Here is a 110,358-nt window from a genome sequence, read left to right as displayed (position 1 = left end):
CACGCCGGCTGAAGGCGTAACCACTCACCCTCCCATCGCTGCGCGATGGGCCCCTCCCTCTCTCTAAGAGAGAGGGCGAGCCGCACCTGATGTCAGCGCGGCGCCTGACGGCGGCGGCCTTCCGTCTACCCCCTGGCCAGGGCACTGGCCGCCTTGCCGTCGTACTGGCCGCCGAAGTTGGTCTTCAGGTGGGCCATGATCGCGCCGACGTTGGCGTCGGGGTTCTGGGTGCGGAAGTCGTCGATGGCGGCGCGCAGTTCCGCTTCCGTCATCTGCTTGGGGCCATAGGAGGACAGGATCGCCAGTTCGGTTTCGGCCGCCTTGATCCGCTCGTCCACCTTCGACACATCGCCGGCCGCCTCGATCAGGCGCGCACGTTCGGCCGCCAGGTTTTCCAGCGTCAGCTTCGTGTTCTTCAGGAACTTGGCGACGGTGGCGACGACCTTTTCGTCGGTGACTTCGGTCACGCCGCGCTTGAATTCCTCGGTCGTGATCTGCGTGGCTTCACCGATCAGCGTGGTGAGCAGGTCGGCCTTCAGGCGGTCGCTCACCTTGCGCGCCGCGAGTTGGTCAGCCTTGAGCGCGTCGAGCAAAGCCATGTCGTCGTCCTTTCAATTCACTCTATTCGGTCGTGTCGTGGCCACTCTTAGCGGCCTCTCGATGCGTCCGCTAATGGGCGCGTGTCGATAGCGGAGGAGATCGGGCGGGTCTCGCCCATTTCAATACCGGCGCTTTCTCGACTTTTCCGCAACGGGGGCCTCACAAACGCCACGGCTTGCGGCATGGTGCGGCCAATGGCCGAGCCCCACGCCGACCCCGATTCCGCACCGAAGACCGCGAAACCCAAGCGGGGTCTCCGCCTCGACAAGGCCGCCCTGGCCGACGCCGGGCTGGAGGCCGTGTCGTTCGCGATGATGGCGTTCATCGCCCTGGGCTTTTCCGCCTATTCCGGACGGCGCGAGATCAGCCGCGCGCTGGCGGAAGCGTGGCTGGCCGAGCGCGGCATCGAGGGCCTGATCTCGGTCGAGAGCCTGGACGCCAGCGGCTTCGCCGGCTCCATCCGGCTGGGTCCGGCCAGCGATCCCTATTTCTCGGCCAAGCGCATCGAGGTGGCCTACGATCTGACCGCGCCATGGTCGGGCGGGCCGTTCGCCATCGACACCCGGGCCGTGCGCATCACCAGCCCGCGCCTGCGCGCCCGCTACGACGGGCAGAAGCTGACCTTCGGCAAGCTGCAGCCGCTGATCGACGAGGCGCTGAAGTCGCCCGGCGAGGAGAAGCAGGGCGGACCGGCCGTGCTGGTCGAGGACGCGCGGGTGACGCTCGACACCCCCGGCGGCGTGGCCCGCCTGACCGGCGACGCCAGTCTCGACGACGGCCAGCTGTTGCGGCTTGACGCGGCGGTGGCGGCCATGCGCTACGCTACCGACAATCTGCAGGTCGAACTGCGCGGGGCGGCCCTGCGCGCCCGCAAGCGCGGCGACCGTCTCACCGTCGACGCCCGCGCCGACGTCGAGGGGCTGGACGCCGAACAGGTCGACCTGGAGGAGGCCGACGCCCGCCTGGAGGCAGACGTCGCCTATCCCGACCTCAAGCGGCTGGCCGCCACCGGTCCGGCCGACGTCAAGCTGTCTATCAAGGCGCAAGGCTTGAGAGCCGGCGAGACCAGCCTGGCCGATGTCGAGACCCGCCTGACCCTGGCGGGGCTGGTGGCCGGCGACTTCAAGAAGGGCGGCGCGGCGGCGCGGGTGTCGGGCCAGGCCCGGGCCGGCCGGTTGGTCGCCCCTGGCGTGGAGGCCCGCAGCTTCGCCGCCGAGATCGACAGCGACGCCATGCGGGTGGACTTCGACCAGGCCGGCCTGCGGGCCCTCGGGCCGGCGCGGCTGCGCGGCACGGCCGACCAGGCCCTGGCCGGCGGCGCGGCGCTGAGCCGGGCGGCGGTGGACGTCAAGTCGAGCAACCTCTCCTTCTTCGCCCCCAAGGGCGGTGCGATCGGCCTGACCGGCGTGGTGACCGTGGCGGCCGGCGTCGGCCGCGCGGCGCGCGACGGCCTGGGCCTCTCCAGCCTGGTGCTGGACGCCAAGGGACGGTTCCGGGCCGGCGACGGGCTGAACCTGACCCTGGCCGGCCGGGCGGGGGCGGACGGGGCGGTGTCGGCGCCCGACGCCGAGCGCCTGACCGCCGGCCTGCCCAATCCCGCCTATGCCGACGCCGCGCGCAAGGCTCTGGGCGACTTCGAACTCGACGCGCCCGACCTGCGGCTGGAGATCGGCGGCGGCAAGGTTTCGGCCTTCGCCGGCAAGCCGGTGACTCTGGCGTCCGCGAGCGGCGCCAAGGCGACCCTGACGGCCGGAGGCGGCCGCCTGGTGGAAAGCGCCGGCGGCGTCTCGCGCGGTGCGGCGACCCTGGCGCTCGGCGGTGGCGGCCTGCCGCAACTGACTCTGGCGGCCACGAACTGGCGCGCTGACGCGAGCGGCTTCGCCTCGCCCGTGACCCTGGCCGGCACGCTCGATGTGCCGCCGGCCGAGGGGATCAAGCTCGACGCCAAGGGCCAGGCGCGCTTCGCCGGGGGCGTGCTCGACGTGCGCCTGGCAGGCTGCACGCCGGTGAGCGTCGCCGCCATCGAGGCGGGCGAGGCCGGCGAGCGGCCGATCCAGGACATCGCCCTGGACGTCTGCCCGGTCGCAGCGCCGCTGGTGCGGGTGGCGAACGGCCGCTGGGAGGCGCAGGCCCGCTTCACCAACGGGCGCGGAACAATCACGGCGGCCGAAGCGAAAGCCGAAGACGTGGCCGGAACCTTCGTCGGCGGCGGCCAAGGCTTCGACCGCGCCGAGGTGCGGCTGACGCAAGGAAGGCTGGTCGACGCGGCGGCGGCCAAGCGGTTCGAGCCGGTGAAGGCCACGGGACGCCTGGCTCTGGTCTCGGGCGTGTGGAGCGGCGGCGTCGACTTCGGCACGGCCAGCGGCTTTGCTTTGGGCCGCATCGATATCCGTCATGGCGTTGAGAGCGGCCGCGGCTCGGCCGTCATCGACGCCTCGAACATCGTCTTCACCAAGGAGGCGGGACTGCAGCCGGTGGCCGTCAGCCCGATGGCCGCCTTCGCCAGCGAGGCCGAGGGCAAGGCCAGCTTCAAGGGCCGCTTCGACTGGACCGACAAGGGCGTGACCAGCAGCGGCGAGGTCGTGACGGAAGGGCTCGACTTCCGCGCCAGCCCGCTGGGCTTCGTGGCCACCCTGAACGGCGACGTGAAGTTCGACAGCCTGGCGCCGCTGACCAGCGCGCCCGACCAGAAGCTGAAGATCACCCGCATCGACTCCATCGTGCCGCTGGAGGCCATCGAGGGCGTCTTCACCCTGGGCGCGACCTCGCTGAAGGTGTCGGAGGCGTCGCTGACGGCCGCCAAGGGCAGGATCTCGATCGAGCCGATCGACGTGCCGCTGGACGGCAAGGCGATCAGCGGCGTCATCGTCATCGACGGCCTGGATCTAGGCGAACTGACCGCCGGCTCGACCCTGGCCGACAAGGTCAAGCTGGACGCGGTGGTCTCGGGCCGCCTGCCGTTCCAGTTCAGCGACAAGGGCTTCAAGCTGCTGGACGGCAAGCTGAACGCCATCAAGCCCGGCCGCATCTCGATCGCCCGCGAGGCCCTGACCGGCGTCGAGGCCAACCAGACGGCCAGCCAGGCCGAGAACGACAGCCCGGGCAACCCCAACAACGCCGCCGTCGCCCAGCAGCCGGTCAACGCCATCCAGGACTTCGCCTACCAGGCCATGGAGAACTTGGCGTTCGACACGCTGGAGGCCGGGGTCAATTCGACGCCGAACGGCCGCCTGTCGCTGCTGTTCCACATCAAGGGCGAGCACGATCCGAAGGTCGCCGAGAAGGCCAAGGTGGGGATCCTGGAGCTGATCCGCGGCAAGGCCTTCCAGCGTCGGATCCCGCTGCCGGCCAAGACGCCGGTGGACCTGACGCTCGACACCTCGCTCAATTTCGACGAGCTTCTGGCCGCCTGGGGCCGTCGTTTCGCCGAAGAAACCGAAGAAACACGCCGTTCAGCGCCGGTTCAGCCGTGACCGCGCAACGTGAACCCCGAACTGGAGACTAAGCCATGCACAAGCGCGTCCTGATCGCGACCCTGCTGGCGGCGGGAGGCCTCGCGGCCTGCACCCCGACCGTCCGCGTCAAGGTCGATCCGATCAACATCTACGCCAAGCTGGACGCCGACGTGCGGGTGCGGCTGGACAAGGAAGTCCAGACGCTGATCCAGCAGAACCCGAACCTGTTCTAAGAGGAGGAACCGCCATGATCCGCAAGACGATGACGGTCCTGGCCATCGCGGCCGCCATGGGCGCGGTCGCCGCGCCCGTTCTGGCCCAGTCGGCCGCCGCCAAGGCCGCCGTGGACGCCGGCAAGGCTGCCGGCACGATCGGCGAGCAGGCCGACGGCTTCCTGGGCATCGTGTCGGGCGGCGACGCCGACCTGCGCGCCGCCGTGGCCGAGATCAACACCGGCCGCGCGGCCGTCTACAAGGACACCGCCGCCAAGACCGGTGTCACCGCCGACGCCGCTGGCCAGGCCACCGCCAAGCAGCTCTACGCCCGTCTGGCCGCCGGCCAGTACTGGAAGCCGCTCGGCGGCGGCTGGGTGAAGAAGTAAGTCGCTGGTTCTAGATGCTCCCCCTCTGGGGGAGCTGTCGCGAAGCGACTGAGGGGGGGTCTCGCCGCCGCGCCGACCCCCTCCGGCCCTCTGGGCCACCTCCCCCAGAGGGGGAGGATCTGAGACGTGAAACGCCGCGACAGCCGATGGGCCGTCGCGGCGTTTTTCTTTGGGGTGCTCGCCCGCGGCGTCTACCGCGGCGCCATGCGGATGCCGCCGTCCAGGCGGACGTCTTCGCCGTTGAAGTAGCCGCAGGTGATCATGGTCAGGGCCAGCTGGGCGTATTCGGCAGGATTCCCCAGGCGCTTGGGGAACGGCACCGAGGCGGCCAGGGCGGCTTTGACGTTGTCGGGGGCGGCGTTCATCAGCGGGGTGTTGAAGATGCCCGGCAGGATGGTGTTGACGCGGATGCCGTCGTTCATCAGGTCGCGGGCGATCGGCAGGGTCATGCCGATGACGCCGCCCTTGCTGGCCGAATAGGCGGCCTGGCCGATCTGGCCGTCTTCGCCGGCGACGCTGGCGGTGTTGACGATGGCGCCGCGCTCGCCGTCTTCCAGCGGCTCCAGGTCGAGCATGCCCTTGGCCGACTTGGCGATGCAGCGGAACGTGCCGACCAGGTTGATCTGGATCACGCGGTCGAAGATATCGAGCGGGAAGTGCTTGGTCTCGCCGGTGGCCTTATCGCGGCTGGCGGTCTTGGCGGCGTTGCCGACGCCGGCGCAGTTGACCAGGATCCGCTCCTGGCCGTGGGCGGCGCGGGCCTTCTCGAAGCCGGCGTCGACGTCGGCGTCGCTGGTGACGTTGACCTTGCAGTAGACGCCGCCGATCTCCTTGGCGACTTCCTCGCCGCGGGCCTCGTTCATGTCGAAGATGGCGACCTTCACCCCCTGGGCGGCCAGGGCGCGGGCGGTGGCTTCGCCGAGGCCCGAGGCGCCCCCGGTGACGACGGCGGCGACGGTGTTGTCGAGTTTCATGGACGTTTCCCCTGGGGTTGCGTTTAATCGTTGTGTTGAGGAGCGGTTTAACCCCATGAGCGCCGACGCCAAACCATCCCCCGACGTCAACGGCGGCGTCACGCCCGACGACGTGCTGGATCCGAGGAAGGCGCTCGTGCCGGCCACGGTGCGGGTCAACGAGCAGCGGGTGGCGCGCGGCTTCTGGCCGAAGATGCGCCGCGTGGCCGCCAAGGTGCCCTTCGCCGCCGACGCCCTGTCGGTGTGGTGGTGCGCCCGCGACCCCGAGACCCCGGCCGCGGCCAAGGGCATGATGTTCGCGGCCCTGGCCTATTTCGTGCTGCCGACGGACGCCATTCCCGACCTGCTGCCGGCCATCGGCTTCACCGACGACGCGGCCGTGATCGCCGCCGTGCTGGCCATCGTCGGCAAGAACCTCAAGCCCCGCCACAAGGACGCCGCCCAGGCCTTCCTTTCCAAGCTGTCGTCGGATGACTGACACGCTGCTGTGGGCGATCTGCGGGGTCTGCGCTCTCGCTTATGGCTTCGTGCTGGTGCAGCGGCCGCCGTCGTTCCTGCGCACCGTGGTCAAGGCGGCCGCGACCGGCGCCCTGGCGGTGCTGGCCTATCTGGAAGGCGGCACGGTGCTGCTGGCCGTGGCCCTGACCCTCTGCGCGCTGGGCGACGTGTTCCTGGCCGGCGATCCCAAGCGCTGGCTGCCTTGGGGGCTGGCGGCGTTTCTGGCTGGGCACGTCGTCTATGTGATCGTGTTCTGGCGCGAGCGCACGACGCCCAGCCAGGCCTTCTTCGTCATCGCGCCGGTGGCCGCCCTGGTCGGGGCGGTGATGCTGCGGCGGTTGTGGGGCTCGCTTGGTCCGCTGCGGTCGGCGGTGTTGGCCTATGTGGCGGCGATCCTGGCCATGGTGGTCTCGGCCGCGGCCCTGCCGACCACGCGCTGGCCGGCGACGGCGGGCGCGGTGGCGTTCATGGCCTCGGACGCGATCCTGGCCTTCGACCTTTTCAAGGGGGCGAAGCTCTTCGGCTCGGCGAGGCTGACGGCCTGGGCCGTGTGGTTCCTCTACATCGGCGGCCAGGCGGCGATCGCCTGGGGGATGCTGCGGTAGGGACCTCCCCCTGTGGGGGAGGCGATCGCGTAGCGATCGGAGGGGGGAGGTGGTGCGAAGCCGGCCCAAGCCTCGAGAGCTGAAAACGGCCCCCCACCGGCCTTCGGCCGCCTCCCCCAGAGGGGGAGGTTCCTAGTACGCCCCGTCGCTGAACAGCTTGCCGATGTCGCCCTGCCACTCGCCGTGGAACTTCTCCAGCAGGCGTTCGGCGGGGGTGATCCCGCTGTCGGCGATCTCTTCCAGTTCGCCCAGATAGATCGTCTCGTCGAGGAAGCCACCGTTCAGCTGGGCGCGGGCCTTGAGGCCCTGCTTGGCGATGGCGACGAAGTCCTTGGCGACGTCCTGCACGGTGCGGCCGGCGACCTTGGCCTTCAGGCCCAGGGTCGGCACGTCGCGGCGCAGGCCTTCGCGGTCTTCGACGGTCCAGTCCTTGGCCAGGTCCCAGGCGGCCGCGAGCGCCGCGTCATCGTAGAACACGCCGGTCCACAGGGCGGGCAGGGCGCACAGGCGGCTCCACGGACCCGCGTCGGCGCCGCGCATTTCCAGATAGGTCTTCAGGCGCACTTCGGGGAAGGCGGTGGTGGCGTGGTCGGCCCAGTCCTTGATCGTGGCCCGCTCGCCGCCGACCTCGTCGATCTTGCCGTCGATGAAGTCGTGGAAAGACCGGCCGGCCAGGTCGATATAGCGGTCGCCGCGCTTGGCGAAGTACATCGGCACGTCGAGCAGGTACTTGGCGTAGCGCTCGAAGCCGAAGCCGTCCTGGAACACGAAGTCCAGCAGGCCCGTGCGGTTGGGATCGGTGTCGGTCCAGACGTTGGCGCGGGCGGAGAGGAAGCCGTTCGGCTTGCCTTCCGTGAACGGAGAATTGGCGAACAGGGCCGTGGCGATCGGCTGCAGGGCCAGGCTCATGCGGAACTTGGCGACCATGTCGGCTTCGCTCTCGAAGTCGAGATTGGCCTGCACGGTGCAGGTGCGCAGCATCATGTCGAGACCCAGGCCCCCGACCTTGGGCATGTACTCGCGCATGATGACGTACCGGCCCTTGGGCATGATCGGCACTTCCTCGCGCTTCCACTGCGGCGAGAAACCGACGCCGAGGAAGCCCAGGCCCAGCTCGTCGGCCACGGTCTTGACCTCGTCGAGGTGGCCGCCGGTCTCCTCGCAGATGTCGTGCATGGTCAGCAGCGGCGCGCCCGACAGTTCGAACTGGCCGCCGGGCTCCAGGCTGACATTGGCGCCGTTGCGCTCGAGGCCGATGATCACATCGCCTTCCATCACCGGCTTCCAGCCGAAGCGCTGCAGGCCGACCAGCAGGGCGTGCACGCCTTTATCCCCTTCGTAGGGGACCGGTTCATGGGAGCCCAGGTAGAAGCCGAACTTCTCGTGCTCGGCGCCGACGCGGAAGGCCGACTTCGGCTTATTGCCCTTGGCGAAATAGGCGGTCAGGTCTTCGAGGGTCAGCGGGCGCTGATCCAGGCTGGCGGTGTCGGCCATCGCCGTCTCCCCTAAAAACAGATGCTACAGGAGGGGAGGGGCCCAATTCCCCCCGACCGCCACGAAACGCGTGGAGCGCAGTTGGGCGCTGTCTTAGCCGACCTCAAGAGGGTCCGCTACAATTAGCGTTACCGTTCGGTCTAGTCGGCGAACGCACCGCCGCGTCAGGACGTTCCGGAGGGAACGTCGACGTGCGAGGATCGTGCTCATGTCCAGCTTTCGCGCCCCGCAGAGCCTGACGACCGCCCTGGCCCAGCCCGGCGGCGAGGCCCTGGCTCATGAAATCCTCGGCGAACGCGCAGCCTCGCTGGGCCGGGCCGGCGCGCGGGTCGAAGCGAGCCTGGCGGCCCTGGCCGGAGCGGGCGAGGCCGAGCGCGAGACCCGGCTCTGGGACGCCGCCGACGCCGTGCAGGCCTATTTCGTGCAGCGCGAGTTGTCGGGCTTTCGCAAGCACGACGAACCGATCGCCGACTACGGGATCCCGCGCGCGGTTCTGGCGCGGCTGGGTGCGATGCGGCCGGGCTAGCCGGGAAAAATCGCCGTTCTTTTCGGTCGCGACGCCGCTAGGATCGGCACGACGACACGCTGGATCAGCCGGCGACGCGGGGAAGAGATGAAGTTCGCACGCTTGTTCACAGCCTTGGCCGGGAGCGGCCTGCTGCTGGTCGCCGCCGCCTCCGCGCCGGCCCAGACCAGCGGTCCCGGCGCGGAGCACATCGCCGCCGCCCAGGCGGCCGCCAAGGCCGGCGACAAGCCCGAGGCGCTTAGGCAGATGGAGCTGGCGGCCAAGGCCGGCAATGTCTGGGCCGCCTATTTCCTCGCCCGGGTCTACGAGCAGGGCGATGATGTCCCCAAGGACGAGGCCAAGGCGCTGGTCTTCATGCAGCAGGCGGCCGAGGCCGGCCATCTGGACGCCGAGTACCGGATCGGCCTGCGCTACCTGAACGGCCAGGGCCTGCCGCGCGACCGCGACCGGGGCGTCGACTATCTGTTCCGGGCCGACAATCACGGCTCGCTGCCGGCCAACCAGGAACTGACCAGGATCGCCGAGGCCGAGGGCAAGAAGCTGGCCTGCGCCAAGGCGGCGATCGCCCGGCTGGGCTATGGCCCCGCCCGCACCTCCACGGCGATGTTCGGCAAGGCCAACCAGTTCGTCCGCGCCAGCGGAAGCGGCGGCGACCTCGTCGATCTCTACGGGCCCGATCCGGACGCGTCCTATGGTCCCGCGCTCTATTCAGCCGTCCGGCTGAGGATCCAGGGCTACGGCCGGACGGTCGAGAAGCGGGTCGCCGGCGGCCAGTCCAGCGTGACGTTCCAGGAGTACGAGGACCTCGGCGCGCCATCGGCCCAGGGCGACAAGGACGCGGCGGCGATCAAGGTGGAATGCGGGCTCTGAGACCCTCTCCCTGTGGGAGAGGTGTCCGCGCAGCGGACGGAGAGGGGCGTGGCTCGGTTATCGGCCGAAATCTGCGGCGGCTGAAAACGACCCCCCTCCGGCCCTCCGGGCCACCTCCCCCAGAGGGGGAGGATCTCTTACTTCCAGTCCCCCGCCGCCGCTTGCCACAGCGTCATGGCGCTGATCGCGGCCGTGTCGGCGCGCAGGATGCGCGGACCCAAGGACACCGGAACGACGAACGGCAGCGAGCGCAGGCGCTCGCGTTCCTCGGGGGCGAAGCCGCCTTCGGGACCGATCAGGATGGCGGCGGGCGCGCCCGTGCCGGCCAGGGCCTCGATGGCGGGCTTGGCGTCGCCGCCCTCGTCGCAGAACACCAGGCGGCGGGTCTCGTCCCAGCCGTCGAGAATCTTGTCGAGCTTCTCGGGATCCAGGATCGCCGGCACGTCCAGGCGTCCGGTCTGCTCGGCGGCTTCCATGGCGATGGCGTCCAGGCGGGCCAGCTTCATGTAGTCGACATTGGTGCGACGGGTGACGGTCAGGCGCACGCGGCGGGCGCCCAGCTCGGCGGCCTTCTCGACGATGGTCTCGACCCGGCCGCGCTTGACCATGGCGACGATCAGGTCGAGGTCGGGCGTCACGACCTGTTCCCGGGTCTGCTCCAGCGCCTTCAGCAGGCAGCCGCGCTTGCCGGCGTCGACCAGGCTGGCGCGCCACTCGCCGTCGGTCCCGTTGAACACCAGGATCTCGTCGCCGACCGACAGGCGCATGACCGAGACGAGATAGCGCGACTGCTCATGGGTCGGAGCGATTCCGGCGTCCTTGGACAGCGGCTGGGGCACGAAGAGACGGATCATGCGCTCCTTCTAGCGCAGGTTCTCATTCAGGGGGTAGGCTCAGCCTATGACCAAGTCCCGCGACTACGACGAAGAGCTGCGCGACCTGCAGATCGCGCTGATCGCCCTCCAAAAGCTGGCCATCAAGGAAGGCTGGAAGCTGCTGGCGATCTTCGAGGGGCGCGACGCCGCCGGCAAGGACGGCACGATCGCCCGCATCACCGAGCACCTGCACCGCCGCCAGACGACGGTCGTGGCCCTGCCCGCGCCGACCGAGCGCCAGCGCAGCGAGTGGTACTTCCAGCGCTATGTGGAATGGCTGCCGGCCTGCGGCGAGGCGGTGATCTTCAACCGCTCCTGGTACAACCGGGCCGGGGTCGAGAAGGTGATGGCCTTCTCCACGCCCGAGCAGCAGGCCCAGTTCCTGCGCGACGTGCCGGCCTTCGAGACCATGCTGGTCGAGAGCGGCATGCGCTTTTCGAAGTTCTGGCTGGATATCGACAAGGACGTGCAGGCCGAGCGTCTGAAGGCCCGTCGCGACGATCCGCTGAAGGCCTTCAAGACCAGCTCGCTCGACGCCGTCGCCCAGGAGAAGTGGGACGACTACACCGCCGCCCGCGACGACATGCTGGTGCGCACCCACACCGAGACCGCCCCCTGGGTCTGCGTGAAGGCCGACCACAAGAAGGCCGCTCGCCTCAACGTCATCCGCTGGCTGCTGCACACCGCCGCGCCCAAGGGAGCGGCCGGCAAGAAGATCCTCAAGGGCGTGCCCGAGCCGGACCCGGAAGTGATCTTCCGCTTCGAACCGGCGGCCCTGAGCGACGGGCGGCTGGCGCGGTAGCTACTTGGCCCTGTCCTTCTTCTCTTCCGCGTCGTCGTCTTCACCGACCCGCTCCTCGACGGCGGCCGAGAAGCGCTGGTAGGCGCCCAGGCCCACCAGCACCAGCACCGAGGCCACCACCAGGGCCGTCGGATAGACCAGCTTGGCCACGTCCTCGCGGGCGGTCTTGAAGACGATGACCAGGGCTTCCAGGAACAGGGCGATGACCACGGTCGACAGGAACTTGGTCAGGCTGCGGCGGGCCTCGGCGGCGCTGCGCTTCTCACTGCCGCGCGTCACCTCCTCCTCGAACAGGTATTTGGCGACGTCGAACACGGCGATGGCCACGATGATGTAGCCCAGGGCGTCGAGCACGGCGTCCGGGCCGGCCGTCTCCGGCGCCCGTAGGCCGTCCACCGCCTCCATGAAGCCGAGCGCGATCAGCGCCATGGCCGCCAGCATCAGCAGCAGGCTGGCGCCCGCGAAGACGGTTCGGGTCAGGTAGGTCATGGGCGCGCCTCCGGGGTCGGACGACAACGCTGGAGAGGTCCAGCTGGCTCCCCTCGGCGTGATGGCGACGCGGGCGGCCGGGGGCGTGAGACGGTGATTTCTCCGCACGCGGACGGCGAGATGGCGCTTGCAAAGCCGGATTCGCGTGCCTTAAGGTTGAGCAATACCTCGCGGGGGCGGGCTGAAGTGAGACATAACAAGGCTGCCAGCGGGCTGAGGCGAGGTCGCCAGGCGATACCGGCTCTTCCTGTTTCAAGGGCGCGTTAATCATGCCCTGGCCTTGGCCGCGTGAACCTTGGACCGAAGCCTTCGTCCTGGAGGCGGACTTCCAGACCATAGCCGCGATCGGTATCGCGACCACCGAGGAGGAGCTGCGCGAGCTCACGGCCATGATCTGCTCAGGGGTCCCCGACAGTATCAAGTTCGTCGCCGAATGGCGCGGCGAGGCGGCCGATACGGTCAGCCTGTCCATCGACGTTCCCGACGAGGTGAAGTTCTACCAGACGTTCGTGCGCACGCCCGAGGGGCTGTGCGTCGAGCAGGGCGTGTTCTGGATCAACGAGCGATATCGCGAAGGCGGCCACGCCTGGCGGCTGATGCGCGCCCTGGCCCACGTCTACGAAGACCTGAACGTCGTCGGCGTCACGACGACGGCCGGCATGGAGAACGGCGGCTACACCTGGGCGGCGGCGGGCGCGCGAGCGGTCGATCCGGGCCTGCATCGCCGCGAACTGGTCAAGCGCCTGGACGTCTGCATCGCGAAGGGCGAGATCGACGCCGACTATCGAGACGCCGTCGTGGAGGCCATCAAGTCCGCGAAGGATGATGATCTGATGCTGACCGTGGCCGCCTTGGGAGACGAGCAAGGCGCGTGGATCGGCAAGGCCATGCTCGTTTCCTATACCTGGGACGCCTACTGGAAACCCAGTGATCCCAGGCTCCGCCAATATCTGATACGGGTCCTGTTAGATGACGATGAGCAACGCACCGAGGGCCGCGGCCCGCCCCGTCATGCCTGAAGGCATGGTCGACGCCTTCAGCGCCGACGCCGACCTGTTCAAGCTGACGCCGATCGTCCTGAAGCCGACGAAGGCAAAGGCGGGCAAGGCCGTGGAGGTCGCTCCCGTCGAAGCCGCCGAGCCCGCGCTGGCCTTCAAGTAGGCTGGCAAGTCGACCGGGGCGGGCGTGCGAGGGCCGCGCGCGGCCCTACTTCTGGTGCGCCGTCTTCTTGGCGGGTTGAGGCGCGGCGTCGGCGCGGCCCTTGGGCTGCAGCACGATCGGCGTGATGCGCAGATCGTCGGCGGCGTCGGCGAAGGCGTCGATGAAGCCGGCTGGGATCTTGCGAGAATTCTGCGGCGTCGTCGCCATGGGCAATCTCCGTTCAAGGCGCGACAGGGTCGCGTCGCGCATCTCTTGAGAACGGCGGTCTGCAAAATCCGTCAGCACAGTCCGTCGTCGCCGCCGGGATCCGAAGATCTCGACGGAGGGTAAGCTAAGCTCCGCTGGTAAACAATACGCGTAAAAGCGGAGGTCTGTTCCTTAACGGGACGCTAAGAAACTTTTTACATCGATGTTGGTTCCAATTGCTTGATCTGGATCAAGGCAAGTTCTGCCGATTGTAATCGACAGCGTTGTCTATATTGGCGGGTAGGCCTTTTCAGGGTCGTTTTCCGTCGGCTTGGCGACAATGTTTCAGCGCCGCGACAGCCTCTCGTCCCGGGTAGGGGCGAGCAACCCCCCAATTGGGTATCCGCGTCCGATCGTCGCAAGAGGACGGCCAGAGCATTTTTCGGCGGCGGGAAACGAAAACGGCCGCCCCTTTTCAGGGCGGCCGCCGTGTCGTCTTCCGGAGAAGATGCGCCTCAGTTGGCGCCGTAGAGCTTCTTCACATCCGCGCGGAAGGCCGCGCCGCTGTCGGGGCGGCTGTAGAACATGTGGCCGCCGGGATAGTTGGACAGGGTCACCCGGCCGTTGGCCGTGGCCGGCATGGCGTCGACCACCAGGCGCGAGGCGAAGAACGGGCACGACAGGTCGTTGTAGCCGTGGACGATCAGCACCTTCAGCTTCGGGTCCACCGAGACCGACTTGCGCAGGTCGGTGACGGACTCGGTGTCGGGGCCGCGGCCGCGGTCCCAGGCCTGGTTGACGTCGCCCGACAGCGCTTCGTAGCGGCTCTCGACCTTCCAGCCGACGGTGCGGGTGGTGAAGTCGACGATGGCGCTGGTGGTCGGGGCGATGATCGAGTCGAGGATCGGGTCGTTGGTCTCCTGCTCGGGGGCGAACGGGAAGGGGTCCAGCGAGGTGACGTTGCTGTCGTAGCGGCTGCCCAGGCGCCCGGTCTGGCGGAACACCTCGCGCAGGAACGACTGGGTCTCCAGCCGGCCGCCGGCGCGGCGGACGTAGGTGGGATCAAGGCCGGTCATGGCCGAGACCTTGGTGGTCAGGCGGTCCAGGGCGGCGGGGTCGGAGCCCTTCATCAGGTCGACCATGTATTCGCCGCGGGTGTAGTCCTCGACGTCCTTGATGGCGGCCGGGGTCAGCTTGCCGTCGCGCTCCAGCTTGGCGGCGGCGATCGACGGCAGGGTCCACATGGCCGGCAGGGGCGAGATCTCCTGGGCGGTGCGGCCGGCGCTCGACAGCAGCGGCGACACGAGCACCAGGCCGTTGATCCCGACGCCGTAGTCGGTCTGCAGGGTGTAGGTCAGGCGCGGGCCGCGGAAGCCGCCGTAGCTTTCGCCGACGATGTACTTGGGCGAGGGCAGGCGCTCGTTCTTGACCAGCCAGTCGAAGACCACGCGCGACAGGTAGTCGATGTCCTGCTTGACGCCGTAGAAGCGCTTCTTGGTCTCTTCCGGCGTGGTCAGGCTGCGCGAGAAGCCGGTGCCGACGGCGTCGATGAAGACCAGATCGGTGAAGTCCAGCCAGCTGGCCGGGTTGTCCTGCAGGCGCGTCGGGGCCGACGGGCTGTCGCCCTCGGCGCCGAACTGCACGCGCTTGGGGCCGAGGGCGAAGTTCAGATAGACCGAGGCCGCGCCGGGGCCGCCGTTGAAGGCGAAGGTCACCGGGCGGTTGGGATCGCGCGGACCGTCCAGGGTGTAGGCGGTGAACACCACCTCGGCGATCTTCTTGCCCTTCTCGTCGCGCACCGGCAGCGAGCCGACGGTGGCGGTGTAGGCGATGGTCTTGCCGGCCAGGACCGTGGTCTGCTTGACCGACTTGTCGGCCGGGAAGGCGGGCAGCTCGACGGCGGGAGCTTTCTCCGCCGGCTTGGCCTCGTCGGCCAGCACCGACCCGCCGGCCATCATTCCGATCGCGAGGGCCGCCCCCGCGGTCCACGACTTCCAAGTGCTGAGCAATGTCGCCTCTGTGTTCCGGAGCCTGGAGCGGGCCGGGTTTCTCCGGGCGCGCTCGGGTGAGGACGAAATGGCTAGAGCAAGGCCAAGCTGTCGGCAAGGACGCCGCCCAAAAGTGGGCTAACGGCAAGATCGTGCCCGGCGAAGGTCTCGTGCGGGTTCGCCTAAAACGCGAGCAGGCCCTGAGCGGGCGAGCCGGATTTCCCTTGTCCGATCACGACTAAGCACGAAAAACGGGTTCCGTTTTGTCCCCCGCCGCACTAGGAGTAGCCCCGCCTCGGCAAGGCCTGCCAACGCGTCTTGCCGACCCTATATTTTGTCCGGCGCCGGTCCGGCGCGTTGCTCCAAGGCGAAGATCCCATGGCCCAATACGACGTCGTCATCATCGGGGGCGGTCCCGGCGGCTACAACGCGGCGACCCGCGCCGGTCAGCTGGGCCTGAAGACCGCGATCGTCGAAGGCCGCGGCAAGCTGGGCGGCACCTGCCTGAACGTCGGCTGCATGCCTTCGAAGGCCCTGCTGCACGCCTCGGAATACTACGAAGCCGCCGCCGGCGGCGAGTTCGCCAAGCTCGGCATCGAAGTGAAGCCGAAGCTGAACCTCGACCAGATGATGGCCCAGAAGGCCGAGAGCGTCGAAGCCCTGACCAAGGGCGTCGAGTTCATCATGAAGAAGAACAAGGTCGAGTACGTGAAGGGCTGGGGCCGCATCGACGGACCCGGCAAGGTCGTCGTGAAGGCCGAGGACGGTTCGGAACGCGTCCTCGAGACCAAGAACATCGTCATCGCCACGGGCTCGGAGCCCACCCCGCTGCCGGGCGTGACCATCGACAACGCCGGCCGCATCGTCGACTCGACGGGCGCCCTGTCGCTGCCGACGGTTCCGAAGAGCCTGATCGTGGTCGGCGCCGGCGTCATCGGCCTGGAGCTGGGTTCGGTGTGGCGTCGCCTCGGCGCCGAAGTCACCGTCGTCGAGTACCTGGACCGCATCGTGCCGGGCACCGACACCGAAGTGGCGACCGCCTTCCAGAAGATCCTCACCAAGCAGGGCTTCAAGTTCAAGCTGGGCGCCAAGGTCACCGGCGCGGCCGACAAGGGCAAGCAAGCTGAACTGACCCTCGAGCCGGTCGCCGGCGGCCCCGCCGAGACCCTGCAGGCCGACTACGTGCTGGTGGCCATCGGCCGTCGCCCGTTCACCCAAGGCCTGGGCCTGGAAACCGTGGGCATCACCCCGGACAAGCGCGGGATCATCGCCAACGACCACTACAAGACCGGCGTCGACGGCATCTGGGTGATCGGCGACGTGACCTCGGGTCCGATGCTGGCCCACAAGGCCGAGGACGAGGCCGTGGCCTGCATCGAGCTGATCGCGGGCAAGGCCGGCCACGTGAACTACGACATCATTCCGGGCGTCATCTACACCAAGCCGGAAGTCGCCACCGTCGGTAAGACCGAGGACGAACTGAAGGCCGCGGGCGTCGCCTACAAGGTCGGCAAGTTCCCGTTCCTGGCCAACAGCCGCGCCAAGATCAACCACGAGACCGACGGCTTCGTGAAGGTGCTGGCCGACGCCAAGACCGACCGCATCCTGGGCGCCCACGCCGTGGGGCCCAACGTCGGCGATATGATCGCCGAGATCTGCGTGGCCATGGAGTTCGGCGGTTCGTCGGAAGACGTCGCCCGCACCTGCCACCCGCACCCCACCCGCTCGGAAGCCCTGCGCCAGGCGGCCATGGGCGTCGAAGGCTGGACGATGCAGGCCTAAGACTGGGCAGGCTTAAAGAAAAGGGCGGGCCCGGAAGGCTCGCCCCGTTCGAAGATCGGAAAGCCCCGCCGACCACGGCGGGGCTTTTCTTTTTCAGGCAACGGCCTCGGCGGCGACCGAAAGCGGCAGCGGCGGGGCGTCGAGCGTGCGGGTGTACAGCATGGCGACGCTGGCGTTGCCTTTCGTCAGCGGCGGCATGTGGTCGCCCTGGTAGCCGGTGATGTATTGGCTGACGCCGCTCCAGTCCAGGCCGGCGGGCATATGCTTGTTGCTGAAGTAGACGGCGACCTCGACGTTGACCTTGAGCGGCTCCGACGAGTGCGGGCGGCGCACCAGCACCTGGCCCAGCAGGGGCGTCGCGCCCTCCGCCTCCAGCGACTTCGCCGCGATGATGTATTGCCAGGAGCCGGCGACGCTGCCGCTCACGCCTGAAAGGTTGAGGACCTCCAGGCTCGCGATCGAACTGGTGGTCGTGTTGGAAATCGTCTGGCTGCTGCCGATCGAGACGCTGGGCCCCGACGGCGAGAAGCCGATGCTTCCGTTGAAGCTGTAGCTGAGCGAGTCGCTGTAGGTCGTCGTCGTCACCGTCGTGTCGGGCGAACTGAGGATCAGTTCCACGGGCGGCGGCGGCTCGTTGGGCGTGTTGAAGTCGATCGTGAGGCCGTAGCCGACGGGCGGACGGTTGCCCTTGTTGACGGTCAGCGAGCTCTGGCCGACCAGCTCGATCAAGAAGTAGTCGTAGATGTCGGTCTGACCCGTCGGCTGGACCGACACCGCCTTGCCCGTGACGGACATCGTGGACTGCCAGACCCCGACCTGAGCGTTGCCGATCCAGGTGTCGCTCAGGACGTAAGGGACGGTGGCGATGTCGGCGAAAAGGTTGTCGGTCGTCGTTCCGGTAGACATTTGCGGTTCCCCCAATGGATGACGCGGTGCGTCCGGCGTGTTCTGGCCGGGCAATCAATCTTAAATTGCGCGACCGTTTTGGCCGCGCAACCGGATCGGCGGGGGGAGGCTCAGATTGAGACGCCTGGTCGAAGTCGGGTCCACCGGGCAGCCCCGACGACTGCCCGGTGGACCCACCGATGGTGGTGAACCGGCGGAAGTCTCCGATCAAAAAAGCTCGTCATCCCGGCCGAAGCGCAGCGAAGAGCCGGGACCCAGGGGCCGCCGGCATTGCTTTGGCAGTCTCATGATGTTTCTATTTTGTTCTCAGCATCGAGGGCGAAATGGAGCGCGTTTCCTACGTCTATATCCTCGCGAGCGATCGCAACGGGACGCTCTATGTGGGCGTCACCAACGACCTGTCGCGTCGGGTGTGGGAGCATCGTGAGAAGCTGGCGCCCAGTTTCACCCGCAAATACGGCGTCACGCGGCTGGTCTGGTACGAAGTGCATGATGAGATCGGCGCGGCCATCCAGCGCGAGAAGCTGATCAAGCGCTGGCGGCGGGTGTGGAAGCTGGAGCTGATTGAGCGGATGAACCCGCTGTGGCTGGATCTGTACGAGACCCTGAACTGCTGAACGGCGATGCGCTTGGCCCCTGGGTCCCGGCTCTACGCTGCGCTTCGGCCGGGATGACGGGCTTTTGTGCACGAGCGACTGGTCAAACAAAAACCCCGCCGGTTCGCACCGGCGGGGCTGGTAGTCATGAGGAGGATACGCCCCCGATACGCGGGGCGGTACGCGCACTAAATCGGGATCAGAACTCTTCCCAGTCGTCGCTGCTGGCGGCCGGGGCCGACGAGGCGAAGGCGGCGAGCTTGGCCTGGGCCGAGCGGACCGGGTTGACGCCCGGGCGGCTGTCGGCGCCGGCCAGCGACACGGGGGCCTTGGGGGCGGGACGGGCGGCCGGGCGCGAGACCGGCGGCGGGGCCGCGCGGCGGGTCGAACCGCCGCTGGCCGAGACGCGGGTGGCCTCGGCGCCGGCGACGCGGAAGCGCGAGATCATCTGCATCAGGCCGTTGGCTTCGCCCTTGAGCGAGTGGCTGGCCGCGGTCGACTGCTCGACCATGGCGGCGTTCTGCTGGACGGTCTGGTCCATCTGGTTGACGGCGGCGTTGACCTGGTTGAGGCCGGTGGCCTGCTCCTGGCCCGAGGCCGCGATCTCGCCGACCAGGGCGTCGATCTCGCCGACCTTGGAGACGATGGCCTGCAGGGCCTCGCCGGTCTGGCCGACCATCGACACGCCCTGATTGACCTGCTGCGACGAGGTCGAGATCAGGGTCTTGATCTCCTTGGCGGCTTCGGCCGAGCGCTGGGCCAGGGCCCGCACTTCTTGCGCCACGACCGCGAAGCCTTTGCCCGCATCACCCGCACGGGCGGCTTCGACGCCGGCGTTCAGGGCCAGAAGGTTGGTCTGGAAGGCGATCTCGTCGATGACGCCGATGATCTGGCTGATCTCGCTCGACGACTTCTCGATCTGCTGCATGGCGTCGACGGCGCCCTTGACCACGACGCTGGAGCGTTCGGCGTCGGCGCGGGTCGAGCCGACCACGCGGGCGGCCTCCTGGGCGCCGGCCGACGAGCGGCGGACCGTGGCGGTGATCTCGTCGAGGGCGGCGGCGGTTTCTTCCAGGCTGGCGGCCTGCTGCTCGCTGCGGCGCGACAGGTCGTCGGCGGCCGAGGCGATCTCGTCGCTGCCCGCGCCGATGCCGTTGGCGGCATGGACGATGGTGCGCATCGCGTCTTCCATCTGGGCGATGGCGCCGTTGAAGTCCGATTGCAGGCGCTTGTAGTCGGCCGGGAAGTCGGCGTCGACGCGGTAGGTCAGGTCGCCTTCGGCCAGGCGGTTCAGGCCGGTGGCGATCTCTTCCATGACGAAGGCCTGCTCCTTGGCGGCGGCTTCGCGGACCTGCTCGTTCTTGCGACGCTCGGACTCGGTCTCGGCGGCGGCGCGCTGCTGGGCGGCCTCGGCGGTGCGCAGGGCCAGAGCGTTGTCCTTGAACACCTGGACCGAGCGGGCCATGGCGCCGACTTCGTCGCGACGCTCGGCGCCGACCACGTTCACGTCGACGCTGCCCTGGGCCAGGACTTCCATGGTCTTGGACAGGCTGATCAGCGGGCGCGAGATCTTGCTGCGGCCGATCCAGACGGCGAAGGCCAGGGCGGCGGCGGCCGAGACCAGGCCGAACAGCAGGGTGATGGCGATGCCGGTCGAGGCGTCCTTGCGGGCCTTCTCGACGATCGCCTGGGTGTCGGCCGAATGCTTGTCGGTCCAGGCCGAGACGTCCTTGGTCAGACCGGTGATGTCCGGATCGATCACGGCCATGACCATGATCGCGGCCTCGTTGGCGTCCTGCAGGCCCAGGTCCGCGCCCTGGCGGCCGCTGTCGTAGACCTTCTTGAAGCGGCTGCGGAAGCCGGCGATGTCCTTGGCGGCGCTCGGGTCGGCCTTGACGACGGCGTCGAGGCGCTCGTTGCCGCTCTTGAAGTTGTCGTCGATTTCCTTGGAGGCGGCGTTCGCGGCTTCCGACGAGCCGCTGTTGGCGACGGTGCGGTAGGCGGCGTAGCCGATGGCCGAGACGCGACGGTTGAAGCGGGCGGTTTCCAGTTCGGCCGGGGCGCGCTGCTCGACGATCCGCACGACGGCGGCTTCCAGCTTCTTCTGCTGCCACACGCCCACGCCCACGCAGGCGACGGCGACCAGCGCCAGCACGATGGCCGGCAGCATCACCTTGGTGGCGATCTTCAGATCGTCGAGTTTCATCAGGCGGTCCCGCTTTCAGCGTTCCTCCGAACGCCGCAGCGCGGCCGGAGGTGTTTCATCTTTGGACTTCACCAAGCGGGGTGCGCGGTAAAAGCGTGGTTAAGCCGAGGGTTTTCCTTATCTCCCGCGACCGCTTGTCGCAGATCGTCGGTCGGGCGCCCGACCAAGTGTGAAGGCGAGCACAGTTCCGTTGCAATTTTAGCGTCAGCTTTCGATCCAGGGCGAACGCGCCCGGACCTGGGGAGGCGACCATGGCCCAACGGCCCAACATCCTGCTGATCACCTGCGACCAGTACCGCTTTCCACGCTTTTCCTACGGACCCCTGCACGGGCTGGACGAGGACCTGAAGGCGGTGCTGGGCTTCCAGCCGCTGGAGCCGCGTAACAGCTACGCCGACCACTTCCCCGGCCTGCTGGCGCTGCGCGACAACGCCGTGCTGCTGGCCAACCACACGGTGGCGGCCAGCGCCTGCACGCCCAGCCGCACGGTGATCTACACCGGCCAGTACGGCACGCGGACCGGCGTCACCCAGACCGACGGCCTGTTCAAGAGCGGCGATTCGCCCAACTTCCCGTGGCTGGCGGCCGACGGGATCCCCACCCTGGGCAGCTGGATGCGCCAAGCCGGCTACACCACCCACTATTTCGGCAAGTGGCACGTCAGCGATCCGCCGGACCACTCGCTGGAGGCCTTCGGCTTCGACGACTGGGAAAAGAGCTGGCCCGAGCCGCATGGGGCGGCGATCAATAATCTGGGCCTCTATCGCGACGCCGGCTTCACCGACTCGGCCTGCGCCTTCATCCGCCGCCAGGCCCTGGCGGTGAACTACGACCGGGCGGTGGCCACCGCCCAGTCGATCGACCCCTACGCCTCCGGTCCTGATCCCTCCGACCTGAAGCCGTGGTTCGCCGTGGCCTCCTTCACCAACCCGCACGACATCGCCACCTATCCGGCGGTGATCGGCCAGGCCCTGCCCACGCCCGACGGCGGCGGCGTGCAGGGGATCTTCAACCCGCTGACCGTGCCCCTGCAGGGCCAGAGCACCCCGGCCCCGACCGCCGGTACGGCGACCATCCCGCTCAATCCCGGCGGCTTCCCGCAGGAATGCGGACACGTGCCGCCGACCTGGAACGAGGACCTGTCGACCAAGCCCTCCTGCCAGCACGACTACGCCTGGAAGATGGGCCTGGCCCTGAACGCCAAGACCGGCTTCAACGTCGCCCGCGCCCTGCCGACGACCAGCGAGCAGCAGGCCCTCGAAGCGGCGGCCGACATCGCCCTGCAAGGCCCGATCCCGTTCCAGCTGACCGACGATCCGCGCGGCGGGGTGAAGGCCTTCGTCCAGCTCTACGGCTGGCTGCACAGCGTGGTCGACGTCCACATCGCCGCGGTGCTGAAGGCGCTGGAGGAGACCGGCCAGGCGGACAACACCATCGTCGTCTTCCTGTCGGACCACGGCGAATACGCCGGGGCCCACGGCATGATGATCGAGAAGTGGCACACGGCCTATCAGGAGGCCCTGCACGTGCCGGTGGTCGTGCGCTTCCCGCCGGCCCTGGCCAGCATCGAGACCCCGGACGGCGTGCCGCTGGCCAAGGACGCCCTGACCAGCCACGTCGACATCCTGCCGACCATACTGGGCCTGGCCGGGGTGCACGAGGCCGAGCGCGACGCCATTGCCGGGGTGCTGGCCAAGACCCAGCCCGTGCCGCCGCTGCCGGGCGTCAACCTGGCCCCGCTGATCCGCGGCGAGACCGACAGGGTGATCGAGCCCGACGGCTGCGAGCGGCAGGGCGTGCTGTTCATCACCGACGACGAGATCACCGCCCCTTCGCCGCCGCTGAACAATCCGCACAACACCAAGTGCGAGAAGGAGTTCGCGGTGTTCGACGTGGCTGTGCAGAAGCTGCGCGACGGCCGCCCCGGGCGTCCGCCGATCGACCTGGCCCCCGGCTCGGTGCGTCAGCCCAACCACGTGCGCTCGGTGCGCACCCAGCGTTTCAAGCTCAGCCGCTATTTCGACCCGTCGGGCAAGGCCGGGCAGGAGTGGGAGATGTACGACCTGCTCGACGATCCCAACGAGGCGGTGAACCTCGTCTATGTGGAGGCCAACCCGCCCCGGGCGCGGCTGGACCCGGCGTTGCAGCCCGAGGTGGACAGGCTGGCGGCGCTGCTGGCGGCGCTGGAGGAAAGGGATTTGACGAACTGACGGTCTTTCGCACACCGCCAAAACCTCCCGTCATTCCCGCCCTTGTGGCGGGAACCCCTGGTTCCACCCGCATGTGAGGCGCAAGCGGCGTGCTCAGCACGCCGCCTCATCCGCCCTTGCGGCTGACAGAGGGTTTCCCGCCACAAGGGCGGGAATGACGGGAAGAGGGGGAGCGAGGCGGCCTAAGCCCGCGGATGCGCCTTGCCGTAGGCGGCCAGCAGGCCTTCAGCGTCCACCTGGGTGTAGCGCTGGGTCGTTGACAGCGAGGCGTGGCCCAGCAGGTCCTGGATCGAGCGTAGGTCGGCGCCGGCGCTCAGCAGGTGGGTGGCGAAGCTGTGCCGCAGGGCATGAGGCGTGGCGCGGTCGGAGAGGCCCAGGCGCCCGCGCAGCAGTTGCATGGCCGCCTGCACGTGGCGGGGCGACAGCGGACCGCCGCGCTTGGCTCGGAACAGCGGCTCGTTCGGCGCCAGCACGAAGGGCAGGGTGGCGACATAGGCGTCCACCGCCGTGCGCACGGCGTCGAGCACCGGCACGATCCGGGTCTTGCCGCCCTTGCCGGTGATGCGCAGGGTCTCGGCCAGCGGCGCGTCTGCGCGGGTCAGCGACAGGCCTTCGGAGATCCGCAGGCCGCAGCCCCAGAGCAGGGTCAGCACCGCCTCGTCGCGGGCGGCTTCCCACTCGTCGCGGTCGGGGTCGATGGCGATCTCGGTCAGCAGGCCGCGCGCCTGGTCCTCGGAAACGGGACGCGGTGCGCCGATCTTGATGCGCGGGCCGCGCACCAGGCCGATGGCGGCGTTGGGCGTATCCAGGCGCGCGTCGAGAAAACGGTGGAAGGCGCGGATCGAGGACAGCGACTGGCTGACCGAGCGCGGCGACAGCGGATGGTCGCCCGAGCGCCGGAAGGCCAGATAGGCCCTAAGGTCGGCGGCCGAGACGGCGCCGAGGTCCTTGAGCGACAGGCCGCCGCCGTTGTGGCGCTCGATGAAGTTCAGATAGGCCAGCACGTTGTCGCCATAGGCCCGCACCGTGCGCGGCGAGGCGCGGCGCTCGTCGGCGAGGTGGGTCAGCCAGGCGGCCAGGGCTTCGCGGGCGAGCATCTAGATCCTCCCCCTGTGGGGGAGTTGTCGGCGAAACCGACGGAGGGGGGAGTGGGTGATGGTCGTCCAGCTCTCAGATAGCTGAAACCGCCCCCCCTCCGGCCCTCTGGGCCACCTCCCCCAAAGGGGGAGGATCTTGGCTAAGGAACCGGCCAACGTTCGGCCGTGCGCTCGACGACGCGGGCCAGGAAGGCCACGAGGTCGGAGCCCATGTCGGGGGTGAAGGCTTCGGGGTCGGTCGAGCCGAACGCCAGGACGGCCTGGCGCGAGGGCTCCCACAGGGCCATGCGGACGATGGCCATGCTGCGGATGGTCTCGAACTTGTCGCCGAACAGGCCGAGCGCCGGGGCGAAGAAGCCCATGCGGGCGACGCCGTGGTCGCCCATGATCATGTCGACCTGGCCGTCGACCAGGGCGTGCCAGCCTGCCGGAACGCGGGCCGGGCCTTCCAGGGCCAGGGTCCCGGCGGCGAGGCTGAAGCGCAGGGCGGCCATCTCGTCGACCCGGCGGGCCAGATCCGAATGGTTGCGGGCGTCGAGCAGGTCGATGACGGCGGCGTGCACCTGGGCCTGGGCCGACATGTTGGCCTCCGCGGTGGCCTCGATGGTCTTGCGCACCTGGGCCTCGCGTTCGCGGGCGGCGGCGGCGCGGGCGATGGCGACGTGGCCGAACTCGACGACGTTGCCGCCGTCGAGCTTGAGCCCCAGGTCGCTGAGCAGGTCGGCGTCGTCGCGCAGCATGTCGGGCTGTTCGCGCAGGAAGTCGCGGACCAGATCCGGATCGATCTGCGGCTGGATCATCGCCTGGCTGGACTCGCTCATTACCCCTCGTCCCTCACTGCGCCTGCACGCCTCAGGCGAGCCGATGAAGCCCTGTTTCGGTTAACGCCGGCTTGATGAGCTGAGCTGAACCCCCATCTCGACGCGGCGCCGTTTCTGGAGCAGAAGGCGGGTCTCATGCCGCGCATCGCCTCCGTCCTGCTGCCCATGCCGCTGCCCGAGGCCTTCGACTACGCCGAGCCGGAGGGCCTGGCGCTGGCCGTCGGCGACCACGTGGCCGTGCCGCTGGGCCCGCGCACCGTGCGCGGCGTGGTGACGGGATTGCGCGAAGGCGCGGGCGGCAACCGGCCGCTGAAACCGGTCCTGCACCGGGTGGACGACCCGCCCCTGCCGGCCAACGTCATAACCTTCGTGGAATGGGCCGCGCGCTATTCGGTGGACGTTCCCGGCTGGCCGCTGGCCATGGCCCTGCGCGGCCTGCGCCACCCGACCGCCAAGCCGGAAAAGGCCGTGGTTCTGACCGGCGTCCAGCCCGGCCGCATGACGCCCGCGCGCCTGAAGGTGCTGGCGGCGGCCGAGCATGGCCCGATGAGCGCCGCCGAACTGGCCCGCCAGGCCGGGGTCTCGGCCGGGGTGGTCAAGGGGCTGGTCGACGAGGGGGCGCTGGAGGCTGTGCTGGTCGCCGCCGACGACTCGGTGGCCCAGCCGGACCTCTCCCTGCCGCCCCAGACCTTGAACCCGAGTCAAAAGGCCGCGGCCGATGTGATGGCGGAGATGCTGGCGGCCGGCGGCTTCCAGGCGGCGCTGCTCGACGGGGTGACGGGCTCGGGCAAGACGGAGGTCTATCTGGAGGTCGCCGCCGCCGCCCTGGCCGCCGATCCCGCCGCCCAGGTGCTGGTGCTGCTGCCCGAGATCGCGCTCACCCAGGCCGTCATGGCCCGCTTCGAGCAGCGGTTCGGCGCGGCGCCGATCGAGTGGCACTCGGGCGTCTCGCCGCCGCGCCGCCGCCGGGCCTGGGAGGCCGTGGCCGACGGCCGGGCCCGCATCGTCGTCGGCGCCCGCTCGGCGCTGTTCCTGCCGTTCACGAACCTCAAGCTGATCGTCGTCGACGAGGAGCATGACGGCTCGTTCAAGCAGGAGGAGGGCTTCATCTACCAGGCGCGCGACCTAGCCGTGGCCCGCGCCAAGATCGAGAAGGCCCTGGTGGTGCTGGCCAGCGCGACGCCGTCGCTGGAGAGCCTGTGGAACGCCCAGTCCGGCCGCTATCGCTGGCTGCGCCTGGGCGCGCGCCACGGCACGGCGCAGCTGCCCGACGTGCACCTGATCGACATGCGGGCCAGTCCGCCCGAGCCCGGCCGCTGGCTGTCGCCGACCCTCGTGAAGGCCGTGTCGCTGACCCTGCAGAAGGGCGAGCAGAGCCTGCTCTTCCTCAATCGCCGGGGCTATGCGCCGCTCGTTTTGTGCCGGGCGTGCGGCGAGAAGCTGAAGTCGCCCGACAGCGACAGCTGGCTGGTCGAGCACCGCTATACCGGGCGGCTGGTCTGCCACCTGACCGGCTTCTCGATGAAGAAGCCCGAGGCCTGCCCGCACTGCGGGGCCAAGGACAGCCTGGTGTCGATCGGCCCGGGCGTGGAGCGGGTGGAGGAGGAGGCGCGCTACCTGTTCCCCGACGCCCGCATCGCCGTCTTCTCGTCGGACACCGTGTTCGATCCGGCGGGCGCGCGGGCGCTGGTGGATTCGATGGTCGCCGGCGAGATCGACATTCTCGTGGCCACCCAGGCCGCCGCCAAGGGCCACAACTTTCCGAACCTCACCCTGGTGGGCGTGATCGACGCCGACCTTTCATTGAGGGGCGGCGACCTGCGGGCCGGTGAGCGGACCTTCCAGCTGCTCGCCCAGGCCACGGGGCGCGCCGGGCGTCACGAGAAGCCGGGCCGCGCCTATCTCCAGACCTACGCCCCCGAGCACGCGGTGCTGCAGGCCCTGAAGGCCCAGGACCGCGACGCCTTCGTCGAGGCCGAGATGGCCATGCGCGAGGAGGCCGGCCTGCCGCCGTTCGGACGCTTGGCCGCGGTGATCGCCTCCGGCCCCGACGCCGAGGCGCTGGAGGCCTATGTCCAGGCCCTGGCCGCGGCGACGCCCAATGCCGAGGGGGTGGAGGTCTACGGCCCCGCCGATGCGCCGCTGGGTCTGGTGCGCGGCCGGCGGAGGAAACGCTTCCTGGTGCGGGCGGGGCGAAACGTCGACCTGCCGGGCTTCATGGCGGCGTGGCGGGCGCGGGCCAGGATCCCGAACTCGGTGCGGGTGACGATCGACATCGACCCGTATTCGTTTCTCTGAGGGAGCGAGGTCGTCCCGAAAGATCCTCCCCCTCTGGGGGAGGTGGCGCGGAGCGCCGGAGGGGGGACGTTTTCAGCCGCTGCCGAGCGTGGCCGATTTCGCAGCCGCTCCCCTCTCCGTCCGCTGCGCGGACACCTCTCCCACAGGGAGAGGGTCTTTTATTCCTTCTCCAGCACCGGCTCCTGCGTCGGCATGCGCGAGCGCAGCGGCAGGGCGGGGACGAAGAAGATCACGATCACGCCCAGCACGATCACCGCCAGGGCCGCCTGCATCACGCCGCTCACGGCGAAGGACAGGGCCTGGCCCAGGGCCGGGTCGCGATGGCCGCCGGCGACGCCGGTCTCCAGCGCCAGGCCTTGCAGGGCGCCGAGATCCAGCTTGCCGCCGCCGTAGTTGGCGAGATGCGTGGTCAGCAGGGCGCCGGCCACCGCCACCCCGACCGTCGAGCCGATCTGGCGGAAGAACTGGTTGGAGCTGGTGGCCACGCCGATGTCGCGCGGGGTCACCGCGTTCTGGGTGGCCAGGTTGAAGAGGCTGTGGTTGGGGCCAAGGCCGATCCCGACGATCAGCAGCAGCAGGCACAGCCACGGCAGGGCCAGGGCCGACAGGTGGGTCATCGGCAGCACGCCGATCAGCAGCAGGGCCGCCCCGCCCAGCATGAACGGCTTGTACTTGCCGGTCTTGGTGACCAGCAGGCCCGAGACTGACGAGCCGACGATCATCCCGCCCATCAGCGGCAGCATGGCCAGGCCCGAGGTGGTGGCGTCCACCCCCAGGCCCAGCTGCATGTAGAGCGGCAGGAACACCGCCACCCCCATGAAGGCCATGGAGATCAGGAAGGCCGCCAGGTTGGCGGTGACGAAGGTGCGGTTGGCGAACAGCCGCAGCGGCACGATCGGGTTGGAGACCTTGCCCTCGACATAGACGAAGAGGACGAGCGCCAGCGCCGCGCCGACGAACAGGCCCACGCTCTGGGGCGAGGCCCAGGCGATGTCGTGGCCGCCGAGGCTCAGCGCCAGCAGCAGCGGCACGAAGGCGGCGATCAGCAGGGCCGCGCCCAGGAAGTCGATGTTTCCCGAGCGCTGGTGCGGCAGGGCCGGCATCTTCACGATGATCATGAACAGCGACAGCAGGCTGAGCGGCAGGTTGACGTAGAACACCCAGCGCCAGCCGGCGACCACGTGGCCCGCCAGGGTGACGGTGCCGTGGTCGGTGAAATAGCCGCCGATCAGCGGGCCCAGCACGCTGGAAAGGCCGAACACCGAGCCGAAGATGCCGGCGAACTTGCCCCGCTCGCGCGGCGGATAGAGGTCGGCGATGATGGCGAAGGCGGTGGTGAACAGCGCGCCGCCGCCGATGCCCTGCAGGGCGCGGAAGACGATCAGCTGCACCATGCCGTTCATGCCGGCGATCGTCCCGAACTCGCCCGACAGGCCCGACAGCCACGAGCCGACCATGAAGATCGAGATGCCGATGATGAGGATCGGCTTCCTGCCATAGATGTCGCCCAGCTTGCCCCAGATCGGCACCATCACCGTCGAGCTCAGCAGGTAGGCGGTGGTCACCCAGCTATAGAGCGTCAGGCCGTGCAGCTCGGAGATGATCCGCGGCATGGCGGTGGAGACGATGGTCTGGTCCAGCGCGCTGAGCAGGAAGACGATCATCAGGCCGGCCAGGGTGGTGCGGCGTTCGGCGTCGGTGAATTGGCCGGTCATGCGATGGTCCGTGGAGCGTGGTCGCCCCGCCTAGCACGGTTCGTACTGGAAGGCGGAGAGGGAACGGCGATCTCGTTCGCAGAGCGGTGATCAGATCCTCCCCCTGTGGGGGAGGTGGCGCGAAGCGCCGGAGGGGGGACGTTTTCAACCGCCGCCGCATTGGCCGATGCTGGCGGGACTTCCCTCTCCGTCGGCTTCGCCGACACCTCTCCCTTCAGGGAGAGGGTCTCGAGAACCAATCCAACTCTCGGTTGCTCGCCCCGCGCGCCGGGGCGGCGTAAGCGTCTCCAGCCCTCCATGGAGACCCCGCCCATGCGCCGCCTCGCTCCGTTCCTCGCCCTCCTGGCCCTGACGCCGATCGTCGCGACGGCCGCGCCGCGCGGGGCGCCGGTGTCGGTGCGCGAGGCCAGGGCGCGGCCGGCGCCGGCGGGGATGAACGGGGCCGGCTACCTGACTCTGGTCAACACCGGCGATCGGCCTGTGACCCTGGTCCGCGCCGAAAGCCCGTCGGTCCGCGAGGTGATGATCCACCAGACCCGGATGCAGGGCGGCGTCGCCTCGATGAGCGGCATGGGCGAGGGCGGCGTGGTCATTCCGGCCGGCGGCAAGCTCGTCTTCGGTCCCGGCGGCCGGCACTTCATGCTGATGGGACTGCGGGCGGAACTGACGCCCGGCGGTCGCCTGCCGCTGACCCTGGTGTTCGACGACGGTCGCCGTGTCGAAGCCCGTCTGGCGATCCAGCGCAACGCGCCGCGACCGGCGGTTGAGGTTCCGCCCGCTCCGCCGCATCGCCACTGACCAGGCAAACGGCGCCGGCCCGCTTTCCGGCAAACATGACAGAATTTTAAGGCAGGAAATTTCAGCGTCCGGCGCAGATTGCCGCGGGTTTTCCAACGGATCTGCCTTTCGATGAAAAAAGCTTGGTTCGGCGCCGCCGCGGCGGTCGCCCTTTCGATGTCCGCCTACGCCGCCCAGGCTCACGAGGAACACGCCTGTCTCGACGACGCCTGCACCGTGCAGTCGCTGTTCGCTCAAGCCTCCGACGCCGGCGGCGGCGCCGAGGTTTCGCTGGAGTCGCCGCGCTACGGCGCCTGGGGCTTCGACCTCACCGGCATGGACACCTCGGTGAAGCCGGGCGACGACTTCTACAAGTACGCCAACGGCAAGTGGGACGAGGTCACGACCATTCCGTCCGACCGCGTGCGCTACGGTAATTTCGATCGCCTGTCGGAGCTGTCGGAAGCCCGCACCCGCGCCATCATCGAGGGCGCCGCCGCCGGCAAGACCACCGACGCCGACAGCGTCAAGGTCGGTGCCGCCTACAAGGCCTTCATGGACGAGGCCCGCATCGAGGCGCTGGACGTCGCGCCGATCGCCGGCGAGCTGCGGCAGATCCGGGACGTAAGGACCAAGAACGACTTTACCGCCCTGATGGGCAAGAGCCCGACCACGGCCTTCTCGTCGATCCTGGGCCTCTACGTCGCGACCGACGCCAAGAACCCGACCCGCTACGCCGTCTATGCCGGCCCCGGCGGCCTGTCGCTGCCCGATCGCGACTACTATCTCGACGCCAAGTTCGCCGACAAGAAGGCCGCCTACGAGCTCTATGTCGCCAAGATGCTGACCTCGATCGGCTGGGAAAACGCGACGCAGAGCGCCAAGGCCGTGGTCGAGTTCGAGACCAGGCTGGCCGAGGCCAGCTGGACCCGCGTCGAGCGCCGCAACCGCGACAAGACCTACAATCCCAAGACCTGGGCGGAGCTGCAGGCCCTGACCCCGGGCTATGACTGGAACCGCTATCTGGTCGGCTCCGAGCTGCCCAAGCTCAACCGCGTGGTGGTGACCACCGACACGGCCTTCCCGAAGTTCGCCAAGATCTATTCGGAAACCCCGCTCGACACCCTGAAGGCCTGGCAGGCGTTCAAGGTGGTCGATGGCGCGGCGCCGCTGCTGTCCAAGCGCTTCGCCTCCGCCAACTTCGAGTTCCGCGGCAAGACCCTGTCGGGCCAGCCCCAGCAGAAGCCCCGCTGGAAGCGCGGCGTCGCCCAGGTCAACGACATGCTCGGCGAGAGCGTCGGCAAGGTCTATGTGGCCGAGTACTTCCCGCCGGAGTCGAAGGCCAAGATGGTCGACCTGGTCGGCAATCTGCGCACGGCGCTGAAGGCCCGGATCGAGAACCTCGACTGGATGGGTCCGGAGACCAAGGAACGGGCGCTGGACAAGCTGGCCAAGTTCACCGTCAAGATCGGCTATCCCGACAAGTGGCGCGACTATTCCAAGCTGGAGATCCGCGAGGGCGACGCCTACGGCAACAGCCTGCGCGCCAACGCCTTCGAATGGCGCCATGACGTCGAACGCCTGAACCAGCCGGTCGACAAGACCGAGTGGGGCATGACCCCGCAGACGGTCAACGCCTACTACAACTCGGTCAACAACGAGATCGTGTTCCCGGCCGCCATCCTGCAGGCGCCGTTCTTCCATCCGGACGCGGATCCTGCCGTCAACTACGGCGGCATCGGCGGGGTGATCGGCCACGAGATCGGCCACGGCTTCGACGACCAGGGCCGCAAGTCCGACGGCGACGGCGTGCTGCGCGACTGGTGGACGGCCGAGGACGCCGCCAAGTTCGAGGTCCAGAAGACCAAGCTGGGCAAGCAGTACTCGGCGTTCGAGCCCTTCCCGGGCGTGCACGTCAACGGCGACCTGACCATGGGCGAGAACATCGGCGACATGGGCGGCCTGTCGTTCGGCCTGGACGCCTACCACGCCTCGCTGAAGGGGCAGCCGGCCCCGGTGCTGGACGGCTTCACCGGCGACCAGCGGGTCTATCTCGGCTGGGCCCAGGTGTGGCGCCAGAAGAGCCGCGACGACGCGCTCAAGCAGCAGATCGCCAGCGATCCGCACTCGCCGGCCTATTATCGCGTCAACGGCACGATCCGGAACCAGCCGGGCTGGTACAAGGCCTACGACGTCCAGCCGGGCGACAAGCTCTACATCGCGCCGGAAGAGCGCGTGAAGATCTGGTGATTTGAGAGAGACCCTCTCCCCGTGGGAGAGGTGTCGCCGAAGGCGACGGAGAGGGGAGTGGCTGCGAAGCCAGCCCAATCAGCGAAAGCTGAAAACGGCCCCCCTCCGGCCCTTCGGGCCACCTCCCCCAGAGGGGGAGGATCTGAACGAACGACCCCCGGGCCTCACCGCTCGGGGTTTTTCTTTGGAAGCTTAGGTCGCCGCCTCGAAGATCGCCTCTCGCACCAGGTCGGGGCGTTCCATCGGCAGGAAGTGGCTGGTTCCGGCCACGGTTTCGATGCGCACGGCCTTGCCGCGGCGGGCGAAGGCGGCGCCGTCGCCGGTGCGGCAGGTCGAGCCGTGCTCGGCCTTGAGGATCCGCACCGGGCCGCGGAACTCAGCCACCGCGCGCCAGGGATCGTGGCCCTGGGCGGCGTAGTTGGAGGCTTCCCAGGCCGGGGTGCAGGCCAGCTCGACCTTGCCGTCGGGCCGGTCCCTGAAGCCGCCGCCGACATAGTCGGCCAGCATCGCCTCGGGCCAGGACTTGAAGGCGCCACGGCCGCGATAGGCGTTGAAGGCGGCCTCGCGGCTGTCGAACACCTCGCGCCGGCGGGTGGCGGCCTGGGCGATCGGCAGGCGCTTCCACAGCCGTCCCGAGGTCCAGGGGGCCTTGGCGTAGAGGGCCAGCATGCGCGGCATGACGACGGGATCGAGCAGGACGAGGCTGGAGACCTTGCCCGGGGCCTGGGCGGCGGCCAGCAGGCTGACCGTGGCGCCCATCGAATGGCCGGCCAGCACCACCGGCGCCTGGTCCAGCGCCTGGAGCAGGGCCAAGAGGTCGTCGCGCAGGTCGAGCCACGAGCGGCGGCCTTCCGGATCGGCCTTCAGCCGGCTGTCGCCGTGGCCGCGCTGGTCGACCGCCAGCACCCGAAGGCCCGCCGACAGCGGGGCCAGCAGAGTGCGGTAGGTCTGGGCGTTGAAGCCGTTGGCGTGGACGAAGACGACGTCCACCGCGCGGCTGGGCGGACCGAAGTCCAGCGCCGCCATCTCGCCGCCGCCGGCCGGGCTGTCGATGGCGATCAGGCGCCGCTTGGGTTCGCGAAAGACGGCGGCGTCCATAGGCCCGAGGTTCCTTCTTCGTCGACTTGCGCCTTAAGGTAGGGGCGGGCAGCCCCGCCGTCCAATGGAGCCGCGATGAATCCGCTCGCCACGATAGGCTATGAGACCGACACCCAGGCCGGGATGATCGGGCGCCTCAAAGCCGCGCAGGTCGAGCTGGTGGTCGACGTGCGGGCCGTGGCCTCGTCGCGCAAGGCCGGCTTCTCCAAGACGCTGCTGGGAAACAGCCTGCAGGCCGAGGGCATCGGCTACCTGCACCTGCAGCCGCTGGGCACGCCCAAGGCCGGCCGCGACGCCGCCCGCGCCGGTCGGGTCGGCGAGATGCACGAGATCTTCCTGGCCCATCTGGAGGAGCCCAAGGCCCAGGTGGCCCTGGCCCAGGCCACCGAGCTGGCCGGCGAAAAGCGCATCGCCCTGCTGTGCTACGAGGACGACCCGGCCTGCTGCCACCGCCGCCTGGTCGCCGACCGCATCCGCGCCAGCCTGAAGTGCGAGGTCGTGGACCTGTGACCGACGCGGTGCTGGCCGGCTACGAGGCCGACGGGGCGACGCTGGCCGAGCGGTTCGAAACCATAGATCCAGTAGGGCTCTACGCCCCGGTCGCGGGTTTCATTCCGAAGACGCCCGCGCGGATCGCCGATATCGGCGCCGGGACCGGGCGTGACGCGGCCTGGCTGGCGGGGATGGGCCACGCGGTGGTCGCCGTCGAGCCGGCGGCGGCCCTGCGCGAGACGGGACGGGCGCTGCGGCCCGACCTGGCGTGGATTGACGACCGCTTGCCGGATCTGGTGGGGCTGTCGGGTCCGTTCGATCGCCTGCTGCTGAGCGGCGTCTGGCAGCACCTGGACGATGCCGCGCGGGCGATCGCCCTGCCGAGGCTGGCGGGTCTGCTGGCGCCGCGCGGGGTGCTGATCATGTCGCTGCGCCACGGTCCCGGCGCGCCGTCGCGGCCGGTGTGGCCGGTGGACGTGGAGCGGACGATCGCCCTGGCGGAGGGTGTTGGACTGCGGCTGGTCCACCGGGCCGAGGCGGCCTCGGTGCAGGCCGGCAACCAGGCGGCGGGCGTGACCTGGACGTGGGTGTGTCTGGAGAAGCTCTAAGACTACGCGCTGAAGGTTCGTCATCCCGGCCGAAGCGAAGCGCAGAGCCGGGACCCAGGGGCAGCCGCATTGAGCCAGCTAGCGACGAAGGCGATGAGCCCGCCGCCGCGCCCAGTCCCCTGGGTCCCGGATAGCCGCTGCGCAGCTTCCGGGATGACGAGGTTTTGAGCTGAGAGCTTAAACCGCCATCAGCTGCCACTCGCCGCGGCCGTCGCGGCAGGCGCTGTAGCGCTCGGTGGTCGGGCGCTGGCCGCTGGTGGCGACCGAGGCGGCGATGGTGCGGCACGAGGGCGGCGGGCCGTAGTTGCTGGCGTTCAGCAGCGAGGCGGAGACATAGCCGGTCCCATAGCCGCCCCGGCCGACCAGCAGCCAGTTGGAGCCCGGGGCGCCGCCCAGGACCTCGACCCGCTCGCCGGCCTTCAGCTTGCCGACCACGCTGCCGCTGGTCGACGGGCCGCTGCGCAGGTTGGCGGTCGAGCGGGCGGTGTAGTCGGCGCCGACGGCGTCGTAGCTGGGCAGCTGCTGGATGTTGCGCTCGAAGCGCAGGCTGTCTCCGGCGATCGGCGGGCCGTAGCTGGACGAGACCACGTCGATGCGGCCCGAGGCGCCGGTGCGCGGGTTGCTCCACACCTGGGCCTGGCCGGTCTCCAGCGCCTTCTTGGTGGCGGCCTGGGCGCGGGCGGTGTCGGTCGACTGCATGCGGCAGCCGATGTAGGAGCCCGCCGCCGCGCCGGCGGCCGCGCCGACCAGGGCGCCGAGGCCCTTCTCGTTCTTGGCCACCTGGGTGCCCAGCAGGGCGCCGACGCCGGCCCCGATCAGGGCTCCGCCCTCCTGCTTGCCGCCGGTGGCGTCACACGAGAACAGGCCGCCCAGCGGCTTGCTCTGGGCCAGGGCGGGAAGCGGGGCGGCCAGGCCCGAGGCCAGGACGGCGCCGATCGACAGGGCGGCGGCGAAGGGCTTGCGCATTTTTGTCTGCTCCTTGCGAGGGGCGGGCGTTTGGGGGATCGGCCCGCGGGATTTGACGTCGCCGCCGTCGCCCGTGCTATCGTTCAGGTGAACAACGATAAGGGAGGCGACGATGGGTAATGGAACACCGGCCGATTATAGCTGCTTCACAGTAGAGATCGAGGCCGGCGTCGCCCACCTGAAGCTGATAAGGGCGGAAAGCTTCAACTCCATGACGCGTTCGTTCTGGCGTGAGCTGCCGGCGATCGTGAACGACCTGGACCAGCGGGGCGGGGTGCGGGCGATCGTCATCTCCTCGACCGGCAAGCACTTCAGCGCCGGCATGGACCTGTCGGTGTTCGCCGACGAGGGGATCACCGGCGGCGAGCCGGTGGATCGCCATGTCGCGGCCGAGGCCTTCCGCCACAAGGTGAAGGGACTGCAGGAGACCTTCTCGTGCCTGGAGCGGGCGCGGATGCCGGTGATCATGGCCATCCAGGGCGGCTGCATCGGCGGGGCGGTCGACTTCGCCACCGCCTGCGACATCCGTTACGCGACGTCGGACGCCTATTTCGTGATCCAGGAGATCAACATCGGCATGACCGCCGACGTTGGCACCTTCCCGCGGCTGTGCAAGCTGATCCCCGAGGGCTGGGTCAAGGAACTGGCCTATACCGGCCGCAAGCTGCCGGCGCAGAAGGCCCTGGAACTGGGCCTGGTCAACGCCGTGTTCGACAGCCACGAGGCGGTGGTCGCCCACGCCCTGGAGACCGCCCGCGAGATCGCCTCCAAGACCCCGCTGGCGGTGACCGGCAGCAAGGTGATCATCAACTACGCCCGCGATCATTCGGTCGCCGACACGCTGGATTACCTGGCCGTCTGGCAGTCGGGCATGCTGGCCGGCCCGCACATGGCCGAGGCCTTCGCGGCGAAAGCCGGCAAGCGCGAGCCGGTCTATCCCGACCTCGCGCCGATCAAGGCGGGGATCTAGGGCGCTTTCTCCTCCCCCGCTCGCGGGGGAGGAGGACCGCGAAGCGGTGGAGGGGGCGAGACTGGGTGCCGTGCCGGCCGTCGCCCCCTCCGTCACGGCGCTGATAGCGCCGCGCCACCTCCCCCGTTGCACGGGGGAGGAGCATGCCGCCTATTCGCCGCTCCTCACCACCACCGGCAGGCCCGCTTCTGGAACAGGCAGGGCCGGGCCGGGCGTGACTCCGGCGACCTGGAACCAGTGCGCCCCCGCGCGGTAGCCGAACGACCAGTAGCCGGCCGTCTTCGACCCCGCCGGCGGGGCCAGGGTGCGGTCGGGGGTCCAGCCGGCGTCGCGGGCGGCGTGGTCGTAATAGGTTTCGATCGCCGCGCGGGTCTCGCCGACCTGCGCGCGGTAGGTGACCGTGTCGCCGCCCCCCGGCAGGCCGGAGGCGGCGGCCGTCTCGGCCAGGCCCGTCTCCACGACCCGCTGGTAAGGATCGTCGGCCTGGTCGAGCGACAGGTCGCGCGCCTCGACGAAGCCGGCCGGCGGCGGAGGTGGCTGCCGTGGCGGCGGAGCGGTCCCTGGTCCGCAGGCGGCCAGGGCGAGCAGCAGGAGCGTCGGAGCGATACGGCGCATCATGATCCCGGGCGGGCCGTCAGGGCTTGGCCTGCCTGACGACGGTGCTGAGGGCGGTGTTGTAGGCGCTCTTGGAGTTGCTGCCCACGGCCTCCTCGCCGGTCTTGGGATCGGTGGGCACGGCGGCCAGGTCCATCGCCTTGCCGGCGGCCGACGGGTCATCCTGCAGGGCCTTCAGCGCCGCGTTCGTGCCGATCGTCACCCATTCCTTGGCCACGGCGGCGGCCGCGCCGACGCCCTTGCCGCCGACCCCGGACTTGTCGACGATCGTCAGCCCGCTCTTCAGCACCGCGCTCAGCAGTTCGGCCTGCTCCTTGCGGTCGGTGGTGATCGAGGCGGCCGCCGCCTGCACCCCGCCGACATAATGGCCCAGGGCCGCGGCGTTTTCGTAGCGCTCGACCTGCGAGCCGTTGGGCAGGGTCACCTGGGTGGTGGCCTCGAAGCGGTCGATCGGGTTCTCGGCCTTGCCGCCGCCGACCTGCAGCTGCTGCATCATGTCGGCCAGGGGCGCGGTCTGGCCGTCGTTCAGCATCTGCTTGGCGTAGGTGGCGAAGGCCGTGCCGTCGCGGGTCTCGGCGTTGAAGGCCAGTTCGCGCACGACGCCGGAGACGTCGCTCCCCAGCACGCTGGTCAGGCCCTGCGCCATCGTGCGGGTCGCCGCGTCGCGGTCCATGACGCTGATCCCCAGCAGCAGGTTCTGCTGGGGAACATCCTTGAGCACCGCCGAGCCCTCGGCGAACAGCCGGGCCTTGAAGTCGGCGTTGGTCGACTGGGCGCCGGCCTCGAGGATCCCCTTGTAGGTCGAGGCGTCCAGCGTGGTGGAATTGGTGTGGGACGCGCCCGCGCCGCTCATCGAGGCGACGGTGCGTGAACTTTCGACCCGGTTGATCGAGGCGTCCAGCACGCCGCGCAGCTGGTCGGGCGTCAGGGCGTCGAAGGCCTGCTGGGCGGAGGCCGGATCGCCCTTCAGGCTGGCCAGCACCTCGCCGACTGCGGCGGCCTCGGCGTCGCCGTGGCTGGTGATCTGGGTCGAGCCCATCAGGGTGAAGGGGCTGGTGGTATCGGCTGTGTGATCCAGGGTCGAGGCGGCCTGGGCCTGCACATAGTCGACCTTGACGTCGGACGCGGCGTGGGTGGCGATCGCCTGGCTCAGGGCCTCGACGTCGGCCTTGCCGTGATAGTCGCCGCCGGCCTTGGCGAAGGCGTCCGAAAGCTGCTTGAGCTGGGCGCCGTCGAGGTCCTTGGCCATCTCGACGAAGAAGTCGCGCTTCTCGTCGGCCGACAGCCCGCCCAGGCCAAAGCCCTTGCCGTCGTTGATCTCGCTGGCGAGCTTGTCGAGCGTTCCGTCCTTGGCCAGGGTGTCGATGGCGGCCTTGGCGTTGGCGGAATCCAGCTTGGTCAGGGCGCCGACGGCGTTTTTCACATCGCCGTTGGTGATCGGGTTGAAGAACCCGCTTTCCAGCGACTTGTGGACGCTGTCGACGGCGTCCTGCGAGGGCGGCGGGGTCTGGCGGGTGGGAACCGAGGACGAGACGGAGTCGAGCATGGCGGCGGCGTCCTTGTACGCGCCGCCCGGGGCTCCGGCGGCGCCGGCACTCTCCGCGCCAGGGCCGTCGGCCGCCAGCTAGGGAATTCCCTAGATCTTGCGGGTGATCTCGATCGCCTGCCAGCCGGCGTTGGGGCCCTGGCCGTCGGGATCGAAGCTGTAGTGCACGGCGCGCCAGCCGTCGGCGACGCTGCGGTGCCAGCCGATCGCCTTCCAACCTTCCGGATAGTTCAGCGTGTCGTCGAAGTCGGGCGCGCCCAGAGGCGAGCCGAGCACGACCTCGCCCTTCAGCCGCTCGACGGTGGCGGTCGGATCGGCGGGTTGGAAATAGACGCGGCACTCGGAGGTTCCGCCGAGGTCGGCGACGTAGATCAGGGCGGGGCGGCCGGCGATCTCGCCCTGGCGGACCTCCTGCAGGCGGGCCGCGCCCTTGCCGAGCAGCAGGGCCGGCACGGCCTCGCCCTTCAGCGCCGTCCAGTCGGTGGCGCGGGCCTTGCGCAGGATCTCGCCGTGCGAGGCCGGGGCGATGCAGACGTCGCGGAAGGCCGCCAGCTCGCTGTGCAGGTCCGGCGGGGCGACCGGCGTCCGAGCCGCCGAGACGGCCAGGGCGGTTCCGCCGGCCAGGGCTGCGGTTGCGATGACTGCGGCGGCGAGGGTGCGGGTCTTCATGATCTCAGGTTGTGTCGGCCTGGCCTCTCCCGGTCAAGCCCGGTTCAGCTTGCCGCCGCTTCCAGCGCCTTCAGGCGGTTGACGGCGTTGGTGTTGCCGGGATCCAGGGCCAGCGAGCGGCGGTAGTGGATGATCGCCGAAGCCTTGTCGCCGTTGGCCTCGTAGGCGTCGGCCAGGCTGTCCTGGGCGTTGCCGCTTTGCGGATAGAGTTCGGCGGTCAGCTTCAGAACCACCAGGGCGGTCGGGGCCTTGCCGAAGGCCAGCAGGCGGTAGCCCCAGTCGTTCAGTTCGTGCTCGTCGGGCTTGAAGGCCGGGTCGCGGCGCAGGCGGGCGACGACGGCCTCGGCCTCTCCCGGCGGAGCGGCGGCTAGCTGCGCGCGCAGGGCCGCGACGCCGGTCAGGGTCATGCCGGGGACGAAGCCCTGGGCGATCTCGTCGATCAGGTCTTCCGGCGTCGAGCCGGCCAGGTTGCTGAGGATCCCCACCCCGACCTTGGCGTCGGGATAGAGATAGACGGCGTTTCGGCTGCCGCCGGTCATGCCCACGACCAGGCGATCGGGGCGCTTGAGCACCAGCCAGCCCAGGCCCCATTGGCCCGGCTTGCCGTCGGTGTAGGACACCGGGGTCCACATCGTGGTCTTGGCGGCGTCGCCCAGCAGGCGGCCGTCCATCAGGGCGATCATCCAGCGGCCCATGTCCTCGCCGGTGCTGTCGAGGCCGGCGGCGGCGCGGGCCAGGGGCGAGAACACCTCGCGCCGCACGGCCGGCTGGTCGGGCGTCTCGCGCTTGTAGCCGTAGGAGACGGTGCGCCCGGGGCTGGGGTCCAGGCTGTCGCCGTAGCGCGAGCGGGTCATGCCGGCCAGGGCGAACTGCTCGCCGCCGAGCGGTTCGGAGACGGGGCGTCCGTGCAGGCGGTCGATCGCCATCTGCACCAGGGCGTAGTTGGTCTGGCAGTAGTGGAACCGCTCGCCGGGTGGAAACAGCACGGGCGCGGCCATGGCCTGCTTCCAGGCGTCAGCCTCGGAAACCGCGCCGTCCTTCTGGCGGGGCACGAAATCGGGCAGGCCCGAGGTGTGGCTGAGCAGCCGGCGCACGGCGATCCCGCGCCAGGTCTCGGGGAGGTCGGGCACATAGGCGCCGATCGGCTGGTCGAGATCCAGCCGCCCGGCCTGCACCTCGCGCATCGCCGCCACGCCGGTGAAGGCCTTGGTGATCGAGTTGATGGGGAAGGTCGTCTCCCCGGTCACCGGCGTCTTGGCGGCCAGGTCGGCGACGCCGTAGGCGCGGGAGAGGACGATCTTGCCGTCCTTGACCACCACGACCTGCAGGCCGGGGATATGCCGCTCGGCCATGGCCCGGCGGACGACGGCGTCGGCCCTGGCCACCGGATCGGCGGCGGGCGCGGCCTGGGTGATGGTCGGCGCCAGTAGCGCGGCGGCGCAGATCAGCGGCGTCCAACTCATGTCGAGATCCCCCTCGCGTTGCGGCGCGCAGAGGATCAGGCGCGGACGGGGGAGCCCAGTTAAGTTTTGGTCATGGGGTGAGTACTCTGAACCCTCTCTCTTAGAGAGAGGGAGGGGCCCGCCGCGCAGCGGTGGGAGGGTGAGAGGTTTCACTGCCGGCAGGCAAACCTCGATCCCCGCTTCAATGCCTGTCAGTCTTTCGTCCTGGATGTGAGCGCCTCCACCCTCGACGCCACAGCCAGACCCTGGCCGCGCCTCGTCCGGATAGTTTGTTACCTCTCACCCTCCCACGCCTTCGGCGTGGGCCCCTCCCTCTCTCAAAGAGAGAGGGTTTCCGTCATCGTCCCAGCCAGATCTCCGGGTGCTGATCCAGAAAGCCCGACACGCGGGCCGAAATCCCCTGCTGGTCGCGGGCCGAGGGGTGCCAGTCGCAGGCGGTCAGTTCCATGTCGCCGACGGGGATGACGGCCAGGCGGGTCTCGCCGGCGGCCCTCAGGCTTTCGGCGACCCGGTCGACCTGGGTGGCGATCTCGTTCTCGGCGCTGGGCGGGGCCAGCAGGATCAGGAAGGCCTGGGGCTGGCGGGCGCGGATCGTCTGGGCGAAGCGGGCGTAGGTGGCGACATAGTCGTCGCGCAGGGCCTGGCGGTCCTTCCACGGCTCGCCCGGCTTCAGGGGCGTGGAGAAGTCGTTGGTGCCGAGGTTGATGACCACGGCCTGCGGCGTCCAGTCGTAGGGCTCGTAGGGAATGTCGGCCGCCAGCAGGGCCTTGGGCCAGGCCAGCGGCAGGGTGTCGCCGGCCATGCCGCCGTAGTTGCGCACGATCCCGCGGCCCGAGATCGCGTTGACCTGGTAGTCGGCGCCGAAGCGGCGGGCGGTCAGCGGGCCGAAGGCGATCGTGTTGTCAGTCGTGCTCCACACCTCGTCGGGCGTGCAGGCGCGCTTGTCCGAGGCGTCGCCGTAGCCGACGCTGTGGGAGTCGCCGACGAACTCGATCTGGCGGCGGGGCGCGGTCAGCGGCAGGGCTTTTCCGCCATTGGGGCCGCTTTCCAGGAAGAAGCCGCCGAAGCGGGCGGGGCCGGCCTGCATCTCGCCGACCACGGCGGCGCGCACCATGTGGCGGCCCGGGCCGAAACCGTCGAGGCGGTAGAGGCCGGGGGCGGGCTTGACCAGCCGACCGGCCGGGGCGCCGTCGATCGACAGGTGCAGGATCTGGTCGCCAGCGCCGACCTTGATCAGCACGGATGGACCCTCGAAGGCGGCCTCGAAATGGACGCTGGGCCACTGGTAGGTCCAGCCGTCGGCCCCCGCCGCGACCCGGCCGCCGGCCAGGGCGGGCAGGGGCGTCAGGGCGGTGGTTTCCGGATTGACGGTCAGGCGGAGCTGGGCGGCCGCCGGCGAGGCGCATAAGGCGGTCAGCGCGATGGCCGTCAGAAGTCCCCGAAGTCTCATGGCGCATCCCCGTTGCCTGTGCGGACGTCGGGTGTAGCGGGCGGGGTGAATAAGAAAAGACGGAAAAGGTATTGTCGCCCGCGAGGGCCTAGGCGGTCAGGCGAGCGCGAAGGGCGTCGAACGGCCAGATGTGCGCGACCGCCGCATAGTTGGCGGTCTTGAGGTCTTCGGCCATCCATTTGCGGCGGGGCGTCAGCATCTCGACCAGGCATTCAAGCAAGGCCGCGCGCTCTTTCTCATTGAGGGCCGATGGATCCAGGCCGCAGATGATGGCGATGCTCCGGCACAGCTGCAGGACCAGATAATATTCCTCGGTCTGGGGAGGGGGCCCGCCACGTCCGATGGCGTGAACATGGCCAGCGGTGTCGAGGGCTGCCTCGCGCAGTTCCTCGGGGGAAAAGGGGGCGTCGACGAAGCTTGGATCGACACGGCCCTCGGCGACGACCCGGTCGGAGAGGGCGGAGCAGGCTTCGCGCCAGCGGGTGGAGACCGGCGCTTCTCTACCCCTTCGGCGCAACGAACCCCTCCGGCAGCTCGGCCCCGCGCAGGTCGCAGCCGGCCAGGACGGCGCGGGCCAGGTCGGCGTCGATCAGGCGGGCGCGGGCGGCGCCGGCGCCGGTGAGGTTGGCGGCGCGCAAGACGGCGCGGGTCAGGTCGGTGCGCAGGGCGCGGCCTTCGCTGATCACCAGCGGGCCGAGCTTGGCGCCCGTCAGGTCGGCGCGGGCGAGGTCGGCGTCGGCCAGGCGCGCGCCGCGCAGGTCGGCGCCCTTCAGCTTGGCTCCGCGCAGGTCGGCGCCGACCAGGTTGGCGCCCTGCAGCTCGACGCCCTCCAGGTCCATGCCGAAGAAGATCGCGCCGGGGGCGGACAGGCCGCTCAGCTTGCGGCCCTTCAGGCGGCGAAGGGGACGGAAGTCGACCTGCGGGATCGAGATCGCCCGGCCCTGGGCGCCGCCGCTGGTGCAGAAGCGCTCGTGCTCGTCGAGCAGGTCGTGCAGGGGCTGGTCGTCGACATAGATCAGCGGCGGCGGGGCGCGCAGCACTCCTGCCATGTCGGCGTCCTCGAGATTGGCGCCGGAGACGTCGACTCCGGTCATCACCGCCCGCTTGAGCAGGGCGCCCGACATGTCGGCGCCGAAGATCTCGGCCCCGGTCAGGTCGACCCGGTTCATGGTGGCGTTGTTCAGCCGCGCGCCCGACAGGGTGGCCCCCGACAGGTCGGCGTCGGTGAGGTCGGCGGCGCGGGCGAAGGCGTCGGACATCTGGGCGCCGGCCAGGCTGGCGCCCTTCAGCATGGCGTAGTCGAGCCCGGCGTGGTCTTCGGCGTGGCGCAGCAGGCGGAAGCCCTCGGCCCCGTCCTGCACGGCGGTGAGGCCCTCGCGCAGGTCGCAACCCGACAGGTCGGCCCCCGACAGGTTGGCGCCGCGCAGATAGGCTCCGCGCATGTCCACCCGCACCAGGCGGGCGCCGCGCAGGTCGGCGTCACGCAGGTCGGCGCCGTAGAGCACCGCCCGGTCCAGCACCGCGCCGCGCAGCGAGGCCCCGGCCAGGAGCGCGCCGGTCAGGTCGGCTTCGGACAGGTCGACGCCGTCGAGCTCGAAGTGGGAGAGGTCGATATAGGCCAGGGACGCGCGGCGGCCGGCGGGCAGGCCCTTCAGATAGCGGCCATGCGCCTCGACCGCGGCCTTGACGGCGGCGGCCGGCGGCCTGCGGATCAAGCTTTGCGGCGCTGTGGCGGGAAGGGGCGACATAGGCTTTTTATCAAGGGTTCCCGCAACTTATGACGCCGCTCCATTTAAGGAACGGTTTGTTTTTCAGCTGTGAAACAAATCACAGCCAGCCTTTTCGGCGGAACCACATCAGGGGAATCACCGCCGCGGCCAGCATCAGGCCCAGCGCTATGGGATAGCCCTCCATCCAGCGCAGTTCGGGCATGTGCTCGAAGTTCATGCCGTAGATCCCCGCGATCAGGGTGGGCGGCAGGAACACGGCCGAGAACACCGAGAAGATCTTGAAGATCTGGTTCTGCTCGATGTTGATGAAGCCGAGCGCCGCGTCGAGCAGGAAGGTGATGTTGCCCGACAGGTAGCTGGAATGGTCGGTGATCGAGGTCACGTCGCGCTGCAGCGATTTGAGGTGATCGCGCAGTTCGCGGTCGCCCTCGAACTGCTCGGCCAGGCTGGCGAAGCTGAGCAGGCGGGCGAGACTCACCAGGCTGTCGCGGGCCTTGGCGTTGACGATCTGGGCCCGCCCCAGGCGTTCTAGGATCTTCTCGAAGGCCGCGCCGCGCGGGCGGCCGAAGATCATCCGCGACTGGGTTTCGACCTCGCTGGCGGTGCGCTCGAGGATGTCGGCGGTGCGGTCGATGACGGCGTCGAGCAAGCCGAGGAAGGTCTGCGGGCCGCCGGGGCACAGGCTGGGCTGGCGCTCGGCCTGGGCGGTGAACACCGAGAAGGCGCGCGGCTCGACGTAGCGGATGGTTACCAGCTTGTCGCCGGTCAGCACGAAGGTCACCGGGGCGGCCGTGGGTAGTTCGCCCTCGGCGTTGACCAGGATGGTGGCGGTCATGAAGGTGCCGCCGTCCTCCTGGTAGAGGCGCGAAGAGGCCTCGATCTCGGCCATCTCCTCGCGGGTGGGCAGCAGCAGGCCGATCGACTGCTCGACGGCCACTTCTTCGGCGCGGGTGGGGTCGACGAGCTCGATCCAGACGGCGTCGGACGGCAGGCGCCAGTCGGGCGTATGGCCGCCCGGCTCGAAGCCCGGGGCGCCTTGTCGGAGAACTCTCAGCATGGATCGACCCGGACCTTCACCCTGCGGGTGTGGCCCAGGCGCGAAGGCGCGTCAACGCGCCAGCTTGGGAGATCAGCGCTGAGGCTGGGCCGGCTTGTCGTCGCCTTGGGCGGCGGCGATCAGGGCGGCGATGCGGTCGGTCGAGTCGGCGGCCTGGTTGATCATGTCCAGCGGGTTGGCGCGGACCGACGAGGCGACCTGGTTGGCGGCCTGCTTGGCCAGCGACACGGCGGCGTTCTGGGCGAGCGCCAGCTTGCTGGTGGCGGCGGCGATCGTGACCGCCTGCTGGTTCTGGTAGATGAAGCCGTGGGTCGGATAGACCGTGGTGCCCAGATCGCGGATCGGGTCGTACCAGACCTTGACCTGGCTCCAGTCGCCGGCGGCCGACACGTCGACGACGGTGACGTCCTGTTCGACCTGACCGCGGGCGCCGTTCATGACGGACCAGTTGGCGTGGGTGACCTGGATCACCCGGTCGGTCAGAACCTGCGAAACGAAGGCCACGTGGCCGAGGTTCATGCGGGCGGTGGGCTTGAAGCAGAGGACGGCGCCGGCCTTCGGCACGAAGCCGGTGTCGTACTTGCCGACCGCCTGGCCCCACCAGGTGCGGGCGTCGCCGAAGATCTGGATGCCCGACATGAGGCGGGCGAAGGGGACGCACTGCCAGTACCCGTCGGCCACGGCGCTCGAGATCGGCGCGAGGCTGACCATGGCCGCAGCGGCCAGGGAACCCCAGAGGGCTCTCTTCCGTTTCGTCATGCTGTGGGTACTCCCCCGCGTCACTGGGTAAGTCGATAACCCTGGGGGAAAAATATGAAAAGAGTGTTTATTGAGCCACAGTGACGGTTGTGGCGGCGCCACTGCGCCGCTTGGCCAAAGACTTCATCAAGTCCCGGGCCGGCTTTTCCACCAGGTGATACGAGGCCGCGGACAGCGGAATCAAGGCTGCGACGATTAACACCCAGACCAGCAGCGGCAGTTTGTCGCCCTCGATATTCAAGAGCTTGGCCGCGCCGTTGACCGCTAGAATCTTCCACGGAATGCAGATCATGTAGGTCGAGTAGCTGATCTCGCCCAGATACACGAAGATGCTTTGGGTGGCGAAGCTCGAACCGGCCTTGGCCAGGCGCGCCAGCGATAGAATAAAACCGCCCAAAATGGCCACGATCAACGCATCTGGCGCCTGGAGCTGCACTGTAGCGAGCAGAAGCACCCCCGCCACGACGGCGCCGATTCCCGCTCCGCGCAGGCTCAGCGTCTGGCTCTTCCACAGGGTGTAGAGCGCGCAGCCGTAGAAGAAGCAGGGCACGATGCGCAGGGCGCCCCAGCGGATCGTCGCCTCGGTCAGCGGGAAGCCGGCCAGCTTTTCGAAGGCCGGATAGAGCGCCGCGATCACGGCCAGGGCCGCGCCCAGCAGCACCAGCGGACGGTTGCGCAGGTTCCAGGCCACGAAGGCGAAGGCGGGGAAGCTGAGATAGGCGAACCACTCGGCCGAGATCGACCACGAGGGGTGGTTCCAGCCCGACACCGGCGCGAAGCCCCAGGCATGGACCATCAGCAGATTGGCCGGAAGGGCGTCCCAGGCCAGCATGTTCTTGTCGACCGCGATGCCGGCGATCCCGGCGGCGACAGCCATCAGCCCGACGCCGGCCATCGTGAACAGGTGCAGCGGATAGACGCGCGCCAGCCGGTTCCACAGGAAGCCGCCATAGCCGAACCGGCCCTCGCCGAAAGCCGTCAGATAGACGTGGCAGAGGATGAAGCCGGACAGCACGAAGAAGGCCTCGACGCCCAGATAGCCCTTGGCCACCACGCCCGGAACCGCGCCGCTGACGGCGAGGTTTGGCCAGTAGTGATACATCACCACCCAGAAGGCGGCGAAGAAACGAAGGGCGGTCAGGGGCTTGATATGGGCGGCGTCGGTCATATCTGCATTTCCAAGTCCCAGTTTCGCCGCATTTCGCCGACCGCCGTTTTGGCGGCCGCGGCGGGGCTCGCGGCGGGCTGGGGCGTGATCAATCTGTCCACAGCCTAGCCAGGACCCATGAACGAACTCCTTCACCTCGCCGCAGACCCGGCCGCCTGGGCGGCCCTCGTCACCCTGGTGGTCATGGAAGTCGTCCTCGGGATCGACAACCTGGTCTTCATTTCGATCCTGTCGAACAAGCTGCCGCCCGAGCATCGCCAGCGCGTGCGCCGCATCGGCATCTCGCTGGCGCTGATCATGCGCCTCGTCCTGCTGTCGACCATCGCCTTCATCGTCGGCCTGACCGCCCCGGTCTTCGACCTCGGCATCGTCGGCCCGGTGGGCAGCCACGGCGAGCCGGCCTTCGAGACCGCCTTCTCCTGGCGCGACCTGATCCTGATCGCCGGCGGCCTGTTCCTGATCTGGAAGGCCACCAAGGAGATCCACCACACGGTCGATCCCAAGGAGCAAAGCCACGACGTGCTCGACAAGACCGGCGCGGCGATCTCCAACGTCGGCGCGGCGATCTTCCAGATCATCCTGCTGGACCTGGTGTTCTCGATCGACTCGATCCTGACCGCCGTCGGCATGACCGAGCACCTGGCGATCATGGTCATCGCGGTGATCGCGGCCGTGACCGTGATGCTGCTGGCCGCCGACCCGCTGGGCAACTTCATCAACAACAACCCGACCGTGGTGATGCTGGCCCTGGGCTTCCTGCTGATGATCGGCACCGTGCTGATCGCCGAGGGCTTCGGGGTGCACGTGCCCAAGGGCTACATCTACACCGCCATGGCCTTCTCGGCCGGCGTCGAGGGCCTGAACATGCTCTCGCGCAGGTCGGCGGCGAAGAAGAAGTGATCCTGATCCTTCTCCCCTTGCGGGAGAAGGTGTCGGCGCAAGCCGACGGATGAGGGGTCTCTCAAACGCAAAACGCCGCGACGGCTGAACAGCTGTCGCGGCGTTTCTCGTTTCAAAGACCCTCTCCCTGAAGGGAGAGGTGTCGGCGAAGCCGACGGAGAGGGAAGGGGCCGCTGAGGCTGGGCAAGTTGCCGGCGCGGCAGGACCTTCCCCCTCCGGCCCTCCGGACCGCCTCCCCCTTCAGGGGGAGGGTCTTGGGCTCAATGAGCCGTCGCCGGCGGCGCCTGTCGCCTCGGCGCCCGCTGCAGCATCCCCCGGGCGATCTCCTGCTCGCCGATCAGGGCGTCGGTGGCGCCCATCTGGGTGAGCAGGTCGACGTCGGCGTCGGTATAGGCGCGGGCGACGATGCGGGCGTCGGGGTTGGCGGCGCGGGCCTGCTCGATGATCCGGGCGGCCTCGAACGGGCTGGGCACGGCGACGAAGACGTGGGTGGCCTTGTCCAGGCCCGCCTGCATCAGCACTTCGGGACGCACGGCGTTGCCCTGCACCACCTCGTAGCCGGCCTCACGCAGTTCGCTGGCGCGGTCGCCCTCGTCCTCGATGACCACCAGTGGCGTGCGGTTCTTCAGGCCCTCGGCGACCGCCTTGCCGACCCGGCCGTAGCCGACCAGCACCGCGTGCGGCTGGGCCGCGGCGGCTACCGGCTCGACCGCCTCCTTGACGCTGACCTTGACCATGGCCTTGTCCAGCCAGGCGAACAGCAGCGGGTTGATCAGGATCGACAGGATGGCGCCGGCCAGGATCAGGTCGCGGCCTTCCGCCGGCAGCAGCTTCAGCGACACGCCCAGGCCCGCCAGGATGAACGAGAACTCGCCGATCTGGGCCAGGCTGGCCGAGATGGTCAGGGCCACGCTCTGCGGACGCTTGAAGGCCAGCACCAGGGCGTAGGCCACCAGCGACTTGCCCACCACGATGATCAGCACGGTGGCCAGCACGGCCAGCGGCTCGCGCAGCAGCACCATCGGGTCGAACAGCATGCCGATCGAGACGAAGAACAGCACGGCGAAGGCGTCGCGCAGGGGCAGGGTCTCGTTGGCGGCCTGATGCGACAGCTCGCTCTCGGCCATGATCATGCCGGCGAAGAAGGCCCCCAGGGCGAACGACACGCCGAACAGCGCCGCCGAGCCGAAGGCCACGCCCAGGCAGATGGCCAGCACCGCCAGGCGGAACAGCTCGCGCGAGCCGGTGTGGGCGATGCGGTGCAGGATCCAGGGAATGACCCGACGGCCGACGATCAGCATGAAGGCCACGAAGGCGGCGACCTTGCCGATGGTGATGGCGAAGGTCATCAGCAGGCCGCCCGAGGCGTTGGCCGGCGGGGTGCCGCCCATCAGGCCCGACAGGGCCGGCAGCAGAACGAGGGCCAGCACCATGGCCAGGTCCTCGACGATCAGCCAGCCGACGGCGATGCGGCCGCGGTCGGTCTCGATCAGCCGGCGCTCCTGCAGGGCCCGCAGCAGCACCACGGTCGAGGCCACCGACAGGGCCAGGCCGAACACCACGCCCGCGCCCCAGCCCCAGCCGAGCGCGACGGCCAGGCCCACGCCCATCAGGGTGGCCGCGCCGATCTGCACCACGGCGCCGGGGATGGCGATCTTGCGCACGGCCATCAGGTCCTTGACCGAGAAGTGCAGGCCCACCCCGAACATCAGCAGGATGACGCCGATCTCGGCCAGCTGCGGGGCCAGTTCCTGGTCGGCGACATAGCCCGGCGTGAAGGGCCCTACGAGCACCCCGGCCAGCAGGTAGCCGACCAGCACGGGCAGCTTCAACCGGTTGGCGAGCGCGCCGAAGACGAAGGCCAGGCCCAGGCCCGCGACGATGGTTGCGATCAGCGAGGTGTGGTGCATGAAGCCTCCTTGACGGTCATCTTTTTCGGGCGTACTCAACCAATATGGGTGACAAGCCCGCGAGTTTCCAGATGCCTCACGCAAAAATTCTCCTTCCGGCCCAATGCCGGGGCGCCCGCGGTCTACTCAACTGGTCGCAAGGCGAGCTCGCGGACAAGGCGGGGGTGTCGCGCAGCACGGTCAAGGACTTCGAGACCGAGCGCCACGCCTTGCACCATAGCACCGAGCGGCTTCTCATCGACGCGCTCGAAGAGGGCGGGGCCGTGCTGATCCCGGCGGCCGAGGGCGGCGAACCTGGGGGCGCGTGGGGACCGGGCGTGCGACTGAAGGCGGCGACGGATTAGGATCGACCAAGGAGGGCAGGGCGCTTGAACCACGAGGTTTCACCGGCGGACTACAAGGATCTGGTCCTGTTCCTGGCCACGGCCGGGATCGTCGCGCCGCTGTTCAAGCGTCTGAAGATCAACCCCATCCTCGGCTTCCTGCTGGCCGGCGTGATCCTGGGGCCGTTCGGCCTGGGCCGGCTGATCGGCATCGCCCCCTGGCTCGACTACGTCACCGTCGACAATCCCGACGAGATCGGCCAGCTGGCCGAGTTCGGCGTCGTCTTCCTGCTGTTCATGATCGGGCTGGAGCTGTCGTGGGAGCGCCTTCGGCTCTTGCGCAAATACGTCTTCGGCCTGGGCGCGGCCCAGGTGGTCGGCTGCTCGCTGGCCCTGGGCGCGGTGGCCATGCTGCTGGGCCAGCCGCCGGTGGCGGCCCTGGCCATCGGCTCGGCCCTGACCCTGTCGTCGACCGCCATCGCTGTGCCGGTGCTGGCCGAGCGCAAGCGGCTGCACGCCGAGGGAGGTCGCGCGACCTTTTCCGTGCTGCTGTTCCAGGACCTGGCGGTGGCCCCGATCCTGATCACCCTGGCGATCCTGGGGCGCGGCCATGGCGAGTTCGACGCCCGCGGCCTGCTGGCCCTGCTGCCGGCGGCCCTGGGTCTTGGCGCGATCGTGCTGGTCGGCCGCCTGGCGCTGCGGCCGATGATGCGCTCGGTCGCCAAGGCCAAGAGCGAAGAGATGTTCATGGCCGCCTGCCTGCTGGTGATCATCGGGGCGGGGCTGGTCAGCGCGCTGTCGGGCCTGTCGATGGCCCTGGGCGCCTTCGTCGCCGGCGTGCTGCTGGCCGAGACCGAGTACCGCCACGAGGTCGAGGTCAAGATCGAGCCCTTCAAGGGCCTCTTGCTGTCGCTGTTCTTCGTGTCGCTGGGCATTCGCCTGGACCTGTCGCTGCTGGTCGCCTCGCCGGTCCTGGTGCTGGGCACGGCCGTCGGCCTAGTGGTGGTGAAGGCGGCCATGGTGTTCGGCCTCGGCAAGCTGTTCGGCCTGTCCAACCGCGCTTCGGCCGAGAGCGCCCTGGCCCTGGCGGCCGGCGGCGAGTTCGCCTTCGTGCTGCTTGCCAACGCGATGGACGCCGAGGTGGTCAGCCCCTCGGTCGGCCAGGCCGTGCTGGTGGCCGCCACCCTGACCATGTTCCTGATCCCGGCCCTGACCGGCGTCGGCGCGCGGCTGGGGCGCAAGACCCCGGCCGAGACCACCGAGGCGCCCGAAGGCGTGGACCTGTCGACCGAGGAGCCCAAGGGCCGGGTGCTGGTGGTCGGCTTCGGCCGCGTCGGGCGGCTGGTCGGCGACATGCTCGACCGCCACGAACTGCCATGGATCGCCATCGACCGCGATCCTGGCCTGGTGCAGCAGGGCCGCCGCGCCGGCCACCGGGTCTATTTCGGCGACGCCGCCCGGATCGAGCTGCTCGAGCGCTGCGGTCTCGACCACGCCCGCGCCGTGGTCGTCACCATGGACGCGCCCGAGGCCGCCGAGGCGGTGGTCGCCGCCGCCCGGGGGCACCGTCCCGACCTGACCATCGTGGCCCGCGCCCGCGACGCCCGCCACGCCGCCCGGCTCTACGAACTGGGGGCCACCGACGCGGTTCCGGAGACCATCGAGGCCTCGCTGCAGCTGTCGGAAGCGGTGCTGGTCGACATCGGCGTGCCCATGGGGCTGGTCATCGCCTCGATCCACGAGCGCCGCGACGAATACCGCAAGGTGCTCAACCGGCCTGACGCCCTGGGCGGAAAGCGCAAGCGGTTGCGCGACGCCGGGTGAGGTCCGCCCGCGCCCATCAAGGTCGCAGGTAGCCGGACACCATGTGGAAAACTTGGCCATTACGGCCATTTTTCCGCCGTTAGAACCTGCCCGACGCTACGGAAGGCCTTGCGCGGGCGCGCTTTGCGTGCGAACCGAGGGGGGAGCGGACGCCTTCGGGAAACCCCGGTCGCCAGATTCGGCGAACGGGTTTCACAGGGCGACCGTGAGGTGTCGCGGGGGGCTTTCCGCCTCGGTGAAACTTTGGACGGTGTTGCCGAGCCGACACTTTCGCGGAACGTGCGCCTTGGTATAACGATGCTCGGCCGTTGGGCCGTGCAGGGCAATAGAGGGCTCTTGATATGAAACTCAAACTCCTGGCGGGAGCCGCCCTGGCCGCGGTGTTCGCCGCGTCGGGCGCTTCGGCCCAAGAGACCGGCTGGTACGGCGCGGTCGACCTCGGCTACCACTGGCCGAACGAAGTCACCAGCGAGTCGGACGGCAACGCTCCGGACGGCGCTCACTATCACTGGACCTGGAACACCGACTCCGATTGGACCGGTTTCGTGCGTCTGGGCTACCAGTTCACCCCGAACTGGCGCGCTGAACTCGAAGGCGGCTATCGTCCGGGCGACCTGAAGAGCGTCCGCGGCAACCCCGTCCGTCAGCAGCCGATCGGTCTCTGCACCCCCGGCGTGACCCGCACCACCGCGGCTCCGCGCTGCGGCGGTCCGGAAGGCTCGATCGAGTCCTGGTCGCTGATGTTCAACGTCCTGTACGACTTCGCGCCGGACGCCAAGATCAACCCGTTCCTGGGCGCCGGCCTCGGCGTCAACCGTCTGGACGTCCAGACCGTTGGCCAGTTCAGCGGCGTCTCGGGCGCCATCACGACCGCCAACCCGGCGATCCAGAACCTGACCGTCGACGACGACGACATCGCGATCGCCTGGCAGGGCATCGCCGGTCTGGCCTGGAAGGCGACCGACAAGCTGAAGCTCGACGTCACCTACCGCTACTTCGCCACCGACGACCACAGCTGGCAGTCGAAGGGTTCGGCCGCTCTGCAGCCGGGCACGTTCGAAGGTCAGTATAGCGACCAGTCGCTGACGGTCGGCCTGCGGTACTCGTTCGCGGCTCCGCCGCCCCCGCCGCCGCCCCCGCCGCCGCCGCCTCCCCCGCCGCCGCCGCCCCCGCCGCCTCCGCCCCCGCCGCCTCCCCCGCCGCCTCCGCCGGCGTTCGAAGCGCGCGAATTCATCGTCTACTTCCCGTTCGATCAGTACGTGCTGACGCCGGAAGCCCAGTCGGTGGTTTCGGAAGCCGCGAAGTACGCCAACGACGGCAAGGCCACCAAGATCGTGGTCGTCGGTCACACCGACACCTCGGGCTCGCCGAAGTACAACGTCCGCCTGTCGGAACGTCGTGCGAAGGCCGTGGCTGACGCTCTGGTCGGTCTGGGCGTCGCCCAATCGACCCTCGGCGTCGACTGGAAGGGTGAAAGCGCCCCGGCCGTCGCCACCGGCGACGGCGTGAAGGAACCGCTGAACCGTCGTTCGACGATCTCGATCAACTTCTAAGATCGGATCCCGGACGGAGGCTCTTGGCTTCCCGACGAAATGCGAAGGCCCCGGAGGAAACTCCGGGGCCTTTTGCTTTTTATCCTTCTCCCCTTGCGGGAGAAGGTGGCGACGCAGTCGTCGGATGAGGGGTCTCTCAGAACTTCAAGGTCCCGCCCGGTCGACCCGCTACAGCGACGGATAGGGCTTTCGACCCCTCACCCGACCTCCTTCGGAGGCCACCCTCTCCCGCAAGGGGAGAGGGGCGCTGGCCACAAATATCCCCGCTCTTTTTTGCTCCGAACCCTTCCGAAGAATCCGGAATCGCCGGTTGGCCGACCCCTCCGGCGGCGGAGCTTCGTTAACGCTGCTGCGACCCGATGACGCGCCGAAAAATTCTCATGTGGGCAACCCCTTGATACGCACGGGGAACCTCCAGGCGTTCACAGCTTGTTAACGAAAAACTCGCCTCGGAAGCGTTCCGACCCGTTGACGAAGAGGCGGGGTCTGTGGCCCCATATATGGGCTCTGGGGGCGCAACGCCCACTATATCTAGCGGCTTCGCCGGAAGCGGACGGCTTCTCGCAAGCGCATGGTAAATGGACGGGTTCTGCACATGACCGCTGGTGAAGCGACCAAGATTCAAGCTGCCGCGCGCCCTGCGTCGGCCTTCAAGGAACGTCCGGCCCTGGCGCTGGTGCGCAAGGTCGAGGTTGATCGTTCGCGCGACGCCCTGCTGACCGATTTCGGCAAGACCACGCTGGAAGACCGCTATCTGCTGCCGGGCGAGTCCTACCAGGACATGTTCGCGCGCGTCTCGACGGCCTTCGCCGACGACGCCGACCACGCCCAGCGCGTCTACGACTATATGAGCCGCCTGTGGTTCATGCCGGCCACCCCGGTGCTCAGCAACGGCGGCGCCGATCGCGGTCTGCCGATCAGCTGCTTCCTCAACGCCGTCAACGACAGCCTCGACGGCATCCTGGGCGTCTGGAACGAGAACGTCTGGCTGGCGGCCAACGGCGGCGGCATCGGCACCTACTGGGGCGGCGTCCGCTCGATCGGCGAGAAGGTCAAGGGCCAGGGCCAGACCTCGGGCATCATCCCCTTCATCCGCGTGATGGACTCGCTGACCCTCGCCATCTCGCAAGGCTCGCTGCGCCGCGGCTCGGCGGCCGTCTATCTCGACATCCACCACCCGGAAATCGAAGAGTTCCTGGAGATCCGCAAGGCCTCGGGCGACTTCAACCGCAAGTCCCTGAACCTGCACCACGGCATCTCGATCACCGACGAGTTCATGCACGCCGTGCGTGACGGCCTGAAGTTCGGCCTGCGCTCGCCCAAGACCGGCGAAGTGCTGCGCGAAGTCGAGGCCCGCGGCCTGTGGCAGAAGATCCTGGATCTGCGCATGCAGACCGGCGAGCCCTACCTGATCTTCTCCGACACCGTGAACCGCGCCATGCCGTCGTTCCAGCGCGAGCTGGGCCTGAAGGTGCGCCAGTCGAACCTGTGCAGCGAGATCATGCTGCACACCGGCACCGACCACCTGGGCAAGGAGCGCACCGCGGTCTGCTGCCTGTCGAGCGTCAACGCCGAGACGTTCCTGGAGTGGCGCGACCACCCGACCTTCATCGAGGACGTCATGCGCTTCCTCGACAACGTCCTGCAGGACTTCATCGATCGCGCCCCGGACGCGGCCTCGACCGCCGCCTACGCGGCCATGCGCGAGCGTTCGGTGGGCCTCGGTTTGATGGGCTTCCACTCGTTCCTGCAAAGCCAGAACGTGCCGTTCGAAAGCGCCCTGGCCAAGAGCTGGAACATGCGGATGTTCAAGCACCTGCGCCGCGAGGCCGACAAGGCGTCGATCAAGATCGGCGAAGAGAAGGGTCCGTGCCCGGACGCCGCCGATCGCGGTTCGATGGAGCGCTTCTCGCACAAGCTGGCCATCGCCCCGACCGCCTCGATCTCGATCATCTGCGGCGGCACGTCGGCGGGCATCGAGCCGATCCCGGCCAACATCTACACCCACAAGACCCTGTCGGGCTCGTTCGCGGTGAAGAACCCCTACCTGGAGAAGCTGCTCGAGGAGAAGGGCCAGAACACCGACGTGGTCTGGGGCTCGATCCTGGAGAACGAAGGCTCGGTCCAGCACCTGGAGTTCCTGAGCCAGGACGAGAAGGACGTCTACAAGACCGCCTTCGAGCTGGACCAGCGCTGGGTGGTCGAACTGGCCGCCGACCGCACGCCGGAAATCTGCCAGAGCCAGTCGGTGAACATCTTCCTGCCCGGCGACGTCGACAAGTGGGACCTGCACATGCTGCACTGGCAGGCCTGGGAGCGGGGCGTGAAGAGCCTCTACTACCTGCGCTCCAAGTCGGTTCAGCGGGCGGCCTACGCCGGCGCCGACGGCAAGGCCGAGGCGGGTGAGGGCGGCTTCGACGTCGCGGAAAAGACCGACTACGAAGAGTGCCTCGCCTGCCAGTAAAACGAGCGTAAAAGCGACAATCAACCACAGCGGCGCGACATCTCGCGCCGCTGTTTTTGTCTGCGGAACCAATACAGTCACGAACGGTTCACCGAACGCCGGGTTTTCCCGGTGGACGTATCCGAAATGCCGGATACGGTGGGCGAGATTGGGATTGGGGAATCCGCAATGCGTATCGTTTGCGCAACGATCGCGACGTGCTGCGGCGCCGCCTTGGCGCTTTCCGCGGCGACGTCCGACGCTGCCGTCCGCAAGGGCAAGCGTAAGGCGACGGCCAAGCCGGCCGCCGCGGCTCCGACTCTCAATCCTACTCTTCAGAAACTGGACCTGACCCGCCGCGCCGCGCCTGAGGCGCCCTCGGCGGCCGCCTTCGTCGCGCGCCCCGTCGATGACCGCGCGACCGAGGCCGAGGGCGAGGCCTTCGCCGTGTCGCCCGCCGGCCTCTACGGCGACGCCAACCTGCTGGACGCAGACCGCTATTACGAAGAGCGCGGGCCGGTCAGCTGGCGTTCGAGCAGCGTGGTGGTCGGCGACAATGGGCGCGCCGTGGACTCGGTGCGGGTCTCGGTGGCCACTTCCTCGCGCCTGGCCCAGAGCGCGCCGCTCAGCCTGGTGCGCCCGGGCGCGGCCAATTTCGACGCCGACACCGTCGACGTCAGCGTTTCGCGCGGCTGGCCGGCGGCGGCCAAGTTCGGGGCCGGCAAGCTGTCGGTCGATTTCACCCCGCACGCGGGCCTGGGCTTCGGCGGGGCCGGCGGCTCGGCCGAGCTCGGCGGCATGGTGCGGATCGGCAAGAGCAGCGGCAAGAGCGTCGAGGACCGGGTCATCGACGGCCTGGGCGTGCGCGACGGCCGCGAGACCTTCGGCGACCGTGGGCGCTGGTATCTGTTCGCCGGGGCCAGCGGCCAGCTGGTCGGCATGAACCTGCTGCGCGGCCAGGACGGCGACTGGACGAGGGCCGGCGTCACCGCCGACACCACCAGCAAGCTGATCGGCGACGCCCAGGCCGGGGTCGGCTGGCGGCGCGGGGCCATGCAGGCCTCGGTCGGCTACATCCGCCGCGAGATCAAGGCCAAGGACCAGATCATGGGCATGGCCACCCAGGAAGACTCGGTCGTGGCCCTGTCGTTCAGCCTCAAGCCGGAGTGGTGAGCGGGGGCATCCGTGAGCCTTCAGGCGTGCGAACCCTTGAGTTTCCGGCCGCGATCATGCAGCTAGCGACCATCCTTCCGTAAAGTCGTCGAGCGTCATGAGCGATAGCGAGCCCCCGCGCCGCAAAATCCTGAGCCTGAAGAGCGGGGTCGCCGCGCCTGGCGGTCCGCCGCCGCTCGAGCGCCTGCAGAAGACGGCCCGGGTGGTGACGCCCGAACCGGCCCCCCCTCCGCCGCCGCCGCAAGTCGGCGACTGGAAGTGCAAGCCCTGCGGCACCCGCTTCGATCCGCCGGCCGAACTGGCCGACGAGGACCACGTGCGCTGCCCGTCGTGCAACGCCCGCCTGGGCGTGGCCGCCGACTTCCGCGCCGACCCGCCCCGCGTCGAGAAGACCCGCGCGCGCTATCTCAAGAAGGCCGGCTGATACGCCTCAGCGCGGAGGCGGCGGCGGACGATCCGAGCCGTCGCCCGGAGGCGGGCCGCCTGGCTTGCCGTCCTGACCACCAGGGGGAGATCCACCGGGAGGCGGGCCGCCTTCCGGCGGCGGACCTTCCGGCAGGAACGCCGCGATGCGGTGATTGCTGAGCGTGAAGCGCACCTTCTGGCCCACCGTCACCTCGCCCAGCATGCCCGGCTTGACCGTGGCGAAGGGCATGGTTCCCGCCGGCCAGTTCAGCGGCTCCGACGCCGCATAGGCGATCGTCACCCGGTCGGCGGCCGGATCGAGCGCCAGCACCACGCCGGTGATCACCACCTTGTCGAGGTCCGCCTGCTTGGACCCGCCGCCAGGACCGCCCGGTCCGCCGGGACCGCCGCCGCCGGGAGGCGGACCGCCGCGACCGCCGCCGGGCGGCTGGGCGTGAGCCGCCGAGACGGCGAGCAGGGCGACGGCGAGGGCGGGAAGGATGAGCTTGCGCATGACCGGACCGAAAGACTGAAAGCCCCGCACGCCTAGCGGCCTTGTGCTGCCGGATGACTGCGTTCGGTTTCGGACCTGCAATGCGTGGCGGCTCGACCGTCGGGTGACGATCGGGCCGGAGGCTCCTTTCAAGCGCCGCTTTTCGCGTGGAGCTTGAGTGGGGCATCCTCAGGTTCAGCCGCCCTTCGCGCCTTCGGAGACTTCCATGATCATCGCCCTTCTCGCCGTGCTCGCCCTCGACGGTTCGGTTCCGCCGCCCGCCGCCGCCCCGCTGTCGCCCGCTCCCGCGAGCAGCGCGTTCGACCCGGCGGCCGTGAAGGCGATCGAGGCGGCGGCCTACGACTATGTGGACGGCCAACTGGAAGGCGATCCGGCCCGCGTCGCCCGCGTGCTGCATCCGGACCTGGCCAAGCGCGCGGTGCGCTCACGACCCGATCCCGACGAGACCCTGGGCCTGCGGCGCATGAGCCGCGACGAGTTGGTCGACCTGACGCGGCAGGGCGCCTTGCGGACGCCGCGCGAGCAGTGGAGCCGCAGCGTGCGGGTGCTGGACGTGGCCGGGAACGTGGCTGTGGCGCGGGTGGAGACGCCCTGGTTCGTCGATCACCTGAATCTGGGCCGGTTCGGCGACCGCTGGGTGATCGTCAACGCGCTCTGGTACGCCAAACCCAAGGGCGCGTAAGCAGATGGGCCTCAGCCCTCGGTCCCTGGATCCAGGCTGATCGCGCCCGGCTCGGGCTTGGGCCGGCCGCCGGGGCGGCGGAAGAGGCCGCGCCAGCCGGTGGGCTCCAGGGCCGGGCTGGTCCAGACCTTGTCGTCGGCGGCCAGGGCCTCGGCCTTGTCGTAGATCTTGCGCATGGTCACGGTGTCGAACCGCAGCATGTTGAAGCCGTCGAAGTCGCCCGGGATCGAGGCCACGCTGAGCGGCAGGTTGTGGCGCGTGCAGAAGCCTTCGGCGAGGCTCAAGGCCTGGCGATAGGAGAACCGCAGCATGGTCTCGAAGCTGCGACCCATGATCGAGGCCACGCCCGGCGGGGTCGAGCGCACCGACGGGTCCAGCACCGTGTTGACGATGACGTAGACCCGGCCCCGACGCACCCGCGAGCCGAGGTTGCGCCAGTGCAGCAGGGCGTCGGGCATCAGGAACAGCGGCGCGGCCACGCCGCCGTCGACGTGCATCTCCTGGCGCCGTTCGCCGTCGCACTCGACGTCGAACAGCTTGGGCGGGAAGAGGCCGGGCACCGAGGCCGAGGCCACCAGGATCTCGCGGAACAGCTTCACGGCTTCCGGACCGCCGCGCGTGGCGATCGCGCCCATGTCCCAGATCGTGGCCCGCTGGTTGTCGAGATTGGTGGTGGCGATCAGCAGGCGCCGGCCCTTGGCGTGCTCGACGGCGACGGCCTCGATCAGGGTCTCGTCGACGAAGGGCTCGACCAGGGCGTCCAGGCTTTCGCCCTTGAAGATGCTGGGACCCAGCGCGGGAGCCAGGCGCCGCAGGCTGAGCAGCTCGGCCGCGTGGCCGCCCAGATAGGCGTCGGTCAGGCGGTCGTCCCAGGCCGGGCCCAGAAAAGCCAGGGGGGCGATCAGGGCCCCGGTGGAGACGCCGGTGACGATGGCGAAGTGCGGACGCCGCCCGGCCTTGGACAGGCCCGTCAGCACGCCCGCGCCATAGGCGCCGCCGGCCGCCCCGCCCGACAAGGCCAGGATGTTGAACTCGTCCATGCCGATCAGCGAGCGCACCGGCGCCAGGCGGTCGGCGGCGGCCTTCAGCGCGTCCTCGGCCTGCTCGATCGACAGGCGCACGCCCGGAAAGTCGACGGCCTCGGCGTGGGCGGCAGCCAGCGGGGCGGGCAGGCGCTTGCCGCGCAGGGGATCGGGGCCGCGCCAGTCGCGCAGCAGGCTCTGGATGGTGATCCGGGTTTCGGTTCCGGTCGGCTCGTTCCCGTGCGGTGCGCCGTCGCGGGCCATGCGGATCAGGCCCGGGCGCCGGCCAGCACCACTCCGACCAGCACGGCCGCGTAGTGCAGGCCCGCGCCGCCGATCACGTGGCCGTGCCAGATGGCGCGGCGGAACTTCAGCCGGCGCATCAGGTAGAACACCGTGCCGGTGGAATAGACGATGCCGCCGATGGCCAGCAGCAGCAGGGCCACCCACGACAGGCCCTCGATCATCGGCTTGATGGCCACCAGCACCAGCCAGCCCAGCGCCATGTAGAGGCCGACCCAGAACCGCTTGTCGAGGCCCGGCAGGAACAGCTTGGCCAGCACGCCCAGGCCCGCGATGCCCCAGACGGCGGCGGTCATGCCGATGGCCCACCAGCCGGTCAGGTTCTGGGTGGTGAAGGGGGTGTAGGAGGCGGCGATCATGATGAAGATGCCGGCGTGGTCGAAGCGGCGCAGCAGCGGCTGCCAGCGCGCCTTGGAGAAGTTGTAGGCGGTCGACAGCGACAGCATGGTCACCATGCCCAGCGTATAGACCCCGATGGCCGCCATCTGGCTCAGCGAGCCCAGGCCGAAGGCCAGGCCCAGCAGGATGCCGCCGCCCAGCAGGGCGCAGGCGAGGCCCGCCAGGTGCACGATCAGGTCGGCCAGCTTCGCGCCCGACGTGGGATAGTGCTTGGTGAAGTCTGAGATCGTCATGGCCCGCCCAGCCTAGTCGAATTGGGTGACGTATAAACGTCGATCATCATGGCGCCGAAAGGGCATATCGCAAGCGTGACCGTTTAACTCACCAGCCCCATCAATCCATCCCAGGCCAGCTTGGTTCCGACGAGGATCAGCAGGACGTAGATCACCTTGTAGAAGCCCTCGGCCGGCACGCGGCGCACCAGCCACACGCCGGCCCAGGTGGAGGCCAGGGCCAGGGGCGTCAGCACGGCCACGGCGGTCAGCACGCTGGGGGTGAACTGGCCGAGCGCCAGGTAGGCCGGCATCTTCATCCAGTTGACGATGGCGAAGAAGATCGCGCTGGTGCCCACGAAGACGTCGCGCGGCAGGCGGCGCGGCAGGACGTAGATCTGGAACGGCGGGCCGCCGGCGTGGGAGATCTGGCTGGTGAAGCCCGAGGCCATGCCGCACAGCGCGCCCAGCCACGGCCGGCCGGGCGTGGCCTCGATCGCGGCGGCCGCCTTGACCGCCCGCTCGGCCCACAGGCGCTGGGCGGCGAACAGCACCGACACCAGGCCCACCGCCAGCTCCACCGCCGACGCCGACACCAGCGCCGCCAGGGCCCAGCCCAGGAAGATGCCCACCGCGGCCGGCGGCACCATCAGGATCAAGAGGCCCTTGTCCCAGGTCTTGCGATAGGACCAGACGCCGACGACGTCCTGCAGGATCAGCAGCGGCAGCAGGATCGCTGCGGCCTTCACCGGCCCGACCGCCAGGGCCAGCAGGGGCGTGGCCACCACCCCGATCCCCGCGAACCCGCCCTTGGCCAGCCCCACCAGGATCACGGCGGGGATGGCGACGGCGTAGAAGAAGGGATCGGTGAGCATGGCCGGGGCTTAGCAGGCGGCGGCCGGGCGGGCCATGGGGGCGTGGGTGATGACTTGAGGCTCAAACATCAATGCCCCCTTTGGTCGTCATCCCGGCCGCAGCGAAGCGGAGAGCCGGGACCCAGGGGCGACCGCAGTGCGCCGGCCCCTGGGTCCCGGGTCTGCGGCGCTGCGCGCCTTCGCCCGGGATGACGCGTAGAATACGGAGCGGCGCTCCGGCGCCCTACACCAGCGGCGGGTTCACCTGCCGGAAGCCGCCTTCGCGCCAGTAGGGGTAGTAGGGATAGGCCGGGGTGACCGCGCTGGCGGCGTCCAGGGCGGCGACCTGCTCCGGCGTGAGGCTCCAGCCGACGGCGCCGAGGTTCTGGCGCAGCTGCTCCTCGGTGCGAGCGCCGACGATGACGCTGGAGACCGTGGGGCGGCGCAGCAGCCAGTTGATGGCGATCTGCGGCACTGTCTTGCCGGTCTCGGCGGCGACGGCGTCCAGGGCGTCGACGATGCGGTAGAGGCGCTCGTCGTCGACCGGCGGGCCGGCGTCGGCGGTCTGGTGCAGGCGGCTGGTCTCCGGCAAGGGCTGGCCGCGGCGAATCTTGCCCGTCAGGCGGCCCCAGCCCAGCGGGCTCCAGACCATGGCCCCGACGCCCTGGTCGGCGGCCAGCGGCATCAGCTCCCACTCGTAGTCGCGGCCGGCCAGGGAGTAGTAGGCCTGGTGGGCGACATAGCGCGGCCAGCCGTGGCGGTCGGCGGCGGCCAGCGACTTCATCAGCTCCCAGCCGGCGAAGTTGGAGGCGCCGACATAGAGCACCTTGCCGGCGCTCACGAGGTCGTCGAGGGCCGAGAGGGTCTCCTCCACCGGCGTCGTTCCGTCGAAGGCGTGCAGTTGCAGCAGGTCGATGCGGTCGGTCTTCAGCCGCTTCAGCGCCGCCTCGACCCCGCGCACCAGCCGCAGGCGCGAGGCGCCGGCCTCCAGCGGCCCGTCGCCCATCGGCAGGCCGAGCTTGGTGGAGATCAGGGCCTCGTCGCGGCGGCCGACCAGGGCCTCGCCGAGGATCTCTTCCGAAGCGCCGTTCGAATAGACGTCGGCGGTGTCGAACAGGGTGACGCCGGCCTCCAGGCAGATGTCGATCAGCCGCCGGGCCTCCTCGACCCGGGTGTCGCCCCAGGCGCTGAATAGCGGCCCCTGGCCGCCGAACGTGCCGGCGCCGAAGCTGAGGGCGGGGACCTTGAGGCCGGACCGGCCGAGGGTGCGGTATTCCATGGGAGGTCTCCTGGAGAGGGGAGGGGAAAGAAACCCGACCGGTCGGCGATAGCGCCTGCGGCGGGGACTGTTCTTGCTCGATCCGACTTTCGGCCCTGGGGCCCAGCTCCTCCCCCGCAAGCGGGGGAGGTGGCGCGACGCTATCAGCGCCGTGACGGAGGGGGCGACGGCCGGCAATGAGCCCAGTCTCGCCCCCTCCACCACTTCGTGGTCCCCCTCCCCCGTTTCACGGGGGAGGAGTTTGGGCGTTACGCCGCGGCCAGCTTCTGGCGGCGTTCCAGGCCTAGGCTCAGCGCCGCCAGAACCAGGGCGCCCAGCGGCACCAGGGCCGCGATCGGGGCGATGGCCGCAAGGCCCGCGCCGTGGGCGATCACCGCGCCGCCCAGGGCCGCGCCGATGGCGTTGCCGAGGTTGAAGGCGGCGATGTTGAGGCTGGAGGCCAGGCCCTGGCCCGCGCCGCCGGCCTGTGAGAGCACCCGCATCTGCAGCGGCGCGACGGTGGCGAAGGCGGCCGCGCCCAGCAGGAAGGCGGCCAGCACGGCGCCGACCTTGTCGTGGAAGGCCCAGCCCGAGGCCAGCATGACCACGGTCAGGACGGCGATGCTCCCGGCCAGGGCCGCGTTCAGGTTCTTGTCGGCCCAGCGGCCGCCCAGCAGGTTGCCGGCCACCAGGCCCGCGCCGAACACCAGCAGGATCGGCGACACCGCGGCCTCCGAGAAGCCGGCCAGCTGCGTCAGGATCGGCTGGATGTAGGTGAAGACCGCGAACACCCCGCCAAAGCCGAGCACCGTCATCACCAGGCCCAGTTGCACCTGCGGGCGGGCCAGGACGGCGAACTCTTCCTTCAGCGGCGCGGGCTCGGCGGCCTTGTCGCCCTTGGGGACCAGCAGGGCCAGGATCACGAGCGCCAGGGCGCCGATGGCGGCCACCGCCCAGAAGGTCGAGCGCCAGCCGAAGGCCAGGCCCAGCCACGCGCCGAACGGCACGCCCAGCAGGGTGGCGAGGGTCAGGCCGGTGAACATGATGGCGATGGCCGAGGCCTTGCGCTCGGGCGCCACGAGCGAGACGGCGACCAGCGAGCCGACGCCGAAGAAGGTCCCGTGGGCCAGGGCGGTGACGATCCGCGCGCCCATCAGCAGGGCGAAGTTGGGCGCCAGGGCGGCGGCCAGGTTGCCCAGGGTGAAGATGGCCATCAGGGCCAGCAGCGTGGTCTTGGGCGGCAGGCGGCGCGTGGCGAGGGTCAGGATTGGGGCGCCGACGAAGACGCCCAGGGCGTAGCCGGTGGTCAGCCAGCCGGCCGTGGGGATCGAGACCCCGAGATCGGCCGAGACCTGTAGCAAGAGGCCCATGATGACGAATTCGGTGACGCCGATGCCGAAGGCGCCGACGGTCAGAGCATAGAGGGCGAGGGGCATGACAGCCGGCTCCGGTGAATGTTCGGCCTGTCAGATAGCGTTGTCGTCTTCGATGAATTAGATTGCCGGAAGTATCATCACTTGTGACATGAAGGCACGATGGCGCGGCAAGAGATCAATCGCACCGCCGAGATGGAAGTCTTCGTCCGGGCGGTGGAGCAGGGCGGCTTCTCGGCCGCGGCGCGCTCGCTCCGGATGACGCCGTCGGCGGTCAGCAAGCTGGTGGCCCGGCTCGAGGCCCGGCTGGGCGCCCGGCTGGTCAACCGCTCCACCCGCAAGCTGACCCTCACCGCCGAGGGCCAGACCTTTCACGAGCACTCGCTGCGGGTGCTGGCCGATCTCGATGAGGCCGAGCGCGCCGTGGCCGCCAGCGCCGCCCCGCGCGGCCGGGTGCGGGTCAATTCCAGCGTGCCGTTCGGCCAGCATTACCTGCTGCCGCTGTCGCCGAGGTTCCTGGCCGCCCACCCCGACATCCAGCTCGACATCACGGTCACCGACCAGGTGATCGACCTGATGGACGAGCGGGCCGACGTGGCCATCCGCGTGGGGCCGATGCGGGCCTCGCAGCTGATGGCCCGCCGGATCGCCCACAGCCGCATGGTGCTGGTCGCCTCGCCGGCCTATCTGGCGGGCGCGGGAACACCGACCCATCCCGACGACCTGCCGCGGCACGAGTTGGTGACCTTCAACTTCGCCCGCCACTGCGACTCGTGGGGCTTCCAGATCGACGGCGAAGTCGTCTTCCGGCCGGTGCACGGCCGGGCCGAGGTGGGCGACGGCGAGAGCGCTCGGGTCCTGGCTCTGGCCGGGCAGGGGATCGCGCGCCTGTCGGTGCTGCACGTCGGCCCCGACATCGCCGCCGGCCGGCTGGTCCCGGTGCTGGAGGCCTTCAATCCCGGTGACATCGAACTGATCCACGCCGTCTATGTCGGCCACGGCGGCCAGCTGCCGGCCCGGGTGCGGGCCTTCATCGACTGGCTGGCGGCGGAGGTGAGCGTCGGCAAGGGCGAGCCGGCGGCGCTGGCGGATTTCGCGGTTTGAACCCCTCTCTCTGTGAGAGAGGGAGGGGCCCGCCGCGCAAGCGGTGGGAGGGTGAGAGGTAACAAACTCTCCGAACCTGGCGCGAGCACCCCCGCCTCCCCAGGCCTTGTGCCTGGGGTCCAGGGTTCCGCCGCCGAGATCGTCGGCTTCCTCACGACCACGTTGGCGACGCCCAGGCTGGGGCGCCGAGCCTGGCCCGACCCTGGGTCCTCGCCACAGGGGCGAGGAAGGCGGGAAAATGAGAGCGCGATCGTCCGAAAGAGGGGGCTTTCGAGATCTTCCGGCCGACGGTGAAACCTCTCACCCTCCCACGCCTTGCGGCGCGGGCCCCTCCCTCTCTCAAAGAGAGAGGGGTCTTCTTACCGCGCCGCCTTGCCGTAGGCGCTTATCGCCGCCGCCATCTCGGGCGTCGCTTCGACCGCCGGTGCGACGGCCGCCTCGGGTGCGGCTCCGCCGGCCAGGCGGGCCTGGGCTTCGGGGGAGAGGGTGACGGTATCGCGCGGCGTAGAGGACGGCTGGGCGGCGTCGCGGTCGGACTGCAGGCGGGCGCGGTAGTCGCCGACGCTGGCCGGTCCCTTGGCGCCGGGCACGCCGACCTGCAGCGAGGCGACGATGGTCTGGTCGGTTTCGGAGAGGCCGTCGAAGGCGTCCAGCGCCTTCTGCTGCGGAACCGGAGGCGCGGCGTCCGATCCGGCCCAGGCGGCCTTGGTGAAGGTGTTGAGCGCCGACTGCACGGTCTTGGCGAACGGCGACTCGTTGAGCGCCTGCGACAGGCCCGCCCGCTCGCCGTGGCCCGCGCCGGCCCAGCGGTCGGCCAGGGCGTGATAGGCGCCCAGTTGCTGGTCCAGCCCGACCGATCCCGTCGTGTCGTTCAGCGCGGCCGTCGCCGCCGCGGTCCCGCCGGGATAGGCGACGGGGGCGGCCGATGCGCCCGTGTCGGTGGTGGAAAGCTGCGAAATCTTCATCCTGCCGACAGCCTTCGCGCCCGCGCGGTGAAGAGGGAATGAACGCTCATCCCCAGGCTGCGCGGCATGCTGTCGCGCCTTGGCGGGAGGGCGCTCGCCGTGCGGCAAGCGCCCTCGATCAGCGTCAGCCGCCGACCAGCACCTCGGCCACCTGCACGGCGTTGAGCGCCGCGCCCTTGCGCAGGTTGTCGCCCACGACGAACAGGGCCAGGCCGTTCGCGACGGTCGGGTCGGGGCGCACGCGGCCGACGAACACCGGATCCTGGCCGGTGGCGGCGAGCGGGTTGGGCACGTCGTCCAGCACCACGCCCGGCGCATTGCCCAGCAGCTCCAGCGCCTCGGCCACCGAGATCGGCCGCTCGAACTCGGCGTTGATCGAGAGGGCGTGGCCCGAGAACACCGGCACGCGCACGCAGGTGCCGCTGACCGGCAGCTCCGGCAGGCCCAGGATCTTGCGGCTCTCGTCGCGCAGCTTCAGCTCTTCCTCGGTATAGCCGTCCTCGCCCAGCACGTAGTTCAGCGGCACCACGTTGTAGGCGAGCGGCACGGCCCACTTCTGCGGCTCGGGCAGGGGGGCGGCGTCCGGCGACAGGGCCAGGCCGTCGAGATCGCCGGCCGCGCCGGCCTGCACCTGCTCGGACAGCACCCGGATGCCCTCGACCCCGCCGCCCGAGGCGGCCTGGTAGGTGCTGACGGTCAGGCGCTTGAGGCCCGCCCGGTCGTGCAGCGGCTTCAGGGCCGGCATGGCGGCCATGGTCGTGCAGTTGGGGTTGGCGACGATGCCCTTGGGGATCACGGCCAGGGCGTCGGGGTTCACCTCCGACACCACCAGCGGCACGTCCGGGTCGCTGCGCCAGGCCGAGGAGTTGTCGATGACGATCGCCCCGGCCGCGGCGGCCTTGGGGGCCAGCTCGCGCGAGGTGTCGCCGCCCGCCGAGAAGAACACGATGTCCAGGCCGGCGAAGTCGGCGCTGGCGGCGTCCTCGACGGTCACCGACCCGTCCTTCCAGGCCAGGGCCTGGCCGGCCGAGCGGGCCGAGGCGAAGACCCGCAGCGAGGCCAGCGGGAAGTCCCGCTCGGCCAGCAGCTTCAGCATCATGCCGCCCACCAGACCGGTGGCGCCGACAACGCCGACGTGGGGAGGGTTCGAACGGGAAAACTTGGGGCTCATAGTCTTGCGTCTCCTGGGATGAAGGAGCGCGGGGAGCCGTCAGATCTCGTGGTCAAGAGAGCCGCCCCGCGCAGTGCGGGGCTGGTCTGGGGATGCTTGCGTTAGATCGCGCGCATACCCGCCGCCCCGCCGTAGCGGGTCGTTTTGCGGGTAATAATTTTGGTCGCGGCGAAGTGCATCGAGCGGGGCTATTAGCCGCTAAAGCTCTGCACGTAAACCTGCCAGCGCGCATCGCCGCCGCCTGGCGCGTCGGATCCCGCCAGCACTCGGCCATGGCGATAGGCGTGCTTGGCGCCGCCGTCGATCCTCTGGCCTCGAATGCTGTGCTGCAGAGAGACCTGGTCGCGGACGATCTCGCAGGTGATCAGGCCCAGGCACTCGTGATGCTCGAGGCCGATGTCGCGATCGGTCTCCACATGCAGGTCGAGCCGCCTGGGTGCGACGCTCCAGGCCCGCACGACGGCGTCGTCCCCGTAGTAGCGGCGCACGGCCTGCACGATGTAGCGGGCTTCGTCTTCGGTCACGTCCATGGTCACCCGCTCGCCCCCTTGCTCTCCCACCCGTCCACGAACGGGAAGCGCTTCTCCCAGAACTCCACCAGCCGCGGATCGCTATCCACCCGCCGCACCACGTCGGCCATCTTCGGCGCGCGGTCGTAGAAGCGCACCCGGCGCGAGCCCCAGCGGCTGACGACGGCGACATAGAGGTCGAGCACGGTCAGCGCGTCGCCGAGGATGTAGGCGCCGGGCTCGACCTGGGCGTCCATCATCGCCCAGCAGTCGGCGATGCGGTCGGCGGTGGCGGCCTTGACGCGGGCTTGGGCTTTCGGATCCGGGCCGGCCAGCCGCGAGGGATCGTCGCGCACCCAGAACAGCGAATAGATCGAGGCCGGGATGAAGGTCATCCAGCGCAGGAACTGCCCCCGGCGCGGATCGCCGACGGCGGGCCCCAGCCGCGCCTCGGGGTGGTTGTCGGCCAGCCAGATCAGGATCGCCGCGCTCTCGGTGATCGTCTCGCCGTCGGGGGTGACAAGGGCCGGGATCTGCTTCATCGGGTTGACGGGGGCGACCTTGTCCTGCTGCGCCTCGCCCTCCCAGGTGGGCGCCTCGATGACCGTGTAGGGCTGCCCCAATAGGGTCAAAGTCGCTTCGACGGGGACCGAGCCCGAGCCAAGCGCGCCATAGATGGTGTAAGCTCGATTCATCATTGGTTACCCATTCTGCCCACAACATCTTGTGTGCTGAGACAATCTGACCACTAGATGAGGCGGGTCGCCCTGCGCTATCTAGATCCTACCCCGCCGCCCGATTCGCGTCCGCCCGCTCTGGAGACCGCCCATGTCCGCCTCGCTGATCACCACGCCCGGCCTCATGATCCCCTCGGGCGGCTACAAGCCCTTCCGCTATCCCTGGGCCTATGACTTCTGGAAGAAGCAGCAGCAGGTCCACTGGATGCCGGAAGAGGTGCCGCTGGGCGAGGACCTCAAGGACTGGGCCGTCAAGCTGAACGACAAGGAGCGCAATCTGCTGACGCAGATCTTCCGCTTCTTCACCCAGTCCGACGTCGAGGTGCAGGACAACTACATGGAGCGCTACGGTCGGGTGTTCAAACCGACCGAGGTGAAGATGATGCTGGCCTCGTTCGCGAACATGGAGACGATCCATATCGCGGCCTACGCCCTGCTCCTCGAGACCATCGGCATGCCCGAGACCGAGTTCTCGGCGTTCATGGAATACGAGGCCATGAAGGCCAAGCACGACTACATGCAGACGTTCGGCGTGGAGTCGAACGCCGACATCTGCCGCACCCTGGCCATGTTCGGCGGCTTCACCGAAGGCCTGCAGCTGTTCGCCTCGTTCGCGATGCTGATGAACTTCCCGCGCTTCAACAAGATGAAGGGCATGGGCCAGATCGTCTCGTGGTCGATCCGCGACGAAAGCCTGCACTGTGACGGCATCATCAAGCTGTACCACACCTTCAACAAGGAAACCGGCGCGGTGACCAAGGCCGTGGCCGACGACATCGTCGACTGCTGCAAGACCGTGGTCGGCATGGAAGACAACTTCATCGACCTGGCCTTCGAGGCCGGCGACATCCAGGGCATGACCCCGGACGACATCAAGTCGTACATCCGCTTCGTCGCCGACTGGCGCCTGCGCCAGCTCGATTTGCCGGAAGTCTACGGCGTGCGGGAAAACCCGCTGCCGTGGCTGCAGGCCCTGCTGTCGGGCGTCGAGCACGCCAACTTCTTCGAAGCCCGCGCCACGGAATATTCCAAGGCCGCGACCAAGGGCCAGTGGCACGGCGCCGACGGCGTGTGGTCCAGCTTCGAGGCCATGCTGCAAAAGCGCACCGACACCGTTTCGGCCGACCACTGAGGTCCGCGAAACCGTCGTGACGAGACTGACGCCGCCCGCGGAAGCGCGCCAGGGTTAAGTGTGAGCGGTTGACCCGCTGGGGCGCGCTTCATCCTGGAGTGCCCCAGCCTGCTTTTGCAGGCTGGGGGCGGGCGGCGTTTTTCGTTTGTGGAGCATGCCATGCGCATCGCGGTGATCGGTCCCGGCGCAGTCGGCGGGACCCTGGCGGCCTGGCTCGGCCAGGTCCACGACGTGACCCTGTGCGCCCGCACCGCCTTCGAACGACTGGAGGTCGAGACGCCGGAACGGACGCTGGTGGCGACGCCGACGGTGCTGACCGATCCGGCGAAGGCTGCGCCCCATGACTGGGTGCTGGTCACCACCAAGACCTATGACGCCGCCGGCGCGGCCGCCTGGCTGGCCGGGCTGGTCGGTCCGCAGACGCGGGTGGCGGTGCTGCAGAACGGCGTCGAGCATGTCGAGCGGTTCGCGCCCTACCTGCCGGCCGAGCGCATTGTCCCGGCGGTGGTCGACATCCCGGCCGAACGCACCGCGCCCGGCCTGATCCGCCAGCGGCGGATGGGGTGGATCAAGGTTCCGGCCGGCGAGGCGGGCGAGGCCTTCGCCGGCCTCCTGGCCCATGCGCCGATCGAGGTCTCGACCACCGACGACTTCAAGACCGTCGCCTGGCGCAAGCTGGGCCTCAACTGCGCGGGCGCCGTCAACGCGCTTACCCTGAAGCCGGCCGGGATCGCCCGTCGCGACGACATCGCCGCGATCATGAAGGATCTCGTGGCCGAGTGCGTCGCCGTCGGCCGGGCGGAGGGCGCGGACCTGCCGCTCGACCTGCCGGACGAGGTGGTGGCCGGCTATCGCGCCAGCCCGCCGGACTCCGTCAACTCCCTGCACGCCGACCGCCTGGCCGGCCGCCCCATGGAGATCGACGCCCGCAACGGCGTCATCGTCCGCAAGGGCGCCGCGCACGGGATCGCCACGCCGGTCAATGCGATGGTCGTGGCGCTGCTGGAGGCGGCGGGCGAGGCCTAGGGCTTCAGGAAGCCGCCCAGAAGGCCGCCGACGGCGCCGCTGATGCCTTCGTCGGGCAGCTTGCCGCCCGGGGTCAGTTGGTCGACCAGGCCGGGCAGGATCTCCGACAGCTTGGCGGCCGCGGTCTGCGGATCGACGCCCAGCTTCTCGGCGAACTGGCCCACGGCCCCCGAGCCGAGCACGGCCTGTATCTGTTCGGCCGAGACCGGCAGGTTGTGGCCGCTGGCGACCCAAGACTGGGCGACTTCGCCGAGGCCGCCCTTCTGGAAGGCGTCGACCAGGCCGCCGACCCCGCCGGCCACGCCCAGGCTCTTGACCGCCTCGGCCAGGTCGCCCTGGCCGCCCAGCAGACCCGTCAGATTGTCCAGCAGACCCATGGTGTCGCTCCGCTCGATCGCCGGTCCGTCGTGGACCCGACGTTGCGGCATTAAGAGCCCGGACCCGGCGAGCGGCCAAGAGAAAAGGCGCGGACCCTGCGATCCGCGCCTTTCACGAAACAGCGATGGACGCGCCGTCGGCTACGGCCGGTCCTTCTTGGGGATGGCGGCGATCTCTTCCGGCGTCAGCTTGGTGATGGTCTTGGCGCGGATCGGCATGGCGAAACCGCTGCTGTCGGAGACCTTCAGGTCCAGGTCGATCGGATTGCAGACGGTGTCGATACCGCGGACGGTCGAAACCAGGAAATTGCCCGGCCAGGTCAGCTGGTTGCTGCCCCAGGCGAGGTCCACCTTGTAGACGTCGCGATTGCGCACCTTCATGTAGAGGGTGTTCTTGTCGGGGGCGCTCCAGCCTTGCCAGTCCGACAGCTGGAAGCACTGGCGCTGGGCCTTCTGCGGCGCGGCGGCGGTTTCGTCGGCCAGCGCCGGAGCGGTGAGAAGCGCGCCGGCCAAGCCAGCCAGGGCGACGGTTTTCAGCTTGACCATGGCGTTCATCCTTACAGTCCCTCTCGCGAAAGATTGGGCCTGGCGAGGCCGCCGTCAATGGTCGAGGCGTCCCATTTTTGGGCCGGGGAGGGGGAAGGTTTCCCTCTTCATGACCCAGCTTCGCCTTCCTGGGCCTTGTGCCCAGGATCCAGGGGTCAGCCTGCTCAGACTTTTGGCGTTGGCGCGAGGTCTGAGCAGCGGCCGGCATGGACCCTCGCCACGAGGGCGAGGGAGGCGGGGTTGTTAGGGGCGTCGGGACTCAACCCACCCCGTAAACCGTAAAACCCCCGCGAAAGCGGGGGCCCAGGCTTTTTCTGAAAGGCTTGGCGCTTGACGATAAAACGCCTGGGTCCCCGCTTTCGCGGGGATTTTACGGAGGAAGGGTCAGGCCGAAGCCTTGGCCAGTTCCGGATCCACGTCCTCCAGCTCCCCCTCCCACTTGGCCACCACGGCGGCGGCCACCGAGTTGCCGACCACGTTGGTCGCCGAGCGGCCCATGTCGAGCAGGTGGTCGACGCCCAGGACGAGGGCGATCCAGGCCTCGGGCAGGCCGAAATAGGTGAGGGTGGCCATGATCACCACCAGCGAGGCGCGCGGTACGCCGGCGATGCCCTTGGAGGTCACCATCAGGAGCAGCAGCATGAAGATCTGCTGCTGGATGGTCAGGTGCACGCCATGGGCCTGCATGATGAACATGGTGGCGAAGGTGCAGTAGAGCATCGAGCCGTCGAGATTGAACGAATAGCCCAGCGGCAGGACGAACGAGACGATGCGGCGGCGCACGCCCACCTTGGGCAGGCTGTCGAGGATGCGGGGATAGGCGGCTTCGGACGAGGCGGTCGAGAAGGCCAGCAGGGCCGGCTCGCGGATCACCCCGAACAGCGGGATGGCGCGCTTGCCCAGCACCACGAAGGCGGCGGCGAACAGCAGCACCCAGAGCGTGCCCATGGTGGCGTAGAAGCCGAGCACGAACTTGGCGTAGGTGGCCAGCATGGCCAACCCTTGCGTGGCGATGGTCGAGGCCAGGGCCGCGAAGATGGCCAGCGGGGCCAGCTTCATGACGAAGCCGGTGACCTTCAGCATGATCTGGGCGCATTGCTCGACCAGGTGCAGCACCTGCGGGGCCTTGTCGTCCAGCGCGGCGACGGCGGTGCCGACGAACAGCGAGAAGACGACGATCTGCAGGATCTCGTTCTTGGCCATGGCGTCGAAGATCGAGGTCGGCACCAGGTGGGTGATGAAGCCCTTGAGGGTGAAGGCCTCAGTCGAGGCGGCGGGCTTGGACGAGACCGCGGCCTCCACCAGATGCAGCCCATGGCCCGGCTGCAGCAGGTGAACCATCAAGAGGCCCAGCAGCAGCGAGACGGCCGAGGCGCCGATGAACCAGCCCAGGGTCTTGGCCCCGATACGGCCGACGGCGGCGGCGTCCTCCATGTGGGCGATGCCGGCGACGAGCGTGGTGAACACCAGCGGCGCGATGATCATCTTGATCAGGCGCAGGAAGATGTCGGTGATCAGGCTCAGGCCCGAAGCCGCCGACTTGGCGCCGTCGGCGTCGAGGAACTGGTTGCACCCCCAGCCGACGAGCACCCCCAGCACCATCGCGCCGATGATCAGATAGGCGAAGCGTTTGTTCATCCCGGGTCCCCTGGGCCCGTCGGCGTCGACGGCTGGCTTATGGAGGAACGACGCGCGAGAAGGTCCGCGCCGCCATTCGCTCCTTATTTGAGCATTTCCGCCCTTGTGGCCGACGAACCTGGGTTCGTCCATGCCCTAGAGGCGATCTTGGCCGGCTTGCCTAGCGTCGCGTCGGATAAACAGGCGCAGCTGTAGGGATCGAAGGCCGTTGCCCGTTCCCGGATTGACCCGGCGGCGAGCGGTTTCGCTAAGTAAGAAAGTTTTCCACCTGGGCGGGGCGCCCGTCTCGCCAATGTCGTGAAATGTCGCTATAAAGACCCATGTCAAACCAAGAAAAAGCGATCGCCGTCGTCGAACGGCTCAACTCCGAATACCAGCGCGCCGTCGAGGCCCTGCGCACCGCCCTCCGGGCCTATCTCGAACATGGAACCCGCCCCGACCCGCAGATGCGGTTCGACGGCTCGTTCACCTATCCCGAGCTGCGCCTGACCTACGACCCCGAGGCCCTGCCGCCGAAGCTGGCGCGCTCGTTCGCCCGGGTCAGCCGTCCGGGCGTCTATTCGACCACCGTCACCAAGCCGGCCCAGTTCCAGGACTATCTGGTCGAGCAGCTGACCCTGCTGATGGACGACTTCGACGTCGAGATCGAGGTCGCCCGCTCCGAGCAGGAGATCCCCTATCCCTACGTGCTGGACGCCAGCATCGACCTGAACCAGGCCGACGTCCGCAGCGAGGACATCGCCCGCTTCTTCCCGACCACGGACCTGGCCTTCATTGGCGACGAGATCGCCGACGGGGTCTGGAGCCCCGCGCTGGAGGAAACCCGGCCGTTGGCTTTGTTCGACGGCCTGCGGACCGACTTCTCGCTGGCCCGCCTGCGGCACTACACCGGCGCGCCGGCCGAGCACGTGCAGCCGTTCATCCTGTTCACCAACTACCACCGCTATGTGGACGAGTTCGTCCGCTGGGGCGTCGAGCAGCTGAAGAAGCCCGATAGTCCGTATACGGCGCTGTCGTGCTCGGGCGGCGTGGTGGTCACGGCCGAGACGCCGAACGCAGAGCAGGCCATTGCTGATGGCGCCTGGCGCAAGCACCAGATGCCGGCCTACCACCTGATCGCCCCGAACGGTCAGGGCGTCAGCCTGGTCAATATCGGCGTCGGCCCGTCCAACGCCAAGACCATCTGCGACCACCTGGCGGTGCTACGCCCGCAGGCCTGGCTGATGATCGGCCACTGCGGCGGCCTGCGCGACACCCAGACCATCGGCGACTACGTGCTGGCCCACGCCTATCTGCGCGACGACCACGTGCTGGACGTGGTGCTGCCGCCGGAGATCCCGGTGCCGTCGATCGCCGAAGTGCAGCGCGCCCTCTACGACGCGGCCAAGGCGATCAGCGGCGACACCGGCCAGGAGCTGAAGAAGCGCCTGCGCACCGGCACCGTGGTCACTACCGACGACCGCAACTGGGAACTGCGCCACAGCCTGTCGGCCCTGCGCTTCAACCAGAGCCGCGCCGTCGCCATCGACATGGAAAGCGCCACCATCGCCGCCCAGGGCTACCGCTTCCGGGTGCCGTACGGGACGCTGCTGTGCGTGTCGGACAAGCCGCTGCACGGCGAGATCAAGCTGCCGGGCCAGGCCAACGCCTTCTACGAGCGGGCGATCAGCCAGCATCTGCAGATCGGCATCCTGACCTGCCAGCTGCTGCACGAGGAAGGTCCCAACCTGCACTCGCGCAAGCTGCGCGCCTTCGACGAGCCGCCTTTCCGGTGAGGGGTGCTCCGTCTGAAAACGACGCCTGAAAACGACGAAGGGGCGGTGGTTATCCACCGCCCCTTTTTCTTGCCTGTCGCCCAGGTCCTACTTGGGCACGCTGAAGGCGATCGGGATCGTCACCTGGCCCCCGGCGATGGGCTGGCCGTCGATGGTCTTGGGCTGCATGCGGAAGAACTGGCTGAGCTGCAGGGCCGCGTCGCCGAAGGCGTAGGGACCGTCGCTCTGGCGGAGCACCCGGCAGTTCTCCAGCCGGCCGTCGAGGGCGACGCCGCAGGTGATGAGCGCCCGGCCGGACGCCTTCGCCGCCGCCGCGTCGGCCGGATAGTAGCGGGCCAGGTCGTTGGCGTCGGGCTTCTCGATCCAGTCGGGGCGGGTGATCACGGCCGGCTCGGGGGCGGGCGCGGGATTGGCGGCCCAGACGGCGCCGGCGGCGGTCGAGGCGACCAGGACCACGAGGGCCAGGCCCGCCTTTCGGCGCAGCGGGGTGACGGAGGCGGTGTTCAACATGATCAGTCTCTCCTTCAGGGGATGGGGGCCCGTCGCCGGCCAATGGCAGCCGAGCGGGGCGTGGGCGCCGCCCAGCACCGAGCCGAGCAGGGTTTCGGCGTAGAGCCGGCGGGCGTGCGGATGGCGGTCGATCACCGCCGCGTCGCAGGCGATCTCCTGGTCGATCCGCAGGGTGCGGGCGGCCAGGTGGACCAGCGGGTTGAACCAGCACAGGCATTGCAGGGCGACGGCCAGGCCGTTGATGCGGGCGTCGCCGCGCCGCAGGTGGACGTCCTCGTGCGCCAGCACCAGGGCGCGGGCCTCGCCCTCGAAGCGGTCGGCGAAGTCGGCCGGCACGACGATGCGCGGGCGCAGCCAGCCCAGCACCAGCGGGCCGGCCTCTACATGCTCGCCGCGCAGCACGGCCGGCTGCCCGTTCAAGGGCGTGAGGCGGCCGACGGCGCGGACGAACCGCAGCTGACGCACGGCGAACAGGCCGAAGGCGGCCAGCACGCCCAGCTCCCAGATCACCAGCAGCACGATCGGCAGGGCCGGGGCCTTGGCCGCGACCGGGGCGACGGCCTTGCCGGCGGTGGCGACGAACTCGATCGCCGGGGCCATGATCGCGGTCGGGGCGGGGACCGGAACCAGGCTGACCAGGGCGCAGATCGGCGGGGCCAGCCACAGCATGTAGGCCGCCAGCGGCCCGAACCGCGCCCGCACCGGCCGGCGCAGCAGCATCACCGCCAGGATCGCGGCGGCCAGGGCGAGGTTGGCGCGCAGCAGCGCCTCGAGGATGGCGCCAATAGCGGGGCCAGTCATTTGGAGATCCTCTCGACCAGGGCCTTCAGCTCGGCGACGTCCTCTTCCGACAGCTTTCCGCCCTCGGAGAACTGGGTGACCAGCGGCGCCAGCCGGCCGTCGAACAGCCGGTCGAGCAGGCCCTGGCTCTCGGCCTCGACATAATCGCGGCGGGCCAGCAGCGGCGTGTAGAGATAGCGGCGGCCGTCCGGCTTGGCGGCGATGGCCTTCTTCTTCAGCAGGCGGCTGATCAGCTGCTTGACCGTGCCCTCGGTCCAACCGTTGGGCTCGCCCACCTCGCCGATGATCGCCTCGGAGGTCAGCGGGCTGGACCGCCACAACGCCTCCATGATCACGCTTTCCGCCGAACTGATCTTCATGGCGGTCCCTCCCTCGCGCTCGATGACAAACGTCAACGATGCGACGTTGACATTTGTCATCAGTGTCGTCAACCGGCGTTATCGAGGGCTTTTCCTATTCTTCCCGTCATTCCCGCCCTTGTGGCGGGAACCCCTCTGTCAGCCGCAAGGGCGGGAGGGGCGGACTGCCAAGCAGTCCGCTGGCGCTTCACGTGAAGGCGGAACCAGGGTTTCCCGCCACAAGGGCGGGAATGACGGGAGTTAAGGAGGGGGCTTGGGGGCGAGCCCGCCCTACCGCGACACCCGGTCCAGGAACCCGACGATGCCCGCCGCCAGGGCCGGCTCCATGACCGCGCTCATGTGGTCGCCGGGCACGCGCTGGGCGCGGGCCTGGGGCAAGAGGCCGGCCAGGGCCTCGGCCGAGCCGTTGTCGTCGTCGCGCTGGCCGGCGATGACCAGGGTCGGGACGTCGATGCGGGCGATGTCTTCGGCCGAGGTCGGGACGAAGGCGTTCAGCACCCCCAGCATGGCCTCGGGCTTGAGGCCGCCGGCGGCGATCATCGCCTGCACGCGGCGGCCGGCGCGGGGGTCCTTGGCCTGGTCGCCGTTGCGGATGGCGTCCTCGAACATCGCCGCCCGCTCGCCGGTGCCCATCAGGCCGCTGGCGCCCATGCCGGCCAGCACCAGCCGCTCGGGCCGCGCCCCGCGCACCAGCATCCGCACCGCCGTGCGCGCGCCCAGGGAGTAGCCCACGAGATCGTAGTCGACGAGGTGCAGGTGCGAGACCAGCGCCATCTGATCCATGGCCAGCACGTCGGCGGGCCAGGCGGCGGGATCGGTGGGAGCGTCGGAGCGGCCGTGGCCGCGCAGGTCCGGGGCGATCACCTTGCGGCCGGCCTGGGCCAGGGCCGCGGCGATGCCGGGCAGGAACCAGTTGCTCTCGGCGCTGGCCAGGAAACCGTGCAGCAGCAGGGTCGGCCAGCCCTCGCCCAGGGTGCGGTAGGCGATGGAGACGCCGTCGAAGCTCTGGAATCGCTGGACCGGAAGCATGGGGGCAGCTTCCGCGCAGTTGCACGATCCGTCCAGTCGCCTCAGCCGACGTCTCGATTTCGTCGCCGTGGATCGCTACATCGGGGCCATGACCCGTCAAATCCCCCTGCAAGGCGTCGAGAACTTCCGCGACTACGGCGACTACGCCGCCGGGGCGGGCCGGTTGAAGCGAGGTTTGCTGTTCCGCGCCGCCCACCAGGCCGACGCCACCGACGCGGACCTCTCGGCCATGGCTGGGCTGGGCATCGTCACCATCGTCGACCTGCGCCGCAGCCAGGAGCGCAGCCACCAGCCCTCGCGCCGCTGGCAAGGCTTCGCCGCCGAGGTGATCGACAACGACCTGGGCGGTCAGGGCGACGATCCGTGGCTGACCTTCCTGCGCGGCTGGGATTTCTCGGAAGGCGATTTCCACGCCTACATGATGGAGTCCTATCGCCGTAAGCCGTTCACCCCGCGCCACGTCGACCTGTTCAGGCGCTACTTCGCCGCCCTGGCGCAGGCCAAGGGCCCGGTGCTGATCCACTGCGCCGCCGGCAAGGACCGCACGGGCCTGCTGGCCGCCCTGACCCATAGCTTGGCCGGCGTGTCGCGCGACGACCTGGTCGAGGACTATCTCGCCACCAACGATCCCGAGCGCTACGGCCGCATCGGCGAGCAGATCGGCCGCCACTTCGCCGACTATACCGGCGTCGTCCCGCCCGAGGCGGCGATCCGCGCGGCCCTGGGTGTCGAGGCCGAATACATCCTGGCGTCCATTGAGGCCATCGAGGCCGCCCACGGCTCGATCGAGGCCTATCTGGAGGCCGTTCTGGGCGTCGACGCCAAGGCGCGAGAGGCGATCTCGGCGCACATCCTGGCCTAGGCTTCGCCTCCGACGGCGGCAGTCCCTACCGGGACGCCTCCGGAAAACGGGCCAGCTTCCGCACGTCGCCGGGATCGTGCTGGATGATGATCCGCGCCTTCAGGGTGGCCGCCAGCTGGGCGAGGCGATCGATCGACGCCAGGGAGTCGGCGCGGTCGGTGTTCCAGGTCGGAACGCGGCGCGGGGCCAACTGGGTCTCCAGGTGGGCGACGTCGCCGCTGAGGATCACCGCCCCGGTCTGGGGAAGTCGGACCAGCAGCGCCTGTTCGCCGGGCGTGTGGCCGGGCGCGGCCAGGATGGTGACCGATCCGTCGCCGAACACGTCGCGGTCGCCCTGGATCGCATCGATCGCGCCGCCGCCGGTCAGCCAGGGCGCCAGCAGGCTGGGATCGGCGAAGGGCGGCGATCCCGCGCGCAGGGCGGCTAGGTCCGCCGCGCCGATCAGCAGGGTGGCGCGCGGGAACAGGGCGGCCTGTCCGACATGGTCGAAATGATAGTGGCTGATCGCCAGCCGGCCGATCTGGTCGGGACGCACGCCGATCGCGGCCAGTTGGCTTTCCAGGTCCTGGTCGAGGGTGGCGCTGATCGGCTGGTCGTCGAGAGGCTTGCTCAGCAGCGCGCTAGGCAGGCCCGCGTCCCACAGCAGGTAGTCGTCGCCGTGCCGGATGAGATAGCAGCCGTTGCTGAGCCGGCGGGCCTGGCCGGCATAGGCGCCGGTGTCGGATAGCGGCGAGGCGTTGTTCATCTGGATCCGGCCGCAGTCCAGTCGCCACAGGCGCAGCGGCGCCGGCGCCGGCCCCGATGGGGGTGTGGGTGTCGCGGCTGTCGCCGGAATCGCGCCCAGAGCGCCCAGGGTCAGGAAAAGGCTCGTCGTCAGTCTCAGCCAGGCTCTACGCATGTCGTCCTCACTCGTGGATGGAGGATCGACTAGCCGGCGAACGGGCGGGGCGAGGCCCCCGGACGCTCGACCATGAGCCCGAAACGCTCGCTTTGCGGCTTGCCTTGCCGTACCGACCCGTCGAAGGGTTCGGCCATGGACCTCGACCCTTCCGCGATCACCGACAAGAGCCTGCGCCAGGCGTTGCTGGCGCGCCTGGCGGCGCTCAGGTCGCGGGCGGCGGCGGGGGCTCATCACTATGCCGGGTCCGACGGCGGCGCGGTGTTCGGCTATTGCTGCTTCGTCCGCGAGCGGATCGCCCAACTGCGTCTTTCCGATCCGCTGATCGTCGTCGTGCTCAGCGGCGCCAAGGAGCTTTGGTCGGGCGAGCGCTGCGAGCGCATTCCGGCCGGCGTTCCGTTCGTCATCCCGGCCGGGGTCACGTTCGACATCGTCAATGCGCCGGACGCCGCCATGGGGCGCTACGAGTCCGTCGCCATCACCATCGACGAGGCGCTGCGGCGATCGGCGCGACGCCTGGCGGGAGCCGGGGATCAGCCGGAGCGGGCCGGACGCCGGGCTTCCAGGTCGGCCATCGCCCTGACGCCGGACCTGGTCGAGGCGTTCGGCCACGCCGCCGCCGCCCTGACCGATCCTGGCCAGGCGACGGCCCTGGCGCGCCACCGCATCCTCGAGATCCTGCTGCTGGTGCGGCGGGCGCCCGCCGCGGCCGGTCTCTTCGCCGCGACGATCCGGACGCGGGCCGAGGAGATCGTTCGCCAGGATCCGGGGCGGGCCTGGCGGGTGGAGGCCCTGGCGCGGGCCATGGGCCTGGGCGCCTCGACCCTGCGGCGACGGCTGGCGGCCGAGGGCGGATCTTTCCGCGAACTGCTGCTGGAGGCCCGGATGGCGGCGGCGCAGGAGTTGCTGACCCACGACGCCTACAGCGTGGCCCAGGCGGCGCAGGCGGCCGGCTACAGCTCGCGGTCGCACTTCGCGCGGCGGTTCCGCGTCGCCCACGGGGTTCGCCCGAGCCGCCTGCGCGCGGTGACGACGTGACAAACGCCCGTTTGCGCGCCAGGCTCCGCTTCAGGGTCGCGTCAGACGGCCCTCAGGCAAGGGCGGAGAGGCATGAGCGAGGTCCTGGACGGCGCGCCGTCGGCCGTGGGTGAAGGCGCGCGCGCACCTCGAAAACCGCTGACGCGGGGCGGGCTGTCCTGGGTGCTGCACCAGGGCTCGCGCGACGTCTATGTGGTGCTGGTCACCATCTACATCTTCGCTCCGTACTTCTCGGGCGTGCTGGTCGGCGATCCCGTCCGGGGCCAGGCGATCATGGCCCAGATCGCCACCGCCTATGGCCTGATCGTGGCCCTGACCGCGCCGGTGCTGGGCGCGTCGATCGAGCAGTACGGGCCGCGCAAGCCGCTGATCACCCTGGCCCTGACCACCATGCTGCCGCTGCTGGTGCTGCTGTGGTGGGCCATGCCGGCGGGGGGCCTGCCCCTGTGGGCGACGTCGCTGGCGCTGGTCGTGCTGGGCGTGGCCTATAACTGGGGCGACGCGCTGAACAACGCCCTGCTGCCGCGGGCGGCGGCGAGCCCGGACCAGGCGCCGCTGTTGTCGGGCCTGGGCTATTTCCTGTCGAACGGCCTGTCGGTGCTGATGCTGGTGCTGATGCTGTGGGGCTTCGTGCTGCCGGGGCAGGTGGACTGGCCGGGCATCCCCAAGACGCCGCTGCTGGGCCTTTCGACCCACAACAACGAGCCCAGCCGCCTGGCCGGCCCGCTGTCGGCGCTGATCATGGCCCTGGGGGCGATCCCGTTCCTGCTGTGGACGCCGGACGCGCCGCGCACCGGTCGTTCGGTCCGCGCCAGCCTGGCGGCGGGCCTGGCGTTGCTGCGCGACACCTTCGCCAACCTGAAGGGCCATCGCGACGTGGCGACCTTCCTGGGCGCGCGCATGCTCTATTGCGACGGCATGACCGCGCTGCTGGTGTTCGGCGGGCTGTTCGCGGCCGGGCTGATGGGCTGGGGCGCGCTGGAGATGCTGGTCTACGGCGTCTCGCTGAGCCTGGTCGGCTCGCTGGGCGGCTTCCTGGCCCCGACCCTCGACCGCCGGCTGGGACCCAAGCGGGCGGTGCAGATCGAGATCGCCGGCTGCCTGGCGGCCCTTATCTGCGCCCTGGGCATGCGGCGCGACCGCATCCTCTATATCTTTCCCTATGATCCCGCCGGGCCGGCGGTGTGGGACGGGCCGCTGTTTCGCACCGCGCCGGAGCTGCTCTATGTCGGGCTGGGCCTGATCATCGCCGTCTGCGTCACCGCCCAGTACGCCTCGAGCCGCACCCTGCTGGTGCGCCTGGCCCCGCCGGACCGCACGGCCGCCTTCTTCGGGCTCTACGCCCTGTCGGGTACGGCGACGCTGTGGCTGGGCTCGGCCCTGGTGGCCTTGGCGACCGCGCTGTTCAAGAGCCAGGTCGCCGGCTTCCTGCCGATCGTCGGCCTGCAGGCGGCGGGCCTGATCGCGCTGTTCGCCGTGCGCGGCGGCGGGCGCGAGACTTGAGGCCGTAGCCGGACGGGCCTATCACCCGCCGATGCGCGACGTCGCCCTCATCGCCGCCCCCTGGCGCGACCCTCTCTGGGCGGCGGCCCCCTGGCGGGACGAGCCCTTCGCCTGCGCCCTGCTGTCGGGCGGGGCGGGCGAGCGCTGGTCGTATCTGCTGCGCGATCCCGACCAGACCCTGACCCTGGCGGCCGACGATCGCCGCGATCCCTTTCAGGCCCTGGCCGCCCTGGTCGGTCCCCAACTGCCGGCCGATCCGGAGGGCCCGCCGTTCCAGGGCGGGGTGGTGGGGCTGGCGTCCTACGAGCTGGGCGACCGGATCGAGGCCCTGAATCTTGCGCGCGGCGACTGGCCGGACCTGACCTGCGCTCGCTATCCGGCCCTGCTGGCCTTCGACCACCTGGCGCGGACCATCGTCGCCGTCGGCCGCGGCGAGGGCAAGGCGCAGGCCGAAAGCCGCGCCCGCGCCGCCCTGGCCTGGCTGGACGCCCCGGCCCGCGACCCGTTCGAAGGCCGGCTGTGCGAGGCTCTGGAGGCCGAGCCGCCGCAAGCCTACGAGGCGGCGGTCGCGGACGTGGTCGAGCGGATCCTGGCTGGCGAGATCTTCCAGGGCAACATCGCCCGGGCCTGGCGCGGGCGGCTGGCCACCGGGGCCGACCCGTTCGATCTCTTCGTCCGTCTACGAAGCACCAGCCCGGCGCCGTTCTCGGCCTGGCTGCGCCTGCCGGGCCGGGCCATGGTGTCGAACTCGCCCGAGCGGTTCCTGAAGGTGCGCGGCGGGGCGATCGAGACCCGGCCGATCAAGGGCACCCGGCCGCGCGGCGCGACGCCGCCGCAGGACCGCGCCCTTGCCGCCGAGCTGCTGGCCAGCGCCAAGGACCGGGCCGAGAACCTGATGATCGTCGACCTGATGCGCAACGACCTGGCCAGGGTCAGCCCCGCCGGCAGCGTGCGCACGCCCGAACTCTTCAAGGTCGAGACCTACGCCAACGTCCACCACCTGGTCTCGACGGTGGAGGGGCGGCTGAAGCCGGGCCTCGGCGTCGCCGACCTGCTGCGGGCGACCTTTCCGCCCGGCTCGATCACCGGCGCGCCCAAGGTGCAGGCCATGAAGGTGATCGCCGGGCTGGAGGGGCCGCGCGGCCCCTATTGCGGTTCGCTGTTCTGGGCCGGGTTCGACGGGGCGTTCGAGTCCAGCGTGCTGATCCGTTCGGTGGGCCTGGTCGAGGACGCCGAGGGCTGGCGGCTGGAGGCCAAGGCCGGGGCGGGCATCGTCGCCGACAGCGACCCGGTCGCCGAGCGCCTGGAGACCGAGGCCAAGATCGACGCCCTGCGCCGGGCGCTGACCGGGGAGGGGGCATGACCATCGACGCGGTTCCTTTAAGCGCCATTCCTTTGAGCGACAGGGGGCTGTTGCTGGGCGACGGCCTGTTCGAGACCCTGCTGGCGGTGGACGGCGTGGTCTGTCACGTCGAGGCCCATCTCGACCGCATGGCCGCGGGTTGCGAGACGCTGGGCCTGCCGCCGTTGGATCGATCGGCGGCCCGCGCCCTGGTCGAGGCCGCTCCGGCCCTGGCGGACCTGGCCGAGGGTCGCGCCGCCGTGCGCCTGACCTTGACGGCCGGTTCAGGCGGGCGGGGCCTGGATCGGCCCGAGGCGCCGGTCTTGCGGCTCCTGGCTTCCTGCGCCGCCGCGCCGCAGGCCGGGGCGCCGGCGTCGGCGGTGATCGCCACGGTCCGTCGCAACGAAGGCTCGCCGGCCTCGCGGCTGAAGACCCTGGCCTATCTCGACAATGTGCTGGCTCGCGCCGAGGCCCGGGCGGCGGGGGCGGACGAGGCCCTGATGCTGAACAACCGGGGCGAACTGGCCTGCGCCTCGGCCGGCAACCTGTTCTGGCTGGACGGGCGGGCCTTGGCGACGCCGGCCCTGGCCTGCGGCGTGCTGGCGGGGCTGGCGCGAGGACGGGTGATGGCCGCCGCGCGCGGCATGGGTCTTTCGGTGGCCGAGGTCGCGGTGGGTCCGGAGGCGCTGGCGTCGGCGCAGGCGGTGTTCCTGACCAACAGCCTGACCGGGGTGCGGCCGCTGCGGCGGCTGGACGGCCGCGCGCTGGGCGAGGACTCGCGCGTCGCGGCCCTGGCGGCGGCGATCTAGCGCGTCAGGAGGTCGCCCAGGTCACCGTGTCCGACTTGCGCGGCCGCAGGTAGAAGGTGCGCTTGAAGGTGATGCTCTTGGAGATCAGCATCGAGGTCGGCGAGGCGTAGGTGTAGCTGGCCGTGCTCATGATGACGCTGCTGCTCTTGGGCAGCACGCCGTCCGAAACGGTGACGCTGGCGTTGGCCTTGGGGCAGTCCGAGGCGTTGCTGTTGGCGGTCCAGGCCACGGTGCCCTTGCGGGTGCCGTCGGAGGCGGCCGCCGTGGTGTCCGAGGTCAGGCTGACCAGGCACATCTTCAGGTTCGTCGACGAGAACGGCGACATCACCGTCTTGCCGATCGTGAAGATGTCGGTGATCCGGCTCTGGGTGATGGTGGCGTTCTGGGCCGCGATGTCGCCGATCAGCGAGGTGGTGTGGCTGAGGCGGCGCTGGGCCATCATCGCCTGGGTCACTTCGCACATGCCGAAATAGAAGACGATCAGCAGCGGCGCCAGGACGGCGAACTCCACGGCCACGGCGCCGCGAGTGTCGCGCCAGAGGCGCGCGCGGGAGAGAAGGCGAGCGATCATGAGGGGCACGTCACGCTGCTGGCCGTGGTGCTGTTGTACGGCTCGTTGACGAAGGCGGTGGCGGCGGTGAGCGTGCGCTTGCCGTTGATGGCCGACAGCGCGTCCCGCAGCAGCGGGGTGATCACCGGCCAGGCGTAGTAGGCGCGCACCACGACCAGCGAGGTCGGGCCGCCGGGATCCCAGCAGGTGGTGGTCGGCGTCTTCAGGCTGCTGGCCGAGGCGAAGGTGCTGACCGTGCGCACGTCGACGCGCAGGGCCGAGGCGCAAGGGCCTTCCAGCCAGGTCATGCGCGTGCAGACCGCGCTCTTGAAGGTGCTGGCGGTGCCGCTGGCGACCTGCACCTGGCCGGTGCGGATCTCGCGGCTGGTGTCGATGACCGCGTTCTCCAGGGTCACGCCGGCGAAGAAGATCAGCCCCAGCTCGATCAGGCCGAAGAACAGCAGCAGGAACGGGATCATCAGCAGGGCGAACTCGACCGCCGTCGCGCCGCCTTCGTCGCGCGCCAGGGCGGCCGCGCGACCCATGGACAGGCGGCGGGCGGCGAGCCGCAGGCGGGCTCGGAACGATAAGGGCGGAGTCCCCATGCGAAGGTCCGTGGCTGATACCGGGCGACCTTAGCCCACGCTCCCTAACCGCCTCCTAATCGCGGGGCGGCGGGATCAAATCAGGAAGACGCGCGTGCTCGCGTATGTACGCGGGCGAGGGCGGCGGCTCAGGGCTGGCCGGCCGCCGGGGCGCTGGTGGTGGAGGTCAGGACGGTGCAGCGGCCGTCGCAGGCGTAGGTCGAGGCGTTGGCGCCGCGCTGGACGGTGACGGCGTCGGCCGAGACCTCGGTGACCAGCACCTGGCCGCCGGCCAGGGTCCGGCCCTGGCCGTCGAAGGCGAACACGGTGGTCACGCCCACGCGCTTGCCCAGGATCACCAGTGTGCGGTCGTTGACCACGCTGACGTCGGCGATCTGCGGGTCGCCGACCACGATCTCGCGGGCCGAGCCGTTCAGCGGCAGGGTGGTCGCCTGGCCGGCGGCCACCGAGAGGGTGCGCGGCGCGGTCGAAGCCGGGGTCGGCGACGCCGCCTGAGCCGCGGCGGCGGCCGCGCAGAGGCTGAAGAAAGCGACGATGGCGAGCGAGAGGCGGCGCATGGCGGTCCTGTCGGAGCAAATTCAACGCCCATCACCCTGCCGAAGAATGGTCAATAAAAGACTAAGAACTGCTCGCCTGCGACAAACTGGACTGTTCGAAAGTCCTTAGAAATAAGGCGGTTGCGACGCTCGAAAACCGACTTAGTTAAGAGTTGCTAATGGTAAAATTAAATAAACCAAAAGAAAAATCGCAGAAAAGTTCTGTTGTTTACTGTCGATTAAGCGAGGTTGGCGAAATTGATCGTGTTTTCGGGGGTGAACAAGTCGCCGCGGCTTGCTGACCCAGCCAAGTTTTTCTCAGCAGGAGATCAAGTCATGTCGAAGTTTGTCACGCGCTTCCTGAAGGACGAGTCGGGCGCCACGGCCATCGAATACGGCCTCATCATCGCCCTGATCGCCGTCGTCATCGTGACCGCGTTCACCACCCTGCGCCCGGCTCTGTCGAGCGCCTTCGGTAAGGCCACCACCGAGCTGAACACCGCGGCGGCCGGCTAATAGCCAGCTGTTGATGGAGGGGCGACCGATGGTTGTGTTCTGCGAACGCTTCCTGAAGGACAGCCGGGGTGCGACCTCGATCGAATACGGCCTCATCGCCGCCTTGATCAGCGTCGTCGTCCTGGCCGCCGTCCAGCTCCTGGTTCCGGCCATCGCCGGGGCCTTCGGCCAAGCCGAGACCCAGCTCAGAGCCGTCGCGCAGTAAAAAGCGACAGCGCCGAGCTTCAGAACTTGGGCCGCGTCCTCGCAAGGGACGCGGCCCTTGTCTTTTCCGGGTTCTGCTTTCGCGATCTTCGGCGAAGTCTTCGGCTTCGTTTCGGCGCCGCTCGGAAACCATTGCTTCATTGGCGGCGGGTTAGGGTTCCCCACAGCAGCCGTCCGGAAGTCCAGATGCAGACCCTGTCCTTTCTTCCCCTGATCGTCTTCGCGGGCCTGGCGGTGGTCGCCGGCCTGAAGGACGTCACCAGCTACACCATCCCCAACTGGATCTCGCTGGCCCTGCTGGGCGCCTTCCCGTTCGCGGCGCTGCTGGGCGGCGTGGGCTGGACCACGGCGGGCCTGTGCCTGGCGGTGGGTTTCGGCCTGCTGCTGGTCGGCATGCTGATGTTCGCCCTGCGCTGGGTGGGCGGCGGCGACGCCAAGTTCCTGGCCGCCTGCGCCCTGTGGATGGGCGTCACGGGCCTGCCGTCGTTCCTGCTGATCACCGCCCTGGCCGGCGGCGCCCTGACCTTCGGCCTGATGAGCCTTCGCTCGGGCTGGCTGGAGCCGATCATCGCCGGCAGCCCGGCCTGGGTGCGCCGTCTCGGCGACAAGAAGGGCGACGTGCCCTATGGCGTGGCCATCGCGGTCGGCGCCCTGGCCGCTCTCCCGCAGAGCGCGATCGGGCTGGCGATCCTCAACTAAATTCGGCGCGCGCCGCGTTCGGCGGCCGCGTCAGGCTGTCGCGGCCGGGAAGCCCTTTGGAGGGCGGGTCCTTTAGCGGCTGTTAACCATGGGCGCCCCAGTCTGGGATGCGGCCAGAACGGCTGTCGATCCAAGCGTCCGCGGGCCTGAAGGCCGCGACGCCCGCAGCCCGCCTCGCCGACCAGAGCCCCGCCCGCGCATGAATCCCGTCAGAATCATCATCGTCCTGGTGGCCGCCGTCTCGGCGATCGGCCTGGCCGTGCTGATGCAGAAGGCCGTCGGCGGCAAGCCCGCCAAGGCCGCCGCTGTCGCTTCGGCCCCCGCTCCCGGCCTTGACGCCAAGCCCATGACCCTGGTCCTGGTCGCCAAGCGCGACCTGGCGATCGGCGCGCGCCTGGGCCATGACGACGTCGAGTGGAAGGCCTGGCCGGCCGACGCCGTCAGCCCCGTCTACATCACCAACGGCGCGGCCCCGGTCGAGCCCGCCAACGGCGCGGCCAAGGCGGTCAAGACCGTCGGCGACGCCACCGGCCTGGGTGGGGCTGCTCCCGAAGCCGCCGTCGAGGGCGCGATCGTCCGCGACCCGCTGCTGGCCGGCGAACCCATCGTGCCGCGCAAGATCGTCCGTGGCGGCGAGGGCGGCTACCTGTCCGTCGTGCTCTCGCCCGGCGCCCGCGCCATGGCCGTGCCGGTCACCTCCGAGACCGCCGCCGGCGGCTTCATCCTGCCCGGCGACCGGGTCGACGTGCTGCAGACCCGCGACGCGCCGAACACCGAAGGCGCCAGCACCGGCAAGCAGGTGATGGCCGAGACCGTGCTTCAGAACATCCGCGTCCTGGCGCTCGACCAGTCGACCTCGGCCGACAAGGACGCCAAGACCATCGTCGCGGCCACCGCCACCCTTGAGGTGCGCCCGGCCGAAGCCGAGGCCCTGACCCGCGCCAAGGCGTCGGGTCCCGTCACCCTGGCGCTGCGCGCCTACACCGACCTGGGCGGCCCCTCCGGCGTCGCCGCGCCCACCCAGGACTCCACGGTCATCCGCATCAATCGCGGCGGACAGACCTCCAGCATCGCGGTGCGCCAATGATCCGCCGGTTCGCTTCCGTTTCACTCGCCGTCCTGACGGCCCTGGCGCCCGGTTTGGCCTTCGCCGACGGCCCGCCGGCCGGCGACCGGGTCTATCGCCCGGCCCGCGCCGTCTCGCGCCCCGTCGCGCCCGTTCCCGACTACGCCCCGGCGCCGGTCGCCGACCAGGTGCTGCGCATCGACCTGACCGCCGGTCCGGGCGCCCGCACGCTGAACCTGCCGCGCGGCAAGTCGGCGATCATCGAGCTGCCGTCCGACGTGCGCGACCTCTTGGTGACCAATCCGCAGGTGGCCGACGCCGTGCTGCGCAACCCGCGCCGCATCTATGTGCTGGGCCTGGGCAAGGGCACGACCGACGCGGTGTTCTTCGACGCCGCCGGCCGCCGACTGCTGTCGCTGGCCATTCGCGTCGACGAGGACTCCAGCACCCTGCAGGACACCCTGCGCAAGGTGCTGCCCGCCTCGCGCATCGAGGTGCAGGCCGTCCGTGACAGCCTGATCCTGACCGGCATGGTGGCCAACGCCGCCGAGGCCACGACCGCCTCGCAGATCGCCGCCCAGTTCGTCTCCAAGCCCGACCAAGTGGTCAATCTGCTGACGGTGGCCGGCAAGGACCAGGTGACGCTGAAGGTCCGGGTCATCGAGGTCCAGCGCAACATCGTCAAGCAGCTGGGCGTCAACGTCTCGGCCGCGCTGAACCAGCTGGGCAGCAACAACTTCACCGTGGGCTTCGAGCCCAAGTACGCGATCAACAACGGCCTGCAGGGCGGCGGCGCGATCGGCGCCACCATCGGCGGCAGCAACAACAGCGCCACCGCCAGCGTGCAGGCGCTCGAACGCGTGGGCCTGGTGCGCACGCTGAGCGAGCCGAACCTGACGGCGGTGTCGGGCGAGGCCGGCCGCTTCCTGGTCGGCGGCGAATTCCCGGTGCCCGTCGACATGTCGGAGACCGGCAAGGTCACCCTGCAGTTCAAACCCTACGGCGTCAGCCTGGGCTACACCCCGGTGGTGCTGTCGGGCGGCCGCATCTCGCTGAAGCTGTCGACCGAGGTCTCCGAGCTGACCAGCGTCGGCGCCTACAGCCTGACCTCCGGCACCTCGACCGTCGTGGTGCCCGGCCTCAGCGTCCGCCGCGCCGAGACCACGGTCGAGCTGCCCTCGGGCGGCTCGCTGATGATCGCCGGCCTGCTGCAGCAGCAGAGCAAGGAAAACATCGACGCCCTGCCGGGGCTGAAGAGCCTGCCGATCCTCGGCGGCCTGTTCCGGTCGCGCGACTATCTGAACGGCGAGACCGAGCTGGTGATCCTGGTCACGCCCTACATCGTCGATCCGACCAGGCCGGGCGACCTGCAGACGCCGGCCGACGGCCTGCGGCTGGCGGGCGACATGGGCACGGTGCTGCTCGGGCGGCTGAACACGGTGGTCAACGCGCCGGCCGGCGCCAACGCCAACCGCAGCTATCAGGGGCCTGTCGGCTATGTCATCGAATAGGGACGCGGCCATGACGCGAAGCAACCTCCAGCGCCTGGCCGCGACCGTCGCGGGCCTGGCCGTGCTCACCGCCCTGTCGGGTTGCGCCTCGGCCATGAACGAGGCCCGGGCCGACGCCGCGGCGATCGCGCCGCCGCCGGCGAGGACCGAGACCCAGCAGTGGGAAGGCCAGGTGCGCATCGACGCCGCGCCGGACGAGATCCTGCTGGCCATCCACGCCGAAGGCCTGTCGCAGCGTCAGGTCGAGGCGCTCGACGCCCTGGCCCTGCGCGGGATCCAGGCCGAAGCCCGCGAGATCATCATCGGCGCGCCGGCCGGCGCCCGCGACGCCCGAGCCGTCGACCGCATGGTCTCGGCCGCCCGCGCCCGCCTGGCCGCGGCCGGAACCGGCGACGCCAACATCCGCGTGACCAGCTACGACGCTACCGACGACAAGAGCCCGGTGCTGCGCGTGGGCTATGTGCGCTACACGGTGGACACGCCCCGGTGCGGCCAGAACTGGGAAAACCTGACGGCCACCCGCAAGAACGACGCCTACGGCAACTTCGGCTGCGCCATCACGGCCAACATCGCCGCCCAGGTGGCCAATCCGCAGGACCTGCTCGGGCCGCGGCCGAGCGCCCCGGTCGACGCCGGCCGCCGCGACACCGTGTTCGACAAGTATCGCAAGGGCGAGAAGACCTCGTCGGTTCGTGAGCCCCAGGCGTCCGGGGTCGTTTCGGAGGCGGTGAAGTGACGACTCGCGACCACGACCCCTTCGATCTGGGCTTCGAGGCCGACGACGAGTTCGCCTCGCCGGCCGCCGGCGATCCGTGGCGGGCCGCCCCCGCCACGCCCATGGCTGCTCCCACGGCCGCCTACGCCGCCGCTTCGACCGCCCTCGGCGCCGATCCGTTCGCCGACTTCCCGCCGGCCCGTCCGCGCCCGGAAGCGGCCGCGCCCGCCGCGCCGTCCAACCCGTTCGCCGAACTGGCGCCCGCGAGCGCCGCCGCCTTCGCCGCCGCGCCGGCCGCCCCCTTGGCCGCTCCGGCCGCGCCCCTGGAGATCGCCCGCCCGCAGGCCGCGCCGCAGGTCCAGACCTGGTCCGCGCCGCCCGCCGAGGACATCCTGCCCGGCGCCGACGCCACCACCGGCGAGGCCAGCGTGCCGCGCATCGCCATCCACGCCTTCGGCGTGCGGGCCGAGACCCTGGCGATCATCGAGGCCGCCGCCGCCGACCGCCGCATGGCCCGCGCCAGCGTCACCACCCGCTCCGGCGGCCTGGAAGCGGCCGTCGACTTCTACCAGAACCAGCCGACGCCCTCGCTGGTGCTGGTCGAGACCATGGACTCGGCCCAGCGCATGCTGGCCCTGCTGGACGGCCTGGCCCAGGTCTGCGACCCGGGCACCAAGGTCGTGGTCATCGGCCAGACCAACGACATCGCTCTCTATCGCGAGCTGATGCGCCGTGGGGTCAGCGAGTACCTGACCCAGCCGCAGAGCCCGCTGCACGTGATCCGCGCGGTGTCGGCGCTCTATGCCGACCCGTCGGCTCCGTTCGTCGGCCGCCAGGTGGCCTTCGTCGGCGCCAAGGGCGGGGTGGGCGCGTCGACCATCGCCCACAACTTCGCCTGGTCGATGGCCGAGCGCGTCGAGGCCGCGACGGTGATCGTCGATCTCGACCTGCCGTTCGGCACGGCCGGCCTCGACTTCAACCAGGACCCGCTGCAGGGCGTGCTCGACGCGCTGAGCCAGCCCGAGCGCCTGGACCCGGTGCTGATGGACCGCATGATGGTCCGCTGCGGCGACCGCCTGTCGCTGCTGGCCGCCCCGGCCACGCTGGAGCAGGACTACGACATCGGCGCAGACGCCTACGAGGAGGTGACGCAGAAGATGCGCGGCGCCGCCCCGTTCGTGGTGCTGGACCTGCCGCACAGCTGGGCCCCGTGGACCCGCCGGGTGCTGGTGGGCAGCGACGATCTCGTCATCGTCGCCACGCCGGACCTGGCCTCCCTGCGCAACGCCAAGAACATCGTCGACCTGGTGCGCCAGGCTCGCCCCAACGACGCGCCGCCGCGCCTGGTCCTGAACCAGGTGGGCGTGGCCGGCCGTCCCGAGATCCCGGTCAAGGACTTCGGCGAGGCCCTGGGCGTGACCCCGTCGCTGGTGCTGCCGTTCGATCCCAAGCTGTTCGGCCAGGCCGCCAACAACGGCCAGATGGTCGCCGAGGTGGCCCCTAAGTCGAAAGCGGCCGAGGGCATCGACCACCTGGCGCGGCTGATCAGCCGCCGCGAGGCGCCGGCGGCGACCAAGTCGGCGTCCATCCTGTCGGGCCTGTTCAAGAAGAAGTAGGGGCGAATGTTCGGCAAGCGCGATCAGGCCACCGTCACCGAGCGTCAGGCGCCGCCGCCCGCCCCCACGGGCGGCGCGGCCATCGCCACGCGCCCGCAGCGCGTCGAACCGACCGCCGCTCCGCCCGCCCCCAAGGCCTCGGCGCCCGCGCCCAAGGCCACGCAGGGGCTGGAGCAGCTGCGCGCCGCCCAGGGCGCGGCCAACCAGACCGCCACGATCGTTCGTGAACAGAGCGACTACTACCACGCGACGAAGACCACGATCTTCAACGCCCTGCTCAACACCATCGACCTCTCCCAGCTGGCCCAGCTCGACCAGAAGCAGGCCGCCGAGGAGATCCGCGACATCGTCGCCGAGCTGGTGGCGATCAAGAACGTCTCGATGTCGGTCTCCGAGCAGGAGCACCTGGTCCAGGACATCATCAACGACGTCCTCGGCTACGGCCCGCTCGAACCGCTGCTGGCCCGCGACGACATCGCCGACATCATGGTCAACGGCGCGCACCGGGTGTTCATCGAAGTCTCCGGCAAGGTGCAGCTGACCAACGTCCGCTTCCGCGACAATCTTCAGCTGATGAACATCTGCCAGCGGATCGTCAGCCAGGTCGGCCGCCGGGTCGACGAAAGCTCGCCGATCTGCGACGCCCGCCTTCCCGACGGCAGCCGCGTCAACGTCATCGCGCCCCCCTTGGCGCTGGATGGTCCCACCCTGACCATCCGGAAGTTCAAGAAGGACAAGCTGACGATGAAGAACCTGGTGGAGTTCGCCTCCATCAGCCCCGAGGGCGCGCGCGTCCTGGGCGTCATCGGCGCCTGCCGCTGCAACGTCATCATCTCGGGCGGCACGGGCTCGGGCAAGACGACCCTGCTCAACACCATGACCGCCTTCATCGACCCCACCGAGCGGGTCGTGACCTGCGAGGACGCGGCCGAACTGCAGCTGCAGCAGCCGCACGTGGTGCGCCTGGAAACCCGTCCGCCGAACCTGGAAGGCCAGGGCGCGGTGACGATGCGCGACCTGGTCAAGAACTGTCTGCGGATGCGTCCCGAACGGATCATCGTCGGCGAAGTCCGCGGCCCGGAGGCGTTCGATCTCCTCCAGGCCATGAACACCGGCCACGACGGCTCGATGGGCACGCTGCACGCCAACAGCCCGCGCGAAGCCATCAGCCGTGTCGAGAGCATGATCACCATGGGCGGCTACGGCCTGCCGTCGAAGACCATCAAGGAGATGATCGTCGGCTCGGTCGACGTCATCATCCAGGCCGCCCGCCTGCGCGACGGCACGCGCCGCATCACCCACGTCACCGAGGTGGTGGGCCTGGAAGGCGACGTGATCGTCACCCAGGACCTCTTCGTCTACGAGATCACCGGCGAGGACGAGCACGGCAAGGTGCTGGGCAAGCATCGCTCGACCGGCATCGCCCGGCCGCGCTTCTGGGACCGCGCCCGCTACTACGGCCTCGAGCGCGAGCTGGCCGAAGCGCTGGACGCGGCTGAGTAAGGGCCGGCCATGTTCATCCTGATCGCCGTCCTCGGCTTCATCACCATCGCGGGCCTGGGCTTCGTGCTGACGGGCGGCGGCGAAAGCGGCGGCGCCAAGGCCGCCAAGCGCGCCCAGGTGATCGTCGGCGGCGGCGAGCGCCAGGCCGCCGCGCGGGCCAAGGTCGCGGCCAACACCCCCGACGCCCGCCGCAAGCAGATCCTCAAGACGCTCAAGGAACAGGACAAGAAGCAGAAGAAGGCCACCTTGACGGTCGCCGCCCGCCTGCGCGCCGCCGGCCTGGGAGAGAACGTCAAGATGTTCTGGATCATCAGCGGCGTCCTTGGCCTGATGGTCATGCTGGTGCTGCTGGTCGTGCAGAAGATCCCGCTGGTGGCCCTGGGCGGCGGTTTCGCCGCGGGCTTCGGCCTGCCGCGCTGGGTGGTCGGGTTCCTGGCCGCCAAGCGCACCAAGAAGTTCACCGAGGCCTTCGCCGACGCCGTCGACATCATCGTCCGCGGCATCAAGTCGGGCCTGCCGGTGCACGACTGCCTGAAGATCATCGGCAAGGAATGCCCCGAGCCCCTGGCCGGCGAGTTCCGGATGCTGACCGAGAACATCGGCATGGGCATGCCGATCGACACCGCCCTGGAGCGCCTCTACGAGCGCATGCCGACCTCGGAGGTGCGGTTCTTCTCGATCGTGCTGAACATCCAGCAGAAGACCGGCGGCAACCTGGCCGAGGCGCTGGGCAACCTGTCGACCGTGCTGCGCGCCCGCAAGCTGATGACCGAGAAGATCAAGGCGCTTTCCGCCGAAGCCGTGGCCTCGGCCTTCATCATCGGCTGCCTGCCGCCGGGCGTGATGGTGCTGATCACCGTCATCGCCCCGGACTACATGACCACCCTGTTCACCGACACGCGCGGGCGGCTGATGCTGCTGGGGGCGGCGATCTGGATGAGCATGGGCATCTTCATCATGCGCCGCATGATCAACTTCAAGTTCTAGGGAGGGACGACGCATGGCCGCGATGCTGACCGACCCCTCGAACCTGCTGACCGCCTTCGTCGCGCTGGTCGTGTTCGCCACCATCATCACCCTGGCCGCGCCGGTGATGAACAGCAGCGGGCTGGAAAGCCGGCTGAAGTCGGTGGCCAACCGCCGCGAGGAGCTGCGCCGCCGCTCGCGCGCGGCCCTGGCCAACAAGGGCGCCGCCGGCGGCGGCACCCTGCGCCACACCGACGAGGGGATGTACAAGACCATCGTCGACCGGCTGCAGCTGTCCAAGCTGCTGGAAGACCCCAAGGTCGTCGACAAGCTGGCCCAGGCCGGCTTCCGCGGTCCCAAGCCGGTGTCGACCTTCTACTTCTTCCGCTTCGTGATGCCGTTCGCCTTCGGCCTGCTGGCGGCGCTCTACCTGTTCGGCATCAACGGCTTCGGCCTGCAGACCATGCAGAAGCTGGCCATCTGCGTGGGCGCCCTGACCATCGGCTACTACGCGCCCAACCTCTACATCCAGAACGTCGCCCAGAAGCGCCGCGAGTCGATCGTCTCGGCCTTCCCCGACGCCCTCGACCTGCTGCTGATCTGCGTCGAGAGCGGCATGTCGATCGAGGCGGCGATCCAGAAGGTCGGCAACGAGGTGGGCTCCAGTTCGATGGAGCTGGCCGAGGAGCTCTCCCTGCTCACCGCCGAGCTCTCCTACCTGCCCGACCGGCGCCTGGCCTACGAGGGCCTGGCCCGCCGCACCAACCATCCGGGCATCAAGTCGGTGGCCACGGCGATGATCCAGGCCGAGCGCTACGGCACGCCCCTGGGCGCGGCCCTGCGGGTCATGGCCAAGGAAAACCGCGAACTGCGCCTGTCGGCCGCCGAGAAGAAGGCCGCCAGCCTGCCGCCGAAGCTGACCGTGCCGATGATCGTGTTCTTCCTGCCGGTGCTGTTCATCGTCATCCTCGGCCCGGCGATCCTCAAGATCTCCGACCTGATGGCCAAGAAGCCGGTCGGCTAGACCTCAGACGTTCCGCAACAGGAAGTCAGCGCGGTCGCGCACCCCGCCGCTGCGGTCGCCCAGCAGGGAGCGGGCGATTTCGGCGGCGTCGGGCATTTCGCCGCGTCGGACGTAGAGACTGTCCAGCGCGAGCTTGCGGACCATGGCGGAGCGGTCGCGCGCGGCCCGCCGGATGGTTTCGGTCACATCGACCGCTGCGCTGAGCGGCCTTTCCTGGGTCACCACCACCCGTCGCCGCAGGCCATGGGCCTTGTCGATCCAGGCCCAGTCGCTGCTCACGGGCCAGCGGGCGCGTCCGGCGATCAGCGCCTCCAGCGCCACGGCGCGGATGGGCGGCAGCTTCGCGTGCTCGGCCAGGTCCGCTAGGTGAGCGTCGATCGCGTGAAATCGGAAGACGGATTTCAGCAAGGCGCCGCCCGAGCCGCTGGCCTGGTCGCGCAGGGTCGCGGCCAGCCGTTAGATCGCGTCGGGACGGCTGAGCGCGGCGTCGAGCAGGGCGGCCTCGTGCTGCTCCCATCGTTCCCAAGACAGCCGGCGCGCGCAGATATAGGACGCAGCGTCGGCGATCACCCCGGTCGGCGTGTCCGGAAACAGGCGCAGGGCGGTGGCCTTGGCCGCCTGGCGCACCTCGGGAACCCAGTCATTGAGGCGCAGCGCGATGGCGACGAACTGGAACGCCGCCTGGGGTGGACGAGCCAGGGCCTCCAGCGCCGCCTGACGGGCGTGGCCGCTGCGCGAAAAGGTCAGGAGCCACGCCAGGTCCTCGCCCTGGCGAGCTAGTTCTCGGCCGTGCTCGTGGGGCAAGCGCCAGCCGTCGTTGGGCAGCAGGCCGGCGATGAGGAACGGACCTGCATGGATCACCTCCGGCAGGGGCGTCGCGCGAAGCTCGGCCATGGCGGCGGCGATCGCCGCCTCCGGCAACGTGGGTGGCGGGCCGAGGGTGAATTGTCGCCAAAGAGTCCGTAGCCGGTGCATCGCTCGTCCTTCCAAGGGAGCGAAGTCCTGGCGGAGCCGGCGGGACTTTGCAATCTCCGGCTTCGGCGGCGAATGGCGATTACTCCGCCGCGCGCGTCTCCACCTCCGCGCGGACGGCGCCGGCCAGGAAGGCCGCGTGGGTCGGCAGGGCGGCGGCCGTGCGGGCGGCGGCGTGGGCGAGGTCGGCCAGCCACCCGTCGACGCTGTCGTCAGGAACCGCCGCCGTCATCGGGTGGGGCGCCGCCGGCGTCAGGCCCTGGCCCAGCAGCACCTGCACCCAGCTGGTTTCCTTGAAGAGGTCGTCCTCGTGGCTGAACACCCGGCCGGGACCGGTGAACAGCGCCAGCCGCGCGGCCAGGCTGTCGGGGATCTCCATCGCCTTGCGGCTGGCCCAGAACGGCGTGTCGTCACGCTCGGTGGCCTTGTAGTGCAGCACCAGAAAGTCGCGGATGCGGGTGTATTCGTCGCCGGTCTGGCGGTTGAACTCGGCGATCAGGGCGGGATCGAACCCCCGGTCCGGGAACAGGGCCAGCAGCCGCGCCAGGCCCGACTGCACCAGATGGATGCTGGTCGACTCCAGCGGCTCCATGAAGCCCGACGCCAGGCCCAGGGCCACGACGTTGCGGTTCCAGAAGGCCTTGCGGCGGCCGGTGACGAAGGTCAGCAGGCGCGGATCGGCGAGCGGTTCGCCCTCCAGATTGTCCATCAGCACCTGGGCCGCCGTCTCCTTGTCGGTCCAGGCGCTGGAGAAGACGTGGCCGTTGCCGGTGCGGTGCTGCAGCGGGATCCGCCACTGCCAGCCGGCGTCGCGCGCCCAGGCGCGGGTGTAGGGAACCGGGGGCGCCGCGTCGCGGCTGGGGACGGCCCAGGCGCTGTCCATCGGCAGCCAGCGCGACCAGTCCTCGTAGCCGGTCTTCAGCGCCTCCTCGATCAGCAGGCCGCGAAAGCCCGAGCAGTCGATGAAGAACTCGCCCTCCACCCGGCGGCCGTCCTTCAGCGTCACGGCCCGCACGAAGCCGCTGTCGGGATCCTGGTCGACCCCGACGACCCGGCCTTCGACCCGCCGCACCCCTTGCGCTTCGGCATGGCCGCGCAGATGGCGGGCGTAGAGCACGGCGTCGAAGTGGAAGGCCCAGTTCAGCGGCTCGCCGCCTTCCGGCGCCACCCGACCGAAGCGCCCGGCGCGGGCGGCCAGGGCGTTGGCCGACCAGGCCCAGAAGTCCTCGCCCGCGGTTCCGCGCCGGCGGGCGTCCAGCCACCAGTGGTGGAAGGGCGTCGTGCCCAGCGACCGGCCGACCTGGCCGAAGGCGTGCATGTAGCGGTGGCCCGGCCGCAGCCAGTCGACGAACTCGATGCCCAGCTTGATGGTCCCCTGCGTCGCCCGCAGGAAGGCGTCTTCGTCCAGGCCGATGAAGGCGTTAAAGAACCGTAGCTGCGGGATCGAGGCTTCGCCGACCCCGACCGTGCCGATCTCCTCGGACTCCACCAGCGTGATCGTGGCGGAAGGGCCCAGCGCCCGGGCCAGCAGTGCCGCGCTCATCCAGCCGGCCGTGCCCCCGCCGACGATGGTGACGTTGCGGATCGGTCCTGCGGTCATGGCGTGCTCCCTGGCGCGACCCGCGTCCGCCTTCTCGCGAGGCGGCTGCGCATCGTCGCGGTCTCCTGAAAAAAGAAAACCCCCGTCGGCGCAGGAAGCCGACGGGGGCGCGAGGACGCGGGGGATGTTCGCGCCTTAGAACTTGTAGGCGACACCCACGAGGTAGGTGCGGCCGTACTCCTGGTAGTCGATGATCTGGCGCTCATCACCGTTCTGGTAGGTGACGAAGGGCTCGTTGGTCAGGTTGTTGACCTGGGCCGTCAGCGACAGGCCCTTCAGCGGGCCGTTCTCGAACGCGTAGCCGATCTGGCTGTCGAGCACGGTCTCTTCCTTGACCATCCGGTAGGTGCGGCCGTTGCCGAAGCCGGAGACCTCGCCCAGGAACTTCGAGCGGTAACGCTCGCTGAGACGGGCCGAGAAGCCGCCCTTCTCATAGTAGACGGTCAGGTTGCCGACGGTCTTCGACAGGCCCGGGATCGGGATCGACGGGTCGCTCAGGCTGTACTGGATCTCGCTCTCGGTGCGCGAGGCGCTGAAGATCGCGCCGAAGCCTTCCAGCGCCGGGTGCAGCAGCGAGCCCGGCATCGAGACCGTGAACTCCAGGCCCTTGATCGAGCCGCCCTGGCCGTTCTGCGGGATGGTGATGTAGCCCTGGCGCAGCACCGGCTCGGGGTTGGCGCCGATCGGGTAGCCGGTGAAGTCGTGCAGGACGCTGGCGTCATACACGTAGGTCTTCAGGTCCTTGTAGAAGGCGGCCAGCGAGACATAGGCCTGGCGGCCGAAATACTTCTCGTAGGAGATGTCGATGGCGTTGGCGCGCCACGGCTCCAGCTCCGGGTTGCCGCCGCTGCCGCTCCAGGGCGAGTTGGCCAGGCTGGTGCTGGTCGCGAGCGCCGAGTTGTAGCTGTAGTTGGTGCTGGCGCGCATCTGGTCCATCCGCGGACGGGCCAGGGTGCGGGCCGCGGCGAAGCGGATCACCTGCTCGTTGGGCAGGCGCAGCTGCAGGTTCACGCTGGGCAGGAAGTCGACATAGCTGGTGCCGCCCGACAGCTCGGTCTGCTGGGTGGCCGTGCCGGTGCCGCTGGCGCCCAGGGCGTTGGAGCTCTGGTCGGTGTTGACCACCTGGAAGCCGAAGTTGCCGGTCAGGGCGTGGCCGCCGACCTCGGTCTCGATATTGGCCATCAGGTAGCCGACCGTGACCTTCTCCTCGACTTCCCAACTCTTGACCAGGACGTCGGCGTTCGGGTTGCGGATCTTGGTGTAGGTCCCGTTGTTGAGCAGCGAGAACGGGTCGTAGGCGAGCACGCCCGACAGACCGGCGAAGCCCAGCGAGGTCACGCCCAGGATGGCGCTCGACGGAACCGAGACGCTGGCCGGGGCGCCGACGACGCTCAGGAACCATTCGTCGTTGACGAGGCCCTTGGTGCGTTCGCTGTAGTTGACGCCGAAGGTGATGCTGGAAATGCCGTGGGCCGGATCCAGGTCGCGCTTGGCCGAGAAGCGGGCGGCCTTCAGCTCGTCCTCGATGGTCGGCATGTTCAGGTAGCCGTCCTGGCCGCCCGAGACGACGTCGCCGCCCCAGCCCTGCGAGCTGGTCAGCTTGGTCACCGCCGGATCGCCGTAGTTCAGGGCGTTCTTGAAGGTGGCGCCGTGGTCGCTCATCGAGAAGCTGACGGTGTCCAGAGCGCCCAGGGTGTTGCGGCCGGTGCCGGCGTAGGTCTCCAGGATCATGTCGGTGCGCTCGACCTTCGACCAGGAGAGGTCGGTGTCGATGGTCCAGCTGTCGCCGACGCTCCAGCGGTTGTTCCAGCCCAGCGACCAGATGTCGGCGTCGCGGTCGTTGCCGTCGTTGCGGATCACCGGCTTGACGTTGGAATAGGTGGCGCTGGTGATCATGCCGCCCGAGGCGGTGGTCCCGCTGATGGCGGGACCGGGGCGCGTGCCGTTGGCGTCGGTGGCGCCGCCGCCCCAGGCCAGCGGGATCTCCATGCCGCGCACCAGCTGGTGGTTCTCGAACTTCGAGTAGAAGACGTCGAGCGTGCTGGTGAAGGTGTCGGTCGGGGCGAACTCGACCGTGGCCATCACGCCGTCACGCTTCAGCTTGCTCGACATGGCGGTGACCCGCGCGCCGCCGAGCACCAGGTTGCCGGCGCCGTCGGTGGGATAGCCCCAGGCGTTGAAGCGCTGGGCCTGATAGGGCGACTCCATGTGGGCGTAGCCGATGGCGACGCCCAGCTTACCGTCCATGAACTGGTCGATGTAGGAGATGTTGAAGCGGTTGCCGTGGGCCGACGAGCCCGGGTTCAGCGCGCCGATGTCGTTCCACTCGTAGCGGGCGCCGACGGCGAAGGCGCGCTTGCCGAACTTCAGCGGGCGGATCGTGCGCATGTCGGCGGTGCCGGCCAGGCCCTGGCCCAGCAGCGAGGCGTCAGGGGTCTTGTAGATGACCACGCCGCTCAGAAGTTCCGACGGATACTGGTCGAACTCGACGCCGCGGTTGTCGCCGGTCGAGACCTGCTCGCGGCCGTTCAGCAGGGCGGTGGTGAAGTCCGGGGCCAGGCCGCGGATCGAGATCACCTGGCCGCGGCCGTCGAGGCGCTGGGCGGTCAGGCCGGGCAGGCGGGCGATCGACTCGGCGATCGACACGTCGGGCAGCTTGCCGATGTCTTCGGCCGAGACGGCTTCGACGATCGAGGTCGAGTCCTTCTTCAGCGAGATGGCGCCTTCGATCCCGCGGCGGATGCCCGTGACGGTGATCTCCTCGACGGTGTCGGGTTCGGTGGTCTGGGCGGCGGCCGGTTGAGCCTGGGCGGCTCCGGCGGCGATCATCAGCGCCAGCCCCGTTCCGCCCATCAGCGCCGCGCGACGCAGCTTGAATCGGATGTCCATGATGTTCCCTCCCGCAAGTGGTGTCCGCGCGGTTCCTCCGCGCCGTGTTGCGCAAATTACTGCAAACAGGTTCCGGCTTTTGCAACTGAAAAATGGATGGTTTGTCATGTTCGTTGATCGAGTGGTGCGCTTTCCGCTGCTTTCACGGGGTTTTTGCGGCTATTTCGCCACAGTGCGACAACCATGCCGTTCATGCCCGTGAGGTGAATGGATTGACAGCCGGTCAGCGGCTTTGCAAATCTATGCAAAATTGACGTGGCGACCGGGTCGTCGAAGATCGCGACGCTAGGGATGGAGGGCAGTGGGATGAACACCCGCAATCGGTGGGGGCGGCTGGCGGCCGCGCTCGGCTGCGCCAGCCTCGCCGCGACCGCCGTCCCGGCCTTTTCGGCGCCCGTGACGGCGCCGGCTTCGCAAACTTTCCGCGACCGCCTTCCGCAGGACGAGGTGATCTACTTCGTCTTGCCCGACCGCTTCGCCAACGGTGATCCGTCCAATGATCGCGGCGGCCTGAAGGGTGATCGCCTGGTCACCGGCTTCGACCCGGCCGACAAGGGCTTCTTCCACGGCGGCGACCTGAAAGGCCTGGCCGGTAAGCTCGACTATATCCAGGGCCTGGGCCAGACCGCGATCTGGCTGGCCCCGATCTTCGCCAACAAGCCGGTACAGGGGCCCAAGGGCCACGAGAGCGCCGCCTATCACGGCTACTGGATCACCGACTTCACGACGGTGGACCCGCACCTGGGAACCAAGGCCGACTTCAAGGCCCTGGTCGAGGCCGCCCATGCGCGCGGCCTCAAGGTCTATATGGACATCGTCGTCAACCACACGGCCGACGTCATCAAGTTCAAGGAGTGCGAAGGCCGGCGCTGCGACTATCGCAGCAAGGCCGACTATCCGGTCTCGCGCCAGGGCGGCGTCTCGGGGGCCGCGATCAACGCCGGCTTCGCGGGCGACGCCGACGGCTCGACCGGGAACTTCGCAAAGCTCATCAGGCCCGACTTCGCCTACACGCCCTACGTTCCGGCGGCCGAGGCCAGGGTCAAGGAGCCCGACTGGCTGAACGACCCGATCTGGTATCATAACCGCGGCGAGAGCGATTTCGTCGGCGAGAGCTCGCTTTATGGCGACTTCGCCGGGCTGGACGACCTCTACACCGAGAACCCGCGCGTGGTGGCCGGCTTCATCGACATCTACGGCGCCTGGATCGACGAGTTCGGGATCGACGGGTTCCGCGTCGACACCGCCCGCCATGTGAATCCGCAGTTCTGGCAGGCCTTCGTGCCGGCCATGCAGGCGCGAGCGGCCGCGCGGGGCATCCCCAACTTCCATATCTTCGCCGAGATCGCCGACCCGGATCCGGTGGCCCTGGTCCGTTCGACCGTGGTCGACGGCTTCCCCGCCGCGCTGGACTTCGCCTTCCAGCAGGCGGCGACCGAGACGGTGGCGGGCAAGGCCGGGACCGACCGTTTCGCCCGGCTCTACGCCGCCGACGCGCTCTATCGCGGCGGCGAGGCGGCGGGTCCGCAGATCCCGACCTTCCTGGGCAATCACGACATGGGGCGCTTTGGCCGCCGGCTCATGACGGGCAACCCCGGCGCCTCCGACGAGGAACTGCTCAAGCGCGACGTACTGGCCCACGCCCTGCTGATGTTCCTGCGCGGGGCCCCGACCCTCTATTACGGCGACGAGCAGGGCTTCACCGGCGACGGCGACGACAAGGACGCCCGCGAAGACATGTTCGCCAGCCAGGTCGCCGCCTACAACGACAACCGCATCATCGGCGGCAAGTCTGGCTCGGCCGACCGCTTCGACACCGGCGCGCCGCTCTATCGCGCCATTTCCGGCATGGCCAAGGCGCGCGCCGCCGATCCCGCCCTGCGCGGCGGCCGGCAGGTGATCCGCGCCGCCGGCGACAAACCCGGCCTGCTGGCCGTTTCCCGCATCCTCCAGGGTCGTGAGACCCTGGTCCTGTTCAACACCGGCCAGACGCCGGTGGAGGCCCAGGTCGAGGTCGAGACGACTTCGTCCGCGTGGCGTTCGGTGGTCGGCGCCTGCGCGCCGGCGTCCGCCGCCCCGGGCAGCTACCGCGTGACGATCGCGCCGCTCGACTACAAGATCTGCGTCTCGGAGGGCGCGCCCCAGTGACCATCGAAAGCACCGCCGCGTCTCTTGCCCCCGCCCACGCCGCCGAATGGTGGCGCGGCGCGGTGATCTATCAGGTCTATCCGCGCAGCTTCGCCGACTCCAACGACGACGGGGTGGGCGACCTGCCGGGGATCACCGCGCATCTGGAGCACATCGCCTCGCTGGGCGTGGACGCGATCTGGCTGTCGCCGTTCTTCGCCTCGCCGATGAAGGACTTCGGCTACGACGTCTCGGACTATCGCGACGTCGATCCGATCTTCGGAACCCTGGCCGACTTCGACGCCCTGATCGAAAAGGCCCATCGCCTGGGCGTGAAGATCATCATCGACCTGGTGTTTTCCCACACCAGCGACGAACACGCCTGGTTCGAGGAAAGCCGCCAGAGCCGGGATAATCCGTATGCGGATTGGTACGTCTGGGCCGACGCCAAGGCCGACGGCTCGCCGCCTTCGAACTGGCAGTCGGTGTTCGGCGGCCCGGCCTGGACCTGGGACGCCCGGCGCGGCCAGTACTACATGCACAACTTCCTGGCCTCGCAGCCGCAGCTGAACCTGCACAATCCCAAGGTCCAGGAGGCGCTGCTCGACGTCACCCGCTTCTGGCTGGAGCGCGGGGTCGACGGCTTCCGCTTCGACGCCATCAACTTCTCGATGCACGACCCGGCCCTGCGGGACAATCCGCCGATGCCGCCGGGCGGCAAGCGCACCCGGCCGTTCGACTTCCAGGACAAGGTCCACAACCAGGGCCATCCGGACATCCCGAAGTTCCTGGCCCGCCTGCGCGCCCTGACCGACCAGTACGAAGGCCGCTTCTCGGTGGCCGAGATCGGCGGCGACCGGGCCGACGAGGAGATGAAGCGGTTCACGGCCGGCGAGGATCACCTCAACAGCGCCTACAGCTTCCTCTACCTCTATGCCGACGAGCTGCGCGAGGAGTTGGTGCGCGGCGGGGCCGGCGACTGGCCGGGCGCCGAAGGCGAGGGCTGGCCGTCCTGGACCTTCTCCAACCACGACGCCCCCCGGGCGGTGTCGCGCTGGGCGCGGGGCCGCGATCGCAAGGCCTTCGCCGAGATGGCCCTGCTGCTGCTGATGACCCTGCGCGGCAACGTCTTCGTCTATCAGGGCGAGGAGCTGGGCCTGCCCCAGGCCCATGTGCCGTTCGAGCGGCTCGTCGATCCCGAAGCCATCGCCAACTGGCCCCAGACCCTGGGCCGAGACGGCGCCCGCACCCCGATCCCGTGGAAGGCGGGCGCGGTCAACGCCGGCTTCTCCACCGTCGAGCCGTGGCTGCCGGTCGATCCGGCGCACCTGCCGCTGGCGGTCGACGCCCAGGAAGCCGACGCGGCCTCGACCCTGCACGTCGCCCGCCGCCTGATCGGCCTGCGCGCGCAATGGCCGGCCCTGAAGACCGGCGGCATGCATCTGGTCGACACCAACACGCCGCTGCTGGTGTTCGAGCGCGGCGAGGGCGATCAGGCCTTGCTCTGCGTGTTCAACATCGGCTTCGAGGCCGTGGCCTGGGACCTGCCGCAGGGCTGGACCGTGGTCGACAGCGTCAACCTCGGCGCGCCGGGCGTCGTGCCGCCGCTGGGCGGTCTCTTGGCGAAGCGGGTGTGATCGGTTCCGCCGCCATCTTTCGCCTCCCTTCCCCCTGGAGGGGGGAAGGGGCGGGGATGGGGGTGGAAGCGCTTGCGGCTAAACGGCGATCGTCGCGCCCGCACCTGGCGGCGCCACCCCCATCCGACCGCTGCGCGGCCACCTTCCCCCCTCCAGGGGGAAGGGCTTTATCCCCCGCAGCTCTCGCGGATGATCAGATCCGTCGGCACCCGCTCGCTGCGGCTCGCCCCCTGCCCACTCGCGTCCAGCAGCTTCGAGACCATCAGCCTTCCCGCCTTGGCGGTGTCCTGCGAGATCGTCGACAGGGCCGGGCGCGAGTAACGCGCGAAGGGCACGTCGTCGTAGCCGATCACCGAGACGTCGCCGGGCACGGAAAGGCCCGCATGCTGCAGGGCGCGGATGGCGCCCAGCGCGATCAGGTCCGAAGCCGCCACGACGCCGTCGAACTTCACGCCGCGCTGGATGAGGCTGTCGATGCTGGCCTCGGCCGACTCGACCTCGAAGTGGGCCGGCACGATCAGGTCGGGGTCGACGCCCAGGCCGAACTGCTCGACCGCGTCGAGATAGCCGCGGTGGCGCTGCATGGCCTCGGGGGCCTCGGTGTCGCCCAGGAAGACGATGCGCTTGCGGCCCAGACGCGCAAGATGCAGCGTCGCACGCTTGGCGCCCAGGGGATTGTCCGAGCCCACCGAGCAATAGGCCTGATCGGGCAGCTGCGCGCCCCAGACCACGAAGCGGGCTTCGGTCTCGGCCAGGCGGTTGAAGGCGGTGTGCAGCCAGGACTGGCCCAGGAAGATCACCCCGTCGGCGCGGCTGGTGGTCATGGCCGCCGACAGGTCTTCGAAGCTGCCCGGGGCCACGTGGCTGACAAGGATGTCGCAGCCGCGCTCGCGGGCCGCCTCGCCGACGCCGGCGAACAGTTCGAGGAAGAACGGGTCCGACAAGCGTCCCTCGCGGTGCTGCGGACGCGGCACGACGATGGCGATCGTGCCCTCGGCGCCGATCGGGCCGGCGGGCATGTAGCGGCGGAACGGATAGTCCATCTCGCGCGCCAGCTTCCAGATCAGCTGCTTGGTGCGCTGGTTGACGGCGGGGCTGTCGTTCAGCGCCCGCGAGGCGGTGGAGATCGAGACGCCGGCCATCCTGGCCAGGTCTTCCAGACGCGTCGCCCCCTTGCTCACCGTTCCCCGTCCCCGTCGGTTCTGACGCCCGAAATCACGGGCGCAAAATTTGCCGCAAAATTTTTCACTGACCTTCTTAACGCATCGCCTGTCGCATTTAGCAAGTGCGGCGGACGGGCGATTTTCGGAGTCCGAGCATGATCCTGCGCCTCCTCGCCACGGCCCTCCTGGCCCTGGCCGCCTCGCCCGCCTTGGCGGCCGTCACGGCCACCGCCACCTCGCCCGACAAGGTGCTGAGCGTGTCGGTCACCACCGACAACGACGGCCAACCGACCTATGCTGTCAGCCGCCTGGGCCGGCCGGTGATCGCCCCGTCGAAGCTGGGCTTCATCCTGGTGGACGCCCCCAAGCTGCAGCGCAATTTCGAGGTCACGGACCAGCAGGCCCGCAGCGTCGACGAGACCTGGGACCTGCCCTGGGGCGAGCGCAAGTCGGTGCGCAATCGCTTCAACGAGCTGCGCGTGACCCTGGTCGAGAAGACCCCGCTGCACCGCAGGCTCGACGTGGTGTTCCGGCTCTATGACGACGGCCTGGGCTTTCGCTACGAGTTCCCCGAGCAGGCCAATCTGAAGACCGCCCGCATCGGCGAGGAACTGACCGAGTTCAGCCTCGTGGACGAGGCCACGGCCTGGTGGATCCCGGCCTATGAGTGGAACCGCGAGGAATATCTCTATAACCGCACGCCGGTCGAAGAGGTGTCGGTCGCCCAGACGCCGATGACCCTGCGCACCCAGGATGGCCTGCACGTCTCGATCCACGAGGCGGCGCTGGTCGACTATGCCGGCATGAACCTGGCCCGCGCCCAGGACCGCCGCTTCCGCGCCAGCCTGACGCCGGGCATCAGCGAGGCCAAGGTCGAGCGGACGCTGCCGTTCCCGACGCCCTGGCGCACCCTGCAGATCGCCGACAGCGCCGGCGGCCTCGTCACCTCCGGCCTGATCCTGAACCTCAACGATCCCAACAAGCTGGGCGACGTCTCGTGGATCAAGCCGATGAAATATGTCGGCGTCTGGTGGGAGATGCACCTCGACCACAAGACCTGGGGTTCGGGTCCCAAGCACGGCGCGACCAACGAGAACGTCATGCGCCACATCGATTTCGCCGCCAAGCACGGTCTGGGCGGGGTGCTGGTCGAGGGCTGGAACAAGGGCTGGGACGGCGCCTGGTTCGCCGACGGCTCGGAGTTCAGCTTCACCGAATCCTATCCGGACTTCGACCTGAAGAAGCTCACCGACTACGCCCGCAAGAAGGGCGTGGTGCTGATCGGCCACCACGAGACGGCCGGCAACACCGTCGTCTACGAGCGCCAGATGGACGCGGCCTTCGACCTCTACAAGTCGGTCGGCGTGCCGGCCGTGAAGACCGGCTATGTCGCCGACGCCGGCGGCGCCCAGGTGCTCGGTCCGGGCGGCAAGGTCCACTTCGCCTGGCACGAAAGCCAGGCCCTCGCCGAGCACCACGTGCGGGTGCTGGAGGCCGCCGCCAAGCGCCAGATCGCCATCAACTCGCACGAGCCGATCAAGGATACCGGCCTGCGCCGCACCTGGCCCAACTGGATCAGCCGCGAGGGCGCGCGGGGCATGGAGTTCAGCGCCTGGGGCCAGCCGGGCAATCCGCCCGAGCATGAGGCCAACCTCGTCTTCACCCGCCTGCTGGCCGGTCCGATGGACTATACGCCCGGCATCTTCGGCATGAAGACCAAGGCCCCCGACGGCGTGGCCACCACCTGGGCCAAGCAGCTGGCGCTCTATGTCGTCATCTACAGCCCGATCCAGATGGCCGCCGACCTGCTCGAGAACTACGAGGCCAATCCCAAGCCCTTCAAGTTCATCGAGGACGTGCCGGTCGACTGGTCCGACACCAGGGTCGTCAATGGCGAGATCGGCGACTTCGTCACCATCGCCCGCAAGGACCGCAAGAGCGACGACTGGTACCTGGGCGCGATCAGCGACGAGCAGGGCCGGGTGCTTTCGGCGCCGCTGTCGTTCCTCGATCCGGGGCGGAAATACCGTGCCGAGATCTACCGCGACGGCGACAACGCCGACTGGAAGACCGCGCCGCAGGACATCGTCATCGAGGCCCGCGAGGTGACGGCGGCGGATGTGCTGACCTTGCGGTTGGCTCCCGGTGGCGGCCAGGCGATCCGGTTCGTGGCGCTGGGGAGGCGCTGAGCGTTCCACCCTCCCGTAAAATCCCCGCGAAAGCGGGGACCCAGGCGTTTTATCGTCGAGCGCCCACGTTTCAGAAAAAGCCTGGGCCCCCGCTTTCGCGGGGGTTTTACGGTATTGAGCGGCGTTGCAAATTTATGAGAATTATTGCCAGGCCGTGCTGGCCGTTCAGCAATTGCTAACACCGGGCGGGCCTCGCTTGCACCTGAAAAGTTCCCATCAATCCCTGAAATAACCCGATAATCCCCACTTCACCGTTGCATCCACCTCCACCCCATGCGCAAATGTCCACCGCAAAGCGCACTGCAAAAACTTGCGCAAACGGCCGGGAAAACCGGCGGCGTCACGGCGGGGAAGCGATGACCAAGGCCAGGCTGAGCCTCTTCCAGATCTGGAACATGTGCTTCGGGTTCTTCGGGATCCAGATCGGCTTTGGCCTGCAGAACGCCAACACCAGCCGCATCTTCCAGACCCTGGGCGTCGAGATCGACCACCTGGCCATCCTGTGGATCGCCGCGCCCGCCACGGGCCTGCTGGTGCAGCCGATCATCGGCTACCTGTCCGACAAGACCTGGGGAAAGCTGGGCCGCCGCCGGCCCTACTTCTTCTGGGGCGCGATCCTGACCACGGCCGCCCTGATCCTGATGCCCAATTCGCCCACCTTGTGGGTCGCGGCCTCGGCGCTGTGGATCATGGACGCCTCGATCAACATCACCATGGAGCCGTTCCGGGCCTTCGTCGGCGACAACCTGCCCGACGAGCAGCGCGCCACCGGCTACGCCATGCAGAGCTTCTTCATCGGCATCGGCGCGGTGCTGGCCTCGTGCCTGCCGTGGATCCTGACCAACTGGCTGGATGTCGCCAACACCGCCCCGGCCGGCCAGATCCCGGACTCGGTGCGCATCGCCTTCTACGTCGGCGGCGCGGCGCTGCTGGCCTCGGTGCTGTGGACGGTGTTCTCCACCCGCGAATACAGCCCCGAACAGATGGCCGCCTTCGAGGCCGCCGAAGTCGCCGCCAAGGGCGAGGCCGTCGTCGCCGAGGCGCAGGCTGAAGGCCGCGGCGTCGCCGCCTACCTGACCGGCGGCGTGGCCTGGACGATCGCCGGCCTGGCGGTCGCGGTGGGCGTCTACGCCGCCCGGCTGGAGAAGGAGCTCTACGTCCTGGCCGCCCTGATCGCCGGCTTCGGCGTGGCGCAACTGGTCGCCGGCCAGCTGAAGGCGGCGGGGCGCACCCGCAACGGCTTCTCCGAAGTGGTCGAGGACCTCTTCGCCATGCCCGCGACGATGAAGCAGCTGGCCGTGGTGCAGTTCTTCTCGTGGTTCGGCCTGTTCGCCATGTGGATCTACACCACGCCCGGCGTGGCGGCCTTCCACTACGGCGCGACCGACACGGCTTCGGCCGCCTACAACGCCGGCGCCGACTGGGTGGGGGTGCTGTTCGGGGTCTATAACGGCGTGGCGGCCCTGGCGGCCCTGCTGATCCCGGTCATCGCCCGCGCCACCAGCCGCCGCATCGCCCACGCCCTGTGCCTCGTTTTGGGCGGGCTTGGCCTGCTGTCGTTCCTGGCCATCCGCGACCCGAAGCTGCTGGTCATGGGCATGGTCGGCGTCGGCTTCGCCTGGAGCTCGATCCTGTCGTCGCCCTATTCGATCCTGTCGGGCTCGGTGCCGGCGCGGAAGATGGGCGTCTATATGGGCATCTTCAATTTCTTCATCGTCATCCCGCAGCTGCTGGCCGCCACGGTGCTCGGCCTGCTGCTCAAGACCTTCTTCGGCGGCCAGGCGATCTATGCGCTCGTGCTGGGCGCGGCCTCGTTCCTGATCGCCGCCGTCGCCGTCTTCGCCGTCAACGACCCGGGCGAGCCCAAGCGGCTGGCCAAGTCTCTTTCGTGAGGCCCCCATGCGTACCCTCAAGACCCTGATCCTGGCCGCCTCGGCCCTCACTGTCGCCGGAGCCGCCCAGGCTGCGGAGCCCGCGACCACCTGGGCCTATTCGGCCAAGACCGCCGTCGGCGCCTCCTACGAGGCCTATGTCGACGGCGCCTACAAGGACGGCGGCCGCACCGGCGCGGTGTCGAAGGTGTGGTTCTCGGTCGCCGACGGCGTGCTGACCGAAACCATGTACGGCCTGATCCATGAGGCCCAGATCAAGCAGATGCGGATCGCCGTGAAGACCGCCGACGGCCTCGCCGTCGAAGGCCGCGACACCGTCGCCAAGACTGAATATCTGTATACGGACAAAAAGGGCCGCCCGCTGTCGCCGGCCTACAAGATCACCACCACCGACAAGGCCGGCCGGTTCGTCATCGAGAAGCGGATCTTCACCGATCCCGACCGCAACGCCCTGTTCCTGCGGGTGACGGTCAAGGCCCTGAAGGGCCCGGTGACGCCGTTCCTGGTGCTGGAGCCGCACATGGCCAACACCGGCGGAAACGACGTCGGCTCGGCCGGCGCGCAAGGGCTGACGGCCGGCGAGGGCAAGGTCTACCTCACCCTGCGCGGCGACCGCCCCTTCGCCAAGGCCGCCGCCGCCAAGCTGGAAGGCAATGACGCCCTGAAGATCCTGGGCGACGACGGCGTGCTGCCCGCCGGTTCGGAAGCCAAGGGCGCGATCGTGCT

General features: G+C 69.5%; 102 protein-coding genes and 1 pseudogene (1 of these 103 cut by a window edge). 52 read left to right on the top strand and 51 right to left on the bottom strand.

Features of this window, described 5'->3' with window-relative positions; translation table 11 throughout:
• Positions 1–125: 125 nt before the first annotated feature.
• Positions 126–599, bottom strand: a complete 474-nt coding sequence (locus tag AC07NS_RS04170; RefSeq protein WP_494601654.1) for a GatB/YqeY domain-containing protein — start codon at positions 597–599, stop codon at positions 126–128.
• Between the two features lie 195 nt (positions 600–794).
• Between AC07NS_RS04170 and AC07NS_RS04165 the strand changes: the two genes are divergently transcribed.
• Genes AC07NS_RS04165 through AC07NS_RS04155 form a run of 3 tightly spaced genes read left to right on the top strand, consistent with a single transcriptional unit; the run spans position 795 to position 4,656 of the window.
• The gene (locus AC07NS_RS04165) at positions 795–4,073 is read left to right on the top strand and encodes an intermembrane phospholipid transport protein YdbH family protein (RefSeq protein WP_494601652.1); all 3,279 of its coding nucleotides are present in this window, start codon (positions 795–797) and stop codon (positions 4,071–4,073) included.
• A gap of 35 nt (positions 4,074–4,108) precedes the next feature.
• Positions 4,109–4,288: a YnbE family lipoprotein gene (locus AC07NS_RS04160; RefSeq protein ID WP_058349385.1), complete on the top strand. Its 180-nt coding sequence runs from the start codon at positions 4,109–4,111 to the stop codon at positions 4,286–4,288.
• A gap of 14 nt (positions 4,289–4,302) precedes the next feature.
• Positions 4,303–4,656 (top strand): YdbL family probable chaperone protein, encoded by a 354-nt coding sequence (locus AC07NS_RS04155; protein WP_494601651.1) that lies wholly within the window; start codon positions 4,303–4,305, stop codon positions 4,654–4,656.
• Between the two features lie 191 nt (positions 4,657–4,847).
• On the opposite strand, the gene AC07NS_RS04150 is transcribed toward AC07NS_RS04155, so the two are convergent.
• Positions 4,848–5,630 (bottom strand): SDR family NAD(P)-dependent oxidoreductase, encoded by a 783-nt coding sequence (locus AC07NS_RS04150; protein WP_110120766.1) that lies wholly within the window; start codon positions 5,628–5,630, stop codon positions 4,848–4,850.
• A gap of 55 nt (positions 5,631–5,685) precedes the next feature.
• Here AC07NS_RS04150 and AC07NS_RS04145 point away from each other — a divergent pair, with 55 nt between their 5' ends.
• Both AC07NS_RS04145 and AC07NS_RS04140 read left to right on the top strand, forming a co-directional pair.
• Positions 5,686–6,108, top strand: a complete 423-nt coding sequence (locus AC07NS_RS04145; RefSeq protein WP_110120765.1) for a YkvA family protein — start codon at positions 5,686–5,688, stop codon at positions 6,106–6,108.
• The gene (locus AC07NS_RS04140; RefSeq protein WP_494601648.1) at positions 6,101–6,733 is read left to right on the top strand and encodes a lysoplasmalogenase; all 633 of its coding nucleotides are present in this window, start codon (positions 6,101–6,103) and stop codon (positions 6,731–6,733) included. Before AC07NS_RS04145 ends, AC07NS_RS04140 begins: the two co-directional genes overlap by 8 nt.
• 132 nt (positions 6,734–6,865) lie before the next feature.
• Here the strand turns inward: AC07NS_RS04140 and AC07NS_RS04135 are convergent, their stop codons facing one another.
• Positions 6,866–8,227 carry a glutamate--cysteine ligase gene (locus AC07NS_RS04135; protein WP_494601646.1) on the bottom strand — a complete coding sequence of 454 codons (1,362 nt, stop codon included), beginning with the start codon at positions 8,225–8,227 and terminating at the stop codon, positions 6,866–6,868.
• A gap of 208 nt (positions 8,228–8,435) precedes the next feature.
• Here AC07NS_RS04135 and AC07NS_RS04130 point away from each other — a divergent pair, with 208 nt between their 5' ends.
• Together AC07NS_RS04130 and AC07NS_RS04125 are read left to right on the top strand one after the other, a co-directional pair.
• Positions 8,436–8,753, top strand: coding sequence for a DUF6665 family protein (locus tag AC07NS_RS04130; protein ID WP_494601645.1), 318 nt, complete (start codon positions 8,436–8,438; stop codon positions 8,751–8,753).
• Positions 8,754–8,840: 87 nt separating this feature from the next.
• A complete protein-coding gene (locus tag AC07NS_RS04125; protein ID WP_494601643.1) occupies positions 8,841–9,623 on the top strand; it encodes a tetratricopeptide repeat protein in 783 nt (260 codons plus the stop codon).
• A gap of 137 nt (positions 9,624–9,760) precedes the next feature.
• Here the strand turns inward: AC07NS_RS04125 and AC07NS_RS04120 are convergent, their stop codons facing one another.
• A complete protein-coding gene (locus tag AC07NS_RS04120) occupies positions 9,761–10,477 on the bottom strand; it encodes a 16S rRNA (uracil(1498)-N(3))-methyltransferase (RefSeq protein ID WP_494601641.1) in 717 nt (238 codons plus the stop codon).
• Between the two features lie 46 nt (positions 10,478–10,523).
• Between AC07NS_RS04120 and ppk2 the strand changes: the two genes are divergently transcribed.
• On the top strand, positions 10,524–11,300 hold the full coding sequence (gene ppk2, locus AC07NS_RS04115; RefSeq protein WP_494601640.1) for a polyphosphate kinase 2: 777 nt from the start codon (positions 10,524–10,526) through the stop codon (positions 11,298–11,300).
• Here ppk2 and AC07NS_RS04110 read toward each other — a convergent pair whose 3' ends face one another.
• On the bottom strand, positions 11,301–11,789 hold the full coding sequence (locus tag AC07NS_RS04110) for a GNAT family acetyltransferase (RefSeq protein ID WP_494601639.1): 489 nt from the start codon (positions 11,787–11,789) through the stop codon (positions 11,301–11,303).
• Between the two features lie 269 nt (positions 11,790–12,058).
• Between AC07NS_RS04110 and AC07NS_RS04105 the strand changes: the two genes are divergently transcribed.
• Both AC07NS_RS04105 and AC07NS_RS04100 read left to right on the top strand, forming a co-directional pair.
• Entirely contained in the window at positions 12,059–12,808 is a 750-nt protein-coding gene (locus AC07NS_RS04105; protein WP_494601638.1) for a hypothetical protein, read from the top strand.
• A 4-nt stretch (positions 12,809–12,812) separates the two neighbouring features.
• Positions 12,813–12,950 (top strand): hypothetical protein, encoded by a 138-nt coding sequence (locus tag AC07NS_RS04100; protein ID WP_494601636.1) that lies wholly within the window; start codon positions 12,813–12,815, stop codon positions 12,948–12,950.
• Positions 12,951–12,995: 45 nt separating this feature from the next.
• Here AC07NS_RS04100 and AC07NS_RS04095 read toward each other — a convergent pair whose 3' ends face one another.
• A complete protein-coding gene (locus tag AC07NS_RS04095) occupies positions 12,996–13,157 on the bottom strand; it encodes a hypothetical protein (protein WP_494601635.1) in 162 nt (53 codons plus the stop codon).
• A gap of 494 nt (positions 13,158–13,651) precedes the next feature.
• Positions 13,652–15,094 (bottom strand): S10 family peptidase, encoded by a 1,443-nt coding sequence (locus tag AC07NS_RS04090; RefSeq protein WP_494601866.1) that lies wholly within the window; start codon positions 15,092–15,094, stop codon positions 13,652–13,654.
• A gap of 408 nt (positions 15,095–15,502) precedes the next feature.
• Between AC07NS_RS04090 and lpdA the strand changes: the two genes are divergently transcribed.
• On the top strand, positions 15,503–16,906 hold the full coding sequence (gene lpdA / locus AC07NS_RS04085) for a dihydrolipoyl dehydrogenase (protein WP_494593538.1): 1,404 nt from the start codon (positions 15,503–15,505) through the stop codon (positions 16,904–16,906).
• A 93-nt stretch (positions 16,907–16,999) separates the two neighbouring features.
• Here the strand turns inward: lpdA and AC07NS_RS04080 are convergent, their stop codons facing one another.
• Entirely contained in the window at positions 17,000–17,812 is an 813-nt protein-coding gene (locus AC07NS_RS04080) for a hypothetical protein (RefSeq protein WP_494601634.1), read from the bottom strand.
• A gap of 323 nt (positions 17,813–18,135) precedes the next feature.
• Here AC07NS_RS04080 and AC07NS_RS04075 point away from each other — a divergent pair, with 323 nt between their 5' ends.
• Positions 18,136–18,429, top strand: a complete 294-nt coding sequence (locus AC07NS_RS04075; protein WP_494601633.1) for a GIY-YIG nuclease family protein — start codon at positions 18,136–18,138, stop codon at positions 18,427–18,429.
• A gap of 178 nt (positions 18,430–18,607) precedes the next feature.
• Here AC07NS_RS04075 and AC07NS_RS04070 read toward each other — a convergent pair whose 3' ends face one another.
• Complete coding sequence (locus AC07NS_RS04070) at positions 18,608–20,614, bottom strand: methyl-accepting chemotaxis protein (protein ID WP_494601631.1); 2,007 nt, start codon at positions 20,612–20,614, stop codon at positions 18,608–18,610.
• 251 nt (positions 20,615–20,865) lie between these two features.
• On the opposite strand from AC07NS_RS04070, the gene AC07NS_RS04065 reads away from it, so the two are divergent.
• Positions 20,866–22,824: a sulfatase-like hydrolase/transferase gene (locus AC07NS_RS04065; protein WP_494601630.1), complete on the top strand. Its 1,959-nt coding sequence runs from the start codon at positions 20,866–20,868 to the stop codon at positions 22,822–22,824.
• Between the two features lie 182 nt (positions 22,825–23,006).
• Here the strand turns inward: AC07NS_RS04065 and AC07NS_RS04060 are convergent, their stop codons facing one another.
• Both AC07NS_RS04060 and AC07NS_RS04055 read right to left on the bottom strand, forming a co-directional pair.
• On the bottom strand, positions 23,007–23,921 hold the full coding sequence (locus AC07NS_RS04060; protein WP_494601629.1) for a tyrosine recombinase XerC: 915 nt from the start codon (positions 23,919–23,921) through the stop codon (positions 23,007–23,009).
• 140 nt (positions 23,922–24,061) lie between these two features.
• The gene (locus AC07NS_RS04055; protein ID WP_494601627.1) at positions 24,062–24,742 is read right to left on the bottom strand and encodes a DUF484 family protein; all 681 of its coding nucleotides are present in this window, start codon (positions 24,740–24,742) and stop codon (positions 24,062–24,064) included.
• A gap of 135 nt (positions 24,743–24,877) precedes the next feature.
• Between AC07NS_RS04055 and AC07NS_RS04050 the strand changes: the two genes are divergently transcribed.
• Entirely contained in the window at positions 24,878–27,040 is a 2,163-nt protein-coding gene (locus AC07NS_RS04050) for a primosomal protein N' (protein ID WP_494601626.1), read from the top strand.
• Between the two features lie 158 nt (positions 27,041–27,198).
• On the opposite strand, the gene AC07NS_RS04045 is transcribed toward AC07NS_RS04050, so the two are convergent.
• Entirely contained in the window at positions 27,199–28,755 is a 1,557-nt protein-coding gene (locus AC07NS_RS04045) for an MDR family MFS transporter (protein WP_494601625.1), read from the bottom strand.
• 312 nt (positions 28,756–29,067) lie between these two features.
• Here AC07NS_RS04045 and AC07NS_RS04040 point away from each other — a divergent pair, with 312 nt between their 5' ends.
• Both AC07NS_RS04040 and AC07NS_RS04035 read left to right on the top strand, forming a co-directional pair.
• Complete coding sequence (locus AC07NS_RS04040; protein ID WP_494601624.1) at positions 29,068–29,553, top strand: copper chaperone PCu(A)C; 486 nt, start codon at positions 29,068–29,070, stop codon at positions 29,551–29,553.
• A gap of 111 nt (positions 29,554–29,664) precedes the next feature.
• Positions 29,665–31,782: a M13 family metallopeptidase gene (locus tag AC07NS_RS04035; protein WP_494601623.1), complete on the top strand. Its 2,118-nt coding sequence runs from the start codon at positions 29,665–29,667 to the stop codon at positions 31,780–31,782.
• 192 nt (positions 31,783–31,974) lie between these two features.
• Here the strand turns inward: AC07NS_RS04035 and AC07NS_RS04030 are convergent, their stop codons facing one another.
• Positions 31,975–32,880: an alpha/beta fold hydrolase gene (locus tag AC07NS_RS04030; RefSeq protein ID WP_494601622.1), complete on the bottom strand. Its 906-nt coding sequence runs from the start codon at positions 32,878–32,880 to the stop codon at positions 31,975–31,977.
• A 75-nt stretch (positions 32,881–32,955) separates the two neighbouring features.
• Between AC07NS_RS04030 and AC07NS_RS04025 the strand changes: the two genes are divergently transcribed.
• Positions 32,956–33,390 (top strand): DUF488 domain-containing protein, encoded by a 435-nt coding sequence (locus AC07NS_RS04025; protein ID WP_494601620.1) that lies wholly within the window; start codon positions 32,956–32,958, stop codon positions 33,388–33,390.
• On the top strand, positions 33,387–33,980 hold the full coding sequence (locus AC07NS_RS04020; RefSeq protein WP_494601619.1) for a class I SAM-dependent methyltransferase: 594 nt from the start codon (positions 33,387–33,389) through the stop codon (positions 33,978–33,980). The genes AC07NS_RS04025 and AC07NS_RS04020 overlap by 4 nt, the downstream gene beginning before the upstream one ends.
• A gap of 177 nt (positions 33,981–34,157) precedes the next feature.
• Here the strand turns inward: AC07NS_RS04020 and AC07NS_RS04015 are convergent, their stop codons facing one another.
• Positions 34,158–34,946 (bottom strand): SH3 domain-containing protein, encoded by a 789-nt coding sequence (locus AC07NS_RS04015; RefSeq protein WP_494601618.1) that lies wholly within the window; start codon positions 34,944–34,946, stop codon positions 34,158–34,160.
• Positions 34,947–35,058: 112 nt separating this feature from the next.
• Here AC07NS_RS04015 and AC07NS_RS04010 point away from each other — a divergent pair, with 112 nt between their 5' ends.
• Positions 35,059–35,916 (top strand): crotonase/enoyl-CoA hydratase family protein, encoded by an 858-nt coding sequence (locus tag AC07NS_RS04010; RefSeq protein ID WP_494601617.1) that lies wholly within the window; start codon positions 35,059–35,061, stop codon positions 35,914–35,916.
• A 150-nt stretch (positions 35,917–36,066) separates the two neighbouring features.
• Here AC07NS_RS04010 and AC07NS_RS04005 read toward each other — a convergent pair whose 3' ends face one another.
• The 10 genes from AC07NS_RS04005 to AC07NS_RS03960 form a co-directional block, all read right to left on the bottom strand.
• Complete coding sequence (locus AC07NS_RS04005) at positions 36,067–36,531, bottom strand: hypothetical protein (RefSeq protein ID WP_494601616.1); 465 nt, start codon at positions 36,529–36,531, stop codon at positions 36,067–36,069.
• A 19-nt stretch (positions 36,532–36,550) separates the two neighbouring features.
• Positions 36,551–38,077, bottom strand: a complete 1,527-nt coding sequence (locus tag AC07NS_RS04000) for a hypothetical protein (RefSeq protein ID WP_494601615.1) — start codon at positions 38,075–38,077, stop codon at positions 36,551–36,553.
• 90 nt (positions 38,078–38,167) lie between these two features.
• Positions 38,168–38,746, bottom strand: coding sequence for a hypothetical protein (locus AC07NS_RS03995; RefSeq protein ID WP_494601613.1), 579 nt, complete (start codon positions 38,744–38,746; stop codon positions 38,168–38,170).
• A gap of 44 nt (positions 38,747–38,790) precedes the next feature.
• Positions 38,791–40,209, bottom strand: coding sequence for a serine hydrolase (locus AC07NS_RS03990; RefSeq protein ID WP_494601611.1), 1,419 nt, complete (start codon positions 40,207–40,209; stop codon positions 38,791–38,793).
• A gap of 337 nt (positions 40,210–40,546) precedes the next feature.
• The gene (locus AC07NS_RS03985; protein ID WP_494601609.1) at positions 40,547–41,659 is read right to left on the bottom strand and encodes an SGNH/GDSL hydrolase family protein; all 1,113 of its coding nucleotides are present in this window, start codon (positions 41,657–41,659) and stop codon (positions 40,547–40,549) included.
• A gap of 88 nt (positions 41,660–41,747) precedes the next feature.
• Positions 41,748–42,176, bottom strand: coding sequence for a hypothetical protein (locus AC07NS_RS03980; RefSeq protein WP_494601608.1), 429 nt, complete (start codon positions 42,174–42,176; stop codon positions 41,748–41,750).
• Positions 42,160–43,407: a pentapeptide repeat-containing protein gene (locus AC07NS_RS03975; protein ID WP_494601606.1), complete on the bottom strand. Its 1,248-nt coding sequence runs from the start codon at positions 43,405–43,407 to the stop codon at positions 42,160–42,162. The genes AC07NS_RS03980 and AC07NS_RS03975 overlap by 17 nt, the downstream gene beginning before the upstream one ends.
• 79 nt (positions 43,408–43,486) lie before the next feature.
• Positions 43,487–44,446, bottom strand: coding sequence for a magnesium transporter CorA family protein (locus tag AC07NS_RS03970; RefSeq protein ID WP_494601605.1), 960 nt, complete (start codon positions 44,444–44,446; stop codon positions 43,487–43,489).
• A 72-nt stretch (positions 44,447–44,518) separates the two neighbouring features.
• On the bottom strand, positions 44,519–45,205 hold the full coding sequence (locus tag AC07NS_RS03965) for a CHAP domain-containing protein (protein ID WP_494601603.1): 687 nt from the start codon (positions 45,203–45,205) through the stop codon (positions 44,519–44,521).
• A gap of 67 nt (positions 45,206–45,272) precedes the next feature.
• Complete coding sequence (locus AC07NS_RS03960; RefSeq protein WP_494601602.1) at positions 45,273–46,373, bottom strand: acyltransferase family protein; 1,101 nt, start codon at positions 46,371–46,373, stop codon at positions 45,273–45,275.
• A 117-nt stretch (positions 46,374–46,490) separates the two neighbouring features.
• On the opposite strand from AC07NS_RS03960, the gene AC07NS_RS03955 reads away from it, so the two are divergent.
• On the top strand, positions 46,491–47,273 hold the full coding sequence (locus AC07NS_RS03955) for a TerC family protein (protein WP_110122179.1): 783 nt from the start codon (positions 46,491–46,493) through the stop codon (positions 47,271–47,273).
• Between the two features lie 260 nt (positions 47,274–47,533).
• Here AC07NS_RS03955 and ybaL read toward each other — a convergent pair whose 3' ends face one another.
• Positions 47,534–49,183, bottom strand: a complete 1,650-nt coding sequence (gene ybaL, locus AC07NS_RS03950) for a YbaL family putative K(+) efflux transporter (RefSeq protein ID WP_494601599.1) — start codon at positions 49,181–49,183, stop codon at positions 47,534–47,536.
• A 71-nt stretch (positions 49,184–49,254) separates the two neighbouring features.
• On the opposite strand from ybaL, the gene AC07NS_RS03945 reads away from it, so the two are divergent.
• The 6 genes from AC07NS_RS03945 to AC07NS_RS03920 all read left to right on the top strand — a co-directional run bounded on the left by AC07NS_RS03945 (position 49,255) and on the right by AC07NS_RS03920 (position 56,923).
• Positions 49,255–49,527, top strand: a complete 273-nt coding sequence (locus tag AC07NS_RS03945) for a helix-turn-helix domain-containing protein (RefSeq protein WP_494601597.1) — start codon at positions 49,255–49,257, stop codon at positions 49,525–49,527.
• A gap of 24 nt (positions 49,528–49,551) precedes the next feature.
• Positions 49,552–51,330 (top strand): cation:proton antiporter domain-containing protein, encoded by a 1,779-nt coding sequence (locus tag AC07NS_RS03940; protein ID WP_494601596.1) that lies wholly within the window; start codon positions 49,552–49,554, stop codon positions 51,328–51,330.
• A gap of 341 nt (positions 51,331–51,671) precedes the next feature.
• Positions 51,672–52,883 carry an OmpA family protein gene (locus AC07NS_RS03935; RefSeq protein ID WP_494601595.1) on the top strand — a complete coding sequence of 404 codons (1,212 nt, stop codon included), beginning with the start codon at positions 51,672–51,674 and terminating at the stop codon, positions 52,881–52,883.
• 595 nt (positions 52,884–53,478) lie between these two features.
• A complete protein-coding gene (locus AC07NS_RS03930) occupies positions 53,479–55,347 on the top strand; it encodes a ribonucleoside-diphosphate reductase subunit alpha (protein WP_494601594.1) in 1,869 nt (622 codons plus the stop codon).
• Between the two features lie 168 nt (positions 55,348–55,515).
• A complete protein-coding gene (locus AC07NS_RS03925) occupies positions 55,516–56,499 on the top strand; it encodes a lipid A-modifier LpxR family protein (protein ID WP_494601593.1) in 984 nt (327 codons plus the stop codon).
• Between the two features lie 97 nt (positions 56,500–56,596).
• Positions 56,597–56,923, top strand: a complete 327-nt coding sequence (locus tag AC07NS_RS03920) for a hypothetical protein (RefSeq protein ID WP_494601592.1) — start codon at positions 56,597–56,599, stop codon at positions 56,921–56,923.
• A 6-nt stretch (positions 56,924–56,929) separates the two neighbouring features.
• On the opposite strand, the gene AC07NS_RS03915 is transcribed toward AC07NS_RS03920, so the two are convergent.
• Entirely contained in the window at positions 56,930–57,418 is a 489-nt protein-coding gene (locus AC07NS_RS03915; RefSeq protein ID WP_494601591.1) for a copper-binding protein, read from the bottom strand.
• A 205-nt stretch (positions 57,419–57,623) separates the two neighbouring features.
• Between AC07NS_RS03915 and AC07NS_RS03910 the strand changes: the two genes are divergently transcribed.
• On the top strand, positions 57,624–58,100 hold the full coding sequence (locus tag AC07NS_RS03910) for a nuclear transport factor 2 family protein (protein WP_494601590.1): 477 nt from the start codon (positions 57,624–57,626) through the stop codon (positions 58,098–58,100).
• A gap of 11 nt (positions 58,101–58,111) precedes the next feature.
• Here AC07NS_RS03910 and AC07NS_RS03905 read toward each other — a convergent pair whose 3' ends face one another.
• The 3 genes from AC07NS_RS03905 to AC07NS_RS03895 form a co-directional block, all read right to left on the bottom strand.
• Positions 58,112–59,386 carry a patatin-like phospholipase family protein gene (locus AC07NS_RS03905; RefSeq protein WP_494601589.1) on the bottom strand — a complete coding sequence of 425 codons (1,275 nt, stop codon included), beginning with the start codon at positions 59,384–59,386 and terminating at the stop codon, positions 58,112–58,114.
• Between the two features lie 5 nt (positions 59,387–59,391).
• Positions 59,392–60,057 (bottom strand): PAQR family membrane homeostasis protein TrhA, encoded by a 666-nt coding sequence (trhA, locus tag AC07NS_RS03900; protein ID WP_494601587.1) that lies wholly within the window; start codon positions 60,055–60,057, stop codon positions 59,392–59,394.
• An 83-nt stretch (positions 60,058–60,140) separates the two neighbouring features.
• Positions 60,141–60,911, bottom strand: a complete 771-nt coding sequence (locus AC07NS_RS03895; protein WP_494601585.1) for a sulfite exporter TauE/SafE family protein — start codon at positions 60,909–60,911, stop codon at positions 60,141–60,143.
• 88 nt (positions 60,912–60,999) lie between these two features.
• Here AC07NS_RS03895 and AC07NS_RS03890 point away from each other — a divergent pair.
• Positions 61,000–61,110: pseudogene (locus AC07NS_RS03890) on the top strand (hypothetical protein); the annotation flags it as partial.
• A 24-nt stretch (positions 61,111–61,134) separates the two neighbouring features.
• Here AC07NS_RS03890 and AC07NS_RS03885 read toward each other — a convergent pair.
• Together AC07NS_RS03885 and AC07NS_RS03880 are read right to left on the bottom strand one after the other, a co-directional pair.
• Positions 61,135–62,169, bottom strand: coding sequence for an aldo/keto reductase (locus AC07NS_RS03885; protein WP_494601584.1), 1,035 nt, complete (start codon positions 62,167–62,169; stop codon positions 61,135–61,137).
• Positions 62,170–62,417: 248 nt separating this feature from the next.
• A complete protein-coding gene (locus tag AC07NS_RS03880) occupies positions 62,418–63,584 on the bottom strand; it encodes an MFS transporter (RefSeq protein WP_494601582.1) in 1,167 nt (388 codons plus the stop codon).
• A 99-nt stretch (positions 63,585–63,683) separates the two neighbouring features.
• Here AC07NS_RS03880 and AC07NS_RS03875 point away from each other — a divergent pair, with 99 nt between their 5' ends.
• Positions 63,684–64,625 carry a LysR family transcriptional regulator gene (locus tag AC07NS_RS03875; protein ID WP_494601580.1) on the top strand — a complete coding sequence of 314 codons (942 nt, stop codon included), beginning with the start codon at positions 63,684–63,686 and terminating at the stop codon, positions 64,623–64,625.
• A gap of 359 nt (positions 64,626–64,984) precedes the next feature.
• Here AC07NS_RS03875 and AC07NS_RS03870 read toward each other — a convergent pair whose 3' ends face one another.
• From AC07NS_RS03870 to AC07NS_RS03850, 5 genes are all read right to left on the bottom strand, one after another.
• On the bottom strand, positions 64,985–65,590 hold the full coding sequence (locus AC07NS_RS03870) for a hypothetical protein (RefSeq protein WP_494601578.1): 606 nt from the start codon (positions 65,588–65,590) through the stop codon (positions 64,985–64,987).
• A 124-nt stretch (positions 65,591–65,714) separates the two neighbouring features.
• A complete protein-coding gene (locus AC07NS_RS03865) occupies positions 65,715–66,761 on the bottom strand; it encodes an aspartate-semialdehyde dehydrogenase (protein ID WP_494601577.1) in 1,047 nt (348 codons plus the stop codon).
• Between the two features lie 101 nt (positions 66,762–66,862).
• A complete protein-coding gene (locus AC07NS_RS03860; RefSeq protein ID WP_494601865.1) occupies positions 66,863–66,940 on the bottom strand; it encodes a hypothetical protein in 78 nt (25 codons plus the stop codon).
• Positions 66,941–66,952: 12 nt separating this feature from the next.
• Positions 66,953–67,291 (bottom strand): hypothetical protein, encoded by a 339-nt coding sequence (locus AC07NS_RS03855; RefSeq protein ID WP_494601575.1) that lies wholly within the window; start codon positions 67,289–67,291, stop codon positions 66,953–66,955.
• A gap of 2 nt (positions 67,292–67,293) precedes the next feature.
• Positions 67,294–67,965, bottom strand: coding sequence for a glutathione S-transferase family protein (locus tag AC07NS_RS03850; RefSeq protein ID WP_494601863.1), 672 nt, complete (start codon positions 67,963–67,965; stop codon positions 67,294–67,296).
• A gap of 133 nt (positions 67,966–68,098) precedes the next feature.
• On the opposite strand from AC07NS_RS03850, the gene AC07NS_RS03845 reads away from it, so the two are divergent.
• Complete coding sequence (locus AC07NS_RS03845; protein ID WP_494601574.1) at positions 68,099–69,139, top strand: ribonucleotide-diphosphate reductase subunit beta; 1,041 nt, start codon at positions 68,099–68,101, stop codon at positions 69,137–69,139.
• A gap of 159 nt (positions 69,140–69,298) precedes the next feature.
• The gene (locus tag AC07NS_RS03840) at positions 69,299–70,165 is read left to right on the top strand and encodes a 2-dehydropantoate 2-reductase (protein WP_494601573.1); all 867 of its coding nucleotides are present in this window, start codon (positions 69,299–69,301) and stop codon (positions 70,163–70,165) included.
• Here AC07NS_RS03840 and AC07NS_RS03835 read toward each other — a convergent pair.
• From AC07NS_RS03835 to AC07NS_RS03825, 3 genes are all read right to left on the bottom strand, one after another.
• The gene (locus AC07NS_RS03835) at positions 70,162–70,593 is read right to left on the bottom strand and encodes a YidB family protein (RefSeq protein WP_494601572.1); all 432 of its coding nucleotides are present in this window, start codon (positions 70,591–70,593) and stop codon (positions 70,162–70,164) included. The genes AC07NS_RS03840 and AC07NS_RS03835 overlap by 4 nt on opposite strands.
• Before the next feature lie 90 nt (positions 70,594–70,683).
• Entirely contained in the window at positions 70,684–71,097 is a 414-nt protein-coding gene (locus AC07NS_RS03830) for a DUF6491 family protein (RefSeq protein WP_494601571.1), read from the bottom strand.
• 375 nt (positions 71,098–71,472) lie between these two features.
• Positions 71,473–72,726: a dicarboxylate/amino acid:cation symporter gene (locus tag AC07NS_RS03825; protein WP_494601570.1), complete on the bottom strand. Its 1,254-nt coding sequence runs from the start codon at positions 72,724–72,726 to the stop codon at positions 71,473–71,475.
• 320 nt (positions 72,727–73,046) lie between these two features.
• Between AC07NS_RS03825 and AC07NS_RS03820 the strand changes: the two genes are divergently transcribed.
• Positions 73,047–74,501, top strand: coding sequence for an AMP nucleosidase (locus AC07NS_RS03820; protein ID WP_494601568.1), 1,455 nt, complete (start codon positions 73,047–73,049; stop codon positions 74,499–74,501).
• Positions 74,502–74,588: 87 nt separating this feature from the next.
• On the opposite strand, the gene AC07NS_RS03815 is transcribed toward AC07NS_RS03820, so the two are convergent.
• The 3 genes from AC07NS_RS03815 to AC07NS_RS03805 form a co-directional block, all read right to left on the bottom strand.
• The gene (locus AC07NS_RS03815) at positions 74,589–75,812 is read right to left on the bottom strand and encodes a TonB family protein (protein WP_494601566.1); all 1,224 of its coding nucleotides are present in this window, start codon (positions 75,810–75,812) and stop codon (positions 74,589–74,591) included.
• On the bottom strand, positions 75,809–76,171 hold the full coding sequence (locus AC07NS_RS03810) for a BlaI/MecI/CopY family transcriptional regulator (protein ID WP_494601564.1): 363 nt from the start codon (positions 76,169–76,171) through the stop codon (positions 75,809–75,811). The genes AC07NS_RS03815 and AC07NS_RS03810 overlap by 4 nt, the downstream gene beginning before the upstream one ends.
• Positions 76,172–76,441: 270 nt before the next feature.
• Positions 76,442–77,200 (bottom strand): alpha/beta fold hydrolase, encoded by a 759-nt coding sequence (locus AC07NS_RS03805; RefSeq protein WP_494601563.1) that lies wholly within the window; start codon positions 77,198–77,200, stop codon positions 76,442–76,444.
• 88 nt (positions 77,201–77,288) lie between these two features.
• On the opposite strand from AC07NS_RS03805, the gene AC07NS_RS03800 reads away from it, so the two are divergent.
• Positions 77,289–78,062 (top strand): tyrosine-protein phosphatase, encoded by a 774-nt coding sequence (locus AC07NS_RS03800; RefSeq protein ID WP_494601562.1) that lies wholly within the window; start codon positions 77,289–77,291, stop codon positions 78,060–78,062.
• A gap of 25 nt (positions 78,063–78,087) precedes the next feature.
• Here the strand turns inward: AC07NS_RS03800 and AC07NS_RS03795 are convergent, their stop codons facing one another.
• A complete protein-coding gene (locus tag AC07NS_RS03795; RefSeq protein ID WP_494601560.1) occupies positions 78,088–78,960 on the bottom strand; it encodes an N-acyl homoserine lactonase family protein in 873 nt (290 codons plus the stop codon).
• A 135-nt stretch (positions 78,961–79,095) separates the two neighbouring features.
• Here AC07NS_RS03795 and AC07NS_RS03790 point away from each other — a divergent pair, with 135 nt between their 5' ends.
• From AC07NS_RS03790 to AC07NS_RS03775, 4 genes are all read left to right on the top strand, one after another.
• Positions 79,096–79,998, top strand: a complete 903-nt coding sequence (locus AC07NS_RS03790; protein WP_494601559.1) for a helix-turn-helix transcriptional regulator — start codon at positions 79,096–79,098, stop codon at positions 79,996–79,998.
• Positions 79,999–80,070: 72 nt separating this feature from the next.
• Positions 80,071–81,501 carry an MFS transporter gene (locus AC07NS_RS03785; protein ID WP_494601558.1) on the top strand — a complete coding sequence of 477 codons (1,431 nt, stop codon included), beginning with the start codon at positions 80,071–80,073 and terminating at the stop codon, positions 81,499–81,501.
• A gap of 31 nt (positions 81,502–81,532) precedes the next feature.
• Complete coding sequence (gene pabB / locus AC07NS_RS03780; protein ID WP_494601557.1) at positions 81,533–82,864, top strand: aminodeoxychorismate synthase, component I; 1,332 nt, start codon at positions 81,533–81,535, stop codon at positions 82,862–82,864.
• Positions 82,861–83,652, top strand: a complete 792-nt coding sequence (locus tag AC07NS_RS03775; protein ID WP_494601556.1) for an aminotransferase class IV — start codon at positions 82,861–82,863, stop codon at positions 83,650–83,652. Before pabB ends, AC07NS_RS03775 begins: the two co-directional genes overlap by 4 nt.
• A 4-nt stretch (positions 83,653–83,656) precedes the next feature.
• On the opposite strand, the gene AC07NS_RS03770 is transcribed toward AC07NS_RS03775, so the two are convergent.
• The 3 genes from AC07NS_RS03770 to AC07NS_RS03760 all read right to left on the bottom strand — a co-directional run bounded on the left by AC07NS_RS03770 (position 83,657) and on the right by AC07NS_RS03760 (position 85,364).
• Positions 83,657–84,223 carry a TadE/TadG family type IV pilus assembly protein gene (locus AC07NS_RS03770; protein ID WP_494601554.1) on the bottom strand — a complete coding sequence of 189 codons (567 nt, stop codon included), beginning with the start codon at positions 84,221–84,223 and terminating at the stop codon, positions 83,657–83,659.
• Positions 84,220–84,807 (bottom strand): TadE/TadG family type IV pilus assembly protein, encoded by a 588-nt coding sequence (locus AC07NS_RS03765; protein ID WP_494601553.1) that lies wholly within the window; start codon positions 84,805–84,807, stop codon positions 84,220–84,222. Before AC07NS_RS03765 ends, AC07NS_RS03770 begins: the two co-directional genes overlap by 4 nt.
• Before the next feature lie 128 nt (positions 84,808–84,935).
• Positions 84,936–85,364: a pilus assembly protein N-terminal domain-containing protein gene (locus AC07NS_RS03760; RefSeq protein ID WP_494601551.1), complete on the bottom strand. Its 429-nt coding sequence runs from the start codon at positions 85,362–85,364 to the stop codon at positions 84,936–84,938.
• Between the two features lie 315 nt (positions 85,365–85,679).
• Between AC07NS_RS03760 and AC07NS_RS03755 the strand changes: the two genes are divergently transcribed.
• The 10 genes from AC07NS_RS03755 to AC07NS_RS03710 all read left to right on the top strand — a co-directional run bounded on the left by AC07NS_RS03755 (position 85,680) and on the right by AC07NS_RS03710 (position 95,163).
• Entirely contained in the window at positions 85,680–85,859 is a 180-nt protein-coding gene (locus tag AC07NS_RS03755) for a Flp family type IVb pilin (protein ID WP_110119565.1), read from the top strand.
• Between the two features lie 28 nt (positions 85,860–85,887).
• Positions 85,888–86,064 (top strand): Flp family type IVb pilin, encoded by a 177-nt coding sequence (locus tag AC07NS_RS03750; RefSeq protein ID WP_110119566.1) that lies wholly within the window; start codon positions 85,888–85,890, stop codon positions 86,062–86,064.
• A 185-nt stretch (positions 86,065–86,249) separates the two neighbouring features.
• Positions 86,250–86,762: an A24 family peptidase gene (locus AC07NS_RS03745; protein WP_110119567.1), complete on the top strand. Its 513-nt coding sequence runs from the start codon at positions 86,250–86,252 to the stop codon at positions 86,760–86,762.
• A 199-nt stretch (positions 86,763–86,961) separates the two neighbouring features.
• Positions 86,962–87,849, top strand: coding sequence for a Flp pilus assembly protein CpaB (gene cpaB, locus AC07NS_RS03740; RefSeq protein WP_494601550.1), 888 nt, complete (start codon positions 86,962–86,964; stop codon positions 87,847–87,849).
• On the top strand, positions 87,846–89,339 hold the full coding sequence (locus tag AC07NS_RS03735; protein ID WP_494601549.1) for a type II and III secretion system protein family protein: 1,494 nt from the start codon (positions 87,846–87,848) through the stop codon (positions 89,337–89,339). Before cpaB ends, AC07NS_RS03735 begins: the two co-directional genes overlap by 4 nt.
• A gap of 10 nt (positions 89,340–89,349) precedes the next feature.
• Positions 89,350–90,075 (top strand): CpaD family pilus assembly protein, encoded by a 726-nt coding sequence (locus AC07NS_RS03730; RefSeq protein ID WP_494601548.1) that lies wholly within the window; start codon positions 89,350–89,352, stop codon positions 90,073–90,075.
• A complete protein-coding gene (locus tag AC07NS_RS03725) occupies positions 90,072–91,670 on the top strand; it encodes a CpaE/TadZ family protein (RefSeq protein ID WP_494601547.1) in 1,599 nt (532 codons plus the stop codon). The genes AC07NS_RS03730 and AC07NS_RS03725 overlap by 4 nt, the downstream gene beginning before the upstream one ends.
• A gap of 6 nt (positions 91,671–91,676) precedes the next feature.
• The gene (locus AC07NS_RS03720) at positions 91,677–93,173 is read left to right on the top strand and encodes a TadA family conjugal transfer-associated ATPase (protein ID WP_494601546.1); all 1,497 of its coding nucleotides are present in this window, start codon (positions 91,677–91,679) and stop codon (positions 93,171–93,173) included.
• Positions 93,174–93,182: 9 nt separating this feature from the next.
• Positions 93,183–94,160, top strand: a complete 978-nt coding sequence (locus AC07NS_RS03715; protein ID WP_494601544.1) for a type II secretion system F family protein — start codon at positions 93,183–93,185, stop codon at positions 94,158–94,160.
• A 13-nt stretch (positions 94,161–94,173) separates the two neighbouring features.
• Complete coding sequence (locus tag AC07NS_RS03710; RefSeq protein ID WP_487291969.1) at positions 94,174–95,163, top strand: type II secretion system F family protein; 990 nt, start codon at positions 94,174–94,176, stop codon at positions 95,161–95,163.
• A 3-nt stretch (positions 95,164–95,166) separates the two neighbouring features.
• Here the strand turns inward: AC07NS_RS03710 and AC07NS_RS03705 are convergent, their stop codons facing one another.
• From AC07NS_RS03705 to AC07NS_RS03690, 4 genes are all read right to left on the bottom strand, one after another.
• On the bottom strand, positions 95,167–95,571 hold the full coding sequence (locus AC07NS_RS03705; RefSeq protein WP_494601542.1) for a hypothetical protein: 405 nt from the start codon (positions 95,569–95,571) through the stop codon (positions 95,167–95,169).
• A gap of 48 nt (positions 95,572–95,619) precedes the next feature.
• The gene (locus AC07NS_RS03700; RefSeq protein ID WP_494601540.1) at positions 95,620–96,057 is read right to left on the bottom strand and encodes a hypothetical protein; all 438 of its coding nucleotides are present in this window, start codon (positions 96,055–96,057) and stop codon (positions 95,620–95,622) included.
• 160 nt (positions 96,058–96,217) lie between these two features.
• Positions 96,218–97,735 carry a tryptophan halogenase family protein gene (locus AC07NS_RS03695; RefSeq protein ID WP_494601538.1) on the bottom strand — a complete coding sequence of 506 codons (1,518 nt, stop codon included), beginning with the start codon at positions 97,733–97,735 and terminating at the stop codon, positions 96,218–96,220.
• A 135-nt stretch (positions 97,736–97,870) separates the two neighbouring features.
• Positions 97,871–100,624: a TonB-dependent receptor gene (locus AC07NS_RS03690; protein WP_494601536.1), complete on the bottom strand. Its 2,754-nt coding sequence runs from the start codon at positions 100,622–100,624 to the stop codon at positions 97,871–97,873.
• 306 nt (positions 100,625–100,930) lie between these two features.
• Here AC07NS_RS03690 and AC07NS_RS03685 point away from each other — a divergent pair, with 306 nt between their 5' ends.
• Both AC07NS_RS03685 and AC07NS_RS03680 read left to right on the top strand, forming a co-directional pair.
• Positions 100,931–102,772 carry an alpha-amylase family glycosyl hydrolase gene (locus tag AC07NS_RS03685; RefSeq protein ID WP_494601534.1) on the top strand — a complete coding sequence of 614 codons (1,842 nt, stop codon included), beginning with the start codon at positions 100,931–100,933 and terminating at the stop codon, positions 102,770–102,772.
• Complete coding sequence (locus AC07NS_RS03680; protein WP_494601532.1) at positions 102,769–104,388, top strand: alpha-amylase family glycosyl hydrolase; 1,620 nt, start codon at positions 102,769–102,771, stop codon at positions 104,386–104,388. Before AC07NS_RS03685 ends, AC07NS_RS03680 begins: the two co-directional genes overlap by 4 nt.
• A gap of 167 nt (positions 104,389–104,555) precedes the next feature.
• On the opposite strand, the gene AC07NS_RS03675 is transcribed toward AC07NS_RS03680, so the two are convergent.
• Complete coding sequence (locus tag AC07NS_RS03675; protein WP_101718651.1) at positions 104,556–105,569, bottom strand: LacI family DNA-binding transcriptional regulator; 1,014 nt, start codon at positions 105,567–105,569, stop codon at positions 104,556–104,558.
• 137 nt (positions 105,570–105,706) lie between these two features.
• On the opposite strand from AC07NS_RS03675, the gene AC07NS_RS03670 reads away from it, so the two are divergent.
• The 3 genes from AC07NS_RS03670 to AC07NS_RS03660 form a co-directional block, all read left to right on the top strand.
• Positions 105,707–107,740, top strand: coding sequence for a glycoside hydrolase family 97 protein (locus AC07NS_RS03670; RefSeq protein WP_494601530.1), 2,034 nt, complete (start codon positions 105,707–105,709; stop codon positions 107,738–107,740).
• A gap of 356 nt (positions 107,741–108,096) precedes the next feature.
• Complete coding sequence (locus AC07NS_RS03665) at positions 108,097–109,632, top strand: MFS transporter (RefSeq protein WP_494601529.1); 1,536 nt, start codon at positions 108,097–108,099, stop codon at positions 109,630–109,632.
• A gap of 7 nt (positions 109,633–109,639) precedes the next feature.
• Positions 109,640–110,358, top strand: the 5' end (the start) of a protein-coding gene (locus AC07NS_RS03660; protein ID WP_494601528.1) for a glucan 1,4-alpha-glucosidase. Its footprint extends 1,636 nt past the window's final position; the window shows 719 of its 2,355 coding nt (coding positions 1–719); the start codon lies at positions 109,640–109,642; its stop codon lies beyond the right edge, outside the window.

The sequence above is a fragment of the Caulobacter sp. GW821-FHT10A10 genome, from assembly GCF_059415745.1.
The sequence above is the reverse complement of the archived record's forward strand: the minus strand, read 5'-3'. Positions and strand labels throughout refer to the sequence as shown.

What these genes read in the sequence shown, in the direction of transcription:
- AC07NS_RS04170 (WP_494601654.1), bottom strand. Translation starts at nt 599, where the DNA reads ATGGCTTTGCTCGACGCGCTCAAGGCTGACCAACTCGCGGCGCGCAAG.
- AC07NS_RS04165 (WP_494601652.1), top strand. Translation starts at nt 795, where the DNA reads ATGGCCGAGCCCCACGCCGACCCCGATTCCGCACCGAAGACCGCGAAA.
- AC07NS_RS04160 (WP_058349385.1), top strand. Translation starts at nt 4,109, where the DNA reads ATGCACAAGCGCGTCCTGATCGCGACCCTGCTGGCGGCGGGAGGCCTC.
- AC07NS_RS04155 (WP_494601651.1), top strand. Translation starts at nt 4,303, where the DNA reads ATGATCCGCAAGACGATGACGGTCCTGGCCATCGCGGCCGCCATGGGC.
- AC07NS_RS04150 (WP_110120766.1), bottom strand. Translation starts at nt 5,630, where the DNA reads ATGAAACTCGACAACACCGTCGCCGCCGTCGTCACCGGGGGCGCCTCG.
- AC07NS_RS04145 (WP_110120765.1), top strand. Translation starts at nt 5,686, where the DNA reads ATGAGCGCCGACGCCAAACCATCCCCCGACGTCAACGGCGGCGTCACG.
- AC07NS_RS04140 (WP_494601648.1), top strand. Translation starts at nt 6,101, where the DNA reads ATGACTGACACGCTGCTGTGGGCGATCTGCGGGGTCTGCGCTCTCGCT.
- AC07NS_RS04135 (WP_494601646.1), bottom strand. Translation starts at nt 8,227, where the DNA reads ATGGCCGACACCGCCAGCCTGGATCAGCGCCCGCTGACCCTCGAAGAC.
- AC07NS_RS04130 (WP_494601645.1), top strand. Translation starts at nt 8,436, where the DNA reads ATGTCCAGCTTTCGCGCCCCGCAGAGCCTGACGACCGCCCTGGCCCAG.
- AC07NS_RS04125 (WP_494601643.1), top strand. Translation starts at nt 8,841, where the DNA reads ATGAAGTTCGCACGCTTGTTCACAGCCTTGGCCGGGAGCGGCCTGCTG.
- AC07NS_RS04120 (WP_494601641.1), bottom strand. Translation starts at nt 10,477, where the DNA reads ATGATCCGTCTCTTCGTGCCCCAGCCGCTGTCCAAGGACGCCGGAATC.
- ppk2 (WP_494601640.1), top strand. Translation starts at nt 10,524, where the DNA reads ATGACCAAGTCCCGCGACTACGACGAAGAGCTGCGCGACCTGCAGATC.
- AC07NS_RS04110 (WP_494601639.1), bottom strand. Translation starts at nt 11,789, where the DNA reads ATGACCTACCTGACCCGAACCGTCTTCGCGGGCGCCAGCCTGCTGCTG.
- AC07NS_RS04105 (WP_494601638.1), top strand. Translation starts at nt 12,059, where the DNA reads ATGCCCTGGCCTTGGCCGCGTGAACCTTGGACCGAAGCCTTCGTCCTG.
- AC07NS_RS04100 (WP_494601636.1), top strand. Translation starts at nt 12,813, where the DNA reads ATGGTCGACGCCTTCAGCGCCGACGCCGACCTGTTCAAGCTGACGCCG.
- AC07NS_RS04095 (WP_494601635.1), bottom strand. Translation starts at nt 13,157, where the DNA reads ATGGCGACGACGCCGCAGAATTCTCGCAAGATCCCAGCCGGCTTCATC.
- AC07NS_RS04090 (WP_494601866.1), bottom strand. Translation starts at nt 15,094, where the DNA reads ATGATGGCCGGCGGGTCGGTGCTGGCCGACGAGGCCAAGCCGGCGGAG.
- lpdA (WP_494593538.1), top strand. Translation starts at nt 15,503, where the DNA reads ATGGCCCAATACGACGTCGTCATCATCGGGGGCGGTCCCGGCGGCTAC.
- AC07NS_RS04080 (WP_494601634.1), bottom strand. Translation starts at nt 17,812, where the DNA reads ATGTCTACCGGAACGACGACCGACAACCTTTTCGCCGACATCGCCACC.
- AC07NS_RS04075 (WP_494601633.1), top strand. Translation starts at nt 18,136, where the DNA reads ATGGAGCGCGTTTCCTACGTCTATATCCTCGCGAGCGATCGCAACGGG.
- AC07NS_RS04070 (WP_494601631.1), bottom strand. Translation starts at nt 20,614, where the DNA reads ATGAAACTCGACGATCTGAAGATCGCCACCAAGGTGATGCTGCCGGCC.
- AC07NS_RS04065 (WP_494601630.1), top strand. Translation starts at nt 20,866, where the DNA reads ATGGCCCAACGGCCCAACATCCTGCTGATCACCTGCGACCAGTACCGC.
- AC07NS_RS04060 (WP_494601629.1), bottom strand. Translation starts at nt 23,921, where the DNA reads ATGCTCGCCCGCGAAGCCCTGGCCGCCTGGCTGACCCACCTCGCCGAC.
- AC07NS_RS04055 (WP_494601627.1), bottom strand. Translation starts at nt 24,742, where the DNA reads ATGAGCGAGTCCAGCCAGGCGATGATCCAGCCGCAGATCGATCCGGAT.
- AC07NS_RS04050 (WP_494601626.1), top strand. Translation starts at nt 24,878, where the DNA reads ATGCCGCGCATCGCCTCCGTCCTGCTGCCCATGCCGCTGCCCGAGGCC.
- AC07NS_RS04045 (WP_494601625.1), bottom strand. Translation starts at nt 28,755, where the DNA reads ATGACCGGCCAATTCACCGACGCCGAACGCCGCACCACCCTGGCCGGC.
- AC07NS_RS04040 (WP_494601624.1), top strand. Translation starts at nt 29,068, where the DNA reads ATGCGCCGCCTCGCTCCGTTCCTCGCCCTCCTGGCCCTGACGCCGATC.
- AC07NS_RS04035 (WP_494601623.1), top strand. Translation starts at nt 29,665, where the DNA reads ATGAAAAAAGCTTGGTTCGGCGCCGCCGCGGCGGTCGCCCTTTCGATG.
- AC07NS_RS04030 (WP_494601622.1), bottom strand. Translation starts at nt 32,880, where the DNA reads ATGGACGCCGCCGTCTTTCGCGAACCCAAGCGGCGCCTGATCGCCATC.
- AC07NS_RS04025 (WP_494601620.1), top strand. Translation starts at nt 32,956, where the DNA reads ATGAATCCGCTCGCCACGATAGGCTATGAGACCGACACCCAGGCCGGG.
- AC07NS_RS04015 (WP_494601618.1), bottom strand. Translation starts at nt 34,946, where the DNA reads ATGCGCAAGCCCTTCGCCGCCGCCCTGTCGATCGGCGCCGTCCTGGCC.
- AC07NS_RS04010 (WP_494601617.1), top strand. Translation starts at nt 35,059, where the DNA reads ATGGGTAATGGAACACCGGCCGATTATAGCTGCTTCACAGTAGAGATC.
- AC07NS_RS04005 (WP_494601616.1), bottom strand. Translation starts at nt 36,531, where the DNA reads ATGCGCCGTATCGCTCCGACGCTCCTGCTGCTCGCCCTGGCCGCCTGC.
- AC07NS_RS04000 (WP_494601615.1), bottom strand. Translation starts at nt 38,077, where the DNA reads ATGCTCGACTCCGTCTCGTCCTCGGTTCCCACCCGCCAGACCCCGCCG.
- AC07NS_RS03995 (WP_494601613.1), bottom strand. Translation starts at nt 38,746, where the DNA reads ATGAAGACCCGCACCCTCGCCGCCGCAGTCATCGCAACCGCAGCCCTG.
- AC07NS_RS03990 (WP_494601611.1), bottom strand. Translation starts at nt 40,209, where the DNA reads ATGAGTTGGACGCCGCTGATCTGCGCCGCCGCGCTACTGGCGCCGACC.
- AC07NS_RS03985 (WP_494601609.1), bottom strand. Translation starts at nt 41,659, where the DNA reads ATGAGACTTCGGGGACTTCTGACGGCCATCGCGCTGACCGCCTTATGC.
- AC07NS_RS03975 (WP_494601606.1), bottom strand. Translation starts at nt 43,407, where the DNA reads ATGTCGCCCCTTCCCGCCACAGCGCCGCAAAGCTTGATCCGCAGGCCG.
- AC07NS_RS03970 (WP_494601605.1), bottom strand. Translation starts at nt 44,446, where the DNA reads ATGCTGAGAGTTCTCCGACAAGGCGCCCCGGGCTTCGAGCCGGGCGGC.
- AC07NS_RS03965 (WP_494601603.1), bottom strand. Translation starts at nt 45,205, where the DNA reads ATGACGAAACGGAAGAGAGCCCTCTGGGGTTCCCTGGCCGCTGCGGCC.
- AC07NS_RS03960 (WP_494601602.1), bottom strand. Translation starts at nt 46,373, where the DNA reads ATGACCGACGCCGCCCATATCAAGCCCCTGACCGCCCTTCGTTTCTTC.
- AC07NS_RS03955 (WP_110122179.1), top strand. Translation starts at nt 46,491, where the DNA reads ATGAACGAACTCCTTCACCTCGCCGCAGACCCGGCCGCCTGGGCGGCC.
- ybaL (WP_494601599.1), bottom strand. Translation starts at nt 49,183, where the DNA reads ATGCACCACACCTCGCTGATCGCAACCATCGTCGCGGGCCTGGGCCTG.
- AC07NS_RS03945 (WP_494601597.1), top strand. Translation starts at nt 49,255, where the DNA reads ATGCCTCACGCAAAAATTCTCCTTCCGGCCCAATGCCGGGGCGCCCGC.
- AC07NS_RS03935 (WP_494601595.1), top strand. Translation starts at nt 51,672, where the DNA reads ATGAAACTCAAACTCCTGGCGGGAGCCGCCCTGGCCGCGGTGTTCGCC.
- AC07NS_RS03930 (WP_494601594.1), top strand. Translation starts at nt 53,479, where the DNA reads ATGACCGCTGGTGAAGCGACCAAGATTCAAGCTGCCGCGCGCCCTGCG.
- AC07NS_RS03925 (WP_494601593.1), top strand. Translation starts at nt 55,516, where the DNA reads ATGCGTATCGTTTGCGCAACGATCGCGACGTGCTGCGGCGCCGCCTTG.
- AC07NS_RS03920 (WP_494601592.1), top strand. Translation starts at nt 56,597, where the DNA reads ATGAGCGATAGCGAGCCCCCGCGCCGCAAAATCCTGAGCCTGAAGAGC.
- AC07NS_RS03915 (WP_494601591.1), bottom strand. Translation starts at nt 57,418, where the DNA reads ATGCGCAAGCTCATCCTTCCCGCCCTCGCCGTCGCCCTGCTCGCCGTC.
- AC07NS_RS03910 (WP_494601590.1), top strand. Translation starts at nt 57,624, where the DNA reads ATGATCATCGCCCTTCTCGCCGTGCTCGCCCTCGACGGTTCGGTTCCG.
- AC07NS_RS03905 (WP_494601589.1), bottom strand. Translation starts at nt 59,386, where the DNA reads ATGGCCCGCGACGGCGCACCGCACGGGAACGAGCCGACCGGAACCGAA.
- trhA (WP_494601587.1), bottom strand. Translation starts at nt 60,057, where the DNA reads ATGACGATCTCAGACTTCACCAAGCACTATCCCACGTCGGGCGCGAAG.
- AC07NS_RS03895 (WP_494601585.1), bottom strand. Translation starts at nt 60,911, where the DNA reads ATGCTCACCGATCCCTTCTTCTACGCCGTCGCCATCCCCGCCGTGATC.
- AC07NS_RS03885 (WP_494601584.1), bottom strand. Translation starts at nt 62,169, where the DNA reads ATGGAATACCGCACCCTCGGCCGGTCCGGCCTCAAGGTCCCCGCCCTC.
- AC07NS_RS03880 (WP_494601582.1), bottom strand. Translation starts at nt 63,584, where the DNA reads ATGCCCCTCGCCCTCTATGCTCTGACCGTCGGCGCCTTCGGCATCGGC.
- AC07NS_RS03875 (WP_494601580.1), top strand. Translation starts at nt 63,684, where the DNA reads ATGGCGCGGCAAGAGATCAATCGCACCGCCGAGATGGAAGTCTTCGTC.
- AC07NS_RS03870 (WP_494601578.1), bottom strand. Translation starts at nt 65,590, where the DNA reads ATGAAGATTTCGCAGCTTTCCACCACCGACACGGGCGCATCGGCCGCC.
- AC07NS_RS03865 (WP_494601577.1), bottom strand. Translation starts at nt 66,761, where the DNA reads ATGAGCCCCAAGTTTTCCCGTTCGAACCCTCCCCACGTCGGCGTTGTC.
- AC07NS_RS03860 (WP_494601865.1), bottom strand. Translation starts at nt 66,940, where the DNA reads ATGCACTTCGCCGCGACCAAAATTATTACCCGCAAAACGACCCGCTAC.
- AC07NS_RS03855 (WP_494601575.1), bottom strand. Translation starts at nt 67,291, where the DNA reads ATGGACGTGACCGAAGACGAAGCCCGCTACATCGTGCAGGCCGTGCGC.
- AC07NS_RS03850 (WP_494601863.1), bottom strand. Translation starts at nt 67,965, where the DNA reads ATGAATCGAGCTTACACCATCTATGGCGCGCTTGGCTCGGGCTCGGTC.
- AC07NS_RS03845 (WP_494601574.1), top strand. Translation starts at nt 68,099, where the DNA reads ATGTCCGCCTCGCTGATCACCACGCCCGGCCTCATGATCCCCTCGGGC.
- AC07NS_RS03840 (WP_494601573.1), top strand. Translation starts at nt 69,299, where the DNA reads ATGCGCATCGCGGTGATCGGTCCCGGCGCAGTCGGCGGGACCCTGGCG.
- AC07NS_RS03835 (WP_494601572.1), bottom strand. Translation starts at nt 70,593, where the DNA reads ATGCCGCAACGTCGGGTCCACGACGGACCGGCGATCGAGCGGAGCGAC.
- AC07NS_RS03830 (WP_494601571.1), bottom strand. Translation starts at nt 71,097, where the DNA reads ATGAACGCCATGGTCAAGCTGAAAACCGTCGCCCTGGCTGGCTTGGCC.
- AC07NS_RS03825 (WP_494601570.1), bottom strand. Translation starts at nt 72,726, where the DNA reads ATGAACAAACGCTTCGCCTATCTGATCATCGGCGCGATGGTGCTGGGG.
- AC07NS_RS03820 (WP_494601568.1), top strand. Translation starts at nt 73,047, where the DNA reads ATGTCAAACCAAGAAAAAGCGATCGCCGTCGTCGAACGGCTCAACTCC.
- AC07NS_RS03815 (WP_494601566.1), bottom strand. Translation starts at nt 75,812, where the DNA reads ATGACTGGCCCCGCTATTGGCGCCATCCTCGAGGCGCTGCTGCGCGCC.
- AC07NS_RS03810 (WP_494601564.1), bottom strand. Translation starts at nt 76,171, where the DNA reads ATGAAGATCAGTTCGGCGGAAAGCGTGATCATGGAGGCGTTGTGGCGG.
- AC07NS_RS03805 (WP_494601563.1), bottom strand. Translation starts at nt 77,200, where the DNA reads ATGCTTCCGGTCCAGCGATTCCAGAGCTTCGACGGCGTCTCCATCGCC.
- AC07NS_RS03800 (WP_494601562.1), top strand. Translation starts at nt 77,289, where the DNA reads ATGACCCGTCAAATCCCCCTGCAAGGCGTCGAGAACTTCCGCGACTAC.
- AC07NS_RS03795 (WP_494601560.1), bottom strand. Translation starts at nt 78,960, where the DNA reads ATGCGTAGAGCCTGGCTGAGACTGACGACGAGCCTTTTCCTGACCCTG.
- AC07NS_RS03790 (WP_494601559.1), top strand. Translation starts at nt 79,096, where the DNA reads ATGGACCTCGACCCTTCCGCGATCACCGACAAGAGCCTGCGCCAGGCG.
- AC07NS_RS03785 (WP_494601558.1), top strand. Translation starts at nt 80,071, where the DNA reads ATGAGCGAGGTCCTGGACGGCGCGCCGTCGGCCGTGGGTGAAGGCGCG.
- pabB (WP_494601557.1), top strand. Translation starts at nt 81,533, where the DNA reads ATGCGCGACGTCGCCCTCATCGCCGCCCCCTGGCGCGACCCTCTCTGG.
- AC07NS_RS03775 (WP_494601556.1), top strand. Translation starts at nt 82,861, where the DNA reads ATGACCATCGACGCGGTTCCTTTAAGCGCCATTCCTTTGAGCGACAGG.
- AC07NS_RS03770 (WP_494601554.1), bottom strand. Translation starts at nt 84,223, where the DNA reads ATGATCGCTCGCCTTCTCTCCCGCGCGCGCCTCTGGCGCGACACTCGC.
- AC07NS_RS03765 (WP_494601553.1), bottom strand. Translation starts at nt 84,807, where the DNA reads ATGGGGACTCCGCCCTTATCGTTCCGAGCCCGCCTGCGGCTCGCCGCC.
- AC07NS_RS03760 (WP_494601551.1), bottom strand. Translation starts at nt 85,364, where the DNA reads ATGCGCCGCCTCTCGCTCGCCATCGTCGCTTTCTTCAGCCTCTGCGCG.
- AC07NS_RS03755 (WP_110119565.1), top strand. Translation starts at nt 85,680, where the DNA reads ATGTCGAAGTTTGTCACGCGCTTCCTGAAGGACGAGTCGGGCGCCACG.
- AC07NS_RS03750 (WP_110119566.1), top strand. Translation starts at nt 85,888, where the DNA reads ATGGTTGTGTTCTGCGAACGCTTCCTGAAGGACAGCCGGGGTGCGACC.
- AC07NS_RS03745 (WP_110119567.1), top strand. Translation starts at nt 86,250, where the DNA reads ATGCAGACCCTGTCCTTTCTTCCCCTGATCGTCTTCGCGGGCCTGGCG.
- cpaB (WP_494601550.1), top strand. Translation starts at nt 86,962, where the DNA reads ATGAATCCCGTCAGAATCATCATCGTCCTGGTGGCCGCCGTCTCGGCG.
- AC07NS_RS03735 (WP_494601549.1), top strand. Translation starts at nt 87,846, where the DNA reads ATGATCCGCCGGTTCGCTTCCGTTTCACTCGCCGTCCTGACGGCCCTG.
- AC07NS_RS03730 (WP_494601548.1), top strand. Translation starts at nt 89,350, where the DNA reads ATGACGCGAAGCAACCTCCAGCGCCTGGCCGCGACCGTCGCGGGCCTG.
- AC07NS_RS03720 (WP_494601546.1), top strand. Translation starts at nt 91,677, where the DNA reads ATGTTCGGCAAGCGCGATCAGGCCACCGTCACCGAGCGTCAGGCGCCG.
- AC07NS_RS03715 (WP_494601544.1), top strand. Translation starts at nt 93,183, where the DNA reads ATGTTCATCCTGATCGCCGTCCTCGGCTTCATCACCATCGCGGGCCTG.
- AC07NS_RS03710 (WP_487291969.1), top strand. Translation starts at nt 94,174, where the DNA reads ATGGCCGCGATGCTGACCGACCCCTCGAACCTGCTGACCGCCTTCGTC.
- AC07NS_RS03700 (WP_494601540.1), bottom strand. Translation starts at nt 96,057, where the DNA reads ATGGCCGAGCTTCGCGCGACGCCCCTGCCGGAGGTGATCCATGCAGGT.
- AC07NS_RS03695 (WP_494601538.1), bottom strand. Translation starts at nt 97,735, where the DNA reads ATGACCGCAGGACCGATCCGCAACGTCACCATCGTCGGCGGGGGCACG.
- AC07NS_RS03690 (WP_494601536.1), bottom strand. Translation starts at nt 100,624, where the DNA reads ATGGACATCCGATTCAAGCTGCGTCGCGCGGCGCTGATGGGCGGAACG.
- AC07NS_RS03685 (WP_494601534.1), top strand. Translation starts at nt 100,931, where the DNA reads ATGAACACCCGCAATCGGTGGGGGCGGCTGGCGGCCGCGCTCGGCTGC.
- AC07NS_RS03670 (WP_494601530.1), top strand. Translation starts at nt 105,707, where the DNA reads ATGATCCTGCGCCTCCTCGCCACGGCCCTCCTGGCCCTGGCCGCCTCG.
- AC07NS_RS03665 (WP_494601529.1), top strand. Translation starts at nt 108,097, where the DNA reads ATGACCAAGGCCAGGCTGAGCCTCTTCCAGATCTGGAACATGTGCTTC.